Annotated in this window: 96 protein-coding genes and 16 pseudogenes (2 of these 112 cut by a window edge); 58 read left to right on the top strand and 54 right to left on the bottom strand. The window is 42.3% G+C overall.

Going from position 1 to position 115343, the window contains the following annotated elements:
- The 6 genes from AC6IZ0_RS17125 to AC6IZ0_RS17100 all read right to left on the bottom strand — a co-directional run.
- On the bottom strand, positions 1-1006 hold the 5' portion of the coding sequence (locus AC6IZ0_RS17125) for a P-loop NTPase fold protein (protein WP_497724026.1). It extends 272 nt beyond the left edge of the window; only the first 1006 of its 1278 coding nucleotides appear in the window; its start codon is at positions 1004-1006; its stop codon lies beyond the left edge, outside the window.
- A gap of 48 nt (positions 1007-1054) precedes the next feature.
- Positions 1055-1726 (bottom strand): hypothetical protein, encoded by a 672-nt coding sequence (locus AC6IZ0_RS17120; RefSeq protein ID WP_497724024.1) that lies wholly within the window; start codon positions 1724-1726, stop codon positions 1055-1057.
- Positions 1727-2046: 320 nt separating this feature from the next.
- Complete coding sequence (locus tag AC6IZ0_RS17115) at positions 2047-2262, bottom strand: NAD(P)H-quinone oxidoreductase subunit O (RefSeq protein ID WP_497724022.1); 216 nt, start codon at positions 2260-2262, stop codon at positions 2047-2049.
- A 107-nt stretch (positions 2263-2369) separates the two neighbouring features.
- A complete protein-coding gene (locus AC6IZ0_RS17110; RefSeq protein WP_280802065.1) occupies positions 2370-3212 on the bottom strand; it encodes a DNA-formamidopyrimidine glycosylase in 843 nt (280 codons plus the stop codon).
- 104 nt (positions 3213-3316) lie between these two features.
- Positions 3317-3529 carry a photosystem I reaction center subunit IV gene (locus AC6IZ0_RS17105; RefSeq protein ID WP_271731926.1) on the bottom strand — a complete coding sequence of 71 codons (213 nt, stop codon included), beginning with the start codon at positions 3527-3529 and terminating at the stop codon, positions 3317-3319.
- 216 nt (positions 3530-3745) lie between these two features.
- On the bottom strand, positions 3746-4330 hold the full coding sequence (locus AC6IZ0_RS17100) for a PAP/fibrillin family protein (protein WP_497724019.1): 585 nt from the start codon (positions 4328-4330) through the stop codon (positions 3746-3748).
- A gap of 227 nt (positions 4331-4557) precedes the next feature.
- Between AC6IZ0_RS17100 and AC6IZ0_RS17095 the strand changes: the two genes are divergently transcribed.
- Positions 4558-4797: a DUF3134 domain-containing protein gene (locus AC6IZ0_RS17095; protein ID WP_271731929.1), complete on the top strand. Its 240-nt coding sequence runs from the start codon at positions 4558-4560 to the stop codon at positions 4795-4797.
- A 151-nt stretch (positions 4798-4948) separates the two neighbouring features.
- Positions 4949-6054: pseudogene (mraY, locus tag AC6IZ0_RS17090) on the top strand (phospho-N-acetylmuramoyl-pentapeptide-transferase).
- A 210-nt stretch (positions 6055-6264) separates the two neighbouring features.
- On the opposite strand, the gene psb28 reads toward mraY, so the two are convergent.
- A complete protein-coding gene (psb28, locus tag AC6IZ0_RS17085; protein ID WP_271731933.1) occupies positions 6265-6603 on the bottom strand; it encodes a photosystem II reaction center protein Psb28 in 339 nt (112 codons plus the stop codon).
- A 97-nt stretch (positions 6604-6700) separates the two neighbouring features.
- Here psb28 and AC6IZ0_RS17080 point away from each other — a divergent pair, with 97 nt between their 5' ends.
- From AC6IZ0_RS17080 to AC6IZ0_RS17070, 3 genes are all read left to right on the top strand, one after another.
- Positions 6701-6844: a hypothetical protein gene (locus tag AC6IZ0_RS17080; protein ID WP_271763009.1), complete on the top strand. Its 144-nt coding sequence runs from the start codon at positions 6701-6703 to the stop codon at positions 6842-6844.
- A 324-nt stretch (positions 6845-7168) separates the two neighbouring features.
- Positions 7169-8536 (top strand): thioredoxin-disulfide reductase, encoded by a 1368-nt coding sequence (gene trxB, locus AC6IZ0_RS17075; RefSeq protein ID WP_497724018.1) that lies wholly within the window; start codon positions 7169-7171, stop codon positions 8534-8536.
- 159 nt (positions 8537-8695) lie between these two features.
- Positions 8696-9592, top strand: a complete 897-nt coding sequence (locus tag AC6IZ0_RS17070; RefSeq protein ID WP_497724017.1) for an ABC transporter permease — start codon at positions 8696-8698, stop codon at positions 9590-9592.
- A gap of 95 nt (positions 9593-9687) precedes the next feature.
- On the opposite strand, the pseudogene tnpA reads toward AC6IZ0_RS17070, so the two are convergent.
- Positions 9688-9918: pseudogene (gene tnpA / locus AC6IZ0_RS17065) on the bottom strand (IS200/IS605 family transposase); the annotation flags it as partial.
- 29 nt (positions 9919-9947) lie between these two features.
- Between tnpA and AC6IZ0_RS17060 the strand changes: the two are divergent.
- The 3 genes from AC6IZ0_RS17060 to AC6IZ0_RS17050 all read left to right on the top strand — a co-directional run bounded on the left by AC6IZ0_RS17060 (position 9948) and on the right by AC6IZ0_RS17050 (position 12530).
- A complete protein-coding gene (locus AC6IZ0_RS17060; protein ID WP_497724016.1) occupies positions 9948-11321 on the top strand; it encodes an RNA-guided endonuclease InsQ/TnpB family protein in 1374 nt (457 codons plus the stop codon).
- 83 nt (positions 11322-11404) lie between these two features.
- Complete coding sequence (locus AC6IZ0_RS17055) at positions 11405-11599, top strand: hypothetical protein (RefSeq protein ID WP_497724013.1); 195 nt, start codon at positions 11405-11407, stop codon at positions 11597-11599.
- Between the two features lie 31 nt (positions 11600-11630).
- The gene (locus AC6IZ0_RS17050; protein WP_497724012.1) at positions 11631-12530 is read left to right on the top strand and encodes an ROK family protein; all 900 of its coding nucleotides are present in this window, start codon (positions 11631-11633) and stop codon (positions 12528-12530) included.
- A 122-nt stretch (positions 12531-12652) separates the two neighbouring features.
- Here AC6IZ0_RS17050 and pyrG read toward each other — a convergent pair whose 3' ends face one another.
- Positions 12653-14290: a CTP synthase gene (pyrG, locus tag AC6IZ0_RS17045; RefSeq protein WP_497724010.1), complete on the bottom strand. Its 1638-nt coding sequence runs from the start codon at positions 14288-14290 to the stop codon at positions 12653-12655.
- A 90-nt stretch (positions 14291-14380) separates the two neighbouring features.
- Between pyrG and AC6IZ0_RS17040 the strand changes: the two genes are divergently transcribed.
- From AC6IZ0_RS17040 to AC6IZ0_RS17030, 3 genes are all read left to right on the top strand, one after another.
- Complete coding sequence (locus AC6IZ0_RS17040; protein ID WP_497724006.1) at positions 14381-16192, top strand: N-acetylmuramoyl-L-alanine amidase; 1812 nt, start codon at positions 14381-14383, stop codon at positions 16190-16192.
- A gap of 135 nt (positions 16193-16327) precedes the next feature.
- Positions 16328-16606: a winged helix-turn-helix domain-containing protein gene (locus AC6IZ0_RS17035; RefSeq protein WP_497724004.1), complete on the top strand. Its 279-nt coding sequence runs from the start codon at positions 16328-16330 to the stop codon at positions 16604-16606.
- An 80-nt stretch (positions 16607-16686) separates the two neighbouring features.
- Positions 16687-18483, top strand: a complete 1797-nt coding sequence (locus AC6IZ0_RS17030; protein WP_497724001.1) for an N-acetylmuramoyl-L-alanine amidase — start codon at positions 16687-16689, stop codon at positions 18481-18483.
- A gap of 326 nt (positions 18484-18809) precedes the next feature.
- On the opposite strand, the pseudogene AC6IZ0_RS17025 reads toward AC6IZ0_RS17030, so the two are convergent.
- Together AC6IZ0_RS17025 and argZ are read right to left on the bottom strand one after the other, a co-directional pair.
- Positions 18810-19366: pseudogene (locus tag AC6IZ0_RS17025) on the bottom strand (DUF2085 domain-containing protein).
- Between the two features lie 40 nt (positions 19367-19406).
- The gene (argZ, locus tag AC6IZ0_RS17020; protein ID WP_497723999.1) at positions 19407-21518 is read right to left on the bottom strand and encodes a bifunctional arginine dihydrolase/ornithine cyclodeaminase; all 2112 of its coding nucleotides are present in this window, start codon (positions 21516-21518) and stop codon (positions 19407-19409) included.
- 471 nt (positions 21519-21989) lie between these two features.
- Here argZ and AC6IZ0_RS17015 point away from each other — a divergent pair, with 471 nt between their 5' ends.
- Together AC6IZ0_RS17015 and miaB are read left to right on the top strand one after the other, a co-directional pair.
- Positions 21990-23615: an energy transducer TonB gene (locus AC6IZ0_RS17015; RefSeq protein WP_497723997.1), complete on the top strand. Its 1626-nt coding sequence runs from the start codon at positions 21990-21992 to the stop codon at positions 23613-23615.
- 86 nt (positions 23616-23701) lie between these two features.
- Positions 23702-25087: a tRNA (N6-isopentenyl adenosine(37)-C2)-methylthiotransferase MiaB gene (gene miaB, locus AC6IZ0_RS17010; RefSeq protein ID WP_497723994.1), complete on the top strand. Its 1386-nt coding sequence runs from the start codon at positions 23702-23704 to the stop codon at positions 25085-25087.
- Between the two features lie 35 nt (positions 25088-25122).
- Here miaB and AC6IZ0_RS17005 read toward each other — a convergent pair whose 3' ends face one another.
- Positions 25123-25968 carry a lysophospholipid acyltransferase family protein gene (locus AC6IZ0_RS17005; protein ID WP_271731224.1) on the bottom strand — a complete coding sequence of 282 codons (846 nt, stop codon included), beginning with the start codon at positions 25966-25968 and terminating at the stop codon, positions 25123-25125.
- Between the two features lie 828 nt (positions 25969-26796).
- Between AC6IZ0_RS17005 and AC6IZ0_RS17000 the strand changes: the two are divergent.
- A pseudogene (locus AC6IZ0_RS17000) lies at positions 26797-27232 on the top strand (ferritin-like domain-containing protein).
- Between the two features lie 88 nt (positions 27233-27320).
- Positions 27321-28264 (top strand): annotated as a pseudogene (locus AC6IZ0_RS16995) (FTR1 family iron permease).
- Positions 28265-28531: 267 nt separating this feature from the next.
- Here AC6IZ0_RS16995 and AC6IZ0_RS16990 read toward each other — a convergent pair.
- The 3 genes and pseudogenes from AC6IZ0_RS16990 to AC6IZ0_RS16980 all read right to left on the bottom strand — a co-directional run.
- A pseudogene (locus tag AC6IZ0_RS16990) lies at positions 28532-28891 on the bottom strand (thioredoxin domain-containing protein); the annotation flags it as partial.
- Between the two features lie 162 nt (positions 28892-29053).
- Entirely contained in the window at positions 29054-29209 is a 156-nt protein-coding gene (locus AC6IZ0_RS16985) for a QAALIT motif small membrane protein (RefSeq protein ID WP_271731220.1), read from the bottom strand.
- A 384-nt stretch (positions 29210-29593) separates the two neighbouring features.
- On the bottom strand, positions 29594-29806 hold the full coding sequence (locus AC6IZ0_RS16980; protein ID WP_497723992.1) for a hypothetical protein: 213 nt from the start codon (positions 29804-29806) through the stop codon (positions 29594-29596).
- On the opposite strand from AC6IZ0_RS16980, the gene clpP reads away from it, so the two are divergent.
- The gene (gene clpP, locus AC6IZ0_RS16975; protein ID WP_271731218.1) at positions 29805-30416 is read left to right on the top strand and encodes an ATP-dependent Clp endopeptidase proteolytic subunit ClpP; all 612 of its coding nucleotides are present in this window, start codon (positions 29805-29807) and stop codon (positions 30414-30416) included. The genes AC6IZ0_RS16980 and clpP overlap by 2 nt on opposite strands.
- Positions 30417-30464: 48 nt before the next feature.
- On the opposite strand, the gene AC6IZ0_RS16970 is transcribed toward clpP, so the two are convergent.
- A complete protein-coding gene (locus AC6IZ0_RS16970) occupies positions 30465-31328 on the bottom strand; it encodes a slr1353 family protein (protein ID WP_497723990.1) in 864 nt (287 codons plus the stop codon).
- A gap of 1230 nt (positions 31329-32558) precedes the next feature.
- Between AC6IZ0_RS16970 and AC6IZ0_RS16965 the strand changes: the two genes are divergently transcribed.
- Together AC6IZ0_RS16965 and AC6IZ0_RS16960 are read left to right on the top strand one after the other, a co-directional pair.
- Complete coding sequence (locus AC6IZ0_RS16965) at positions 32559-34895, top strand: ribonuclease R family protein (protein ID WP_271731216.1); 2337 nt, start codon at positions 32559-32561, stop codon at positions 34893-34895.
- A 20-nt stretch (positions 34896-34915) separates the two neighbouring features.
- Positions 34916-35537, top strand: a pseudogene (locus tag AC6IZ0_RS16960) (flavin prenyltransferase UbiX).
- Positions 35538-35778: 241 nt separating this feature from the next.
- On the opposite strand, the gene AC6IZ0_RS16955 reads toward AC6IZ0_RS16960, so the two are convergent.
- Positions 35779-35943, bottom strand: coding sequence for a hypothetical protein (locus tag AC6IZ0_RS16955; RefSeq protein WP_497723989.1), 165 nt, complete (start codon positions 35941-35943; stop codon positions 35779-35781).
- A gap of 187 nt (positions 35944-36130) precedes the next feature.
- On the opposite strand from AC6IZ0_RS16955, the gene AC6IZ0_RS16950 reads away from it, so the two are divergent.
- On the top strand, positions 36131-36292 hold the full coding sequence (locus AC6IZ0_RS16950; RefSeq protein ID WP_497723987.1) for a hypothetical protein: 162 nt from the start codon (positions 36131-36133) through the stop codon (positions 36290-36292).
- Positions 36293-36539: 247 nt separating this feature from the next.
- Positions 36540-37085, top strand: coding sequence for a shikimate kinase (locus AC6IZ0_RS16945; protein WP_280791623.1), 546 nt, complete (start codon positions 36540-36542; stop codon positions 37083-37085).
- Positions 37086-37104: 19 nt separating this feature from the next.
- Here the strand turns inward: AC6IZ0_RS16945 and AC6IZ0_RS16940 are convergent, their stop codons facing one another.
- From AC6IZ0_RS16940 to psbD, 3 genes are all read right to left on the bottom strand, one after another.
- Entirely contained in the window at positions 37105-37290 is a 186-nt protein-coding gene (locus AC6IZ0_RS16940; protein WP_271731211.1) for a PCP reductase family protein, read from the bottom strand.
- 122 nt (positions 37291-37412) lie between these two features.
- Positions 37413-38801 carry a photosystem II reaction center protein CP43 gene (psbC, locus tag AC6IZ0_RS16935; protein ID WP_200988592.1) on the bottom strand — a complete coding sequence of 463 codons (1389 nt, stop codon included), beginning with the start codon at positions 38799-38801 and terminating at the stop codon, positions 37413-37415.
- The gene (gene psbD / locus AC6IZ0_RS16930; protein ID WP_497723984.1) at positions 38785-39843 is read right to left on the bottom strand and encodes a photosystem II D2 protein (photosystem q(a) protein); all 1059 of its coding nucleotides are present in this window, start codon (positions 39841-39843) and stop codon (positions 38785-38787) included. The genes psbC and psbD overlap by 17 nt, the downstream gene beginning before the upstream one ends.
- A 688-nt stretch (positions 39844-40531) precedes the next feature.
- Here psbD and AC6IZ0_RS16925 point away from each other — a divergent pair.
- The 6 genes and pseudogenes from AC6IZ0_RS16925 to AC6IZ0_RS16900 all read left to right on the top strand — a co-directional run bounded on the left by AC6IZ0_RS16925 (position 40532) and on the right by AC6IZ0_RS16900 (position 47742).
- Complete coding sequence (locus AC6IZ0_RS16925) at positions 40532-41128, top strand: photosystem I assembly protein Ycf4 (RefSeq protein WP_497723983.1); 597 nt, start codon at positions 40532-40534, stop codon at positions 41126-41128.
- A gap of 83 nt (positions 41129-41211) precedes the next feature.
- The gene (locus AC6IZ0_RS16920; RefSeq protein ID WP_497723982.1) at positions 41212-41970 is read left to right on the top strand and encodes a peptidylprolyl isomerase; all 759 of its coding nucleotides are present in this window, start codon (positions 41212-41214) and stop codon (positions 41968-41970) included.
- 63 nt (positions 41971-42033) lie between these two features.
- Positions 42034-43182, top strand: coding sequence for a beta-ketoacyl-ACP synthase (locus tag AC6IZ0_RS16915; RefSeq protein WP_497723979.1), 1149 nt, complete (start codon positions 42034-42036; stop codon positions 43180-43182).
- A 66-nt stretch (positions 43183-43248) separates the two neighbouring features.
- The gene (locus tag AC6IZ0_RS16910) at positions 43249-44661 is read left to right on the top strand and encodes a folate/biopterin family MFS transporter (RefSeq protein ID WP_271734698.1); all 1413 of its coding nucleotides are present in this window, start codon (positions 43249-43251) and stop codon (positions 44659-44661) included.
- Positions 44662-44670: 9 nt separating this feature from the next.
- On the top strand, positions 44671-46158 hold the full coding sequence (locus AC6IZ0_RS16905; RefSeq protein WP_271734699.1) for a carotenoid oxygenase family protein: 1488 nt from the start codon (positions 44671-44673) through the stop codon (positions 46156-46158).
- A gap of 294 nt (positions 46159-46452) precedes the next feature.
- Positions 46453-47742, top strand: a pseudogene (locus AC6IZ0_RS16900) (Glu/Leu/Phe/Val family dehydrogenase).
- A gap of 96 nt (positions 47743-47838) precedes the next feature.
- Here the strand turns inward: AC6IZ0_RS16900 and AC6IZ0_RS16895 are convergent.
- On the bottom strand, positions 47839-48261 hold the full coding sequence (locus AC6IZ0_RS16895; protein WP_417006617.1) for a helix-turn-helix domain-containing protein: 423 nt from the start codon (positions 48259-48261) through the stop codon (positions 47839-47841).
- Positions 48262-48423: 162 nt separating this feature from the next.
- Positions 48424-49929 (bottom strand): response regulator, encoded by a 1506-nt coding sequence (locus AC6IZ0_RS16890; protein WP_497723976.1) that lies wholly within the window; start codon positions 49927-49929, stop codon positions 48424-48426.
- Positions 49930-49969: 40 nt separating this feature from the next.
- Between AC6IZ0_RS16890 and AC6IZ0_RS16885 the strand changes: the two genes are divergently transcribed.
- A complete protein-coding gene (locus AC6IZ0_RS16885) occupies positions 49970-52735 on the top strand; it encodes a PAS domain S-box protein (RefSeq protein WP_497723974.1) in 2766 nt (921 codons plus the stop codon).
- 225 nt (positions 52736-52960) lie between these two features.
- Positions 52961-53998, top strand: coding sequence for a cache domain-containing protein (locus AC6IZ0_RS16880; protein WP_497723972.1), 1038 nt, complete (start codon positions 52961-52963; stop codon positions 53996-53998).
- 15 nt (positions 53999-54013) lie between these two features.
- On the opposite strand, the gene AC6IZ0_RS16875 is transcribed toward AC6IZ0_RS16880, so the two are convergent.
- A protein-coding gene (locus AC6IZ0_RS16875; protein WP_497722827.1) for an IS630 family transposase occupies positions 54014-54888 on the bottom strand; the annotation gives its coding sequence in 2 pieces (ribosomal slippage) (positions 54014-54556 and positions 54559-54888; 873 coding nt in all).
- Positions 54889-54952: 64 nt separating this feature from the next.
- Between AC6IZ0_RS16875 and AC6IZ0_RS16870 the strand changes: the two genes are divergently transcribed.
- Positions 54953-56698 (top strand): PAS domain S-box protein, encoded by a 1746-nt coding sequence (locus tag AC6IZ0_RS16870; protein ID WP_497723971.1) that lies wholly within the window; start codon positions 54953-54955, stop codon positions 56696-56698.
- Positions 56695-57093: a response regulator gene (locus tag AC6IZ0_RS16865; protein ID WP_497723970.1), complete on the top strand. Its 399-nt coding sequence runs from the start codon at positions 56695-56697 to the stop codon at positions 57091-57093. The genes AC6IZ0_RS16870 and AC6IZ0_RS16865 overlap by 4 nt, the downstream gene beginning before the upstream one ends.
- Before the next feature lie 105 nt (positions 57094-57198).
- Here AC6IZ0_RS16865 and folB read toward each other — a convergent pair whose 3' ends face one another.
- Positions 57199-57558, bottom strand: coding sequence for a dihydroneopterin aldolase (gene folB, locus AC6IZ0_RS16860; RefSeq protein ID WP_271733583.1), 360 nt, complete (start codon positions 57556-57558; stop codon positions 57199-57201).
- A gap of 95 nt (positions 57559-57653) precedes the next feature.
- Between folB and menD the strand changes: the two are divergent.
- Positions 57654-59413 (top strand): annotated as a pseudogene (gene menD / locus AC6IZ0_RS16855) (2-succinyl-5-enolpyruvyl-6-hydroxy-3-cyclohexene-1-carboxylic-acid synthase).
- 94 nt (positions 59414-59507) lie between these two features.
- Complete coding sequence (menB, locus tag AC6IZ0_RS16850) at positions 59508-60341, top strand: 1,4-dihydroxy-2-naphthoyl-CoA synthase (protein ID WP_271733586.1); 834 nt, start codon at positions 59508-59510, stop codon at positions 60339-60341.
- 66 nt (positions 60342-60407) lie between these two features.
- Here the strand turns inward: menB and AC6IZ0_RS16845 are convergent.
- A pseudogene (locus AC6IZ0_RS16845) lies at positions 60408-60723 on the bottom strand (hypothetical protein).
- Between the two features lie 364 nt (positions 60724-61087).
- Entirely contained in the window at positions 61088-61630 is a 543-nt protein-coding gene (locus tag AC6IZ0_RS16840) for a DciA family protein (protein WP_497723969.1), read from the bottom strand.
- Between the two features lie 234 nt (positions 61631-61864).
- On the opposite strand from AC6IZ0_RS16840, the gene AC6IZ0_RS16835 reads away from it, so the two are divergent.
- The 6 genes from AC6IZ0_RS16835 (at position 61865) to AC6IZ0_RS16810 (ending at position 67793) form a co-directional block, all read left to right on the top strand.
- A complete protein-coding gene (locus AC6IZ0_RS16835; RefSeq protein WP_271733589.1) occupies positions 61865-62554 on the top strand; it encodes a PspA/IM30 family protein in 690 nt (229 codons plus the stop codon).
- A 161-nt stretch (positions 62555-62715) separates the two neighbouring features.
- Entirely contained in the window at positions 62716-63489 is a 774-nt protein-coding gene (locus AC6IZ0_RS16830; protein ID WP_497723968.1) for a PspA/IM30 family protein, read from the top strand.
- A 169-nt stretch (positions 63490-63658) separates the two neighbouring features.
- Entirely contained in the window at positions 63659-63994 is a 336-nt protein-coding gene (locus AC6IZ0_RS16825; protein WP_271733591.1) for a thioredoxin family protein, read from the top strand.
- A 44-nt stretch (positions 63995-64038) separates the two neighbouring features.
- Complete coding sequence (locus AC6IZ0_RS16820; protein ID WP_497726087.1) at positions 64039-65223, top strand: LL-diaminopimelate aminotransferase; 1185 nt, start codon at positions 64039-64041, stop codon at positions 65221-65223.
- A 46-nt stretch (positions 65224-65269) separates the two neighbouring features.
- Entirely contained in the window at positions 65270-67156 is a 1887-nt protein-coding gene (gene uvrC, locus AC6IZ0_RS16815) for an excinuclease ABC subunit UvrC (RefSeq protein WP_497723967.1), read from the top strand.
- Positions 67157-67592: 436 nt separating this feature from the next.
- Positions 67593-67793, top strand: coding sequence for a replication restart DNA helicase PriA (locus tag AC6IZ0_RS16810; RefSeq protein WP_271733594.1), 201 nt, complete (start codon positions 67593-67595; stop codon positions 67791-67793).
- 4 nt (positions 67794-67797) lie between these two features.
- Here AC6IZ0_RS16810 and rlmN read toward each other — a convergent pair whose 3' ends face one another.
- Both rlmN and AC6IZ0_RS16800 read right to left on the bottom strand, forming a co-directional pair.
- Positions 67798-68856 carry a dual-specificity RNA methyltransferase RlmN gene (rlmN, locus tag AC6IZ0_RS16805; protein WP_271733595.1) on the bottom strand — a complete coding sequence of 353 codons (1059 nt, stop codon included), beginning with the start codon at positions 68854-68856 and terminating at the stop codon, positions 67798-67800.
- Positions 68857-69097: 241 nt separating this feature from the next.
- On the bottom strand, positions 69098-69406 hold the full coding sequence (locus AC6IZ0_RS16800; RefSeq protein WP_271733596.1) for a TIGR03792 family protein: 309 nt from the start codon (positions 69404-69406) through the stop codon (positions 69098-69100).
- Positions 69407-69546: 140 nt separating this feature from the next.
- Here AC6IZ0_RS16800 and AC6IZ0_RS16795 point away from each other — a divergent pair, with 140 nt between their 5' ends.
- Positions 69547-69870: a phasin family protein gene (locus AC6IZ0_RS16795; protein ID WP_271733597.1), complete on the top strand. Its 324-nt coding sequence runs from the start codon at positions 69547-69549 to the stop codon at positions 69868-69870.
- A gap of 63 nt (positions 69871-69933) precedes the next feature.
- Positions 69934-70443 (top strand): FKBP-type peptidyl-prolyl cis-trans isomerase, encoded by a 510-nt coding sequence (locus AC6IZ0_RS16790; protein WP_497723966.1) that lies wholly within the window; start codon positions 69934-69936, stop codon positions 70441-70443.
- A gap of 10 nt (positions 70444-70453) precedes the next feature.
- On the opposite strand, the gene ltrA (AC6IZ0_RS16785) is transcribed toward AC6IZ0_RS16790, so the two are convergent.
- The 6 genes and pseudogenes from ltrA (AC6IZ0_RS16785) to ade form a co-directional block, all read right to left on the bottom strand.
- A complete protein-coding gene (gene ltrA / locus AC6IZ0_RS16785; protein WP_497723964.1) occupies positions 70454-72253 on the bottom strand; it encodes a group II intron reverse transcriptase/maturase in 1800 nt (599 codons plus the stop codon).
- A gap of 663 nt (positions 72254-72916) precedes the next feature.
- A complete protein-coding gene (gene dnaB / locus AC6IZ0_RS16780) occupies positions 72917-74272 on the bottom strand; it encodes a replicative DNA helicase (RefSeq protein ID WP_497723963.1) in 1356 nt (451 codons plus the stop codon).
- Positions 74273-74371: 99 nt separating this feature from the next.
- Positions 74372-74830, bottom strand: a complete 459-nt coding sequence (gene rplI, locus AC6IZ0_RS16775; protein WP_271733602.1) for a 50S ribosomal protein L9 — start codon at positions 74828-74830, stop codon at positions 74372-74374.
- Positions 74831-75049: 219 nt separating this feature from the next.
- Positions 75050-75337 (bottom strand): HNH endonuclease, encoded by a 288-nt coding sequence (locus tag AC6IZ0_RS16770; RefSeq protein ID WP_497726086.1) that lies wholly within the window; start codon positions 75335-75337, stop codon positions 75050-75052.
- Positions 75338-75505: 168 nt separating this feature from the next.
- Positions 75506-76708, bottom strand: a pseudogene (gene ltrA, locus AC6IZ0_RS16765) (group II intron reverse transcriptase/maturase); the annotation flags it as partial.
- 709 nt (positions 76709-77417) lie between these two features.
- On the bottom strand, positions 77418-79049 hold the full coding sequence (gene ade / locus AC6IZ0_RS16760; protein ID WP_271733603.1) for an adenine deaminase: 1632 nt from the start codon (positions 79047-79049) through the stop codon (positions 77418-77420).
- 84 nt (positions 79050-79133) lie between these two features.
- On the opposite strand from ade, the gene gloB reads away from it, so the two are divergent.
- From gloB to AC6IZ0_RS16730, 6 genes and pseudogenes are all read left to right on the top strand, one after another.
- The gene (gloB, locus tag AC6IZ0_RS16755; protein ID WP_497723961.1) at positions 79134-79907 is read left to right on the top strand and encodes a hydroxyacylglutathione hydrolase; all 774 of its coding nucleotides are present in this window, start codon (positions 79134-79136) and stop codon (positions 79905-79907) included.
- A 201-nt stretch (positions 79908-80108) separates the two neighbouring features.
- On the top strand, positions 80109-80723 hold the full coding sequence (locus tag AC6IZ0_RS16750) for a hypothetical protein (protein WP_497723959.1): 615 nt from the start codon (positions 80109-80111) through the stop codon (positions 80721-80723).
- A complete protein-coding gene (locus tag AC6IZ0_RS16745) occupies positions 80710-81048 on the top strand; it encodes a hypothetical protein (RefSeq protein WP_497723957.1) in 339 nt (112 codons plus the stop codon). Before AC6IZ0_RS16750 ends, AC6IZ0_RS16745 begins: the two co-directional genes overlap by 14 nt.
- Positions 80937-81674, top strand: a complete 738-nt coding sequence (locus tag AC6IZ0_RS16740; RefSeq protein WP_497726085.1) for an efflux RND transporter periplasmic adaptor subunit — start codon at positions 80937-80939, stop codon at positions 81672-81674. The genes AC6IZ0_RS16745 and AC6IZ0_RS16740 overlap by 112 nt, the downstream gene beginning before the upstream one ends.
- 41 nt (positions 81675-81715) lie before the next feature.
- Positions 81716-84875, top strand: a pseudogene (locus tag AC6IZ0_RS16735) (efflux RND transporter permease subunit).
- A gap of 101 nt (positions 84876-84976) precedes the next feature.
- Positions 84977-85252 carry a hypothetical protein gene (locus AC6IZ0_RS16730; protein ID WP_271733607.1) on the top strand — a complete coding sequence of 92 codons (276 nt, stop codon included), beginning with the start codon at positions 84977-84979 and terminating at the stop codon, positions 85250-85252.
- 49 nt (positions 85253-85301) lie between these two features.
- Here AC6IZ0_RS16730 and AC6IZ0_RS16725 read toward each other — a convergent pair.
- Positions 85302-85412 (bottom strand): annotated as a pseudogene (locus AC6IZ0_RS16725) (SAM-dependent methyltransferase); the annotation flags it as partial.
- A 154-nt stretch (positions 85413-85566) separates the two neighbouring features.
- On the opposite strand from AC6IZ0_RS16725, the gene AC6IZ0_RS16720 reads away from it, so the two are divergent.
- From AC6IZ0_RS16720 to tatC, 3 genes and pseudogenes are all read left to right on the top strand, one after another.
- Positions 85567-86835 carry an FAD-dependent hydroxylase gene (locus tag AC6IZ0_RS16720; RefSeq protein ID WP_280792279.1) on the top strand — a complete coding sequence of 423 codons (1269 nt, stop codon included), beginning with the start codon at positions 85567-85569 and terminating at the stop codon, positions 86833-86835.
- 199 nt (positions 86836-87034) lie between these two features.
- Positions 87035-89258, top strand: a pseudogene (locus AC6IZ0_RS16715) (transglycosylase SLT domain-containing protein).
- A gap of 124 nt (positions 89259-89382) precedes the next feature.
- Entirely contained in the window at positions 89383-90168 is a 786-nt protein-coding gene (tatC, locus tag AC6IZ0_RS16710; RefSeq protein WP_497723955.1) for a twin-arginine translocase subunit TatC, read from the top strand.
- A 12-nt stretch (positions 90169-90180) separates the two neighbouring features.
- Here tatC and plsY read toward each other — a convergent pair whose 3' ends face one another.
- The 4 genes from plsY to AC6IZ0_RS16690 form a co-directional block, all read right to left on the bottom strand.
- Positions 90181-90861: a glycerol-3-phosphate 1-O-acyltransferase PlsY gene (gene plsY, locus AC6IZ0_RS16705; RefSeq protein ID WP_497723954.1), complete on the bottom strand. Its 681-nt coding sequence runs from the start codon at positions 90859-90861 to the stop codon at positions 90181-90183.
- A 69-nt stretch (positions 90862-90930) separates the two neighbouring features.
- Complete coding sequence (locus tag AC6IZ0_RS16700; protein WP_497723952.1) at positions 90931-92190, bottom strand: DUF3086 domain-containing protein; 1260 nt, start codon at positions 92188-92190, stop codon at positions 90931-90933.
- 88 nt (positions 92191-92278) lie between these two features.
- On the bottom strand, positions 92279-92695 hold the full coding sequence (locus AC6IZ0_RS16695) for a DUF3119 family protein (protein WP_271733203.1): 417 nt from the start codon (positions 92693-92695) through the stop codon (positions 92279-92281).
- A 70-nt stretch (positions 92696-92765) separates the two neighbouring features.
- Positions 92766-93563, bottom strand: coding sequence for an MlaE family lipid ABC transporter permease subunit (locus AC6IZ0_RS16690; protein WP_497723951.1), 798 nt, complete (start codon positions 93561-93563; stop codon positions 92766-92768).
- 363 nt (positions 93564-93926) lie between these two features.
- Between AC6IZ0_RS16690 and AC6IZ0_RS16685 the strand changes: the two genes are divergently transcribed.
- The 5 genes from AC6IZ0_RS16685 to AC6IZ0_RS16665 all read left to right on the top strand — a co-directional run bounded on the left by AC6IZ0_RS16685 (position 93927) and on the right by AC6IZ0_RS16665 (position 96683).
- Positions 93927-94223 (top strand): hypothetical protein, encoded by a 297-nt coding sequence (locus AC6IZ0_RS16685; RefSeq protein ID WP_271733200.1) that lies wholly within the window; start codon positions 93927-93929, stop codon positions 94221-94223.
- A gap of 357 nt (positions 94224-94580) precedes the next feature.
- On the top strand, positions 94581-95027 hold the full coding sequence (locus tag AC6IZ0_RS16680) for an IS607 family transposase (RefSeq protein WP_497723950.1): 447 nt from the start codon (positions 94581-94583) through the stop codon (positions 95025-95027).
- 28 nt (positions 95028-95055) lie between these two features.
- Complete coding sequence (gene sppA, locus AC6IZ0_RS16675) at positions 95056-95877, top strand: signal peptide peptidase SppA (RefSeq protein ID WP_271731004.1); 822 nt, start codon at positions 95056-95058, stop codon at positions 95875-95877.
- A 70-nt stretch (positions 95878-95947) separates the two neighbouring features.
- On the top strand, positions 95948-96361 hold the full coding sequence (gene aroH / locus AC6IZ0_RS16670; RefSeq protein ID WP_497723948.1) for a chorismate mutase: 414 nt from the start codon (positions 95948-95950) through the stop codon (positions 96359-96361).
- Positions 96362-96398: 37 nt separating this feature from the next.
- Complete coding sequence (locus AC6IZ0_RS16665; RefSeq protein ID WP_497723947.1) at positions 96399-96683, top strand: hypothetical protein; 285 nt, start codon at positions 96399-96401, stop codon at positions 96681-96683.
- A 48-nt stretch (positions 96684-96731) separates the two neighbouring features.
- On the opposite strand, the gene crtR is transcribed toward AC6IZ0_RS16665, so the two are convergent.
- Positions 96732-97622, bottom strand: a complete 891-nt coding sequence (crtR, locus tag AC6IZ0_RS16660) for a beta-carotene hydroxylase (protein WP_271730999.1) — start codon at positions 97620-97622, stop codon at positions 96732-96734.
- A 428-nt stretch (positions 97623-98050) separates the two neighbouring features.
- Here crtR and pyk point away from each other — a divergent pair, with 428 nt between their 5' ends.
- Positions 98051-99823, top strand: coding sequence for a pyruvate kinase (pyk, locus tag AC6IZ0_RS16655; RefSeq protein ID WP_497723946.1), 1773 nt, complete (start codon positions 98051-98053; stop codon positions 99821-99823).
- On the opposite strand, the gene AC6IZ0_RS16650 is transcribed toward pyk, so the two are convergent.
- The 6 genes and pseudogenes from AC6IZ0_RS16650 to rfbC all read right to left on the bottom strand — a co-directional run bounded on the left by AC6IZ0_RS16650 (position 99815) and on the right by rfbC (position 105619).
- Positions 99815-100402: a Uma2 family endonuclease gene (locus AC6IZ0_RS16650; RefSeq protein ID WP_497723944.1), complete on the bottom strand. Its 588-nt coding sequence runs from the start codon at positions 100400-100402 to the stop codon at positions 99815-99817. The two genes, pyk and AC6IZ0_RS16650, sit on opposite strands and share 9 nt — an antisense overlap.
- A 46-nt stretch (positions 100403-100448) precedes the next feature.
- Positions 100449-101549, bottom strand: a complete 1101-nt coding sequence (locus AC6IZ0_RS16645; RefSeq protein WP_497723942.1) for a glycosyltransferase family 4 protein — start codon at positions 101547-101549, stop codon at positions 100449-100451.
- A gap of 462 nt (positions 101550-102011) precedes the next feature.
- Entirely contained in the window at positions 102012-102986 is a 975-nt protein-coding gene (locus tag AC6IZ0_RS16640; protein ID WP_497723940.1) for a GDP-mannose 4,6-dehydratase, read from the bottom strand.
- Positions 102987-103114: 128 nt separating this feature from the next.
- Positions 103115-104192 (bottom strand): annotated as a pseudogene (locus AC6IZ0_RS16635) (glucose-1-phosphate thymidylyltransferase).
- Positions 104189-105082 (bottom strand): dTDP-4-dehydrorhamnose reductase, encoded by an 894-nt coding sequence (gene rfbD, locus AC6IZ0_RS16630; RefSeq protein ID WP_497723939.1) that lies wholly within the window; start codon positions 105080-105082, stop codon positions 104189-104191. The pseudogene AC6IZ0_RS16635 and the gene rfbD overlap by 4 nt, the downstream one beginning before the upstream one ends.
- Positions 105075-105619, bottom strand: a pseudogene (gene rfbC / locus AC6IZ0_RS16625) (dTDP-4-dehydrorhamnose 3,5-epimerase). The gene rfbD and the pseudogene rfbC overlap by 8 nt, the downstream one beginning before the upstream one ends.
- Between rfbC and AC6IZ0_RS16620 the strand changes: the two are divergent.
- From AC6IZ0_RS16620 to AC6IZ0_RS16610, 3 genes are read left to right on the top strand one after another with little or no spacing between them, the layout of a single operon-like run.
- Positions 105603-105761 (top strand): hypothetical protein, encoded by a 159-nt coding sequence (locus AC6IZ0_RS16620; protein ID WP_271731849.1) that lies wholly within the window; start codon positions 105603-105605, stop codon positions 105759-105761. The pseudogene rfbC and the gene AC6IZ0_RS16620 sit on opposite strands and share 17 nt — an antisense overlap.
- Complete coding sequence (locus AC6IZ0_RS16615; RefSeq protein WP_497723938.1) at positions 105758-106189, top strand: PIN domain-containing protein; 432 nt, start codon at positions 105758-105760, stop codon at positions 106187-106189. The genes AC6IZ0_RS16620 and AC6IZ0_RS16615 overlap by 4 nt, the downstream gene beginning before the upstream one ends.
- A 1-nt stretch (position 106190) precedes the next feature.
- A complete protein-coding gene (locus AC6IZ0_RS16610; protein ID WP_271731853.1) occupies positions 106191-106514 on the top strand; it encodes a YlcI/YnfO family protein in 324 nt (107 codons plus the stop codon).
- 80 nt (positions 106515-106594) lie between these two features.
- Here the strand turns inward: AC6IZ0_RS16610 and AC6IZ0_RS16605 are convergent, their stop codons facing one another.
- From AC6IZ0_RS16605 to AC6IZ0_RS16570, 8 genes are all read right to left on the bottom strand, one after another.
- On the bottom strand, positions 106595-107755 hold the full coding sequence (locus AC6IZ0_RS16605; RefSeq protein WP_497723936.1) for a glycosyltransferase family 4 protein: 1161 nt from the start codon (positions 107753-107755) through the stop codon (positions 106595-106597).
- Positions 107756-107783: 28 nt separating this feature from the next.
- On the bottom strand, positions 107784-108152 hold the full coding sequence (locus AC6IZ0_RS16600; protein WP_271731856.1) for an EamA family transporter: 369 nt from the start codon (positions 108150-108152) through the stop codon (positions 107784-107786).
- A 13-nt stretch (positions 108153-108165) separates the two neighbouring features.
- Positions 108166-109986, bottom strand: coding sequence for a glycosyltransferase family 39 protein (locus AC6IZ0_RS16595; protein WP_497723934.1), 1821 nt, complete (start codon positions 109984-109986; stop codon positions 108166-108168).
- A 97-nt stretch (positions 109987-110083) separates the two neighbouring features.
- The gene (locus tag AC6IZ0_RS16590; protein ID WP_497723932.1) at positions 110084-110770 is read right to left on the bottom strand and encodes a glycosyltransferase family 2 protein; all 687 of its coding nucleotides are present in this window, start codon (positions 110768-110770) and stop codon (positions 110084-110086) included.
- 267 nt (positions 110771-111037) lie between these two features.
- Positions 111038-111349, bottom strand: a complete 312-nt coding sequence (locus tag AC6IZ0_RS16585) for a class I SAM-dependent methyltransferase (protein WP_497723930.1) — start codon at positions 111347-111349, stop codon at positions 111038-111040.
- A 101-nt stretch (positions 111350-111450) separates the two neighbouring features.
- Positions 111451-112608, bottom strand: coding sequence for a glycosyltransferase family 4 protein (locus AC6IZ0_RS16580; RefSeq protein WP_497723929.1), 1158 nt, complete (start codon positions 112606-112608; stop codon positions 111451-111453).
- Between the two features lie 35 nt (positions 112609-112643).
- The gene (locus AC6IZ0_RS16575; protein ID WP_497723928.1) at positions 112644-114968 is read right to left on the bottom strand and encodes a glycosyltransferase family 4 protein; all 2325 of its coding nucleotides are present in this window, start codon (positions 114966-114968) and stop codon (positions 112644-112646) included.
- Positions 114965-115343: the 3' end of a methyltransferase domain-containing protein gene (locus tag AC6IZ0_RS16570; protein WP_497723927.1), read on the bottom strand. The gene runs 1031 nt beyond the window's last position; 379 of the gene's 1410 nt are visible here — the last part of the coding sequence; its start codon lies off the right edge, out of view; its stop codon occupies positions 114965-114967. The genes AC6IZ0_RS16575 and AC6IZ0_RS16570 overlap by 4 nt, the downstream gene beginning before the upstream one ends.

Here is a 115343-nt window from a genome sequence, read left to right as displayed (position 1 = left end):
ATTTAGAAATTCTATCCGGTGTACCCCCCGGTATTGAATCGACCTTGTATCTCCATGTTTCGGGTAGCATTACTGTCAGAAAAACAACACCTTGACTAAGTTCTGAGTTTTCGAGAGTATCATGGAGAATTTTCACCAAATTAGCAATTACGCTTTCAGTGGGTAAGCCATCTTCAGTGGAGTTGTTTTTAACATCTATCTCATCAAAACAAATAATAACCGGATTATAGAAACTAACTAAATTCAATATCTGCTGAATATTTTTCAGGGCTTCAGCTTCTTTGTCTTGATTGCTTTTAGGAGAATTAGGTAAACCCAACTCATCAGCATTGACCTGAGCTAATTCTTCACCAGATAACCATCTGATAGCAAAAGGTGCTTGAGTTTCTGAGAGTGTCCACAAAATAGCCCGGAGAATATAGGGATCTGCATTGGGTTTATTTTTCAGCACTTGTGTTTGCAAGGCATTCATGAGATTTTTGTTTTTGTCCAACTTCTTTTTATATGCTTGGTCAAATCTTTTAACTAACTCTGCTGGTTGGGGACAATTGTCGGTTCTCCCTTCGTTGGCCATAGCTGCGGCTACTTCCTGCCACTGCATTACCCCTTGACTACCAGTTTCACTCAGACTATCTGCTAAGGTTTGCTGAAATTGGTACTTCACCAGATTTAAGTCTGTATAATTATTACCACCTGCATAGACAAATAAAGCACCGCCTTTTGTTTCTAATTGATGACGAATGCGGCTGAGAAGATGAGTTTTACCAACTCCCTGTTGTGCAGTGATCACAATGGAAGTCACTTTATCTTGGCTCAATTGACTTGTTCGCACAAATTCAATGGCTTCAAAGACTTTATTAGAAGCATGAGCATTTAAGGTTGGTACATCGGGGACTCCCTTTCCCCATACGTCCTGTTCTTTAACGATACCGGCGTTAGTAAAGGGATTATGATTTTTAATAGCGGCGTTAACGGCTTCTATGGAAGAAATAGGGGTATTTGTCATGATGAATAAATGTCGTGGGAGGAACTACACAGTGTGGAAGCAATTTGATTAACTCAGGCGTTGAGCATAGGAACGTAGTTGTGTACCTTCCATAGATATCGAGTCTTCTCGTTTATCAGGGGTAAAGTCTGCTATTTCTCCAGTAATCAGCTGCAAAATGTCCTCAGCTTGCATTTCGATCAACCAGGTGTTGAAGTTTTCACGGCTCACCCGCTCCCCTATGGTTCTCCTGATGCGATAAATAGGGACTAAATCATCTAAGTTGTAGTTCTGATTGAGTTGGTCGTAAACTTCTAATGCCACAGATTTAAATTCTTCGTAGGAAGAAATAACCGCCAACTTCACCCCATCACTCGCAACAACAGATAGAGTTGATCCCCCATTCATCTGACTAATCCACCGCAGCAACGCATTGGCTACCCAGGTGCCGACAATAGTCCCCTCAAACTGAAAATCACCACTGCTCAAACCCTCCCCCAACATCTCTAAACCTATGGGAGAGGTGAGAGAAATTTTCTTTTTAGAAATAGAAATTGCTCCAGCCGTTTCCAAATCTTTAAATATGTGCCGATAGTCTCCTACCTTCTTACCCTTAGTGACAATTCGTTTAGTGAGTTGACCCTGGTTAACCTCTCCCTCCACTGCTCCCATATCCCACAACGCCAGCAGCACGCGTGTTTTAGCTTGAGTATCCTTTAAACCTTTTTCTTCTGCAGCCATGCCCTGTGTCCTATATGACTATTCATTTTATGGTAATATTATTTTGTCGTCTTAGCCATAAAAAACTTTTACTTATGAAGACTTAGATCCCCGACCTCTTTAAGAAGTCGGGGATCTGAAACTCCTAGTTTTTATAAATCAAATAGGATATCTGAATTTATGGTTTTTCAAGGTGAATTCCATCAACCCCTCCCCAACTCTTCTGCGCTTTACAAAGTCGCATAATCATTACTTATTTCCATGCAAAAATCAACCTTTAAAGCCTCTGTGCTTGCGGAGGAGAGGTTGGGAGAGCGGTTAGCGGGGGAGTGTCAACAGACTTAGTTAAACTCTTCGAGCTGGTCTAAGCGTAACCAAATATTTGGCGTTGGTACTTTCCCAAATTTTACCAAGGCGTAATCACCCTTAACATCGACAATTTCGCCCTTGCTGTCAAACAAATATGAAGGAAAGCGAGGATCGCTGGTTTGTGCTTCCAAACTATTTTCCAGCTTCTCGCGGACAGCGCGAACCATATCCCCTTTTTTAACTGCCATAAATTTCCTCTTGAATTGGTTTTAACAGGATTTTAACTTGTGGTCAGATGCAAATTCACTTAAGAATTTATTGCTGGTTTGTTTACACCCCATTCCCAGCCTCTCTACTAACTCTGACATTGGGGGCAAAAATGACTGGAACGCCCGGCTAATTTAATTCGCTCTATGGGAGTACCACACACTCGACAGGGTGCGCCAGTGCGGTTATATACCCAAGCCACACCGCCATAATTACCGTTAACCCCTTGAACGTTGAGGAAATTACTAAAGGTTGTACCCCCAGCGGCAATACTGGTTTCTAATACTTGAATAATAGCTGTGTGTAAACGTTGAATTTGCTGTAACTGCAAATCCATACACAGGGTTACAGGTAAAATTCCACTTTTAAATAGTGCTTCGTCAGCGTAAATATTACCTAAACCCGCCACCACTGATTGATCTAATAGGGCGGTTTTAATAGGACGGCGGCGATTTTGTAATTTATCGGCGAAATACTCAAGGGTGAATTGAGGCGAAAAAGGGTCTACGGCTAGTTTCCCTAAACCGGTAATTATACTTTCTACTGCTACTCCTGGGGGAACCCACCACATTTGACCGAAGGTGCGCTGGTCAACAAAGCGTAATTCTTGCTGGTTTTCAAAGAATAGCCTCACTCTGGTGTGCTTGTGTAATGGTTCGTCTTGATGTAGCCATAATAGCTGTCCGGTCATGCGGAGATGAACCCCTAACCACGGAGTCTGGGGTGAGGGGGTGAGTTCCGCTAAAAGATATTTACCACGACGATGCCAAGCGGCGATCGCACTTCCTGTAATTTCACAAATGAACTCATTTACAGAAAACGGGTAGGCAATGGTGCGGTTTAGCAACACATCCCCACCCGTAATTTTGCGGTGCAGGGTAAATTGGTTTAGACCCCTGCGGATTGTTTCAACTTCAGGCAGTTCAGGCATTTAAGCTATATCGTTTACCTTTGAGGGTAGGCTGGTGAATGATATAGGATTTAAGCTATATCATTCAGCATCCCATCAAATTATTACCTTTATTGCTCTGCCGCTTAGTTTTTAGCTTTAGCTTTTGGTGGTTCTACCTCAAGTAATTCATCTAGGGCAAAGTTATTAGTGTTGAGACCAGAGTAATTCACCTTATCAAACCGGACAATTGCTGCGTATTTAATGCCGCTTTGGTCAATAGAAGCCACTGTGCCTACATCCTGAAACCAGTAGGATTCGGGGCGGAGAATACGCACTTTAGAACCACGTTGAACCATAAGTATCTTCCCTTTTAATGATGGATATATTAGGGCTAATTGATTTCACTTTACATTGTCCAGCTGTTTCCTAGAGGCTTTGTTAAGTTATTTATCTGAAACGGGGTTAAGTATTCCTCCATTGACAGCCGAAACCTGACAAGGTATCAGACCCATCTTGACAAAAAAACGAAGGCAGGGTATTTTCGTTGGCAAATGCAACGGATGTAATAAGATTTATGTTTTACTCAAAACAAACACACTACCCTCGTTACCCCTGCCAATGCGTAAATCACTATCTATATAAGTAATATCTAACCAGCCTTGCTGTTGCTCGCTGTTTAAGGAGGTATCAATAGCCGTAAACTTTTTACCGGATTCAATTTGTTGAATAAAACTGGCGGGAGAACTGTAACCGATTAAAGGTTTTAAACCCAAAATGGATCGCTCAAACTTGACTTGTACACGTCGCTCCGAAACTGGTTCAAATTTGGCAACTACACTTACTAATCCTTCCAGATAAGGTAAGCCATAAATCTCGGCTATATTGTAAATACTGCCAGTGTTGACCCGGATACACTGATAAATTTGTCCCAGCTTACATAACGGTATGCGATCCAGGTTTAGGAGAGCTTTACTGGTTGTATAGATTAACCGCCAATCACCATTGAGTAAATCCGTCGCTTCTAAGGGGCGAGGGGTAGGATTGAAGTCTTCTAAATTGGCGATGGTCGCTAAGATAGCTTGTTTTTGTGGTTCAGTGGCTAGTAAACCGCGATTAGTACCGGCGATCGCATCAATGAGATTAGCTTTACCGAGCATGGTCTATCACCTCAAAAATCATCAGGATTGATCTACTTTCAGCCAACAGTATAGATTATGACATGATACTCGTGCAATTTGGGTGGTTCTTATAAGACTATTCAATAAATTATTTCTGCCAGTTTACGGATTTATTAACTACGACTTGAATGGATAATTAAAATATCCCTTGTCAGTGATAGACTTCTTAATGTCTAGTTACATGATCTTTTTGTGTTTTGGTAGATATGCTGAACTCTCCATTAAGTGAAGAACCCCGGAACCAACGTGCGCCAGTAATTCCATTAAAGCAAGAATCTTCTATGTTGGACTGGTTACAAAATCAAGGAAGGCTTGTAGCGCGTACTGTTCAAGAAACAGATTATTCACAACAAGAAGAAGAAATATCAGATTTCTTGAGTTCAGAAGACGGAATAGATGATTACGACATTGATGATGGTAGTGATCTTGGCGTAGACGAAGACTAGCCTGGTCAACCTGGGTAGTATTACCATAGCACATCGGCGAAAAAGTCAAATCAAAACTCATTGATGTTTTTGTCAGAAATTTATCTCTGTTTTTCCGTGCAGTGCTGGGTAATATCTATGTTCTGTTAAGTGTGGAGTGAAGGAAATTTCTGTGGACGCTAAATTATCTCCTAACCAAGGGTCAAATATTTCGGGTATTAGCTTAGCTTTTGGTTTAGTTATAGCCCTCAGTGTAGCAGCATTGAGCTTGGATTGGCTAGGACAGAGAACGCCCTGGCAAGGTATGTCACTTACGTTACCATTGTTGCTAGGAGCGCTGAGTACATCTGCTATGGGATTTTTAGTAATCCCAATGTTACAAGCCTGGAAAACTGGCCAAATTATCCGCGAAGATCGAAGCACAAGCCCATTTAAAGAAAGCTGGTACGCCAACTATGGGGGGTATATTTTTTGTACCGGTATCTGTGGCGATCGCCTGTATATTATCTAATTTTGCCACAGAAGTCCTTGGGGTCTGTGCTTTAACTCTCAGTTATGGATTTGTAGGTTGGCTTGACGACTGGCAAATTCTGCGTCGCAAATCAAATAAAGGGATATCACCCAAAATGAAACTGGCTTTGCAAATTGTATTTGCAGCCCTGTTTTGTCTGTGGCTGATGTTTAATCATAATTCTCAAATTACAAATATTGCTTTACCCTGGGTGAGCTTTACACTACCTTTAGGATATTTATTCTGGCCCTTTGGTTGGCTTTGTCCTGGTCGCAGAAAGTAATGCAACTAATTTAACTGACGGTATTGATGGTTTAGCAGGGGGAACCGTGGCCATCGCTTTATTAGGCTTAGGTTCTGTTATCGCCCCCGCTTACCCGGGATTAATGGTTTTTTGTGCCGCATTAAGTGGCGGTTGTTTAGGTTTCTTAGCCCATAATCGTAACCCAGCACGGGTGTTTATGGGTGATACTGGTTCCTTAGCACTGGGCGGAGCTTTAGCTGCTGTAGCTTTACTAACTAATAGTTTGGTAGCACTGTTTATTCTCAGTGGTATTTTCTTTGTGGAAACTATTTCAGTTATTGCCCAGGTGGGTTATTACAAAGCTACCAAGGGTCCTGATGGGAAAGGAAAGCGTTTATTGAAAATGGCTCCCCTACACCATCACCTAGAATTAAGCGGGTGGTCGGAATTACAAGTGGTAAGGGTATTTTATGCGATCGCTGGCATTTTGGCTGTTATTTGTGTAGCGATCGCCACTTTTTAAAATTTCACAACTTTTGAGAAAATCATTTAACAAAATACAAACTCCCTAATATAGGGAGTTTTTTTGATTATAGGACTTACGCAAGTGTCAGATTAAATGTATCTTGTCGGTTGCGTTATACCAATTCCATCAAATGATAAAACTTCTATGGGGTGGGCATCTTGCCCGCCCTTGTACCTACTCAGATGAAATCTGCTGTATATCGGATATCTATTGAGCCTTGTTAAATCCCAAATCATTTTCTGCCGCATAGCGTTCCATGAAGCGCATAAAGCGCTCCCATTCTGCAGCAGATTTCATCAGATGAACAGCTTCTAAGGCTTCTGGCTTCCCGTTGATGAACTTACCCTTAACTTCTCGGGTAATAATTTCTCCTTCCTCGTCAATCAAGTACATCCCGGTGATTTCCTCCGTGTTACCTTGATCTAAAATGCGCGGATTGGTGAAAATAAACGTTGCTGTCCCACTGTCGCCACTGCGCGAGCGGGTTAAGCGTACTTCTGGAATTACTTCCTCGTCGATTCCTCTGCAAAACTGGATTTTTGCCATGATGTCTGTATTTAAAGTTTTGTAATGGTTAATTTCCCATTTTCTGCTATATAAAACCTAGACAAAGCTAGACTTTACTTTCTACTTCAACGGGAGCATGGGAGCGGTTATCCCTGGTGTAGACTTGCACGCCTTAGCCAGACGCGATATTTCTCAAGTTAAGATTTACAAGAAAGACTACCGCTATCATTGCTTGGTTTTCGCGTTGGCAATAGTCTTAATTCAATACTTGATATCGTAGGATTATATATCAAGTGGGCGATTTTCTTAACTCACTTATGTCAATGCTTGTCAACATAAGTATAATTTTGTTTATAAAATAGTCAGCTTAGGACTAGCTCATTTTTTGGGAAATGCTGAAAACCACAATATTTTTAGCTCCCATGGGTACTGTGTTTTTATTATACTATACAATTGTTCGATATTCCTGGACTTTCATATCACCCCCATGCAAAAATTTCCTCTGGTCTTCTTTCTCAGGTGACGTTATATGTTTTCTTTTATCCCCATTCCTTGACTAATTATGGTATATTAAACGGAGTCGTTATGAGTTTATTTAACCCCTATGACTAACCCGACTGTAGAAAATTTGGTAATTATTGGTTCTGGCCCAGCAGGATACACAGCGGCCATATATGCAGGAAGAGCAAATTTAAAACCGGTAGTATTTGAAGGTTTTGAAATGGGGGGTTTACCCGGGGGTCAATTGATGACAACAACGGAAGTAGAAAATTTTCCGGGGTTTCCCCAAGGTATTACCGGACCAGAACTAATGGATCAAATGAAGGCGCAAGCTGAACGGTGGGGGGCACAGTTATATACTGAGGATGTAATATCTGTGGATTTGAGCCAACGTCCTTTTATAGTGCGATCGCAGGAAAGGGAACTAAAAACCCATAGTATAGTTATAGCCACTGGTGCTACAGCCAAGCGTCTAGGTTTACCTAGTGAACATAAGTTCTGGAGTCGGGGGATATCTGCTTGTGCAATTTGCGATGGTGCAACGCCAATTTTCCGCGGTGCAGAATTAGCTGTCATTGGTGCTGGTGACTCAGCGGCGGAGGAGTCTATTTACCTGACTAAATACGGTTCTAAGGTAAATCTACTGGTGCGTTCTGATAAAATGCGAGCATCTAAAGCCATGCAAGACAGGGTTTTAAGTAGCCCAAAAATCGAAGTACATTGGCACACTGAAGCTGTGGACATCTTCGGCGATGGTCAGATGTCCGGGGTAAAAGTACGTAATAATCAAACTGGGGAAGAAAGGGAAATCCACGCCAAAGGTTTATTTTACGCCATTGGTCATAGTCCCAATACAGCCTTATTTAAAGGACAGCTAGAATTAGACGATGTGGGTTATATTGTCACTAAAAATGGTTCTGTAGAAACCAGTGTAGAAGGTGTATTTGCAGCTGGGGATGTGCAAGACCACGAGTTTCGTCAAGCAATTACCGCGGCGGGTACTGGTTGTATGGCGGCCATGTTGGCAGAACGCTGGTTATCATCACGGAATTTAATTACAGAATTTCATCAATCAGCTACAGTAGAGAATGAATTGGAACCCCAAACCACCAATAAAACTGAAGCCCAAGAGGAGGCTGGATTTAATTTACAGGCCACACGCCATGAAGGGGGTTATGCTTTAAGGAAATTATTCCATGAAAGCGATCGCTTGCTGGTGGTGAAATATGTATCCCCTGGTTGTGGTCCTTGTCATACTCTCAAGCCGATATTAAATAAAGTCGTGGATGAATTCACAGGCAAAATTCACTTTGTGGAAATTGACATTGACAAAGACCCTCAGATTGCGGAGAATGCTGGGATAACTGGTACACCCACGATTCAGTTGTTTAAACATCAAGAATTATTGAAAGAAGTCAAAGGTGTGAAGCAAAAAAGCGATTATCGTCAAATGATTTCGAGTTATCTTTAGAGAAAAACTTCACCCGGACTCGCTTCTAAAAGTATAGGGAAGCGGAAAAACTTTGATCGCACAGGGGTTTCAAAGCCTCTACTCTCAAAGAACCTGCTCCTCTTAGCTCTCAGCTAAGAGGAGCGTTTGTTATATCTTACTGGATGCATGCGCTCCCTCATGGCCATAAATAAACCTCAGTTACCGAAATTTATCCGTTTCGCCCAAAATTCCCACCTGTCCCAGAAATTAATGGTCATTGGCATCGCCATTACCCTATTGTTCCTGTTTTTAGCATTTTTTGCCCCCCTGTTACAGGCTTGGGGATGGTTACAAAACCCCAGAGAGTTCCTTTCTAACCCCATCCAAGAACCACCATCAGCTAAATATTGGTTTGGTACGAGTCGCTTGGGACATGATGTATTTTCTCGTACATTATTTGGTGCCCAAGCTGCGCTGCAAGTAGTGATATTAGCTACAGCAATTAGTATGATTATTGGTGTGCCATTGGGGATGGTGAGTGGCTATCTGGGGGGTAAGTTAGATCGGGTGTTGCTGTTCCTCATGGATAGTATTTACACATTGCCGGGGCTACTACTGTCTGTGACACTGGCTTTTGTCGTAGGGCGGGGAATTTTCAATGCGGCGATCGCCATTAGTATTGCCTACATTCCCCAATATTATCGCGTAGTACGTAACCACACTGTGAGCGTTAAGAAAGAGGTATTTATTGAAGCGGCTCAAGCCATGGGTGCTTCCACTTGGGTTGTACTATGGCGCTATCTATTTTTTAACGTCATTCAAAGTGTACCCGTACTATTTACTCTCAACGCCGCCGATGCAATTTTAGTATTAGGCGGTTTAGGCTTTTTGGGACTAGGACTTCCCGAAGAAGTTCCAGAATGGGGACATGACTTAAGACAAGCCTTAGAAGCCCTACCCACGGGAATTTGGTGGACTACTCTCTTCCCCGGTTTAGCCATGACATTAATGGTAGTAGGGTTATCACTACTAGGTGAGGGTTTAAACGAATTTGTCAATCCTCGATTACGGCGAGAAAATAGAATGCGGAAATAGTTACTATCAGAATATAGTGGGAGCGTGAGAACCCCTACGCTTTAGCGAGGGGATGAAACGCGCGCGACTCAAGGGGATTTATCCTGTGTGTTTCCTCATTTACCACGCTGGTTTTCAATGTAATTTTTAAGTACCTCAGTGCTAACTTGTCCAGTTGTCGCAACAAAGTAAGTTGGTGTCCACAAAGAAGGTAGTTTTTTTAATTGTGGAAATTCTTTCCTTAAGTAATTTGATGCCCTACCCTTAACCCACCTAGCTATATCTGCCGGTGATTCATGGGTCGGTGCATTAATAAAAAAATGAACCTGGTCTGGTTGAACTTCAATTATACTCATAAACAGGAGGTGAGTAAAACTTGTACAGAACAATTCCAATTAGAGCTAGATTCACAGATGAAGAAAAAGCTTTTTGGGTTGACCAATGTCAGCACTCAAATAGCTTAATAAATTGTGCGATTTACCATACTCGCCAAAGTCATTACGCAAGATTAGAAAGCATGGATAATGCTTTGACAACTTACTGGTGTGGTGATGAATTACGTAGTGGGTGGAAAACTTATCATTGTCAAACCACTTATCCTGAATTAGATAAAGTCCTCAAAGAAAATCCACATTACAAAGGGTTGGCCGCCCAAGCAGCACAACAAACCTTAAAGCTAGTTGGTGAATCAATAGCCAGTTACAACGGATTAGTTAAGGCTTACTACAACGGGGATGTAATTAGACCTTCATTACCTAAGTATCGCAAGAAAGGAGGTTTCGCAGCAGTAACATTTCCTCGTCAAGCACTCACTTTTAAAAATGGTTATTTCAAACCCTCAATTAGTAAAGAAACTAAACCAGAGTTAATTACAGACATCAAACTACCTTTACCTGATTTTATTGATTCTGACTGGGTAAAGGAAGTCACAGTCCGTCCTTATTGTGGTGAGTTCTGGATTAACTGGGTGATTGATGATGGAAAAGAATCAATAAAAAACAACCCACATCTTGATTATTCTCAAGCATGGGGACTTGACCATGGGGGTACGAATTGGTTAACTGGAGTTTCTACACTGAGTAAAAGCCTGATTATTGATGGCAGAAAACTCAAATCAATGAATCAAGGTTATTGTCGTTTAGTCGCCAAATACAAGCAGGGTAAGCCTAATTTTTATTGGGATACCAACCTTGACCGTATTCAACGCCAACGTAATAACCAAATGCGAGATGCTATCAACAAAGCAGCTAGGTTTATTGTCAACCGATGCCTGAATGACCAGATAGGAAATATAGTTATTGGTTGGAATGAAGGGCAAAAAATTAATGCTAGCTTAGGTAAAACAAACAATCAAAACTTTGTCCCAATTCCCACAGGTAGACTCATTCAAAGATTAAAAGAGTTGGCTAGCGAATATGGAATTATTGTTACCATAACGGAGGAAGCGTACACATCAAAAGCGTCTTACTTAGATGACGATAACCTCTACAAGCATGGTGAAAAACCCGCAGGATGGAACCCGTCAGGTAAAAGAGTAAAACGTGGATTATATCAATCTGCCAAAGGATTTTTCACCTCGGCAGATGCCCAAGCAGCAGCAAATATTTTAAGAAAAGTAGCCACACAGCTAGGTTTATCCTTAGTCGAGGTGGGTAGCGCATCTTTGACTGTGCCACAACGATATGACTTGTTTAAAAGGTTAAATAAATCATATCGTAAACGTTGCGTAGCATGGCTTGGTCCTGCGTAGCAACATCAGTTTAGAATCCCCTGTGATTCCATCCAGGGGAGAAGTCAACTAAATATTGTTGAAGTTATTACCAAGAGGTTAGAGTGAAAGATAATATTTCTTTAATTGCGGCTGCTACTGGTGGGTTTATGCTATCCGTCGCCCTGTCCGGCTTATTACGGGGTACACCGATGACAGCTTGGCACGACGACGAACCAAGGAGTTTTCATTCAGTCATGGTTAGTAGTTTACCTATGGACGCACAGAAAACAGCAACCCCAGGATTTTTTGTTCAATAAAACCCAAAAAAGCTAAATAATATTTTTTCAGGTGGTTAATTCACAATTAATTGGTATTGATGTGGGGGGGACAGCCATTAAGCTGGGACGGTTCAACCCGGATGGTACTTGCTTAAAATCTTTGACTGTAGCCACTCCCGAACCATCGACACCAAAAGCTGTTGTAGCTGTAATTATAGATGCGATCGCTCAAGTTGACCCATATAATCAAGCTATTGCCATTGGTGTGGGTACTCCCGGTCCAGCTGATAAAAGTGGACGGATTGCCCAAATTGCCATCAACCTACCGGGATGGCTAAATGTACCTTTAGCAGACTGGTTAGAAGCCAAAACAGGTAAACCTACGGTTATTGCTAATGATGCCAACTGTGCCGGTTTGGCAGAAGCTTGGTTGGGCGCTGGTCGCCACTTTCAGAATCTAATTTTATTGACCTTGGGCACTGGGGTTGGTGGTGCCATTATTTTCAATGGCAAACTGTTCGTAGGACATGAAGGCGCTGCTGGGGAACTGGGTTTGATTACCTTAAACCCCGATGGGCCTGTGTGTAAGAGTGGTAATTCCGGTTCCTTAGAACAGTATGCTTCAGCTACGGCAATTCGTCGCCGCACTGGACAGGAAGCATGGGAATTAGGCGCACTGGCGGCGGCGGGAGATAAATTTGCCTTGACTTTCTGGCAAGAATATGGTAAGTGTTTGGGTATTGGTCTAGCTAGTTTAATTTACGTTTTAACTCCCCAAGCAGTTATTATTGGTGGTGGAGTTAGTGCTAGCTTTGAGTTTTTTTACCCCGCACTGAAGGCAGAAATTGAGCAGCGAGTCATGGCTACGAGTCGCGCAGAGTTAGAAATTTTACCAGCAGAATTAGGGAATTATGCGGGAATGGTGGGCGCTGCAAAGTTGGCATCATTACTTGTTGGGAAGGGGAATTAGAATTACTGCTGTGAATGAGCAGATACCCGACTTCTCGAAGAAGTCGGGTATCTATTTCCTCATCGTTGTATTTATTGAGGTTGAAACTTGTCTGGTTTCTCAACAAGACTTTGAGAATATGCTCAAGAAACCTGTACAGGTGTTGGTAAGTTGGATACAGGATGAGTTCTGTTAATAGCGGCTTCCATAAATCCTTGGAATAAAGGGTGAGGAGTGCTAGGACGCGAATGAAACTCGGGATGAAATTGACAGGCTAAAAAGAAGGGATGTTGGGGAAATTCCACAATTTCTACCAAGCGTCCATCGGGGGAAGTTCCACTGATCACATACCCAGATTCTAACAACATCTGACGATAACTATTATTAAACTCATACCGATGCCGATGGCGCTCGTCAACTACTTCTTGTTGATAAAGACTAGCAGCTAGAGTATTAGGGAGCAAATGACAAGGATAGAGTCCCAGTCGCATGGTACCGCCCAAGTCAACTACATCCTGCTGTTCTGGTAACAAGTTGATGACTGGATACTTGGTTTTGGGGTCAAATTCGGCACTGTTTGCACCCGTTAATCCTTGTACGTTTCTCGCCCACTCAATTACGGAACACTGCATTCCTAAGCATAAACCTAAAAAGGGTATTTGGCGATCGCGAGCGTATTGAATAGCTGCAATTTTACCATCCACCCCGCGGATACCAAAACCACCCGGGACTAGAATACCATCCACACCTGCTAAATGAGTTTCCGGCGATTGGGTTTCTAAATCTTCCGAGTTCACCCATCGCAAGCGCAAATCCCCATATGTAGCAATAGCCGCATGACGCAGTGCTTCTACTACGGACAGATACGCATCACTTAACTGTATATATTTTCCTACAATGGCAATTTCCACAGTGTACTGAGGACTGTATAAGCGTTCTACCATTGTTTGCCAATGGACTAAATTTGGTGGGCGTTGTTCCATTTGCAACAACGCTAATACTTGTTCTGCTAATCCCTCCTGTTCTACAATTAGCGGTACTTCATAAATACTCCCAGCGTCTTGGGCAGTAATGACGCATTCCTCTGGAACATCGCAAAATTCCGACAATTTGCGTTTTAATCCCACAGGTAAGGGGCGATCGCAGCGACAGACTAAAATATCTGGTTGAATGCCAATTGATCTTAATTCCTTGACAGAATGCTGTGTGGGCTTGGTTTTCATTTCCCCGGCCGAAGGTATCCACGGTACCAGGGTAACGTGCATATACAATACATTCTGCCGTCCCACTTCCTTGCGTAACTGGCGAATAGCTTCCAAAAATGGCAGTGATTCAATATCACCGACAGTCCCACCTATTTCCGTAATTAATACAGATGGATTCGTAGCTTCAGCCACAGTCAGAATCCGCTCTTTAATTTCATTGGTGATATGGGGTATAACCTGTACAGTCCCGCCATTATAGTCTCCCCGCCGCTCCTTATTAATTACCGCTTGGTAAATTAAACCAGTGGTAACACTGTTTAAGCGCGACATAGAAGTATCAGTAAAGCGCTCATAATGTCCCAAGTCTAAATCTGTTTCCGCACCATCTTCGGTAACAAAAACTTCCCCATGCTGAAAAGGACTCATAGTACCCGGGTCAATATTAATATAAGGGTCGAGTTTCAAAATCGACACCGAATAATCTCGCGATTTGAGTAAACGGCCCAGACTTGCTGCTACAATGCCCTTACCAATACTGGAAACTACACCTCCAGTTACAAAGATAAACTTAGTCATAAGTTAGTAGTTAGAATTTTTAGCAACTTCTCAAAAAACATCCCGTCATTGTGCCACATTTGCTGTGGTGAAATATTTTGTGCTGTTGTCGTGAAAAAACTTCTAGGTTTAGTAATATTAGGGTTTATCGTTACCTCCTCTGTAGTCGCATTGGCCGAACCATCACTATTAGTTGTTTATCCCCCAAACAACCACCAAACAAGGGCGGAAAAAATCTTTTTCATTGGTACAGCGCCACCAGATGGAAAGGTTCTCATCAATGGTAAGGCAATTAACCGCAGTCAAGCTGGGCATTTTGCTCCCAGTTTCCCTTTGCAGTTGGGAGAAAATCTCTTTACTGTCAGTCACCAAAATCAACAACTAGAAATTAAAGTTACAAGGGTGGCGACGGGAGCCGTGTTACCTCAAGGATTAGCCTTTGCCAAAGATTCTCTGATTCCTGTAGCTGACATTGCCAAACTACCGGGAGAATTAATTTGTTTTAGCGCCATTGCACCCCCTAACGCCAGTGTATCTGTCAATCTGGCAAATCAAACTATTGCTCTTGTACCCCAACCTCAGCAGATAAGACTACCAAGTAATTTAGCAGCACTTACAGGAAACAACCAGCCTTATGCTGAGTCGATCCCGGTAAGGTATGAGGGTTGCACTACGTTTCAACAAGCTGTTTCCCTAACCCCAATTGATGGTAATAACATGATTGCTGATGGGAAAAGCCTAGATTTGGGGAAACCAGAATTCCAACTAACACTCAACGGTGAGACGATAACTCAACCAGGAACTGGCAGAATTCAAATTCTCTCACCTGCAAACTTACAAGTTGGCGAGGTAGTAGCAGATGCAGGGGTAGCGCGGACAGGACCAGGTACAGATTATTCCCGACTCACCCCCCTCCCCAAAGGTACACAAGCATCAATTACAGGCCGTGAAGGTGAATGGTTACGCCTAGACTATGGTGGTTGGATTCATAGCAGGGAGACTCGTGTTTTACCAGGTGCCATTCCGCCACGCACAACGATTCGCAGTGTCGGATATCGCCGGATTCCTGGTACGACAGAGATAGTTTTCCCTCTACAAGTTCCTGTACCCGTGAGCGTGGAACACAGCGATGATCATTTCACTATCACACTTTACAATACTACCGCCCAAACAGACATAATCCGTTTGGATGATGACCCTTTAATTTCTCGTCTAGATTGGCAGCAGGTAGCTCCAGAACAGGTGAAATACGCCTTTAACCTGAAAAAAAGTCAACTGTGGGGGTATAAGCTCAGATACGACAATACAACCCTGATTTTAGCTTTGCGTCATCCGCCAACAAGGGGACGGAAAAGACGAAAACCCCTATCTGATATCAAGATTCTACTCGATCCCGGACATGGTGGCAAAGAATCGGGTGCTGTGGGTCCAACTGGATATACAGAAAAAGAAGTTAATTTAGTCGTCTCCCAATTATTACGGGATGAGTTGGTAAAATTAGGGGCTACTGTTGTAATGACTAGGGATAGTGATATTGAAGTTTCTCTGGGCGATCGCATGGCTATGATACATCGAGAAGAACCAGCCATCGCCCTTTCCATACATTACAATGCCTTACCCGATAGTGGTGACGCTGAAAACACCAAGGGTATAGGTACTTTTTGGTATCATCCCCAAGGCCACAGCCTAGCCGTCTTCCTGCACAATTATTTGGTCAAAAAGCTGAACAGACCCTCCTATGGTGTTTTCTGGAATAATCTGGCCCTGACACGTCCCCATGCTGCGCCATCGGTGTTATTGGAATTAGGTTTTATGATTAACCCCCAAGAGTTTGAATGGTTAACCAATCCCCAAGAACAGAAAAAATTATCAAAAGCCTTAGCTCAGGGAATTGTAGAGTGGTTTAAAAGTAGGGTGGGTTAGACGGCGATCAATTATATTTTCTTGAAAAGGTTTGTACCGTTGTAATATCAATTTACAAAGACTAGCACGTGACCCATCAACGATAACAAGGTGGTTACAGAAATACCGACTCTTGGATTAGCTGGGTTACTGAAAATGAAAAAACCACCCGGACAAGAGCCAAAAATCAAAGGTGAGGTACTCGAATCGCTCAAAACTCAATTAAATTCGTCCGCTGGTTTTGCGAGTTACGGAGAAATTGTGAGTTGGCTCAATGACAATTATGGATTAGATGTCAGTTACCGAATGGTACATTACCTAGTGCGATACAAGCTCGGTTGCAAGCTGAAAGTACCAAGACCATGCAGTGTCAAGCAAGACCCACAAGCAATAGAGACATTTAAAAAACATTGCACAAGCAGTGATAATCCTTGACTTCTTATGATTTTATTCTCGAAGCTCTTTTTTATGCAGCTTCAATGTAAATTGATATAACCCACCAAAACATTTTAATCATGCGATCGCTTTTAGGATTAATCATTCTTGGTTCCTTCACAACTCCCAGCCTAGCTTGGGCGCAAGAAAACACGCTGAAAATAGTTTATCCGCCAGCAAATCACCAAACTAATACAGATAAAATATTTCTTCTGGGAACCGCACCACCAACAGGACAAGTTTTAATTAATAATCAACCCATTAAGCGCAGTAAATCTGGACATTTCGCCCCTAGCTTTCCCTTGGAGGTGGGAGAAAATCGGTTTACTGTGACTTACGACAATCAACAACTGCAAATACAGGTAACTAGAGTTGATAATCAGCCCAAAATCCCCCAAGGATTAGCCTTTGGAGAAAATACCCTTACGCCCCAAGTTGATATTTATCGACTACCAGGAGAAGAAATTTGTTTTAGTGCGATGGCTTCGCCCGCCGTAGGCATCGCCTCTCCTAATGCTAATGTAAGCGTAAGATTGGGAGAGCAAACTGTTAAGCTATCACCGCAACTAAAACAAATATCTCTACCCAGTAATTCAGCCATATATATAGATGGTAAAAATCAACCCATCACTCAAATTATCCCAGGGAAATATCAGGGATGTACAAAATTAGGAATATTACCAGATGGAAAAAAACCAGAATATCAATTAACTCTCAATAGCGAGACAACAACTCAAGTCAGTTCTGGTAAGATTCAAACCCTTTTACCAGCCAAACTTCCAATAGTAGAAATCATAGCTGGGGCTGGTGTGGCGCGGACAGGCCCCAGTACCACTGATTCACGGTTAACGCCTTTACCCCAAGGTGTGAGAGCATCTGTTACAGGTAAAGAAGGTGATTGGTTGCGTTTAGACTATGGAGGTTGGATTCATAGTCAAGAAACTCGGATGATTCCAGGTGCAATTCCACCACACTCGATGATTCGCAGTATAATTTCGCGGGAATTACCGAAAACAACAGAAATAGTCTTTCCTTTGCAAGTTCCTGTCCCTGTCACTGTAAAACAGGGGGATAAAACTCTTACCCTGACTTTACATAACACCACTGCCCAAACAGACACAATTCGCCTAGATGATAACCCTTTAATTTCTCGTCTAGATTGGCAGCAAATAGCTCCTGGCAAGGTGCAATATACTTTTAACCTCAAAACAAATCAACAGTGGGGATATAACCTGCAATACCGAGATACAAGCTTAGTTTTAAGTTTGCGTCATCCTCCGGTTCTTCCCCGCAGACAAACACAACCTTTATCTGGGGTAAAAATTCTGCTGAACGCCGGACATGGTGGGGAAGAATTAGGCGCAGCAGGACCAACAGGTTATTTAGCGAAAGATTTAAATTTGGTAGTGACAAAACTGTTGCGGGATGAATTGCGGCGACGGGGTGCAACAGTGGTAATGGCTAGAGAAGATGACCGGGATTTGTCTTTGGTGGAACGTCAGAAAATGATAGAGGAAAATGAACCTGCGATGGCTTCGCCCGCCGTAGACATCGCACTGACTTTTCATTATCGATTTTTGGCTGATGATGGTGATGCGGAAAATACTAAGGGAGTTAGTAGTTATTGGTATCATCCCCAAGCGCACAGTTTAGCTGTGTTACTGCAAAATCGGTTAGTGCAAAATTTGGGTAGGTCTTCTTTTGGGGTGTATTGGAATAATTTAGCGCTAACACGTCCCCATTCTGCGCCATCGGTTTTATTGGAGTTGGGTTTTATGAGTAACCCTGATGATTTTGAGTTGGCGATGGATGTTCAGGAACAAAGGAGGTTAGCGAGGGTTTTGGCTGAGGGTGTTGTGGAGTGGTTTAAGAAATGATTTTTATCACGCAAAGGCGCAAATTCGCAGAGAGAAAGAGGAGTTGGGATTTTAGGTTGGTTCATCATTCCAAAAATCTGGATTATTCATAATTACGTAATTTTACGTATGTAATTTAGCTTGTTGGTTTAAAATCAAGCGAGTGTAAATGTAATTTCAAGTCAAGCAGACTCTCCAAGTCTCTGCTACTCTGCGTGAAATAAACCCCCAAAACAGTATAAAATTAGAAAATGTATAGCGATCGCAACTAACCCGAAACTGATATGCTTTACAGACATGGTGACTGACTTGACGCATTGAACAATAATGTCTTGTTCATGTGGTAACTATCGGTGAGCTTCTTTTTTAATTCTATGCCATTGGCTGCTGAAATTTGTCCGTTTACCTTGTTGCCAACCGTGCAGAAGCGGCATAGTAAATAAACCCCAAGCCAAACCCGTAATTAACCCAAACGGTGTAACTAAATAATTATTAAAATCCCACAACCCAAAAACCTGGGCCGCTAATTCCAAGGGGTAAGCCATCATCAACACGCTAGCTAAGGCTGCACCATTCCAGCCGTATTGACTTAACCAGTAAAAACCTTTATCACCAGTTAACCCATATAACAAGCGAGTAACTAGCAACCCCGTCACAGTACCATAGCAGCGCATACACACAGCCATAATAAACGGGGGTGCTAAATCTAGTCCCATATCAGGTTGCGGACAGACATGATTACCCATGAAATAGATAATATCCGCAATCCTGCCGAGCAAAGACACATCAGACGCAGCCAAGAAAGGAGCAAGAGGGGGCCAAAAACCATCCCCACCAAAAGGAAATCAGCAATAAAACTCACCCAATTAATCTGTACATCTTGCTGAAACACTACTCTGGACATCTTCTTCTTTGCGCCTTTGCGACTTTGCGTGCAACATTTCTTAACCTACACTAGCTACATAGGGACTTGTCAACTTATCCAACTGCTGAATTAACAGACTCAGGAATAAACCCACATCTGTCACTACACCTACTGATTCTACAGAACCGCGATCGCTTAATTTAGTCACTACAGCCGGATTAATATCTACACAGACCATTTTCACCCCAGCCGGAGTCATATTTCCCACCCCAATAGAGTGCAGCATACTAGATAGCATTAAAACCATCTCCGCACCTTGAATGAGTTGGGCGTATTCCTCCTGGGCTTTAATCAAATTCATTTGGGTATCAGGCAAAGGTCCATCATCCCGAATCGAACCAGCTAGGCTGAAAGGTACATTATTAGTGACACATTCATACATTACACCACTGGGAATCACTCCAGCAGCCACAGCCTTGGCAATGCTGCCATAACGGCGGATAGTGTTAATTACCTTCAGGTGATGGCGATGTCCCCCCAGGACGGCGACACCTCGTTTCATGTCCACACCCAGGGAAGTTCCCATCATGTTTTGCTCGATGTCGTGGACGGCGATCGCATTCCCCCCTAAGAGCGCCTGTACATATCCTTCCCGAATTAACCGCGCTAAGTGTTCACCGCCCCCTGTGTGAATCACTACTGGGCCTGCCGTCACAACTACTTTACCACCAGCATCCCTAATTTTACGTAACTCCCAGGCTACTTGCTCCACCACTAATTCCACACGTCTTTCGCTGGAAACCCCCGAAGACATAAAGGTAAATTCTTGACCGTGACGCTGTTCCCGTGATTCAGCTTTGCGAATGCTACGGATACCTTGCACATCTACAACTACCCTGTCCCCAATCTCCAACTCACGTAAAAGTTTACACCGAGCCACTAAGCCATTAGGAGTTTGAGTGATGGCGATCGCGCCATCCATGCGCTGATTGTGCACCTTCACCCACTCACCATTAATCCGTACTTCCGTGGGATAAATAGTACTGACGTAGAAATCATCAGGAGCCACCCCGGCTTGAATCACAGGGCCCAGTTTAGCATCCCGTTCATCTTGGGGTAAATCCACAGCCCCCAAATCAATTAACTCAGAGATGATTTCTTCCATCACCTCATGGGAGGGGGCTGAAACTTTCACCTCAGCAGCTGATGTACTCTGGCGTTGTTCTCCCAAGGTGAAATTCATCACTTGGAAACTACCACCACCATCTACAATTAAATCTAGAGCCTGGTTAATCACACCAGAGTCCAGTAAATGCCCTTCTAACCGAATAATCCGGCTTTCTACGGAAACATTAGCATGAATATTAATATCTATTGGCTCAGTAACACGTAGGGTCAGACATTTAGCAGCACCACCAACCTTAAGAAATTCTGTCAGTGGCGTTTCAATGACTCGGAAGCCCGCCTCTGCTAAACTTGTTTTTAAAGCATTGCTGGCTTTATTCATAATCACAATGCTTTCTACATTCACCGCATTACAGGCAAAGTTGACAGCATCAGCTTCGGTAATTGCTATGCGCTTTTCTGGTGCAACCCGCATTTCAATTAAACGGTTAGAATAAGCATCAAAAGCACCAGGATAATATAATAAATAGCCGTTAGCTAAAGGACAAAAGCAAGTATCTAAGTGATAGAAACGCTCATCAGTTAAACGCAGGGATAACACCTCAATATCTAACCATTTAGCTAAATAAGGGTGAGAATCTAATTCCGAACGAAAACCATATCCCGCCCATAACCAACGTCCTTCCCGGTCTAACAGTGCATCCCCAGCACCTTCAAAGGGTAAGTCTTTAGGAAGTAAATGAACTGTGTAACCATTTTGTTCAAACCAAGTTTGAAAGAAAGGCTCCTCACCCTGACGTTCTTTGTGCAGAAATCGGCTGAGGACGACATTTTCCCCCAAGACTAACCCAGCATTGGCGGTAAACACCATGTCAGGCCAACCTATTTGGGGCGTTACTAAATCTACGATAGCGTGTTGTTTAAGGATGTTATACAGTTTGTGCCACTGTTCCACAGCGCGATCGCGCGAAGACTTATGAATATTCCCTTCCATCCAGGGATTAATCACATAGTCTACATCGTAGTGGTCAGGAGCGCACATCAAAAAACGAATCAGGGAAGTCATAAAAATATTACCAGTGTTGAGATCCTACAAGCCTACTTCAAAGATAGTTTTTTGTCCTTTTAATTTCTCTAACGACCAGAAATTAATGAAAGTGGTCAGCATTCTATCGGGAAATACCGATACAGCAACTTGCACCGAATGTCAAGTACAGATTGAATCATAAAACTTTTGTGGGGTAGGCATCTTGCCCGCCCTTGTACCTACTCCGATGAAGTATGCTGTAAGTTAGCACACAGACTTTAAACCTATTCTATTCACCAGATCAAGATTAGGGGGATACCAAGAAGATGAAATTGCCAAAATGGCATAAAGTTCACCCATGGAAATAGACTAAGATAAATAGGCTAGTTTTTTTGAGGAATGCCCTATTTGGTGATTACGTTTTTTTAAGCTTACGTATAGTCTAGCTTCCTCCTCCCTGGCAAGAAGTGGTAAGATTACCAGGTAACTGAGAATAAGTGGCAATAGGCTATGAGTTTTTCTGGCATTACCTTAGAATATCGTTCACAAGAAGTTAAGACTCTCAAGTATTTTCTGATTTATAGTCTCATTGGTTCTCTAGTACTTCATATTGGGGTACTGTCATCACTGTTAGCTTATCTCCTGCGGAGTACCCCGCACCAAATAGAAGATCAACCAATAGAAGTGGTGATGATTGATTTTCCCATTCCAGAAGTAGAAAAACCACCTGCACCAATTCCCCAAGCAGAGACATTACCAGAACCTCGCCAGATTATTAGCAGTAACGATACCTCACCCAGTGCAGCTAGAAATCAGACTGTAAACCAGTCTCAACCAGAAATTATCCAACAGCAACCTGTAGTTACACTCAGACCAACCCCAATCACCCCACCACCTGTAAAACTTGAAACTGTCAAAACTCCCCCAGTTTCACCGCCAACACCACAAACCACAGCCACCACAGACACCCCAAAAGTCCCACGCCAAGCAGCTGTATCTAGGCTAGAATCTGTACTGAGTTCACAAACATCAGAAGCAATAACTGCTACTACCCCCACTCAAAGTGTTGAAACTGTCAAAACTCCCCCAGTTCCACCGCCAACACCAACAACCACAGCTACCACAAACACCCCACAAGTGTCACGCCAAGCAGCTGTATCTAGGCTAGAATCTGTACTGAGTTCACAAACATCAGAAGCAATAACTGCTACTCCCCCCACTCAAAGTAGTGAAAAAAATCCAGGGGTATTGACTGGTACAAGAGATTCTAGAGCTACACAGGGAAATAGTGATAGTGTTAATAGGGGAGAGTCAAATCAACCAAGTGGCACAAGTTCAGTCTCCACAGCAAATACTGGCACGACCAGCAATAATAAAGTATCAGTACAGCCTTCCACACCCCCAGCTAATAGCAGATCAGAACGTACTAATCGTCGTGGTAATTCCCGCAGATCATCTACTGGACGTGCCGCTTGTGTTAGATGTAATACTAACTATCCAGAATTTGCCAGACGCCAAGGTATCGAAGGCAGAGTAGAAGTTGCTGTTGATATTGATGCCAAAGGTGATGTTACCAATGTCCGTATTATCAGGTCAAGCGGTAACAGAAGATTGGATGAAGAAATCAGGAAACAAGCGAATAATTGGAAATTGCAACCCTCCGAAGGCGGGAGACAAGGGATATCAATAGCTACTGATTTTACCCTGGAAGGTTCACAGCGACACCGCCAAGTCCAAGAACGGAAAAAAAAGCAAGAAACCAGCCGTTCCAGGGAAACAAGTCGCCAAACAGAATCATCTAGTTCCAGTCCTACACCGACTACCAGCACTCCCACCAGGTCAAACCCAGTTAGACGCGTCAGACGAAAACCTCAGACTGAGCAAAACACAGCCGCGGGTTCATCCTCTGGACAAGGAAAGACCCCTACACCGGGAAATGTGAGAGATTCTTTGCGCAATACCCGCAGTCAGGAAACCTCTACTAATTCTGTCACACCAGCAGGGGAAACAAGTACAAATCCCCCGCTGACCACAAACAATACTTCTTCTAGTCAAAATCGGTTACGAGACGCTTTACGCCGTAGTCGCCAACCTGCTGAATTACCCCAGTCCACCTCATCACCAGAGTCGCAATGATGAGTAGCAAATGAACAGTTTTTGTTTTATTGCCATAGAATAGAAATAAAGTTTATATGCTTAACCTTGACTCAGCATCATTGCCCATGATTACTTCTAATCGCCGTTACCATATCATTACTTTCGGTTGTCAAATGAATAAAGCTGACTCAGAGCGCATGGCTGGTATTTTAGAAGACATGGGCTTTGCATGGTCGGAAGACCCTAATGATGCAGATCTGATTCTTTACAATACTTGTACAATACGAGATAACGCTGAACATAAGGTATATTCTTACCTCGGTAGACAAGCGAAACGTAAACACGAGCAGCCGGATTTAACCTTGATTGTTGCTGGTTGTGTTGCCCAGCAGGAGGGAGAAGCCCTGTTACGACGAGTGCCAGAATTAGATCTGGTCATGGGACCACAACACGCTAACCGTCTCAAAGATTTGCTCACCTCGGTATTTGATGGTAATCAAGTGGTGGCTACTGAGTCGGTTCACATTATGGAGGATATCACCCAACCTCGAAGAGATAGCAGTGTCACGGCTTGGGTGAATGTCATTTATGGCTGTAATGAACGCTGCACCTATTGTGTGGTTCCTAATGTCCGTGGTGTGGAACAATCTCGCACTCCGGAGGCTATCCGCGCGGAAATGGAGGAGTTGGGGCGAGAAGGTTACAAGGAAATTACCCTCCTGGGGCAAAATATTGATGCTTACGGTCGAGATTTGCGGGGTAAAACTCCCGATAGTTTGCGGAGGGTACCTATAGGTCGTCATCTGTATAATTTCACGGATTTACTTTATTATGTCCATGATGTCCCAGGTATTGAAAGGTTGCGATTTGCTACTAGTCATCCACGTTATTTTACGGAGCGATTAATTAGGGCTTGTGCTGAATTACCCAAGGTGTGTGAACACTTTCACATTCCCTTTCAGTCAGGGGACAATGAGGTGTTAAAGGCAATGTCACGAGGTTATACTCAGGAGAAATATCGCCGGATTATTGATACTATTCGGCAGTATATGCCGGATGCTTCTATTAGTGGTGATGCTATTGTGGGCTTCCCCGGGGAGACGGAGGCACAGTTTGAAAATACCCTGAAGTTGGTAGAAGATATTGGTTTTGACTTGTTGAATACAGCTGCTTATTCCCCCCGTCCCGGTACACCAGCTGCTTTATGGTCTAATCAACTCAGTGAAGAGGTGAAAAGCGATCGCCTACAAAGATTAAACCATTTAGTTAATATTAAAGCATCCGAGCGATCGCAGCGTTACATGGGACGCATTGAAGAGGTTTTAGTAGAAGCCCAAAATTCCAAAGATACCACTCAAGTCATGGGACGTACTCGCGGAAATCGTTTAACTTTCTTTAATGGGGACATAAATGTATTAAAAGGGCAAGTTGTCAAGGTAAAAATTACTGAAGTTCGGGCTTTTAGTTTGACAGGTGAACCCTTAGAAGTGCGGCAAGCAGTGCCAGTGTAATTTAAGACTTACTCCTGGTCTTCTAATGTTGTCAATTAGGTGGCACTGTCCTGGACTAATTGGTCTAACTCTTCCTGCATCCGATTGACAACTAATTCATAGCAATGATTGACATACTTATGATCGCTAGCGGCTTCTCGACCGTAGCGTTCAAATACAATGGGTTTACATACCCTCGTATGAATAGACATCGGCAATGGGATATTAGGAAGAGGCCCAATTGCTAATCCCCAGGGTAATCCCAAATAAATAGGAAATACTACCGGGTCAACTCCAAACAACCAAGGCATTCCCCATTTATGGAGTTGCTCTAGAATTTTATACAAGTCAGCTAACACGATTAAGGTATCATGAGCGCCCGTAGAAATCACAGGTACAATCGGTACATTTTCCCGCAGAGCTAACTTGATAAATCCTTTCCGTCCGGCAAAATAAATTTTATGCCGCAAATAATGTGGTCGAAACACGTCTTGTGCTCCACCAGGGTAAACCAGTAGGCTCGCACCGGAACGCAAAGCGGAGTAAGCCATTTTTGGGTGAGCTATCACGGCTCCAGTCTTGGCAGCAATTTTTGCTATTTCTGGGCTGAGTTCCCATACTTTGGGGTGCATGAGTCCGTAAACCGGTTTCTCACAGCCAAATTTTCGGAACCAGTCGTACATGATCATTGACATATCAGGGGTCGCCAGTCCTCCATTGTGAGAACCAACAAACAGTACTTTCTCTTCCGGTGGAATATGCTCCCAACCACTGGTTTGAACTCGAAAGTAGTAATGATATAAAAAACTCAGCAACGGCATGAGGTTGGCGATGAAATTTGGGTCTCGTTCATCTAATGACCAGCCTATTTTTTTTTCGCTTTTATGTTTTGTTTGTAACATCTATGAATATTAACAGATTTAGTAAAAAGGTAACTAGAGGAACTATCCTAGTCAAATGAGACTAGTATTGACACCTATATTTTAATCTATATCCATAATATATCTTAAGGAAAACAGTTTCCCTTGAATTAGGGCTGCTACTCTTGTCTTACCACTTCTGATCAGCATTATATAGGTTTTTTTCATACAGATACATCTCTATCGTTTTCCCATGTATGGCCAAAAATTCCACTCCAGCCATATCAGCTTTTATTAAATTTGGACACATCCCATAGGAAGATGACTAACTGCAAAAATAACAGGTACATTAATCCGGGATGTTGTTATGCACTGGATTTATAGTGAGGTTTGGCTGATGGCCAAACCTCTTTTATTATTCCTAGCTAGAAAAATACTTGGACTGATGAAATTATTCAAAGTGTTTTTGTAAGTTGTTTACTTCGGCTAATGCTTATACTTAATAATAATTCATCTTAACTCTGCAATAGCAGAATATACTTTAATACTAATTAAGTATTTTTCCTAAATTTACTATTGGTGACGGCTCAAAACCAGCTGGAGTATGTAATTAATTATTAAATCTTAGCAGTAAAAATACTGGCAAATTTTACCAAAAAATTAATAGCTGTTGAGAAATTATCTTAAGAATTATGAAAAAATTGAGTATTCCCGCCATGCGATCGCATTTACTTAATTGGTATCACACACACGGGAGTTTAAAATAAATGGGAAGTGAGGCCATAGTTAATGTCTAAGACTCTAAACCAATAAACTATACCTCCTAACTCCATACTGATAACTCCCATTCCTAAATCTAACTAACAACCGATGCAAGAGCTTGACAAACAAAAGACCATCGACATACTGAACGCTATCATGGAATTTGAACTAGCCGGAGTAGTCCGCTACACCCATTATTCCCTGATGGTCACCGGACCTAATCGCATACCCATTGTCAATTTTTTCAAAGCCCAGGCCAGTGAATCTCTACTTCACGCCCAACAGGTAGGAGAAATTCTCACGGGTTTAGATGGGACATCCCTCTCTAAAAATCGCCCCGATGGAAGAGACTTACGAGCATACAGTCAAGAATATTTTGGCGGAAAGTTTATTCCATGAAAACAAAGCACTGGATTTGTATAAAACTCTCCTAGGCACTGTCAGTAATGCTAGCATTTATCTAGAAGAATTTGCTCGTGGCATGATTGGGCAAGAAGAGATGCATAGTCTCGAATTGAAAAAAATGCTCCGGGATTTCAGCTAAAAGTTAAGGACCGGGTATTGGGGGTATTGGAATTTTTCCTTACTCTCTATTCCCTATTCCCTATTCCCTATTCCCTATTCCCCAAATTATGAATATCACTACCGCTCTACCTAGTTTTGTGATTACACTCCGAGAAGGAGTAGAAGCTGCCCTCGTTGTTGGCATTGTCCTAGCTTTACTTCAAAAAGCCAACCAATCGCGACTCAATCCTTGGGTATATGCTGGTGTGGCTGTTGGCATTGTCATTAGTGCTTTGATGGGTGTGTTATTTACTTGGTTAATTCAAACACTGGGAACAGTAAACCCTCAGTATACCTCGGTGATTGAGCCAATGCTGAAGGCTTTGTTTACTGTCCTTGCCATCGTTATGCTCAGCTGGATGCTCATCTGGATGACTAAACAAGCCAGGTTTATGAAAGCCCAAGTTGAAGGAGCAGTCACAGAAGCGCTCACACACAACTCAATGCCGGGTGGGGCGTTTTTAGTTTAATTTTAGTTGCTGTTGTCCGTGAAGGTTTTGAAACTGTTCTATTTATTGCTGCTAATTTTCAACAGGGATTTGTACCGGTCTTCGGTGCAATTGCTGGTTTACTAGGGGCAGCTGCTATTGGAGTGTTACTATTTAAGTGGGGTGTCAAAATCAATCTGCGCCAGTTCTTCCAAGTGATGGGTGTTTTATTGGTATTGATTGTTGCCGGTTTAGTGGTTTCTGCCTTGAAGCATTTTGATCAAGGTTTTGCTAACCTCGCTTTGAGTGGTAGCACCTCCGATAATATCTGTTTCTATTACGATCACTTCAGGAACATCCACTCTTGCGTTTTGGGTCCCATGGTGTGGAATACTGAACGAATATTGCCAGATAAACAATTTCCCGGCATTATTCTCAAATCTTTACTTGGTTACAGAGACCATCTCTACTTAGTACAGGGGATTGGTTACGTTTTATTTTTGACAACTGTGGGGTTACTTTATTTCCGCAGTCTAACTGGTAATGTTTCAAATTACCGGAATAATTCACTCAAAAACTCATGATTATTATGATGTCTACCCACCTATGATCAAAAGTTTTCAGTGGTGACTAAACTCCTAAATACGAGTAAAAATTTTTTACCACACTAAAACCTATGAAAAATGCGAGTAAACACACAAGGCAAAATTCCACAAGGGAACCATGACGGCGCTACTCGCTATTATCTATACAAGGTTTTAAGACTGAAAAAAGCTACATATCATTATACAGTAATCATGCCAAAATTACTATTAAAAAGATAACAAATATTATTGCTGATGTTCTTATCTACCCCCCAAGGCTAAATCTAGTTCCCTTTGAGTACAAACTTGTTTGCCATCATACCGCGATTTTTCTTCCCTATCGGAGAAGCGAGTCCCTCGTAATGCTAATTCTGCATAGGGGATCATCGGGAACCTATTACATGATTGATTCCGAGTAATTACGGCTGTGCTAATTTCCCAACTTTAGCGAAGTAATTCATTTTCCTGAACTTGATTTCTGGCTCCATCTTGCAACACCGCAGAGGTAAGCAGAGACTCAATAATTAGTGCTTTACGTTGGCTTAAATCTTCTTTTTCTGTATCGCAGTAGTGGCGCAAGGCTTGCAATACTTGCAGAAATCCGGCACGACCATAGGGCGTTTCCACAGCAAGGCGATTAGTCATAACTCATAAGCCAATATTTGCCCTACTCAGTTTACCCTGTTCCTGTGGAGTTTTAGCCTACAAACTCTATCGATGAACAAAAAACTCAACCAGGGACTTATGCCTCAAGTGCAGGACTATATGCTCATGGGAGCGGCTGGTTATTTATTTGAAAGAGCGCAGTAGAAAGCTGACAATTGTAACTCGCGTTTCGGCTATTGATGAAGTTACCCTAGTTTGAATTCGATGATTAGTGCTTAGTCCTGCTATTAGGTGGAGTAAAAAGGTAATTATGGCGGCTTGCACAAGTTTTTCAGGCATGGCAGTTATCCTTATTCTTATTGTTGATAGGAGTTCAAGTAGCAGCGACTTCTGTAAATACGCTTTACTATTGGTTTAGCGGACTTGACCGGATTAATTGCATAATTGATCAACCAAAACCTAAGAAATGTTGGAAATATTACCAATAGTTCAAATAAATTTACTTTTACACTCGCCATATCCAGGTTTAATTCTAGATCCACAGCTGATGTGGAAAAGCAAAGTCTTGTCTGAGACATCACCTGTTGGTTTTTAAATTTTTTCCTCCATGACCACATGGAGATACAGACGTAGACGTTTATCCTCTATAAAAAGTGCCCAGGAGGATTTTTTTCATCTCTCAATTAGAGGAACAATCAGCAAAATTTGGGACAAAACTAGCCATCAGCCATTCACTGCACTCGCCACATATTGATCCCACAACTTCCAGTCAAACAAGAAAACCAGGGCGATAGATTCCGGTAGAACTCCAATAAAAAAATGTCTTCGCGCCCTACCTGTTTGGCTGCGCTCACTGTCAGCCCACCCTCGGTAGGCAGGAAGAGTGTCAACCCGATAAGATAGATGTAAAATTAAGATACTACAAGCACGCTGCATGATTCCTATCGTTGTTGAACAATCGGGTCGGGGCGAACGCGCCTTTGATATCTACTCACGACTCTTGCGTGAGCGGATCATATTTTTGGGACAACAGGTTGATAACGAGATTGCAAATTTGATTGTTGCCCAATTGCTATTCTTGGACGCTGAAGACTCGGAGAAGGATATTTATTTGTATATTAATTCTCCTGGTGGTTCGGTAATGGCTGGTATGGGAATTTTTGACACTATGAAGCACATTCGTCCCGATGTTTGTACCATTTGTACTGGACTGGCGGCAAGTATGGGCGCTTTTCTACTCAGTGCAGGTGCTAAGGGTAAGCGAATGAGTCTACCCCATTCTCGGATTATGATTCATCAACCCTTGGGTGGCGCTCAGGGGCAGGCGACTGATATTGAAATTCAGGCACGTGAGATATTATACCACAAGCAACGACTTAATGAATATTTAGCTGAACATACTGGTCAACCAATTGAGCGTATTGCTGAAGATACCGAACGGGACTTCTTTATGTCCCCAGAGGAAGCTAAGGAATATGGATTGATTGATGAGGTTATTGACCGTCACGCTGCTGGTAGCCGTCCAGTTGCTGTTCTCAATCAGTAGCTGTAGACTTGGGGATCAGGACGCAAGCCCCAAATCCCCCATCCCGGATTAAAATCCCGCTACCGGGTCTGGTTGAGACTCCAGATGTTTGAGAAATCCGTGTAATTCTTCTGCTGTGAGTAAAGTGCGAGACCGCTTACCGTAGGCTTGAATTAAATGGTCTCTTCCCTGTTCTGGTGTCCAACCTAGACGCTGAAGTTCCACATCTGTTTTTGCAATCACATCAGACAAATCAACTGGTTCACTGGTGTTCTTTTGTTTACCTGATCCTGTGTGATCAGTCCCATGGTCTTGGAGGTTAGAACTGCGGGGTGTAAATGGTGTAACATTACCCGCAAATCTCTGATGTTTTGGCTGATGATCAGTGATTGTCTGATCATCTTCCACTGAGTTATATAATTCTAGTGGTGGGTTGTCATTTACTGAAGCATTTGGATAAAAATCGGGGCTGTATGTATGGACATTATCAGCACTATCCGTGCTCACTGTTACTGAATCGGATGGGATAATCTGTTTATTGACCTGCGGTAGAGTTCTTTGAATATCATTGGGTGCTGACCACTGGCTACTGCTATAGTCTTCATCTATCACCGGGGAATAGTTACTCTCATTGGGGTGGTTCAATTTCACCCTAGTGTTGTTCCAAGTAGGATTTGACTCCATTGGTGATGCTACTGGCTGAGTGCATTCTACCGTTACCTGTGCATAATTATTTATACCCAAAACCATTAATGCTCTAGTTCGGGCTTGGTCTTCTGCTGCTTCTACGGTTTCTGCCCCCGCCATAGCAGTAGCACGGGTGAGATTTTCAATTTGCACGCTAGTCCGGACAATATATTTCCCTTGGAAAATTTGCACTAATTCAGTAATAATACTGCCGTTGGGATATAACCTATGGAATTGAGCCAACATCAACATAATACTGCCACCAATCTCAATGTGCTACTTTTTCCTCTGTTCTGATTCATTGAGGCTGAATATTTCTGAGTATTAACTAAAAATTCTAGAATTTTAACGATTGATTATTCATCCGACATATTCAACTTTGCCCAATCAAATGCTTTTCAGGATAATACTCCCAAAAAAAGCACAAAATAAAAGTTTTTACTTGACTCAGAATTCAGGAATCACAAATCAGTTCTGTCCCAATTTTAGCCGATTGCGATGGGCGCACTGCCAGAGGCAATGGCATCTCTTGAGCATGGGGGTGATTGACATGCTATACTGTTTACCCAATTCTATACTTGGAATTATTTCCTATAAGTACGCATTAAATCTACAATAATGGAGATAAGGTTCCCCGCAGTTGCTTCAAGCTGCTTAAGTGATTGTTACCGATTCTATATGTAGGAAAATCAGGTTTACGGCCAGTTTATTCTACTTACACATCAGGAGAACATGGTTTGAAAGCACCTGAAATCTAGACAATCAAACACTTGTGGTTTTACCCGGTAGCACTTGTGGTCACCGTGAGTGAGTTGTCTTAAACCAGCCTATGAGTAAAACTCATTCCGTAATTACCTAGAGTTGCTCAATTCCAATCAAGTGTACTGTATTCAAGTCTAGTTGTAGGGGCTGCTCTATCCAGACGAACTCACCAGATGATTTTATAGTGCGAGGTATGGCTACGCCACGCAAGCTATTGTAGATATAAAGTGGCTGACCGTAAGGGTGAAACTCCTAACCCTGCCTTACGGAACCCTTCGTTTCCTCTAAGCGTGCGGTTAGGCAGAAATGACCGACGATCTGATAAGAAGTCGTTGTCTATGATGCCCCCGGGCTTGACGCGCAGCGTCCCCCCATGGGAGAAAGCTACAAATAAAACTGACTTTTTTTTGGAAACTGAAAAACCCCTCTCCAAACCTCTCTGCTCCCAGGAGAGATAGTTTAAAATTTCCCCCTTCTCCTTGTAGAAAAGGGTTAGGTAGAAGAGGGAGGGAAAGGGGATTGGGGGTGAGGTTATACCATAATCTTTCCTCATGACCTGAAAAGTCAGCAGATCAAAGGTTCTTTTGAGTTTTGCGTAGCAGCAAAGCGCCCCTGTAATCCGTATTCGCGCAGCGTCTCCCCTTGGGAGAAGGTATACAGGAAAGGGCCAGATTAAATGAAAAATGATGTTTTGACCAAAGGTCGGTTCACTGCATGGAATTTTCTATCGCTACACTCCTTGCCAATTTCACTGATGATAAATTGGTAGCTCGTAAAGTTTTGGAAAAGAAACTGGGTTGTGAGGATGAAATTAGTTTACAAAAACTTCACATTGCCTTGGAAGTTCTCGAAAAAATCGGAATTCTGGTGAAAGAACGCGGCAAATATCGCCGGGTGGCAGAAGAAGGCGTAATTGAGGCCAAGCTCCGTTGTTCTAGTAAGGGCTTTTGCTTTGCTATTCAAGATGTGGAAGGCTCTGAGGATATTTATATTCGTGAAAGTCATCTGAGTAATGCTTGGAATGGCGATCGCGTTTTGGTAAGAGTCCTCAAAGAAGGTAGTCGTCGTCGTTCTCCAGAAGGAGAAGTGAAGCTGATCCTAGAACGGTCTAACCATACTTTACTAGCGCGAATTAAGGCAGTAGACAACGGTTTCCGTGCTGTACCCTTAGATGATCGGTTGTTGTTTGAACTCAAAATCCAAACAAACAGCATGAAGTTAGAAGAAGCTATTGACCACCTGGCTCATGTGGAGGTTTTGCGTTATCCCTTGGCACAATATCCCCCTTTGGGTCGAGTGGTACAAATCCTGGGTAGCGATGCCGAGGCTGCTGCTGATATAGATTTGGTCACTTGTAAGCATGATCTATCACGTAATTTCCCGGAGATTGTGATAGACGCAGCTGCTAAGTTGCCCAGAAGGCTCCTGAAGGCAGACCTGAAAGACAAACTAGATTTACGCAATTTATTTACTCTGACTATTGCGGGTGTAAATTGTGATGCAAAATTTAGGGAAAATGCTTTCAGTTTGGAGAAAACAGCGGAGGGACATTGGCTGCTAGGTTTTCATATTGCTGATGTTTCCCATTATGTCCACCCTGATGAACCCTTAGATAGAGAATGCGCGAAGCGGGGGAGGTCAGTTTACCTGGGCGACTTATTGCTGCCTATGTTACCGGAATCAGTGGCAGATCTCTGTTCGTTAGTACCACTAAGCGACCGGCTGGCGCTGTCTTTCTTAATTGCTATTGACCCCAGGTCTGGAGAGGTTTTGGAGTGGGAAATTCAACCTAGCGTTATCAATGTAGATACGGCAGTGAGTGGGGAACAAGCAGAAGCTATTCTGACCGGTGAATTTCAAGGTCAACCACTAAAGGTGATTGAGATTCTGCAAGGGTTGGAAACTCTACGCAAGGCTGTGAAACTAAGACGGTTAAGTCGTGGTAGTTTACAGTTGAATCTACCACCTAACCAAAACCCCTATGCAGATGAGGGGATCTTAGGAGCGGTATTGGTGAATGATTTACCAGTGCGCTCGCTCTTGACCGAGTTTGTGCTATTGGTTAATGAACTCATGGCTCAACATCTGAGTGCTTTAGGCATCCCCGCCATTTGGCGAGTCCAAGGCGTACCTGATACAGAAGATGTTCAGGAAATGCTGAAATTAGCCATCAATTTAGGCGTAGAACTAGCATTAGAAGCAGACGTAGATATCCAACCTTTAGATTATCAGCACTTAACTAGGGCTTTTGCCGAATCCCCATCGGAGCAAGTTCTGACCTATCTCTTACAAGACACACTCAAGCCATCTGCCTATAGCACCACTAAAGGATTCCACTTTGGTTTATCACTACCACAATATACTCACTGTACTTCTCCCCTGCGACGATACCCAGATTTGCTCATGCAAAGAGTGTATCATATGCTGCTAGAGTATGGACGTGATCGCCGCAACACCCGGGTGAAAGAGCGAGTTAACCTGCGCCACTCCTCTTCTCACAATGAAATTAACTGGAACGTGTTACCGCCAGAATTGCAACAGGAACTGCAAAGCGACCTGAATCGGGTAATTATCCAGATTAACGACCGAGAAAAACAAGTCCAAGAAGCCGAAGCCGATTTAGCCGGACTGCAAAAAGCCCAACTGATGAAACAGCGCATCGGTCAGGTATTCCAAGGTGTAATTACTGGGGTGCAGTCTTATGGGTTCTTTGTGGAAATTGAAGTCCCAGGCGCTGAATCTATATCAGAAGAAGATATCAGCGTACCTTTACGAGTGGAAGGACTGGTACATGTCAGTTCCCTCAAAGATGATTGGTATGAATACCGCGCCAGACAACAGGCACTATTTGGGCGCAAAAATCGAGCTTCTTACAGACTAGGCGATCGCGTAGCTGTGCAAGTTAAAAGTGTCGATTACTATCGTCAGCAAATTGATTTAGTAACTGTCAGCAATGATCTTGTATCTCAAGGTTTTGATGTTAATGCTAGTCAAAACGACACATCAGATATCTACTTACCCAGTAACTTAGATACTTATGCAGACGATTAATAAACTTTATTCAAGCCGCCGTGTCCACAAACTCTAAACCACTTATATTAGGCATATCTGGTGCTTCTGGTCTCATCTACGCCGTTCGTGCCATCAAATATCTGCTGGCTCGCAGATTATGAGATTGAACTAGTTGCTTCTAAATCAACTTACATGGTTTGGAGCAGCGAACAGGAAACTCGAATGCCGGCTGAACCATCAGCACAAGAACAATTCTGGCGAGAACAAGCTGGAGTAGCCGTTGGGGGCAAACTACGCTGTCATCCTTGGGGTGATGTGGGCGCCGGAATCGCCAGTGGTTCTTTTCGCACCTTGGGGATGATCATCATGCCATGCAGCATGAGTACAGTGGCAAAGCTAGCAGTTGGCTTAAGTTCTGACCTACTAGAACGGGCTGCCGATGTCCAGATTAAAGAAGGCCGAAAGCTAGTCATAGTCCCCCGAGAAACACCATTCAGCCTCATTCACCTACGAAACTTAACAAGTTTGGCAGAAACTGGAGTCAGGGTCGTACCAGCCATTCCGGCTTGGTATCACAATCCTCAAACCATTGATGACTTAGTGGATTTTGTAGTTGCTCGTGGTTTAGATCAACTAGATATTGATTGCATTCCCATTCAGAGGTGGCAAGGAAGTAAGTAAAGGTAAAATTTAATCAATTTTGTCTTTAGTTGATTTCGTAACTTTGACTTTTGCCTTTTATATGGCTGTAATTCGCTTAATTCTTTTAGTAGCAGTACTAGGAATACTCACACTATTGTTAGTTCAAAATTGGTCCCTGTTCTCCCACTAGTATTTTTGGGTACGCGAACTCTACCGTTACCACTGGCAATGTGGATTGTTTTTAGTACTGCTGCTGGTGTTTTTACATCGCTCCTGATTACTATCCTCCTGAACATACCAATTGATTTTGGGGGGAAGAAGAAGAACGCCAAAGACCATTTAAATCAACGGCCACTTCACCCCGCGGGAAAGCGGCATTTAGGGAGGAACCTTTCAGCAAGCCTTCTAGAGCGACCGGCGCAACCGGTAAAACAGAGTCAGCCACCAGTAACACGTTTGACGATTGGGATACAAATGACAGCAGAACTGATGATTGGGACTTTGACAGCGCACCACCAGAACCCCGGACTTCTGGCCCTCAAACCACCTACGAACGCCAACAAGAACCTCAAAGCAGTTCTAAATCTGGTTCTGTTTACTCTTATAACTATCGTGAGCCAAAAAATACCGCCGTGGGAAAAACTGAATCCATTTACGATGCTGATTACCGGGTAATCAGACCACCATTACAACAACCGACTACTAATCAAGATGAGGATCAAGCTGATGATGACGACTGGAAGTTTTTTGAAGATGATGATTTAGAGGATGAAGATGACTCCTCGCGTAAATAAGCTTTTAACTAGTGGGTACAATTGGGCGCTAGCTCTGACCAGGCAGATACTAAACCATGATCAGAGCGAGTATGGTACAGAACTTGTATACCGCAGTGGTAAATGGTTTGGTTGCTTTCCTCAATATAGAGAAACTGTACCTACTGGCACTTCTCCAGAGTCAAGCAAGAAGTCAACGCTAAATCTACTTAGGTAAATTTAGAGAAGTTGTATAGACAAATATATCTTTAATGGAGTGAAATAACTGGTGAGCAGCTTATTGCAAGGAGTCAACCTGTATTTAATTGGCATGATGGGCGCAGGTAAAACCACGGTGGGAAAATTACTAGCACAGCATCTGGGTTATAGGTTTTTAGATACTGATGATGTCATTACTAAATCAGTAGGAAGATCCATTAATCAGGTGTTTGCCCAAGAAGGTGAAGCAGCATTTCGCCAGTTAGAAAGCGATGTACTGGCACAAGTTTGTGCTTATACCCATTTGACTATAGCAACAGGTGGAGGCATCGTATTACGACAAAAAAACTGGAGTTACCTCCGCCATGGTTTAGTTGTATGGCTAGACGTACCAGTAGAATTACTGTACACACGCATAGCAGAGGATACTACAAGACCATTGTTAGAAGATGCCGATCCCAAGGGCAAATTGCGATCGCTTCTCGAAGAACGAAAACCACTTTACTCCCAAGCTGACCTCAAAATCACCCTAAGAGAAGAAGCCACACCTGAAGAAATTGCTAACAGAGTCATAGAAGCAATTCCTGGTGTTCTCAAACCAAAAGTTTCTCCCTGAACTAGTTATGGGAGCATGACTACTGTCCAAATTCCAGCCTAGCCTGTTCCACCAAATCGGCTGTGACCACCTTTTTATCTGCTTGACGTGCCAAGTGCTCAATACTAGCTCTAGCTTGGGAACGGGCAAAAAAGGGAATATTCTGCAATTTTTGCTGCGCTTCTAATGTCCAGCGCAAAGCATCGCTAAAATTTTTATTGCTCATAATGATTTCTTGATGATGCAATTAGTTCAATTCTCTCATATCCTGGGGACGAAAAAAAGCCCTTGTTATTAAACAAGGGCAAGTAAAAAAGTGATTGTCAGTGATGAAACAAAACCTATAACCTAGTCAATGTCATTCATGAACATAACTGGCTCAGTTTCGCGGTTAATTCCCTTTTCAAAGCCACCAGCACCAGCGCGGGCGCGACCAGCGTGCCATAGGTGACCAATGAGGAAGAAGAAACCTAATACATAGTGAGATGTTGCTAACCAAGCACGTGGAGATACGTAATTGAAGGAGTTAATTTCCGTAGCAACACCACCCACGGAGTTCAGAGAACCCAAAGGCGCGTGGGTCATGTATTCAGCAGCACGACGTGCTTGCCAAGGCTGAATATCATTCTTGATTTTATCCAGGTCAAGACCGTTAGGACCACGTAGAGGCTCTAACCAAGGGCCTTGGAAATCCCAGAAGCGCATGGTTTCACCACCGAAGATAATTTCACCAGTGGGAGAGCGCATCAAATATTTACCCAGACCTGTGGGGCCTTGTGCAGAACCGACGTTAGCACCTAAGCGTTGGTCACGAATTAAGAAGGTCAAAGCTTGAGCTTGAGAAGCTTCAGAAGCAGTCGGACCAAAGAATTCGCTGGGGTAAACAGTGTTGTTATACCAAACCATTGTGGAGGCGATGAATCCCATTAAGGAAAGAGCGCCCAAGCTGTAGGAAAGGTAAGCTTCGCCAGACCAAATGAACGCACGACGCGCCCAAGCAAAAGGCTTGGTGAGGATATGCCAAATACCACCAGAAATACAGATAAAGGCAATCCAGATGTGACCACCAATGACATCTTCCATGTTATTGACGCTGACAATCCAGCCGTCGCCACCAAAAGGAGACTTGATCAAATAACCGAAGATCACAGCGGGGTTGAGTGTTGGGTTAGTAATAACACGAACATCACCACCACCAGGTGCCCAGGTATCATACACACCGCCAAAGAACATGGCTTTGAGCACCAACAGCAGCGCCCCACATCCGAGAATTATCAGGTGGAAGCCGATGATGTTGGTCATCTTGTTTTTGTCTTTCCAGTCATAACCAAAGAAGGAGGAATACTCTTCTAAGGTTTCTGGTCCACGAACAGCATGATAAATACCGCCAAAACCCAAGACAGCTGAAGAAATGAGGTGAAGTACACCAACAACAAAGTAGGGGAAGGTGTCGATAACTTCACCACCAGGACCAACGCCCCATCCCAGGGTGGCGATGTGAGGAAGCAGGATTAAACCCTGTTCGTACATCGGCTTTTCAGGAATGAAGTGAGCGACTTCAAATAAAGTCATCGCTCCGGCCCAGAATACAATCAAACCAGCATGGGCAACGTGAGCGCCCAGTAGTTTACCAGATAGGTTGATTAAACGAGCGTTACCAGACCACCAAGCAAAACCTGTGGATTCTTGATCACGTCCACCGCCTAATACAGTCGGTCTATTAGAGAGCGTTACCACGAGGTAGAACCTCCTCAGGGAATACAAATTGTTTGTGAGGCTGATCTTGAGGAGCCATCCAAGCGCGGATACCCTCGTTCAGCAAAATGTTTTTGGTATAGAAAGTTTCAAACTCTGGGTCTTCTGCTGCCCGCAATTCTTGGGAAACGAAGTCATAAGCCCGCAGGTTCAATGCTAAACCTACAATGCCGATGGATGACATCCATAACCCGGTGACTGGCACAAACAGCATGAAGAAATGTAACCAACGTTTGTTAGCAAAAGCAATCCCGAAAATCTGTGACCAGAACCGGTTTGCTGTCACCATTGAGTAGGTTTCTTCCGCTTGGGTGGGGTTGAAGGCGCGGAAGGTGTTGGAACCTTCGCCGTCTTCAAACAGGGTGTTTTCTACTGTGGCTCCGTGAATAGCACACAATAGCGCACCGCCTAATATTCCCGCTACACCCATCATGTGGAAGGGGTTGAGTGTCCAGTTGTGGAAACCTTGGAGGAATAGAAGGAAACGGAAGATAGCGGCTACACCAAAGCTGGGTGCAAAGAACCAGCTAGACTGTCCCAATGGGTACATCAAGAATACACTGACGAATACCGCGATGGGGCCTGAGAATGCCAGGGCGTTGTAGGGACGGATGCCTACTAGACGGGCAATCTCAAACTGCCGTAACATGAAGCCGATTAAGCCAAAGGCTCCGTGTAGGGCAACGAATGGCCACAGCCCACCTAGTTGGAACCAACGGGTGAGGTCTCCTTGGGCTTCAGGTCCCCACAGGAACAACAGGGAGTGTCCCATGCTGTCTGCTGGTGAGGAAACTGCAACTGTGAGGAAGTTACAGCCTTCTAGGTAAGATGAGGCTAATCCGTGGGTGTACCAGGAGGTGACGAAGGTTGTACCGGTGAGCCAACCGCCTAGTGCTAGGTAAGCGCAGGGGAATAATAATATCCCTGACCAGCCTACGAATACGAAGCGATCGCGCTTTAACCAGTCGTCTAAGGCGTCAAACCACCCTCTTGTACTGGGGGCACGTCCAACTGCGATGGTCATTGAACTAAAATCCTCTTTTACTAAAATTGCACCGTTTTTGAAGCAACGCTGTCGGCTATTGTGCCGACTTTGTGCGACTTCAACGAGGAATTAACGTTTTTTTGACAATCTCAGCAGCCCGAAAGCATCTGAGAATCTGAGATCTTGCCCTCTTAATCAGGGAGCTTCTCAGAATTATGTCATTACACGCACCATTGGCTAATGATTTATTAGCTTCTGGTCACTTAATGATTCTTAACTTATCACATTAGTTTGGGTTTTTGCCCAATTGACTTTATTGACATTCTTGCCACCCTATAGAGGCCTGGGTATGCCAAGAATCACCTCTTGGCTTTCCTGCTTAGTCCCTGAAGGGATTTCGGCTTTCCCCTACATGAATGTAGAGGCTACCTCGGCACAGAAAAATTGGTGTAGTTAATTCTCAACATGACTAGATTTTACTACACGAATACACAGACAGTAACCTCATGAATGACCACAGATGAGGCCAATGGCCCCGTCTCTATCCCTGCCCAGCGGTGGGGGTTTGTTCAGTACAAACCTATTACTTCTGATCAATATCAGAATTTTAATAATTTGACACAAGTTTTCTCATAAATCTTAAAAGTCTCACTCCTGCAACTTGCAAGAAAAGCTCCTGAAATGGCAGACTTGGATCGGGAAGAACTCACAGGCCAAAGTTAGTTCAATGACGGCATCAACAACAATTAACAAAGGTGATTCGCCTAACGGCGATCGCAAACCTTCCAGTATCCTGCATCAAAGTGTTCTGGGTTCTCGTCGGTTTAGCAATTACTGGTGGACAACCATCGTGACCATGGGCGCCACAGGCTTCTTGTTGGCGGGCATATCTAGTTACTTGAAAGTAAATTTACTCCTAGTTACCGACCCAACTCAACTGATATTTGTACCCCAAGGACTAGTCATGGGCTTATATGGTACTGCCGGCTTACTGTTAGCCTTATACCTCTGGCTCATGATTTTATGGGATGTCGGAGGCGGTTACAACGATTTTAATCAGGACACTGGCAAGATAAAAATCTTTCGTTGGGGATTTCCCGGTAAAAATCGTCGCATTGAAATTGACACCTATACTCAAGACGTGCAGTCTGTGCGCATCGATATCAAAGAAGGTCTGAATCCCCGTCGCGCCCTCTACCTACGTGTTAAGGGTCGGCGAGACATTCCTTTAACACGGGTAGGCCAACCATTATCTTTAGCGGAGTTAGAAACTACAGGCGCGGAATTAGCCCGATTTTTGAGAGTACCGCTGGAAGGACTCTAAGGAAGGGGAAGGATTGCAACTTGTACCAAATCTCAAAAATTACTCAAGCAGATAACATACTCAGGTTAAATCAGTAACTGACTATGCAGTTAAAAGTCTCAAATTTTCTAGTTGCGTTTTTGATAGTCGGTGCTTTGACTTTGGGAGGATGTTCCACACAGGATGTTACTTCTAACTCAGCAGGAACTGAGACAAACACGGGCAACACAACAAGCACTGTATCTGAAATCATAAGTGAGAATATTCCGGGAATGAAAAATTTACCACGCCTCGAAGGTAAAGCTACTGTGGTGATGACCGTTAACGGTTCACCCATTACTATCGAGATAGACGGCACCAATGCCCCAATTACAGCTGGCAACTTCGTTGATTTAGTCCAAAAAGGTGTATACGATGGGTTAGTTTTTCATCGAGTGGTGCGCGATCCCCAACCTTTTGTAGTTCAAGGGGGTGATCCCCAAGGTAAAGACCCCAAATTTCCCGCAAATAGATTGGGGACGGGTGGTTACATTGACCCGGAAACGGGGAGTGAACGTCGCATACCTTTAGAAATTAAGCCCATGGGTGCAGAACAACCAATAATTTACGGTCAAACTACCCGTCGCCCACCTGTGTTACAGCATAAAATGGGTGCGGTAGCAATGGCGCGATCGCAAATGCCAGATTCAGCTTCCTCACAGTTTTACTTTGCTCTAGCAGATTTAGGTTTCCTCGATGGTAACTACGCTGTGTTTGGTAATGTCACCGACGGCTTTGATGTGGTGAACAAAATTCAGCAAGGCGATCGCATTGAATCGGCTAAAGTGACTCAAGGTGCAGAAAATCTGAAAACACCCGATTAACTCCAGAGTAGGGGAGTAAGGAAAAAAATTCCCAATTCCCCACCTCCCATTCCTAATTCCCAAATGGTTGTCATCACTGGTATTGGTTTAGTTTCCTCGTTGGGAACCAGCTTAGAGCATAGCTGGCAGAAGTTAATCGCGGGTAAATGTGGTCTGCAATGGTATCAACCATTTTCAGAACTAGCAGCCTGTCCTCTAGGTTTGATTGCTAACCAACCTACGGAATTAACAACTTTAACCCGGCTGGTAGTGGCCTCGGCATTAAAAGATGCTCGGTTGGTTTCACCCTTACCCGATTGTGCTGTGGTTATTGGATCAAGTCGCAGTCATCAAGCTAGTTGGGAGTTGCTGGGGCGGCAAATATATGGACATAATCCCCCTGAGAATAAAGGGAAAGCACTTATAGAAAATTGGTTAGATTTTTTGCCTCATACCAACGCCATGGCATCAGCCCGCCAAATCGGTGCATCTGGTATAGTTTTAGCACCCATGGCAGCTTGTGGTACTGGTATTTGGGCGATCGCTCAAGCCGCTTTACTGATTCAAACCGGCCAATGTCAACGCGCTCTGGCTGGTGCTGTAGAAGCCCCAATTACGCCCCTAACATTGTCAGGGTTTCAGCAAATGGGGGCTTTGGCCAAAACTGGGGCTTATCCCTTTGATTTGCACCGGGAAGGGTTGGTATTAGCTGAAGGGGCGGCGGTGTTGGTCTTGGAATCCCCAGAATTAGCACAGCAGCGTCAAGCTAAAATTTATGGTAAGATTCTTGGCTTTGGCTTGACAACAGATGCTTATCATGCTAACAAACCGGAACCTACAGGCAAAAGTGCGATCGCCGCGATTCAGCAATGTTTAAAACGGAGTTCCCTAAAACCAGAAAATATAGATTACATTCATGCTCACGGCACTGCCACAGTCCTGAATGACAAAGTAGAGAGTCAAATCATCCAAAATTTGTTTCCCCAGAAAGTAGCGGTAAGTTCCACCAAAGGTGCCACAGGTCATACATTAGGAGCATCTGGGGCCTTAGGTGTGGCATTTTCCCTCTTAGCTATGCACAGGGGAATCATACCACCCTGTGTAGGATTACAAACACCAGCATTTGATTTAAATTTGGTCATGGCGGCCCGTGAAACCCAAGTGCGCAACGTATTATGTTTGAGCTTTGGCTTTGGTGGTCAAAATGCGGTCATGGCCTTGAGTAATATTTAGCTAAAACTAGATTCTGAGAAATCGATATGATAGAAAAGTAGATAAAACTTAAAAAATATTTATCAAATGCTGATTGACTCCCCTGGCTTGTCTCAGGTTAAAGACTCAGTGAAAAGTAAAATTTTCTTCGGTCATGAACCCAGCGCCGAGTTAATTGCCATTCTTAGCGTCTACTTCGTCCAAGGAATTTTAGGCTTGGCCCGTCTAGCAGTAAGTTTTTTCCTCAAGGATGAATTGCTGCTGAGTCCGGCTCAAGTGTCGGCTCTATTGGGAATAGTCGCCTTACCGTGGATAATTAAACCGGTATTCGGCTTTATTTCTGATGGCTTACCCATATTCGGCTACCGCCGCCGGCCTTATTTAGTGCTATCTGGGATATTAGGAGCAATATCTTGGATAAGTTTGGCGACCATAGTTCATACTAGTTGGGCTGCTACCCTAGCGATCGCCCTGGGTTCTCTATCTGTTGCGGTCAGCGATGTCATAGTTGACTCATTAGTAGTAGAAAGAGCCAGGGGAGAATCCCAAGCAGCAGCAGGTTCACTACAATCACTCTCCTGGGGTGCTTCCGCATTGGGAGGTTTACTCACCGCTTACTTGAGCGGAATACTGCTCGAACACTTCACCACGCGCACTGTATTTTGGGTTACCGCCTCATTTCCTCTGATAGTTTCCGCAGTAGCTTGGTTAATTGCTGAAACCCCCATTAGTAAAAATGCCCCACATAGCAATAATAGCCAGAACCCTTTAAGCATCAAGTATCAACTCAAGCAACTACGCCAAGCAATTACCCAAAAATCCATTTGGCTACCCACAGCCTTTGTATTTGTCTGGCTAGCCACCCCAACAGCCGATTCTGCCTTCTTCTTCTTCAGCACCAATGAACTACACTTTCAACCAGAATTTCTAGGACGGGTAAGACTGGTAACCAGTGGGGCTTCTTTGATAGGAGTGTGGATGTTTCAACGCTTCCTCAAAAATATTTCATTTCGCGCCATTTTCACTTGGAGTACAGTCCTATCATCAGCCTTGGGAATGACAATGCTGCTGCTGGTCACCCATACTAACAGAGCTTTAGGTATAGATGACCACTGGTTTAGTTTGGGTGATAGCCTCATTCTGACCGTCATTGGACAAATTGCCTATATGCCCGTTTTGGTACTTGCAGCCAGATTATGTCCCCCAGGAGTAGAAGCGACATTATTTGCCTTACTGATGTCCGTTTCCAACTTAGCCGCAATGGTTTCCTATGAACTTGGAGCCATCATCATGCATTGGCTGGGCATCAGCGAAACCAACTTTGAACTAATGTGGCTATTAGTAATTATTACTAACCTCAGTACACTATTACCACTGCCATTCATTCATTGGTTACCGGCAGAGGATCCACAAATGCAGACAGCAGAAATATCTCACTTGATGCCCGAATTAATCCTGAGGGAATCAGACTCACAAACCATGGAATCCAAAAGACCATAATATCAGCAGATGCAGACCTTAAAAATTGAAGACACCCCAAATCCAGAAGAATCTTATACCCTTGCAGATTGGCAGGGAGGATATAAATCACTTACCCAAGAATTTGACTACTGGATTGATGATATTGAAGGGCAAATTCCCCCAGAATTACAAGGTACATTGTTTAGAAATGGCCCCGGCTTGCTAGATATCAATGGACAACCAATACATCACCCCTTTGATGGCGATGGGATGATTAGCCGGATCAGCTTTGTCAATGGTCGCGCCCATTTCCGTAACCGCTTTGTTCGTACTGAAGGCTATTTAGCAGAACAGCAAGCGGGTAGAATCCTTTATCGGGGTGTCTTTGGTACTCAAAAACCCGGCGGTTGGTTAGCTAATATTTTCGACTTCAAAATGAAAAATATTGCCAATACCAATGTAATTTATTGGGGTGATAAACTCTTGGCACTGTGGGAAGCAGCAGAACCCCATTGTCTTGATCCCTATACATTGGAAACCTTGGGGAAAGAATATTTCCATGGTGTTTTATCATCCGGTGAAGCCTTTGGCGCACATCCCCGCTTTGACCCCAGTTGTAACCAAGATGGTGGCGCACCTTGTCTGGTAAATTTCTCGATTAAACCGGGACTATCCACCACCATTACTATATTTGAACTCAACCCAGACGGTGAAGTTGTGAGAAAACAAACTCATAGTATTCCCGGGTTCTGTTTCATTCATGATTTTGTCATTACTCCTAACTACTGTATCTTCTGGCAAAATCCCGTTACCTTTAACCCCATACCCTTCGCTTTAGGAATACGTGCTGCTGGAGAGTGTATCAAATTTCAGCAAAATCAACCCACTAGGATTATAGTCATTCCCCGTCACCCCGGAGAAACAAAGGTAAGAACTTTAGAAACTCAATCTGGCTTTGTTTTCCACCACGCTAATGCTTTTGATGCGGGTGATGAAATTGTCATTGATTCTATTTGTTACGCATCATTCCCAGAAGTCGAGCCGGAAAGCGATTTTAGAGAGGTTAATTTTGCCGCAATTTCCCCTGGTCAACTGTGGCGATTCCATCTTAATCTTGAGACTGGGAAAGTCCGCCAACAGATGATGGAAAGCCGTTGTTGTGAGTTCCCTAGTATAAATCCCCAACTTGTCGGCAAAAAATATCAATATTTATACTTAGGTGCATCTCACGGGGAGACTGGTAATGCGCCCTTGCAAGCATTGCTGAAAATTGACTTGCACTCAGGAGACAGACAATTGTGGAGTGCTGCACCACATGGTTTTACTGGGGAGCCGATTTTTGTCCCCCGGACAGATGCTAAACAAGAAGATGATGGCTGGGTGCTAGTATTGGTTTATGATGCCACACATCACCGCTCAGATTTAGTCATATTAGATGCCAGTGACTTTAATCAAGGTGCCATTGCCAGACTACATCTTAAACATCACGTTCCCTATGGTCTACATGGCAACTTCACAGATGAAGTTTTCATTTAAACACTTATAATACCAGTAGGTTGGGGTGAGGAAGGACAACAGATTCCAACCCACCTAGGTTGATGACTTGATTTTGACACTCCCTAAAGTACCATCATGGTAAATCCCTTACCGCTTCCGTTGAGCCTTTGGGGATATCGCAGCCCCAAAAAAGGGAGAAAATCGAGGTAACATTCCCGCAAAATGTCACAAAAACCAGAAAATTCCACCATTCTCAGACAAAAAGGATAAGCTAGGGATATCACTCATATATATATCCAGTCCGCAAAGATAATGCGACTAGGAGAAGATGTTATGGTTTCAAAATCTCCCTTGTCCATAGAACCTGAGACTCCAGGGCACATTTGCCCATTAGACCAGGCCTGTAGTTACTTAGAAGCTGCAGGTAAAGAATTAAACCTAGATCAAGGAGTATTGGCAATCCTCAGCCATCCCCGTAAAGTGGTGACAGTTTCTATCCCCGTGAAGCTAGATAATGGTCAAATTCAAGTGCTAACTGGACATCGGGTGCAGCACTCTGATATTCTCGGCCCTATAAGGGAGGAATTCGTTACCATCCGGCTGTAACATTAGGGGAAGTATCAGCCTTAGCTATGCTCATGACTTGGAAGTGTGCGTTATTGGGCATACCTTATGGCGGTGCCAAGGGAGGTATAGCCATAAATCCTCAAAGTTATAGTGTGGGAGAATTAGAAAGAATCAGTCGCCGCTATATCAGTGAGTTAATTAAAGACATTGGTCCTTCAGTAGATATACCCGCCCCAGACATGGGTACTTCTGCCCGTGAGATGGCTTGGATGATGGATACTTATTCTGTAAATGTCGGTCATGCCGTCCCTGGAGTTGTCACTGGTAAGCCCCTTTCTATTGGTGGTTCTTTAGGGCGAGAAAAGGCAACGGGCAGAGGTGTAATGATTATTGTCCGTGAGGCATTAGCAGAACGAGGTAAACCCCTGACAGGAGCACGAGTAGTAATTCAGGGTTTTGGTAATGTGGGGGGTGCAGCAGCGGAATTATTACATGAGTTGGGGGCTAAAATCATCGCTGTCTCCACAGGGGCTGGGGGTATTTTGGCGACCGACGGGCTTGATATTCCGGTATTGAAAGCTTATACGGCGAAAAATCACAAGAGTGTTGTGGGTTTTCCCCAAGCAGTACCAATTAGCAATGCAGATTTACTCACTTTGCCTTGCGATGTCTTGATTCCAGCGGCTTTGGAAAATCAAATTACTAGGGAAAATGTCAACGAGGTGCAAGCGGAAATTGTCGCCGAAGCGGCTAATCGAACGAGTGACTTTAGTAGCGAATCAGTCCCTAGAGGAGCGTGGTGTGACCGTGCTACCGGACATCCTGACCAATGCTGGCGGTGTTGTTGTCAGTTATTTAGAGTGGGTGCAGGGTCTTTCTTATGTGTTTTGGGATGAGGAGCGTGTAAACCATGAAATGGAACAGTTAATGCTGGCAGCTTATCACCAAGTAATACAGCAGTCAAAGAGCAGACAAATTCCTCTACGATTAGCAGCTTACACTTTGGGTGTTGGTAGAGTTGCACAGGCGCTGGCTGATAGGGGTCTTTATCCTTAGTTTTTAATTTCACCCAAAGGTACTTTGGCGGGACTCCCAGTACTCCCTTGAAGGTGGGCTTCAGAAGCCTATGGTCGTACTATACACAGTATAAGACTAGTCTCCCTCGGGGGCTGGGATAGTGTTTGTCATACGTACCCGAAATGCGCTGGGTGAGACTCCTAATAATCGCTTGAAGGCTCGAGTCAGATGACTATGGTTGTAAAATCCGCAGCACAGAGCAATCTCGCTCAGGGACATACTAGAGGACTCTAACAAGCCTTTAGCTCGGTATACCCTCTGCCGAATAATGTATTGATGAAGTGAAATTCCCGTGGTTTGCTTGAAGCGATAACATAGATAGGACCTGCTGAAATTGATTTGCTGCGCTAGTTCAGCTAATTTAAGGTCTTGCTCAAGGTAGAGATCAATATATTTCAGTACTAGTTTTAAGCTATGTAGTCCGAAACGTCCCTCATAATTTTTTTGTTCAATGCCACAGTCAGAATAGTGCTGATTGCGATTGGTTTTGATAATCATAGTTGCTTGGCAAAAAGGTTACAGAATTAGTTAGACATATCCTTAGCCTTACAAGTCAATTGACTTGTCAAGTAACTTGAGGAAGATATGTCTAGATAAGATATCATTTAGTTATAAGGAACTTATAAGAGAAAAATAATCACTATATAAGGATAGAGGATTTCAACCGGAGAGATAAAAGCACAATGTATTACCGCCTCTGGTTTGAGCAGATGTCAGGGCTTGGTCAACTGTTATTAATAATTCTTCAGGAGTGGCGGTAGAACTGGGGATAGTGCCAGTAATACCTAAACTGATCGTAAATTTTTGTAAGCTGAGGATAGCTTGGTATAAGTGTTGGGCAAGACGCAAGCTACTATCTGAGGGCATACTGGGTAGAAGAATACCAAATTTTCCTCCAGTGTAGTAAGTGATAAAACTAGGAGGAGTAAGGTACTTTTGTAAAGTTTGCCCAAGCTGTAAAAGGTAAATTTTCTGCTGTTGTTTCTCAAAATCATCAATGGCGCAAAAAATTAAGCCAAGAGGGATATATTGTGTACGCAGGCGTTGCCATTCTTGCTTTAAAGTATGACTAAAATCATCGGGAGGTATGAGAGTAGGTATATGCTCTCGGATGTTGGAATCATTCAGCGGTAGTGTTGTTCCTGGTGGGCTAAATCCTTGTGATAATGCTTCCAATAAAAAACTGAGTTCGGTAATATGTGCATTGCTCAGATGTTCTTGTGTGAGAAGGGCTTCTATTTCCCGTGCTATTTCTGAGCCTTCGGGATACCCAAAAGTACCCAAATTACCAGCTAAACGATGAACTATGGTCAGGATATGTTGTTGCTGTTGCGAGTTGTTGGTTTTTAATTGGAGTTGATTGATTGCTGTGTTGAGTTCTGCTATTTTTTCAGGTAAGGAAGCTTGAAATTCTGCTTTTATTTCTTCAATAACCGCGATTCCCTCGGCTATATCGTCAACTGTTGCCACTGGAGACTCAGATTTCCCTTCTTTTCTAGCTTTAAGCCGATATCCCAAGCCGTAAATAGTTTCAATGACTTCTTCTTTGATTCCTGCGGCTTTGAGTTTACGTCGTAAGTCTTTGATTAAATTGGTGACAGCATTATCTGTGGGGAACTCATCTGCTAACCATAATTTGTCAATTATATCTCTACGGGTCAAAATCCTGTGGGGGGAGCGTAAAAATAATTCTAATAACCCAAATTCCTTGGGAGTGAGTTGAATTAATTCCTCTCCATACTGCACTTTTAGCAACTGGGGATTAAGGGATAAGTTACCCCATTCCAAAGTCACTAAACTTGATTCGTGTACTCGACGGGATAAAGCTCGTATTCGCGCCAATAATTGAGGAGTCTCACAGGATTTGACTACATAATCATCCGCTCCTGCATCTAAACCTCTAATCACATCTTCCTCTGCGCCCTTGGCGGTGAGCATTAAGATGGGGACTTGACAACCGTGCTGACGTAGTTGACGACACACACTCAAACCATCTAATTTTGGCATGAGTACATCTAGCAAAATTAAGTCATAATTGAACTGATTTACCATTTCTAGACCAATGTGACCATTTGTAGCCACATCGACTACATAGCGGTAGGAAATAAGAATATTTGTGAGTAATTTACTGAAATAAGTATCATCATCTATTAATAAAATTTTCATTCTTACCCATTTTCACTCATTATCCCAGTTACCAAAAATAATGAAACTATTGCCTATATACTCCCAGTTGATGCTCAAATTTATCGGCAGAATTCCTCTAAAGACGTTATTTATTGTACCTTATATTGGTATCATTCTGCTGAGTGTTGGCACTGTCACTTATCTTTCTTATGAAACTGGGGAAAGAGCGGTGAATAAGTTGCTAATCCCAGTGATATCATCCAGAATACGCCAAATTAGCGATCGCTTGACTACATATCTGGGAACACCACAAAGATTAGTGGTTATGAATCGCTATGGGATAGAGCAAGGACAAATAAACCCAGAAAATTGGGAAGAGTTAAGATTGCATTTCTTCCAACAACTCAAACTCTACAAACTGCCAACTAATATTTATTTTGGTGGGAGTAATGGTATACATATTTTTTCCGCTCAAGATAGAGTGGGACTGGTAGCACCAAAAAATTCTTGGTTAGGCGGGGGTGTACATCCATCTCATATCGGAAAACGACATTATTACATCCTGAATGAACAGGGAAAATTTACCACAATTATCCCGGAGCAAACCAAACCATATACACCAGTCACACGTCCTTGGTACAAAACTGCTCAAGCTAAAGGTCAACAAACCTGGTCAGCAGTGTACCCATTTTCTTACATTGATACAGCTAGCATTTCTGCCGTGGCTCCAGTATACCGCAATGGTGAACTTATCGGCGTTGTAGGTTGTGATTTAGTCCTTGATGATATTAGCCTGTTTTTACAAAAGCTGCATTTCTCAGCATCGGGACAGTCATTTATTATTGAACGTTCTGGGGATGTGGTAGCTACATCCACAGCAGAACGCCCTTTTGTGAAAAACCTTAATGGTGTAGAACTAGTGCGGTTAAAAGCTGAGAATAGTAGTAATAAAATCATTGCAGTCACAGCTAAAGAATTACGGAAACGCTGGAATAATTTAGAAGTGCGTGAACCGACTACTTTTAAGTTTGTGGATGAAAATAATCAACTACATTTTGCAGAAATTTTTCCTTATGACGATGAATATGGGTTAGATTGGTTAATTGTAGTGGTATTACCAGTATCAGACTTTCTCGCCGATATTCAAGCTAATACATACCGCAGTTTAGGGTTAGGAACCATCACATTATTATTAGCCATTACTTTCGGTATTAGTTTGTCATATTGGGTGACCCAACCGATTTTAGATTTAAATCAAGCTGCTAAACATTTAGTCCAGAGGGAAAATTATCAAGCAGATTTGAAGTTAAACAGCATATTATCTCGCCGAGATGAGTTAGGAAAATTAGCGCAATCTTTTTTGCAAATGGCTGGAGAGATACAAGGAGCTTTTAGTACATTAGAAAACGCACAAAGAAATTCAGAAGAGAAATTCCGCAAGATATTTCTCACTTGTCCTGATGCTATTTGTATTTACGATAGTGTTGAGCAAAAAATTGTCGATGTCAATCCCAGCTTTGTGGAATTATCAGGTTACGAAAAGTCAGAACTTATTGGTCACCACTATCAAGATTTACCAATGGTAAGTAATCAAGATGATCTAATGTTATTGATTGAAAAAGTAGAATCTGTAGGATATGTACGCAATTTAGAGTTGCATAGTTTCACAAAATCAGGAGAAGTGAGAACGGTTTTAGTATCTTGTCAACTGATGGTTTTAGATGGAAAACCTCACGTAATAAGTTTTAGTAAGGATATTACTATGCTCGAACAAACAGAAGCCGCATTGCGAGAAAGTGAAGCCAATTTCCGCAGCGCTTTTAAAGATGCGGGAATCGGTATGGCTTTAGTGGCTATTGATGGTCAATTCATTCGCGTGAATCAATCCTTATATGAGATGTTGGGTTACACTGAAAGCGAGTTATTAAATAAGAGTTTTTTCGGCATTACCCACTATGATGATTTAGAAATATTTATGAATTTACTCACAAAAATGCTGGCTGGAGAAATTAGCAACCTTCAACTAGAAAAACGTTATATACACAAGCAAGGAAATGTAATTTGGGGATTATTAAGTGTTTCTTTATTAAGAAACATTAAACAGCAACCTATTTACTTTGTAGTGCAAATTCAAGATATCAGTAAACGTCACGAAGTAGAGCGGGTAAAAAATGAATTTATTTCAGTTGTTAGCCATGAAGTGCGGACACCCTTGACATCTATTAAAGGGGCTTTAGGCATTCTGGAAACCGGGGTTTTAGATGACCAACCCTTTGAAAAACAGCAGATGCTGCAAATTGCCATTAATAATAGCGATCGCCTCTTAGATTTGGTCAATGATATCCTAGAACTAGAAAGTTTAACATCTCGTCAAACAAAACTTAATCCGCAGTGCTTTGATGTCATAACTGTGGTCAAACAAGCCATTGAAGACTTACAACCAATAGCTATAAATGCAGGGATTTCCCTCAAGTTCAATGTTCCCAATATCCAGATATTTGCTGATTTTAGAGCCATTCTGCAAACCTTAACGAATTTATTAGGGAATGCCATTAAGTTTTCCCGACCTGGTGGTACTGTGGAATTGTCAGTAAGTATGAGTGAGGAAGATATTCTGTTTACCATCACAGATCAAGGTAAAGGTATTCCCCCGGAAAAATTAGAAGCGATTTTCGGGAGGTTTCAACAAGTTGATGTATCCGACGCTCGCCAACAAGGTGGCACAGGTTTGGGTCTAGCAATTTGTAGAGGCCTTGTTGAAGAACATCAGGGTAAAATTTGGGCAGAAAGTGTATTAGGTAGTGGCAGCACATTTTACTTTACTATACCGAGAAAATATCTATGACAAAAAAAATTTTGATTGTCGACAATCAAAAAGATATTTGTGCTGTGGTAGGAGTATCTTTTCATTCTTTATTGTAGCATTTCCCATGGTTGTGAGGTACAAAGTTTTTTAGTTTTAGGGAACAGGGAACAGGGAACAGGGAACTTGGTGTGTACTGCATTAGCCTGAAAAAAGCCTTAATACAATTCTCAATATATTTATTTATATTACAAGTCAATAATAGTCATGAAAGTATTACGTATATACTCGCACCTCCTACTGCAATCCGTCGCCCAAATTCCGCTACGAATCTTATTTATCGTACCTTATATGGGTATCATCCTGCTAACTGTTGGCACTGTCACTTATCTTTCCTATGAGACTGGGGAAAAAGCGGTAAATAAATTGCTCAGGAAATTGATATCATCAACAACAGAACAAATCAGCGATCGCTTGACTACATATCTGGGAACACCACAAAGATTAGTGGCTATGAATCGCTATGGGATAGAGCAAGGACAAATAAACCCAGAAAATTCCGAAGAGTTAAGACAGCATTTCTTCCAACAACTCAAACTCTACAAACTGCCAACTAATATTTATTTTGGTGGGAGTAATGGTATACATATTTTTTCCGCTCAAGATAGAGTGGGACTGGTAGCACCAAAAAATTCTTGGTTAGGCGGGGGTGTACATCCATCTCATATCGGAAAACGACATTATTACATCCTGAATGAACAGGGAAAATTTACCACAATTATCCCGGAGCAAACCAAACCATATACACCAGTCACACGTCCTTGGTACAAAACTGCTCAAGCTAAAGGTCAACAAACCTGGTCAGCAGTGTACCCATTTTCTTACATTGATACAGCTAGCATTTCTGCCGTGGCTCCAGTATACCGCAATGGTGAACTTATCGGCGTTGTAGGTTGTGATTTAGTCCTTGATGATATTAGCCTGTTTTTACAAAAGCTGCATTTCTCAGCATCGGGACAGTCATTTATTATTGAACGTTCTGGGGATGTGGTAGCTACATCCACAGCAGAACGCCCTTTTGTGAAAAACCTTAATGGTGTAGAACTAGTGCGGTTAAAAGCTGAGAATAGTAGTAATAAAATCATTGCAGTCACAGCTAAAGAATTACGGAAACGCTGGAATAATTTAGAAGTGCGTGAACCGACTACTTTTAAGTTTGTGGATGAAAATAATCAACTACATTTTGCAGAAATTTTTCCTTATGACGATGAATATGGGTTAGATTGGTTAATTGTAGTGGTATAGCAACCGCCAAGGAGGTTAGGACGCAAAAAGTAAGACATCCTCAATGGCATCTCGTAAAGAATCAAACTGCTCAAGTTTTTTGCGGATTCGACTTTTTAACCAAGACCAACATTTTTCAATCTGATTCAGGTCTGGAGAATAAGGTGGTAGGTACAACACTTCACACCCTGCGTACTCAATCAGTTGTTGAATGCGCCCACCTTTATGAAATGTAGCATTATCCATCACCACAACCTGTCCCGGTTTGAGTGTGGGAAGCAAACAAGCTTCAAGCCAAGTCTCAAATACTATTCGATTACACGCACCCTCAACAGTGAAAGGAGCTATCAGCTGATGGTTACACAGCGCGGCAATTATGTTCACCCGACCTTGACGACGACCTGATTTAAGTGCATGGAAGCGCTGTCCTTTTGAGTTCCAACCGTAATCATACTGGTCTCGGTTGTCCATTCCTGACTCATCGAGGTATACAATCTTCTCCACAGGTAACTTAGACAACTGCGTTACGAAAGCCTGTCGTTTAACCTCATCGCGCTCACGGTAGCCATAAGTCTTTTTTTTCGCGTAAAACCAATTTTTTTCAAAGCTCTTGAGATTGTGCGCTCGCTAATTTCTTCAGGCCAAAGTGAGGCCATCTCTACTTGGGTTTTATCGCCATGCACGGAAGCGAACTCACGAAATTTTTCCCAATCGGTAATTTTGTGACCATTCCCAGGACGCTTACTAGGCAAGGCTTGGAAGTCCCCCGTTTCGGTTTTTCGCTTCAACCATAGGGTGATGGTGTTGCGACTAATATTAAACATTTGACTGGCTTCAGTTTTCTTCAAGCCATCGAGTTCAATCGCTTGGATTACTTTTTGACGAAGGTCGTAACTGTACGGCTTGGGCATATACCTGTAGCAAGCGATCGCTTCACATGAAAAGGGACTACTTATAGTTTATGCTTAAATTACCTTGGCGGTTGCTATATTACCAGTATCAGACTTTCTCGCCGATATTCAAGCTAATACATACCGCAGTTTAGGGTTAGGAACCATCACATTATTATTAGCCATTACTTTCGGTATTAGTTTGTCATATTGGGTGACCCAACCGATTTTAGATTTAAATCAAGCTGCTAAACATTTAGTCCAGAGGGAAAATTATCAAGCAGATTTGAAGTTAAACAGCATATTATCTCGCCGAGATGAGTTAGGAAAATTAGCGCAATCTTTTTTGCAAATGGCTGGAGAGATACAAGGAGCTTTTAGTACATTAGAAAACGCACAAAGAAATTCAGAAGAGAAATTCCGCAAGATATTTCTCACTTGTCCTGATGCTATTTGTATTTACGATAGTGTTGAGCAAAAAATTGTCGATGTCAATCCCAGCTTTGTGGAATTATCAGGTTACGAAAAGTCAGAACTTATTGGTCACCACTATCAAGATTTACCAATGGTAAGTAATCAAGATGATCTAATGTTATTGATTGAAAAAGTAGAATCTGTAGGATATGTACGCAATTTAGAGTTGCATAGTTTCACAAAATCAGGAGAAGTGAGAACGGTTTTAGTATCTTGTCAACTGATGGTTTTAGATGGAAAACCTCACGTAATAAGTTTTATTAAAGATATTAGCGCCCGTCAAGCAGCACAAGCAGCTTTTAGAGAAAGTGAAGCCAGGTTTCGCAGCGCTTTTGAAGATGCTGGTATCGGTATGGCTTTAGTGGCGATTGATGGTCAATTCATCCGCGTGAATAAATCCTTATGTGAGATGTTGGGCTACAATGAAAATGACTTATTAAATAAAACTTTTTTAGCAATTATTCACCCAGAAGATTTAGAATTATCCAACAGTTTATTAATCAAAACTCTGGCTGGAGAAATTAGTAAATTTCAAACAGAAAAACGTTATATACACAAGCAAGGAAATGTAATTTGGGGATTATTAAGTGTTTCTTTATTAAGAAACATTAACGAGCAACCTATTTACTTTGTAGTGCAAATTCAAGATATCAGTGAACGTCACGAAGTAGAGAGGGTAAAAAATGAATTTATTTCAGTTGTTAGCCATGAAGTGCGGACACCCTTGACATCTATTAAAGGGGCTTTAGGCATTCTGGAAACCGGGGTTTTAGATGACCAACCCTTTGAAAAACAGCAGATGCTGCAAATTGCCATTAATAATAGCGATCGCCTCTTAGATTTGGTCAATGATATCCTAGAACTAGAAAGTTTAACATCTCGTCAAACAAAACTTAATCCGCAGTGCTTTGATGTCACAACTGTGGTCAAACAAGCCATTGAAGACTTACAACCAATAGCTACAAATGCAGGGATTTCCCTCAAGTTCAATGTTCCCAATATCCAGATATTTGCTGATTTTAGAGCCATTCTGCAAACCTTAACGAATTTATTAGGGAATGCCATTAAGTTTTCCCGACCTGGTGGTACTGTGGAATTGTCAGTAAGTATGAGTGAGGAAGATATTCTGTTTACCATCACAGATCAAGGTAAAGGTATTCCCCCGGAAAAATTAGAAGCGATTTTCGGGAGGTTTCAACAAGTTGATGTATCCGACGCTCGCCAAAAAGGCGGTACAGGTCTGGGTCTGGCAATTTGTAGAAGCATTGTTGAAGAACATCAGGGTAAAATTTGGGCAGAAAGTGTATTAAATAGTGGTAGCATATTTTACTTTAATATACCTAGAAAATATCTATGACAAAAAAAATTTTGATTGTCGATGATGAAAAAGATATTTGTGCTGTTTTACGAGTATCTTTAGAAAAGTTTGCCCTTTGGCAAGCAATTGTAGCCACATCCGGAAAAGAAGCTATACTCAAAGCTAAATTAGAATCCCCCGATGCAATTTTATTAGATGTATCTATGCCAGATATGGATGGTTTTCAAGTCTGGGAAAAGTTACAAGCTGATGCTGCTACCCAATTGATACCAGTTATTTTAGTAACTGCAAAGGTATTATCAAAAGATCGGAAACATTTTAGCACAATGGGTGTTGCTGGAGTGATTACCAAACCTTTTAACCCCGTGACGATTTGGGAGGAAATAGTCAGAATAATATCTGAACATGATCTCAAAAAGCAAGAAAATCTGTGAATTCATACAAGCTGCTATATTGATGCTGCCAAGAAAATCCTAAACATCAATACCTATAATAACAGTATGGTATTTTTTGACCCCAAGAGATGCAGTGGTGAGCATCTACCTGGTTTTAGTCATTTCAACACTAATTCTGCCACCAAAATCAGGAATAGGCGCGGCGGGTTTACTGAGAATGACTTGCACTTTTGTGACGCGATCGCACTTTTCCAGCATAGAATCAGCGATCACACTTACTAATTTTTCTACTAAAGCAAACTTAGCTGTTTTTACCAGATGTTGTATGGAACTAATGACAGTGCGATAATCTATAGTATCTTCAATGGCATCAGTCTTAGCAACGGTGGACATATCTAACCATAACTTCACATCCACCTCAAACCACTGCCCTAATACCTGTTCTTCTGGTAGATATCCAGTGTAACCATAGCAGCGAATATTAGTTAAATGAATGCAATCCATAAGACCTTGAGAGTAAATTTGACATTTAGCGGAGACTGGAAAACTTCAACTTTCCCAGAGAAATTTGCAAGAGAATTTCAAATGATAGGATGGCTATGCTTGATTTAACACCAGCCTATCAGAATGTTAATCAACTTTGGGCTTACATATTGACCGAGACACTCAAACGCTTGGGATTGAACTGTGTAGTCATTTGTCCTGGTTCCCGTTCTACACCTTTAGTAGTCGCCTTTGTCCAGCAAATACCTGATATTGAAGCCATTTCTATTCTTGATGAGCGTTCAGCCGCTTTTTTCGCCTTGGGAAGAGCCAGAACCACCGGGGTTCCTGTAGCATTGGTTTGCACATCTGGAACCGCAGGAGCGAATTTTTACCCCGCAATCATTGAGGCCCAAGAAAGTCGTGTACCATTGTTAGTGTTAACCAGCGATCGACCACAAGAATTAAGAAATTGTCATTCGGGGCAAACCATAGACCAAGTAAAATTATATAGTAATTACCCAAACTGGCAAGCAGAGTTAGCTATACCCTCCCCAGACTTGAAAATGCTCGGTTATCTCCGACAAACCGTCATTCATGCTTGGGAGCGCTGTCAAATTCCCACACAGGGCCAGTTCATTTAAATATTCCCTTCCGTGACCCCCTCGCACCCATTCCCGATGGAACTGACTTGAGGAATTTACAGTCAAACTTACACCCAGAAGCCTTTTTTGCAGGTGTAGGAAAGACTAACCTCATTCCCCACTCCCCATTCCCCATTCCCCAACAGTGGTTACAATCTGAACGCGGGATCATCATCGCCGGTGTCGCTCAACCCCAAAAAGCTGAGAAATATTGTCAAGCGATCGCCCATCTTTCCCAAACACTCAACTGGCCTGTTTTAGCTGAGGGACTTTCCCCACTCAGAAATTATGCTAGCCTCAACCCCTACTTAATTTCCACCTACGATATCATTTTACGTAATCAGAAACTTGCCCAAGAATTAACACCAGAAATAGTAATTCAAATAGGCGAAATGCCTACCAGTAAAGAACTACGTCACTGGCTATCTAACACCCAACCCCAATACTGGATAATTGATAGTAGTTATCAAGACCTAGACCCTTTACATGGAAAAACCACCCATTTAAGGATATCTGTAGAAAATATATATGACCGGGGCGCAGTGAATAGTCACCCAGGGATTTATTTACAAAAATGGTGTTATCTAGAAATACAAGTCCGAAAAAAAATTGATGAAATATTTGGGAATATAGACGAAATAATTGAAAGTAAAATCTCGTGGGTAATTTCTCAAAATCTCCCCCCACTAACACCCCTATTTATTTCTAATAGTATGCCGGTCAGGGATGTAGAATATTTCTGGAAACCGAATAACTTAGGTGTGCAACCTTATTTTAACCGAGGTGCAAATGGCATTGATGGCATACTATCCACAGCATTAGGAATTGCACACCATCAGCAAAGTAGTGTGCTGTTAACAGGGGACTTGGCCTTATTACATGATACCAACGGATTTTTAATTAAAAACAAATTCCTAGGACATTTGACCATTGTGTTAATTAATAACAATGGTGGGGGTATTTTTGAAATGTTACCCATAGCCAAATTTGAGCCACCATTTGAAGAATTTTTTGCCACTCCCCAGAATATCGATTTTGCTCGGTTATGTGCTACATACAATATACCCCATGAGTTGATTAGTTCTTGGGAACAGTTACAGAAGAAATTGTCTGTTTTACCAAATAAGGGAATTAGAGTTTTAGAAGTCAGGACAAATAGAAAATTAGATGCTCAGTGGAGAAAAGAAAGTTTAGAGAAATTAGCGCTAGATATTGCAGTGCATCTCTTGTAAGGTAAACTAGCAGCGGGCAAGATGCCCAAACCACAAGATACAAAAGTTACTCACATAAAATTCTCAATTCTCATCTCATCTTACTATATACATCATGCACATTAACTGGCAAATAGCCAAAAACTACGAAGATATACTGTATCACAAAACCGATGGCATTGCTAAAATTACCATTAACCGTCCCCATAAACGCAATGCCTTCCGTCCCAAAACCGTCTTTGAACTGTATGACGCTTTCTGTGATGCCCGAGAAGATACTAGTATAGGCGTAGTTCTATTTACTGGTGCTGGACCACACACTGATGGTAAATACGCTTTCTGTTCTGGGGGAGATCAAAGTGTCCGAGGACAGGCCGGTTATGTTGACGATGCTGGGATTCCCCGCTTAAACGTCTTAGACTTGCAGCGCCTGATTCGTTCTATGCCAAAAGTGGTAATTGCTTTAGTAGCTGGTTATGCTGTGGGTGGTGGACACGTGCTGCACTTGATTTGTGACCTCACCATTGCCGCGGATAATGCTATTTTTGGACAGACTGGCCCTAAAGTAGGCAGTTTTGACGGTGGTTTTGGTGCTAGTTATCTCGCCCGTATTGTGGGACAAAAAAAAGCACGGGAAATTTGGTTTTTATGCCGCCAATATAATGCACAACAAGCTCTAGATATGGGTTTAATTAATTGTATTGTCCCAGTAGAACAACTAGAAGCTGAAGGTATTCAATGGGCGCAAGAAATTTTAGAAAAAAGTCCGATTGCAATTCGGTGTCTAAAAGCAGCATTCAACGCTGATTGTGACGGACAAGCTGGTTTACAAGAACTGGCCGGAAACGCCACCTTACTGTATTACATGACAGAAGAGGGTTCTGAGGGAAAACAAGCCTTTTTAGAAAAACGTCCCCCGAATTTTCGCACCTTTCCTTGGCTACCTTAAAATGTCGATACTTAATCGCTTTGTTTGATTAAGCACACCAAGTAAATAGAAAACCACAGATAAATACTATATTTGCGCCATCTGAGTCTTAGCCTCCTGGGAAGTGTAGGTAGTTATTTCCTCTACAGGGGCAATCATAGTATTCTCTGGATGTGTAGCCAGAGTTGGTGAAGAACCTAAAACTCTTGTTGCATCTGGTAAACCCCAAGCGTCTTCCAACGTTTCCCAAGAAGGTGCAAAAGGTGGAAGCGCCAAAGAGCAAGCTTTCCAACTTGCTTGTACGGGGCTTCCTAACTTCTGACACATTCCGCCTCGGCGACCTTCTGGGTTGGTAATGACGACAATATCTACAGGCAGATGTCAAGGATTTAATGGGTTTCATTGGGGTTCATCTTTAAATGCAATTTATGATTAATTTCTATTGTTCTTATATTGTGCCTTTATATATAAATAGGTAAGATCACCAAAAAGTCATTATTTTACCTAGGTTTCAGCGATCCCCGCACCGGGATAAACTTTACGATCTCTTTATATTCTTGTTATATATGTAAATGATCACAGGAGTGGGTACACGCTTATTTAAGACTAAAAACCCCTAGGGATCAAAGATAAAGTTAGGATCATGGATTTAAATTAAATCCTAAATTGATGAATCGGGTATGGTCGGTGTCATGAAATCTCCCAGTTTACTCAGGATAAACGGCAGACTTTAAAATAAACTCATATAGTTATTAACTCATAAAGATTTAAAACTGCTTGGAAACACAAACACAACACACACCCCAACGCTGGAGTTCACCGGGTGGGGTGGGAGCTTGACACTGCGGACAAAGGGGTAAGCCATGCGATCGCCCTTGCATTCTTTTAGCCCAGGATGCAAAAGCCATCTTGGGATTCTCAATATTGGGTGTAGTCTCACTCGGTGAACTACTGACATCACCCAGATAACTGGGATGCTCCTGTGGGATAATGCTTATGGGCTGTAAGTAATCGGGAAGAGGCTGCCAATCTTTAGTGGAAAAGCGAAGATCTACCAAAGGCTCAGACAAATTTTGATTTAACTTTAAAAGCACAGTGGTGCGTCCAAATGTCATGTTCTGCGCCCAAGCAGCGCTAGAAGTTGCTACGAATAAAACATGACGCTGAATTGATAACGGACGCGTATGGGTAGCAGCCACTTTTCCTACAATATCCGGCCATAACTCTAGCAAGCGCTGTAAGGGTTGTTCTTGCCATTTGGCTTGTTGTTTTAGACCATCTAAAATATGATTAACTGACTTAAACGACATCTTGAGAGATTGAAATTTTTTCAGACCTATTTAAAATTGTGGCAGATAAATATTTCAGCTAAAACACACCTGGTTTAAATATTCCCCCAGGAAGGTAAAAGTCTAGGATAGGATGAAGACAATATTTATCATTTATCCGGCTGAGTCCATGGGTATTGGATATTGCATTCTTTTTGCCTAGTACTTAGTTTCCATTCCACGGCACTGTGGACAAAACATCAATGGAGAGTCAACATGGAAATTATCAAGCGTATCCTGCGGATAATTCGCGCTAATATCAATAGCTTGCTAGGTAGTGCCGAAGATCCAGAGAAAATTCTCGAACAAGCCGTCATGGAGATGCAGGACAACTTGGTGCGATTACGACAAGGAGTCGCACAGGCCATCGCCACTCAAAAACGCACCGAAAGACAGGCCGCTGGCGCACAATCAACATCAGAAGAATGGTATCGCCGCGCTCAATTAGCACTACAACAGGGAAATGAACTTTTAGCACGGGAAGCTTTAACTAAACGCAAAGCTTATCAAGAAACGGCTACGGCTCTATCTACTCAAATAGAGCAGCAAAATGAGATAGTAGCTAGACTAAAAAAGGATATGCGATCGCTAGAGTTAAAAATCAGCGAGGCGAAAACCAAAAAAGATATGTATATAGCTCGCGCCCGTTCCGCTGAGGCTGCTGTCCGACTCCAGGATATGCTCGATACTACCTCCCCTACCAGTAGTCTCAATGCCTTTGAGCGCATGGAAGATAAAGTTTTGCAAATTGAAGCCCAATCAGAAGCCATGGCGCAACTGGGTACTGACGACTTACAAAAACAATTCGACTCCCTAGAAGCTGCTAGTGACATCGACAGGGAATTAGCAGCCCTCAAAGGTCAGGTGTTAAGTCAACAGCAATTACCTGAGAGTCAAGACCGCTAAACATTGGGCAATGAGCACATTTAGGATATATCTTAAAAAATAACGGGCTTCGGGAGGTAGGGAACCAAGCGGGAAAAATTACATTGAAATAGACAGCTACTAAAATAGTAAAAAAGAAAACTTAATCACAAAACGCGTCCACTGCCAAAGGAAAAAAAATTATGGGATTATTTGATCGAATTAGACGAGTAGTCAGTTCTAACCTCAACGACTTGGTGAATAAAGCTGAAGACCCAGAAAAAATGCTAGAACAAGCTATCCTGGAAATGCAGCAAGACTTGGTACAGTTGCGTCAAGGTGTAGCTCAGGCGATCGCGGCTCAAAAACGCACTCAGACACAGTACAATGAGTCCCAAAATGAAATCAACAAGTGGCAACGCAATGCTCAATTAGCCCTGCAAAAGGGCGATGAAAACCTAGCACGACAAGCTCTAGAACGTAAAAAGAGTTTTAGTGATACCAGTCTGGCTCTCAAAACTAGCTTAGATCAGCAAACCACTCAAACTGAAACCCTCAAGCGCAACTTAATGCAGCTAGAAAGCAAGATTTCTGAAGCCAAAACCAAAAAAGAAATGCTCAAAGCTCGCATTACCTCCGCCAAAGCCCAAGAGCAACTCGAAGGTATGGTGCGGGGGATGAGTACCAGCAGCGCCATGGCTGCATTTGAGCGCATGGAAGAAAAGGTCTTGATGCAAGAAGCTCGCGCCCAAGCCGGAGCGGAGTTGGCTGGTGCGGATTTAGAAACCCAATTTGCCCAGTTGGAAAGTAGCGATGTTGATGATGAGTTAGCAGCATTGAAGGCACAAATGCTACCACCTGCGGCAGCACCCAACCAACTACAAACACCACCAGAAAAAGAGAGCAGCGCTGCCAAATCTTATGATGTTGTTGATGCCGACTTAGAAGCCCTGAAAAGGCAATTAAATGATATGTAAGGCATATTTCCTTACTTGTACGTAATTCCCACAACCTAAGTTGTGGGATGTTACATGAGCATTCAACTATTTTTGGCTTCTAATCACCATCATTAATAACAGTATCCAGCACTTTTAAGATAAAGTATTGTGTGTGAACTTTGATTAATGTCACTTAATGGAGACTGTCATGAGTGAAGGCGTAATCACCATAACTGATAATGAATTTGAATCAGAAGTATTGCAGTCCGAGCAACCTGTGTTAGTTTACTTTTGGGCTTCCTGGTGTGGCCCATGTAAATTGATGTCGCCCTTAATTAACCTTGCGGCTACCAAATACAGCGATCGCCTGAAAATAGTTAAAATGGAGGTCGATCCTAACCCCACCACCGTGAAAAACTACCAAGTAGAAGGTGTACCAGCCTTTAGACTCGTTCAGGGAGAAAAGCTATTAGCATCCACAGAAGGAGCGATTGGCAAAGACAGATTACTTCAGTTTTTAGATAAACACTTAAGTAATAATTAGTCTAGGGGCAGTAGCTAACTAATGACTAAGGACTAATGACTAATATGCAGTTTGCTCACCGTTTACAACCCCTGCAATCCAATGTATTTGCTGATATGGACAAAGCGAAAGCTGTGGCTTTATCAGCAGGAAGGCAGTTAATTGACCTGTCCTTAGGATCTTCGGACTTACCAGCTCAACCCCACGTAATTGAAGCCATAGCCAAATCTCTCCCTGACCCGAGTACCCACGGTTACTTATTGTTTCATGGTACTCAAGGATTTCGCCAAGCTGCTGCTCACTGGTATCAAGAAAAATTTCGTATCAAAGTTGACCCAGAAACAGAGGTGCTGCCCCTCATTGGTTCCCAGGAAGGTACAGCCCATCTACCCTTAGCAGTCCTGAATCCAGGGGATTTCGCCTTATTATTAGATCCGGGCTACCCATCCCACGCGGGGGGAGTACATTTAGCTAGTGGTCAAATATACCCAATGCCACTAAGGGCAGAAAACAATTTCTTGCCGGTATTTGCGGAGATTCCGGCAAATGTTTTCGCCCAATCCCGGATGATGGTATTGAGCTATCCTCATAATCCTACGACCGCCATCGCTCCTTTATCTTTCTTCCAAGAGGCTGTGGTTTTCTGTCAGGAACATAATTTGGTTCTAGTTCACGATTTCCCCTATGTGGATTTGGTATTTGGGGAAACTGACAATGTACCCTCTGTGCTGCAAGCTGACCTAGATAAAAGTGTCTCTATTGAATTTTTTACCCTTTCTAAGTCCTATAATATGGGGGGCTTCCGTATAGGCTACGCCATCGGTAATCCCCAGTTAATTCAGGCTTTACGCCAAGTCAAAGCAGCCATTGATTTTAATCAGTATCGCGGTATTTTGAATGGTGCGATCGCCGCCCTTACAGGACCTCAAGGGGGAGTAACAGATGCTGTTAATACCTTCGCTAAACGTCGGGATGCGTTTATCACCGCTTTACACCGTATCGGTTGGCCAGTTCCCACCCCCGCAGCGACAATGTACATCTGGGCTAAGTTACCCTCCCCTTGGGATCAAAATTCTGTGGAATTCTGCACTGAGTTAGTCAAACAAACTGGTGTAGCAGCTTCTCCGGGTGCTGGTTTTGGCAAATCTGGAGAAGGATATGTCCGCTTTGCTTTGGTACATGAACCACCGTTACTGGAAACCGCTGTGGAGAGAATTGCTAAATTTCTTCAAACTTCACACCCAGCATAAACTTAAAATAAAGTTAGGTATATTCTCAAATTACCTAACTTGAACCGTGAATGTATCTGATAAAACACTACCACTGATTAAAGAGCCTGAACGTTTATCAGCCCGTCTTGGGGAAATCCCCTCGGAGCCGGGTGTTTATTTGATGCGCGACCGGAGCGATCGCATTATCTATATAGGGAAATCACGGAAATTGCGATCGCGTGTTCGTTCCTACTTTCGCGAGGGAAATCACAAAAGTCATCGTACAGCTACCATGGTTCAGCAGGTGACGGAGATTGAATTTATTGTCACCGATACGGAAGCAGAAGCATTAGCCCTAGAAGCCAACTTAATTAAGCAGCATCAGCCATATTTTAACGTTTTACTCAAAGATGACAAAAAATATCCCTATATCTGTATTACTTGGTCAGAAGACTATCCCCGGATTTTCATCACTCGCAAACGTCAACTAGGTAACGCTCAAGATAAGTTTTACGGTCCTTATACAGATACAGGTTTATTACGAGAAATATTAAGCATATCTAAACGCATTTTTGCACTGAGACAACGACGCCAACCACTGTTTAAAGACCGTCCTTGCTTGAATTATGACCTAGGGCGATGTCCCGGTGTATGTCAACAGTTAATTTCCCCCCCAGAATACCGCAAAACTGTAGAAAAGGTGGCGATGATCTTCCAAGGAAGAACCCAGGAATTGATTGATATTCTCACAGCACAAATGCAAACCGCAGCTGAAGCCTTAAACTTTGAATTAGCGGCGCGGATTCGTGATCAAATATCTGGGTTAAAATCCTTAACCGCTGATCAAAAGGTTTCCTTACCAGATGATACAGTTTCACGGGATGCTTTAGCACTGGCAACCGACAAAGAACACGCTTGTATTCAATTATTTCAGATTCGCGCCGGGAAACTTGTAGGACGGTTGGCATTTGTCGCCAATAGTCATGCTGAACCGGGGGCGATTTTACAGCGAGTTTTAGAAGAGCATTATCAACCTGCTGATGCGGTGGAAATTCCCACAGAGATTTTAGTACAGTACGATTTACCAGATGGGGAAATATTGGCGGATATCTTGACTCAACGCAAGGGGAGAAAAGTCACAATTTCAGTACCCCAGCGCCAAACTAAGGCAGAATTAATTGAGATGGTCCAGCGCAATGCTGAGTATGAATTACAGAGAATGCAGAAGTTAGGCGATCGCCACCATGAAGCCATGGCAGATTTAGCCGCTATTCTTAATTTACCAGATTTACCCCACCGCATGGAAGGTTATGATATTTCTCACATTCAGGGGTCTAATGCTGTGGGTTCCCAAGTTGTGTTTATTGATGGGTTACCTGGTAAACAGCACTATCGCCACTACAAAATCAAAAACCCCACGGTGACAATTGGACATTCAGATGATTTTGCCAGTTTAGCTGAAGTTATCCATAGGCGATTTCGTCAGTATAGCGCCGACCCACAATTACCCAGGGTAGGGAATCCCGATTGGCCTGATTTAATTATGATTGATGGCGGTAAAGGTCAGTTATCGGCAGTGGTGGCTGTCCTGCGGGAAATGAATTTATTAGCAGACCTGCGGGTTGTCAGTTTGGCCAAGCAACGAGAAGAGATTTTTTTACCCGGACAGTCTCAACCTTTAGAAACTGACGCGGAACAACCAGGAATACAGTTATTGCGCCGGTTAAGAGATGAAGCCCATCGTTTTGCTGTGAGTTTTCATCGTCAACAACGCAGTGAGCAATTTAAGCGATCGCGTTTAGATGAAATTCCCGGCTTAGGACATCATCGACAAAAGCAGCTTTTAGGACATTTCCGCTCTGTTGATTATATCAGACAAGCCACACTCACACAACTAGCTGAGGTTCCAGGGATCGAACCGAGGTTAGCCCAAGAAATTTACAATTATTTCCATCCGCATCACAATAATTAACAATTATTTACCTGCTGGAATTCCTAGCAGGATTTAAATGATCTCTTCAATATCTCTTCAATTTTTACATTAAATGTTAACAAAATCTTAAAAGAGAAATTTTGTTACAGAGGATACAGTAATTTATCACTGTTACTTTTTCAATACAATAAAGGCTGTTAAAACATATCAGTCGCACTATAAAACCAAGCTCTCTCAAACGATTAATCATAGGGATCACTCATTTTCTAACAAATCTATAAGTGAAAATTTGATTTCTATATCTAAAGTAAGATGGTAATTTTGTAAAAATAGGATAGCATACAAAGACAATAAAAACCTCAATTTCAAACTTTCAGGAAAAGCATCAACCAATATCAAAGTTTCTTATTGCTGCATCTAAATTTAAAATTCTTGCCTTCTCGATTAATAAATAGTTACAACCAGGGGTTTAAAAATGAATACAGTCCAAAAAGTTCACTGCCCAAATTGCGGCAGTGATGCGGAAAGACACTATATTACTGATAGTCACTTAACCAGGACACAATGCCCAAGTTGCGATTACTTGATGATCAGTTGCACCTTGACCGGGAAAGTAATTGAGGCTTATGCACCTGGTATTTCTGTCACAAAACAATTGAGTGCTAAAGTTAGGTAAACACTTACTTACTGGCCCGGAGTTGTCCACAAGCAGCATCAGCTTCTAAACCACGAGAATAGCGGACACTCACAGCAATTTTTTGTTGTTTGAGAACGTTCACAAAGGCTTGAATGCGATCGCCTTTGGGGCGCTTGTAGTCAACTTCCTGGATGGGATTGTAGGGAATCAAGTTCACATGACTTTGGAATCCCCGCAGACATTTTGCTAGTTGTAAAGCGTGCTCTGGTAGGTCATTAAACCCAGCCAGGAGAATATATTCAAAAGATATACGTCTTCTCGTGATTTCCACATATTCCCGACATTCATCTAACAAGTCTTCTAGAGGATATGGTCGGGCGCTGGGAATGAGTTGTTCTCTAAGTGCTTGGTTGGGTGCGTGCAAACTCACAGCTAGAGTGACTTGTAAATTCTGTCGGGCAAATTGACGGATGCGATCGCGAATACCAACGGTAGAAACAGTCAGCGATCGCTGTCCAATACCCACGTCTTGATTTAAGCATCTTAAAGATGCTAATACATTATCAGTATTTAATAACGGTTCACCCATCCCCATAAATACCACATGGCTAACCCGTTCCTGAAAATCTTCTTGCACCGTCAATACTTGATCGACGATTTCATGTATTTCTAAGTTGCGAGTGTAGCCACCCTTACCAGTAGCGCAAAAATCACAGGCCATGGGACAACCTACCTGAGTAGAAACACAAACTGTCAGCCGTTTTGCCGTGGGAATACCAACAGTTTCAATGATTTGATCATCTGCAAGTCGTAACAGATATTTTATCGTGCCATCCGGTGCCACAGCACGATGATGTATCGTTGAACGTCCAATGGGGATTTCTGCAAGTTCTGCACGCCACTGTTTAGGAAAGACAGAAATATCAGCTAGCGATCGCACACCCTGATGATAAATCGAATCGTGCAGCTGTTTACCTCGATAAGCTGGCTGTCCCTGCTGTTGTACCCACCCGCTTAACTCGGAAACAGAAGCACCTAGTAGGGGCGGAATTATTGCTGATTTGACTGAATTTACCTGAGAAACAAGAGGCGTAGCAGACATAAATAATCAAAAATTGATACTTGATTTCTATGCTACAACTTTCAAATCATTTTGGGCGTGCTTCTCTTGAAGGGGGGACAAATGAACCACAGCAGGCCAGAAAACACAGCCAACTAGGAAAAATCATCTAGCGTTTCCACCTTTAGTGAGCAAACCAAATTATCTGTGTCCATCTGTGGTTAATTAACCCTTAAAAGTACCTACCAAACAGAGAACTGCTATATTTATCTAGTATTTATACTTAGGTAACCAGAAATTTTTCCACTTGAAACTCTGCTGATTCGACAATTGGGTAGGTTTCGCCCATGGCTTGGGCGAATTTGGCTGCAATTATTTGTAAATCTTCTCCGGGTATGGCTTGCCACTGTTCTCTTGTTGCCCAACGAATAATTAAAATAAGTTCTGTGGGGTCATTGGGGTTAGTCCATACTTCTTTACCCAAAAATCCTGGATACTTAGCCAGGGTTGTTGTCCAAATTTCGCTATCCTTCTGGATGTAATTTGCTCGCGCTTCTCGGGGAACTTGAAATTTCAGGAGTTCTATCACCACACTATTTAATTTCCTTTCTGTTTTTCAGAATTTGCCAAAATAGAAATGTAGGCTAAAATCACAACTTTTCCAGCATAGCTTGATGACTACACTCAACAGTCAAACTCAGCTAGCGGAGAATAAGGAACACCGAAGAAAGTATGGATAGTAATAATTGGTTACAACAGTTAATGATGCTCGGTATTGGTACAACGTCTTTGGTAGCTGAAAAAATGCGCCAAGTCAGTGACGATTTGGTCAAGGACGGTAAACTCGATCCTGAACAAGCTAAGGCGGTCATGGATGATATTGTACAGCAGTTAAGGTCAGACCAAGGAAACTGGGAAGAGCAAATGCAGCGACAAATGCGGAATGTTATGCAGGATTTCGGCGTTGCTCGTCAATCTGAAGTGGATGAATTACGGGGTAGAATTGACCGTTTAGAGCGTCAAGTGCGTGATTTAGAAAATAAGCTTTGGCGTTAAACTAAATTGTGTCCTCTTGATCATCTGAAAAATGTCAGGTTGCCTCATTAGGGAGAGCTAATTTTGAAATCAATTTTTCTCAGCGTGGGTTTCATGCTGGTTTGTGTTTTAGTTCTGGTATTAGCACAAGTTGGTAATAAAGTCAACTCTGCTGTTGCCGCTAATTTAACAGAAACTACACCAGCACCCACGAATGTCACCAAAAACCAACCCTTGATTGCGAGTAATAGTATGTCTGATACCAGTGTTGTAACTAATCCATCTGGATTGAAATATGTGGAATTGGAAGAGGGAACTGGGGCGAGTCCTGAACGGGGACAAACAGTTGTAGTTCACTACACCGGTACTTTAGAAAATGGGAAGAAGTTTGATAGCTCACGCGATCGCAATAGTCCCTTTGAGTTTAAAATTGGTATCGGACGGGTGATTAAAGGTTGGGATGAAGGACTAAGCACTATGAAAGTAGGCGGTCGTCGTCAATTAATCATCCCCCCGGAGTTAGGTTATGGTTCTAGTGGTGCGGGTGGTGTGATTCCACCCAACGCTACTTTGCTGTTTGATGTGGAATATTAAACTAAGCCGGTCAGTCACCTGACCGACTCGTCTTCAGAACCGTACGTGAGATTTTCACCTCATACGGCTCCTCAGCAATATGGTTCTTGTCATGAATACCTACAAGACTTCCATCACTGGCTGTCTTCTTGTCATGGCAATGTCTGTGTAATAATTGTAGGTTCTTATGTTCATCTTTTCCACCTTTGGAGATGGGTAAGATGTGGTCTACTTCCATTACATCACCGTCCCTAAAGTAATGCCCACATTCTGGACATTTACCCTTTTGCTTTTTAAGTAGGGTCGCTACCCTTTTATTGGCTTCGGGATGGTTTGTCATTCTTGAACTCCAATATACCCAATCACCGTCAAATGGCGAGGCGTTACCTTTAACCTTAATATGACGTACTATGGGAGTCTCTGGGTGTCTAAACAGTTTGATGAACTTATCATCCATCTTTACTGCAAATTCCCAGTTATTACCTCCGATTGTATGCCAATACTTATTGGTTATCCATTTCCCAGATTTATTGGGGTGTCGGCGCTTTGCCCACCTATAAAGACGTTGGTAAACCTGTTTAGAGATATTGTTGAAAATTTCTTTACTTACTACCGATGAGTAGTAATTACACCATCCCTTGATTATAGGGTTAAGTTTACTTATCAATCCCAATTGTGGTGTTGGTAAGTTTCTTTTAATGGTGTCCGAAACCTTTTTGTAATGATTCTTAACAGATTTCTTTGATGGGGTGATGATGGTTTTAAACCCTAGTATTTCCTTGTGGGTGTTCAATCCTGAGTTGTATTTACCAACCGGGGATTGTCTTACGTTGAATCCCAGAAAATCAAATCCTGGTTTCTCTGATTGGTGTTCATACAAGGTATGAGCCAATCTGGTCTTACTAGGTTTTAATTCCAATCCCATTTCATTTAGCCATTTAACTAAGATTTCCCTGCATTGTTCAATAACTGTCAGATTCTCATGCAAGATGACAAAATCATCTGCATATCGAATGATTGATATTGCATTAGCCTTATCCCTTTTAGAGCCTTTACCTGGTAATTTCGAGGCATACTCTTTAATAATTTCCTCCATACCGTGTAAGGCTACATTTGCCAGTAGAGGGGATATTACACCGCCTTGGGGTGTGCCTTCTTCTGTAGGAAATAGGACTTTGCTATCGACCACACCTGCTTTTAACCACTCTTTGATTTGACGGCGTAGTTTAGGGTAGGTGTTCAGTTTCTTTAACAATGCTTGATGATTAATCTTGTCAAAACATTTAGCAATATCGGCATCCAAAACAAACTTAGATTTGACATTTATAGAATTGAATATTGCTTGTATGGCATCATGACATGAGCGCCCTGGTCTAAATCCGTATGAATTGGGTTCAAACTTTGCTTCCCATTCTGGCTCTAATGCCAGTTTGACAAGCGCCTGTAGTACCCTATCATACATTGTGGGTATTCCTAGTGGTCTTTTCTCATCCCTTCCAGGTTTGTCTATCCAAACTCTTCTGGTTGGTCTGGGTTTAGACCCTAGTTTTAACTCTTCTACCAATTCCAGTCTTTCATTAGGTGATAAAGCTTTCACCCCATCAACCCCGGCGGTTTTCTTTCCTTGGTTATCTTGAGTTACCCTACGTGTTGCCAAAGCTTTGGCTGACCAGGATTTCATCAGCACCTTTTGGAGTCCACGAACAACCTTGACATCACCACGGGCTGAGGCTTGATAAATTCGTTTTTGGATTTTGTAAACACGACGTTCTAACTGTTTCCAGTTAATCGTGTTCCATTCTACCGTAGTCTTTACACTCGTTTTAGACATAATTCCTACTTGAGACTTTATCATCCATATCACCGTGAATCTGTCAGCATATCTTAGGCATTACCCTAAGCGTTCGCTTCTGACTCAATCTTCCCCGCTTGCAGCATCCGGTTAGCACCTACTTTTAGATTCGACCTTCTAAAAGGGCTAACAAGGGGTTACTTCGTTCCATGTGTCCATTCTGTGTACCTTTAGAGTGATGCTATATGCCGGGTTTATCGGGAGTGCATAACGGTCTGATAGCAAGCAGCCGTTTCCTTATCCTTTACCTTTTGGTTCCAGCCTGTCAGCCTGATTTGGCTGGTTAAAATTCACGACACTTCAAACGCATCTTAGGAAATCTTACTCATGGGTACTTTGCTCAACGTATACCAGGTTAGGCTCCCAGTAAGAACGCCTTTTCCTCCTGCTTTACGGATTGATGGCTAGTCGCTACCGTAAGGAGGATGCTGTCACCCTTGCACCTAGGGGGTGGGATTCTCACCCACATGAACACACAGTTACAAGAGTCTGGCTTTACCCAGTCTTGCCTCTCATCCCTGAGCATATATGCTCCCGATCGAGAGAACGAGTCGCACTGCTAGCTATTAAGTAGACAAACTATAGGGGTTGGGGATTGAAGTTTAGGAAAATTCAGCCTATTTCTTCCCCAATTCCCAATTATTAATAATTACCCTGTTTAGCTAAATTTTTAAACTTTGTAAACTGGGGATCAAATAAAAGTTTTATGGTTCCTGTCGGACCGTTACGGTGTTTAGCGATGATTATTTCTGCAATCCCTCGGTCTGGACTGTCGGGATTATAATAATCATCGCGGTATAACATGACAACTAAATCCGCGTCTTGCTCAATACTGCCGCTTTCTCTCAAATCTGACAACATGGGGCGCTTATTGGTACGCGCTTCTACACCACGACTCAACTGAGATAAGGCAATTACTGGTACAGATAATTCCCTGGCTAAACCTTTGAGAGAACGAGTAATTCGGGATAGTTCTTGCACGCGGTTATCACCTGCACCCTCCATTAATTGCAAATAATCTATGATAATTAATCCTAATTCTGTTCCTTGTTCTGCTTGCAGTCGTCTGGACTGACTACGCATTTGGGTGATGGTAATATTAGCTGTATCATCAATAAAAAGGGGTAGGTCTGAAAGTTTATCAATGGCACGGCTTAAAGGTTCCCATTGTGTTTGACTAATGCGTCCACTGCGCAGATAACCAGTTTCAATCCCCGCTTCACTAGCTAATAGTCTCTGTACTAGCTGTTCTTTGGACATTTCTAAGCTGAAAAAGGCAATTGGCAATTTATAACCAGCTGCAATGTTGTGAGCCAGATTCAAGCAAAATGCCGTTTTCCCCATTGATGGCCTACCGGCGATGATAATTAAATCAGAACGCTGAAAGCCAGTGGTCATGGAGTCTAAATCATAGAAACCACAAGGAATTCCCGGTAAGGCAATACCTTGGTGGCGAGTTTCAATATCTTGAAAGGTATTAATCAGAGTATCAGAAATGTGAGTTAGACCTAATTGGGGACGTTCTTGAGTAACACCAAAAACTTTTTGTTCTGCTTGGTCTAAAATTATCGGTAGTTCGCTTTCTGTCTCGTAACCAAGATGAACAATTTCGTTACCAGCTTTAATTAATTGCCGTCGCAGGTACTTTTCCATCACCAAACCGGCTAAGGCATCAATGTTAACAGCTGAGACTGTGCGGTCTACGAGAGTAGCTAATTTATTTCTCCCACCAATGCGGGCGAGGAGATCGTGATCGGCTAACCAACTGGTAACTGAGAGTAAATCTGTGGGTTTACCTTGAGCATGAAGGCGCAGCGCCGCTTGATAGATATCTTTGTGGGCGCTGATATAAAAGGCTATAGGTAAGAGGCGATCGCTTACTCGCCCAATGGCTTCTGGATCTAGTAAAATTCCCCCCAAAATTGCTTCTTCTGCTTCAATATTTTGGGGTGGTAGGCGATCGCTACCATTACCTTGAAAACTCAGTTCTTCAGACATAAGCCATTTAAGAAAAGTTGGGACTTCTTGTACAGACGCGATTATATGGCTGACGCACAGCGGTAGCTATCGCGTCTGTACTCCACACAACACCAAAATTTAACTGGCTACAACTTCAATATTGACCTGAGCGCTGACATCAGAATATAGCTTGACTTCGGCCTGGTAAGTCCCAAGATGGTTAATATCGGGAATAGAAATACCACGGCGATCAACTTCTTCACCGGTAGCTGTTTTGATCGCTTCTGCTACGTCTTGGGTAGTTACTGTCCCGAAAATCGCTTCGTTTTCACCCAGGGGTTTAGCAATTTGCAAGCTAGCAATTTTTTCTAAAGCTGCTTTTCGCTCTAAAGCTTGTTGACGCAGTTCTAATTGGCGTTGACGCTCTTTCTCCCGACGGCGTTCTACTTGTTTGAGAATACCAGGAGTGGCATGGGTTGCCAACTTTTGGGGAATGAGATAGTTACGAGCATAGCCGGGAGCTACATCTACTAAGTCGCCGGATTTTCCCAACTTGCTAATATCTTGATTTAAAACTAACTGTACACGTTTGGCCATCTTTTTTGTTTTTCTGTGTAAAATTTGATTAACTTGGGTTTTAGCGGCATCATCTGTTGATTAACCCCAGTAGCTTCGCTTATACCCTAAAGCTTACAGATCCTAGCGAATCATAGGGGTCGATCGCAACTATTTATTGATCAATTATCTCAATCAGGATTCACCCCCAGGCGCAAAGGCGCAATTAAACTAAGCCGGTCAGTCACCCAACCGACTCGTCTACAAAACCGTACGTGAAACTTTCGCTTCATACGGCTCCTCAATGATATGGTTCTTGTCATGAGTACCTACAAGACTTCCATCACTGGCTGTCTTCTTGTCGTGGCAATGTCTGTGTAATAGTTGTAGATTTTTATATTCATCTTTTCCACCTTTGGAAAGGGGTAGGATGTGGTCTACTTCCATTACATCACCGTCCCTAAAGTAATGCCCACATTCTGGACATTTACCCTTTTGCTTTTTGAGTAGTGTCGATACTCTTTTGTTGGCTTCGGGATGGTTTGTCATTCTTGAACTCCAATATACCCAATCACCGTCAAATGGCGAGGCGTTACCTTTAACCTTAACATGACGTACAATAGGAGTCTCTGGGTGTCTATACAGTTTGATGAATTTATCATCCATCTTAACTGCAAATTCCCAGTTATTACCCCCAATTGTGTGCCAGTATTTATTGGCTATCCATTTATCAGATTTATTGGGGTGTCGGCGCTTTGCCCATCTGTGAAGTCGTTGATAAACCTGATTAGAGATATTATTGAAGATTTCTTTACTTACTGATGATGAGTAGTAATTGCACCATCCCTTAATTATCGGGTTAAGTTTACTTATCAACCCCAATTGTGGCGTTGGTAAGTTTCTTTTAATGGTGTTGGAAATCTTTTCATAATGATTCTTAACCGATTTCTTAGATGGGGTGATGATGGTTTTAAAACCTAGTATTTCCTTATGCGGATTTAATCCTGAGTTGTATTTACCGACTGGATATTGCCTCACATTGAAGCCAAGGAAATCAAATCCTGGTTTTTCTGATTGGTGTTCATACAGAGTGTGAGCCAATCTGGTCTTACTAGGTTTTAATTCCAATCCCATTTCATTTAGCCATTTAACTAAGATTTCCCTGCATTGTTCAATAACTGCCAGGTTTTCGTGCAAGATGACAAAATCATCTGCATATCTGATGATTGATATCGCCCACGCCTTATCCCTTTTAGATCCTTTACCTGGTAATTTCGAGGTATATTCTTTAAGAATTTCCTCCATACCGTGTAAGGCTACATTTGCCAGTAGAGGGGATATTACACCACCTTGGGGTGTGCCTTCTTCTGTAGGAAATAGGACTTGGCTATGGACAACACCTGCTTTTAACCACGCTTTGATTTGACGGCGTAGTTTAGGGTAGGTGTTCAGTTTCTTTAACAATGCTTGATGATTAATCTTGTCAAAACATTTAGCTATATCAGCATCCAGAACAAACTTAGGTTTGACATTTACGGACTTGAATATTGCTTGTATGGCATCATGACATGAGCGTCCTGGTCTAAATCCATATGAGTTGGGTTCAAACTTTGCTTCCCATTCTGGTTCTAAAGCCAGTTTGACAAGCGCCTGTAATGCCCTATCATACATCGTGGGTATTCCTAGTGGTCTTTTCTCATCCTTACCGGGTTTGTCTATCCAGACTCTCCGGGTTGGTTTGGGTTTCGACCCTAGCTTTAACTCATCTACCAATTCCAATCTTTCCTTGGGTGATAAAGCTTTTACTCCATCAACTCCGGCGGTTTTCTTTCCTTGGTTATCTTGAGTTACCCTACGTGTCGCCAAAGCTTTGGCTGACCAGGATTTCATCAGCACCTTTTGGAGTCCGCGAACAACCTTGACATCACCACGGGTTCAGGCTTGATAAATTCGTTTTTGGATTTTGTAAACGCGACGTTCTAACTGTTTCCAGTTAATCGTGTTCCATTCTACCGTAGTCTTTACACTCGTTTTAGACATAATTCCTACTAGAGACTTTATCATCCATATCACCGTGAATCTGTCAGCGTATCTTAGGCATTACCCTAAGCGTTCGCTTCTGACTCAATCTTTCCCACTTGCAGCATCCGGTTAGCACCTACTTCTAGACTCGACCTTCTAAAAGAGCTAACAAGGGGTTACTTCGTTCCGTATGTTCATACTGTGTACCTTTAGAGTGATGCTTTACGCCGGGTTTATTGGAAGTGCTTAACGGTCTGGACAATAATAGCCGTCTCCTTATCCTTTACCTTTTGGTTCCAGCCTATCAGCCTGATTTGGCTGGTTCAAACTGACGACGTTTCAGACACATCTTCGTTGACTACTCATGGGTACTTTGCTCGACGTGTACCAGGTTAGGCTCCCAGTAAGAACGCCTTTTCTTCCTGCTTTACGGATTGATGGCTAGTCGCTACCGTAAGGAAGATGCTGTCACCCTTGCACCTAGGGGGTGGGATTCTCACCCACATGAACACAGAGTTACAAGAGTCTGGTTTTTACCCAGTCTTGCCTTCCGTCCCTGAGCATTTCTACTCATTTAGGAAGAACGAATCACACAATGTCATATTTGCTATACCCACAGTGAGACAAATTCAAAGTTATTGCTGCTAAATAAGCCTTGGTCACTGAGTTTTAACTCAGGAATTACCAGCAGCGCCATAAAGCCCAGGGTCATGAAAGGTGCAGAAAGTTTGGAACCTAGATCTTTTGCCAAAGCATCCAGTTGTCCATACTCCTCGGCTACGGTGTAACCATCATCACCACTCATCAATCCAGCCACCGGTAGGGGAAGCGCTTTGACGGTTTTACCTTCAACAACAGCAATACCTCCTTGGGCTTGAATGACTGCATTCACTGCCCTAGAGATTTCCTCATCCGTTGTACCCACCGCTACTATATTATGAGAATCATGGGCAACACTGGAGGCGATCGCCCCTCGTTGTAGTCCAAAATTGTGGATCAGACCCATAGCAGGTGGTCTGTTTTGATAACGATTGACTACGGCGATCTTGAGGATGTCATTCTCTAAGTCTGCCACCACTTCACCATTCTCAATATTAGCCAATATATGCTTTTCCGTGGTTAGTAATTGTCCGTCCCACACCTCAATTACCCTCACCGTTGAACCTGCGGCAACAATTCGGAAATCACTTGCTTGTTTTGGCTTTGCAGTAAAATTATTTACAAATAATGCCGGGACATAGGGTAACAGTGCTTGACCTTCTTTCGCCACCAATACACCTTGGCAATAGGTACACTGCACTGTAAACTCCTCTAAATTATTCACTACTATGAAATCCGCAGGATCTGCAACTTGTAATAAACCCACATTGAGGTTGTAGTGTCTTACTGGGTTGACACAAGCAATTTGCAACACATTCATGACATCATGACCCAATATTAGGGAATGGCGCACCAGTTCATTAATGTGTCCCCTCACCAAATCATCAGGATGCAAATCATCACTACAAAACATACATTGGTCGGGGTGAGAATCAATTAAGCTGTGGAGGGCTAAATAGTTTTTAGCTGCTGAACCTTCACGAATCAGAATCTTCATCCCCACAGCGATTTTGTCTAAAGCTTCCTCTAGAGTTGAACACTCATGATCAGTTGTAATATTGGCATCAGCATACTTTTGTAAGTCTTGACCAGATAGTCCTGGCGCGTGTCCATCAATGGGATATCCTAATTTTTTAGCCAAATCAATCTTTGAGATTACCTCAGTGTTATTCCCTAGGACACCAGGGACATTCATCACTTCACTCAGATAAGAAATCCCAGGATGTTGGAATAATTGCTTGATTTCCATGGCGGTAAGGTTTGCACCTGCTGTTTCAAATGTCGTTGCGGGAACACAACTAGGTGCGCCGAATGCTATTTTAAATAGTGTTTGGGTGGCATTGGTGAGCATAAACTCCACACCGGCCATTCCTAAGACATTGGCTATTTCGTGAGGATCACAAACCGCTCCTACCGTACCATGCACCGTAGCTATACGGGCAAATTCTGTCGGCACTAGCATTGAGCTTTCGATATGGACATGGGCATCAATAAAACCTGGAAGTATGTATTGTTGGTAACTCTGTTTTGGTTCCTGTTCAATTGATTGAATACGCCCTTGAGCAATGGTAATTGTACCAGGAAATATGGTTTTGTGGATAACGTCTACAATTTGCCCAGAAATTTTAAAGGTTGACATCACCCACCTCCACCAGTTGCAGCTCGTGCCCGATATAGTTTTATCATAATCATACACCAGTATGATCGGTGGGAATAAGAGAAAATGCAGGTAATCCGTCTTAATGCACTGTCAGACAACTACATATTTTTGCTCCACGATGCTCAACAAAATCTTGCTGCTGTGGTTGACCCCGCAGTAGCTGAACCAGTATTAAAACAACTTGCAGAACTAAAGACCGAGTTAGTGGCAATTTTTCACACTCATCATCATCACGACCATGTGGGTGGAAATCAGGAGTTAATTAGACATTTCCCTAAGTTGACGGTGTATGGTGGTGCTGAGGATCAGGGGAGAATTCCCGGACAACAGGTATTTTTGCAACCGGGAGATAGTGTGGAGTTTGGCGATCGCACCGCCACGGTTCTTTTTGTTCCTGGTCACACCCGCGCTCATATCGCTTACTATTTCCCCCCCACAAAACTGAGTGAACCTGGAGAGTTATTCTGTGGTGATACTTTGTTTGCAGGGGGTTGCGGTCGCTTATTTGAAGGTACACCGACCCAAATGGTCAACTCTTTGGCTCAACTACGCAATCTCCCAGACAATACTCGTGTGTGGTGTGCCCATGAGTACACTTTAAAAAATCTGGAGTTTGCTCTGACTGTAGATCCTGATAATAGCGTTTTACAAAAGCGCTACAAGGAAGTATACAACTTTCGTAGTCGCCAGGAGGCTACTGTTCCCTCATGGTTGGGGGTGGAAAAGCTGACCAATCCCTTTTTAGGTTGGGACAAACCCTCATTACAGTTAGCTGTCAAGAGTAGCGACCCAGTACAAACTTTCGCTCGTTTACGAGGAATGAAAGATAGATTCTAAGCCAAAAAAATGCTATTTTCCCTCTTAATATGTTTAATTAACATATATCTACACAGTTGTTAGCTATAGCTATTAAATCGTTCTATTTCCTAGAAAATATCTTCTCATTTGTGTATAATGCAAGCATTCGCTTACATAAAGCTACATTCTTATTTGTTGACTTGAGTCTTAACAGCAATTAATAGATATGAGAATATAACAATGGCGAACTCTGAATTTCCTGAGTCTCCAGTTTCCAGAGAAACTGAAAAGTCTGCGGTTAACAATTACAGTCACATTGAACAGCAACAACAAACATTGAAACCAAGGAAAAAGCGGCCCTGGTACTTAATCTGGCTGCTGATTCTCCTAATTGCAGGGGGTGGCTTGGGTTGGCGGTGGTGGCAAAATAGCTTTGCAGGTAGGGTAGATAGAGGCGGAGTACGGGCTGGCCAACCCATGGGAATTCCTGTAAAGTTAGCTACAGTAGAAACTACAACCATACAAGAAAGTTCAGTAATTGGCGGCTTTTTGGCATCTCCAGGCTCAGTAGCAATTAAGCCAGAGATTGACGGGCGCATTAGTGAAATTCTATTTAAAGAAGGCGATCGCGTGCAACAAGGGAAAGTGATTATTCGCCTGCAAAATAACGATACCCAAGCCCGCTTACGACAAGCAAAAGCAACATTAGACCGCACCCAAGCTCGACTAGCAGAACTCACAGCAGGTACACGTCCCGAAGAAATTGCCCAAGCCAAGGCTAGATTAGCTCAAGCCGAAGCTCGCCTACAAAATGCTAAAGGTGGAGCGCGTCCACAAGAAATTGCCCAGACTTGAAGCTCAAATTGAGGTAGCTAAAGCTGATTTGGAATTAGCACAATCAAGAGCTAGGCGATACCAAAAATTAAAGGAAGACGGAGCTGTTTCCCAAGACCAATTAGAAGGATTTCTCAGAGAACAAAGAAGCGCCGAGGCTAGACTCGAAGAAGCTCAAAGACGACTCGAACAACTTCGCAAAAGCAGAAGCGCTGATATTAATGAACTAGCTGCATCTGTAGAACTAGAAAAGCAAAATCTCAAACAACTACAGAACGGCCCCGTGCTGAAGAAATTGCTCAAGCCCGTTCTCAAGTTATGGAAGCCGCAGCCCAAGTTCAGGTAGCCGAAGTGCAAAAGCAGTACACAAATATTGTCGCTCCTCTGACTGGTATTCTCGGTGATATCCCCGTGAAGGTGGGAGATTTTGTCAAGGAGGGAGACGAACTCACCACACTGAATAAAAATGACACTTTGGAATTAAACTTATCTGTCCCTTTCCATCAAGGTGAAAGGTTGCGGGTGGGATTACCCGTAAAAATACTAGATGCTGAAGGCAAACCCGCTAGATCAGGCAAAATAAGTTTTATTTCACCGAATATCCAGGCAAATACTCAGAATATCTTAGCTAAAGCCACCTTTGTCAATAACACCAAGCTAATACTCAACCGCCTGAACGTCCAAGCCCAAGTGATCTGGGATGAACGTCCCGGAATCTTAATTCCCGCTGAAGCAATATCTCGGATGGGTGGACAGACTTTTGTATTTGTAGCTCAAGAGCCGAGAGAATCCCAACCGGGAATGCCGAACCTAGTAGCCCAGCAAAAACCCGTGAAGTTGGGAGCTATTCAAGGAAACGATTATCACGTTATTGAGGGACTCGAACCCGGGGATAAAATTGTTGTTTCTGGTATTCTCAATCTCACTAATGGTGTGCCTATCATGCCTTTACCTGAAAAGATGCCTCAGTAAAAGCGCCGAGACACCACAATTCCTCATTCCCTCATTTTCTTATGTTTATTGATTTCTTTATCAAAAGACCCGTATTTAGCACAGTTTGTGCATTAATTGTGCTGTTGTTGGGGTTGATTAGTATTCCCACACTTCCCATTGCTCGTTTCCCGGATATTGCTCCCACTCAAATCAACGTCACCGCCAACTATAGCGGAGCTAGTGCTGAGGACGTAGAAAGCGGTGTGACGAATATCTTAGAAAGGCAAATCAACGGTATTCAAGGTATCCGCTACATTACTTCTAGTAGTAGTAACGATGGATCGAGTACAATTACAGCCACCTTCGACTCATCCCGCAATCCAGATATTGCAGCTGTGGATGTGCAAAATCGGGTATCTATAGCCGGGCCCCAACTCCCAGAAGCTGTACAGCGAACAGGCGTAAGGGTGACAAAGCAATCTAACAATATTATCTTAGCTATTGGTCTATTTGCTGAGAATAACCAGTATGACAATATATTTTTAAGTAACTATGCCGACCTTTATTTAGCAGATGTCTTAAAAAGGGTTAAAGGTGTTGGTAATGTCGTTATCTTTGGTGAACGTCGTTATGCAATGCGTCTATGGTTGGATCCCAATCGCCTGGCTAGTCGGCGGCTGACAACTGAGGATGTAGTTAATACCCTGAAGGAACAAAATTTGCAGGTGAGCGCCGGGAGAATTGGTCAAGAACCGGCTCCAGAAGGGCAAAGATATCAAATTGATGTCCGTGCTGCCAGTAGACTCACAGAACCGGAAGAATTTGCCGAAATTATCCTGAAAAGTAACGATGATGGCACGTTAATTAAGCTGAAAGATGTCGGTAGGGTAGAACTGGGTGCGGAAAATTACAATACCTTTTTGCGATATCGCGCTAAAGATGCTGTAGGCTTGGGGATTTATCAGCTTCCTGGGAGTAATGCTTTAGATGTCGCCCGGGGGGTTAGGGAAGAAATGGCGCGACTGGCTCCCAATTTTCCGCCGGGAATACAGTATCAGGTGGCCTTTGACACTACACGCTTTGTGGAAGAGTCCATGTCAGAGGTGATCAAGACTCTAATTACAGCAGTAGTACTAGTTGTGATTGTAATTTTTGTCTTTTTGCAGGACTGGCGCACGACTTTAATTCCCGCTCTCACAGTTCCCCTATCTTTAATTGGGACGTTTATTTTTGCTCGGATTTTTGACTTTTCTATTAATAGTTTAACTTTGTTTGGTCTGACTTTAGCATCGGGGATGGTGGTAGATGATGCCATTGTGGTGGTTGAGCAAATCAGCCGTTTTATCCAGGATAAGGGAATGAGTCCTCGCCAGGCGGCCAGTGAATCTATGGCTGAATTGTTTGGTGCAGTGATTGCTACATCCTTGGTGCTGATGGCTGTGTTTGTTCCCGTGGCATTTTTTCCGGGAACCACGGGCGCACTGTATCGCCAATTTGCCCTGACCATCGCCTTTTCCATTGTGATTTCTACTTTTCTGGCTTTGACTCTCACACCCTCTTTGTGTGCCTTACTCCTACGCCAACGACAACAACCTATGGAACCAACTGCCACGCTATCGCTATCAGGTCTGGCTGGGTTGGGTATTTTACCAGATTAATCAGTTTATTGACTTGGTAAGAACACTATATCAGCGATCGCTTCACCTGATAGTCCGCTGGAAAAATATGATCATCGGACTATTCATCGTTTCTTTGGGAATGACTGCTTGGCTTTATACTACAGTACCTACAGCTTTTCTCCCAGAAGAAGACGAAGGTTTTTTTATTACACTAGTCCAAGGACCACAAGGAGTTTCACTGCAATATACTAGTGATGTGATTGCCCAGGTAGAAAAAGAAATCCTGCAAATTCCCGAAGTCGTGGGAACCTTCGCAGTGGGTGGCTTTGGTTTCAGTGGTAGTACTGTTAATAATGGTATTATATTTACTACCCTTCAACCTTGGGCAGAACGCAGCAGACCTGACCAATCAGTACAGGCCATACTCGGTAAATTACGAGGGAAACTATTCGCCATCCCAGAAGCCAGAGTCTTTCCCGTAAATCCCCCACCGATTCAGGGGTTAGGTAACTTTGGCGGATTCCAACTTCAACTGCAAGACCGTAGAGGTGGTAGTGACCTACAAGGTTTAGTCCAATCCATGGGTCAACTGCTAGGCCGCGCCAACCAAACACCAGGATTACAAGCCGTATTCACTACTTTTGCGGCGCAAACACCCCAATTACTGGTAGAAGTAGATCGGAATCGAGCCAAAGCCCTGCAAGTTTCCATAGATGACATCTTTGGGACTCTGCAAACTGCTTTGGGTTCTCAATATGTTAATGATTTCAACCTCCAACAGCGTAATTATCGCGTATATGTCCAGGCAGATAAACAGTTTCGCTCTAACCCCCAGGATATTGAGCAACTAGTTGTGCGTTCTCAAACTAATCAAATGATTCCCTTGAGAAACTTAATTAAAACTACTTCGGTTGTGGGAGCGCAAGTAATTAATCACTATAATCTATTTCGCTCCATTGAAATCAATGGTTCTGCGTCCCCTGGATTTAGTTCTGGAAGCGCCATTCAGACCATGGAACAGTTAGCAGCAGAAGTATTACCACCCGGTTTTGGTTATGAGTGGTCAGGAACTGCATTGGAAGAAATAGAATCTGGCGGTTTAGCACCCATTATTTTTGGGTTAGGAATTGTCTTTGTCTTTTTAGTTTTGGCTGCTCAGTATGAGAACTACATAGACCCCCTAATTATCCTCTTAGCGGTTCCTTTAGCAATTTTTGGCGCACTTGTGGCTCAATCAATGCGGGGTTTTCCTAATGATATTTATTGTCAAATCGGTCTAGTCATGCTGATTGGTTTGGCGAGTAAAAACGCGATTTTAATCGTAGAATTTGCCAACCAATTACGGAATGAAGGGCTTTCTATTACTAAGGCCGCAGTAGAAGCTGCACAGGAACGTTTACGCCCGATTTTAATGACAGCATTTTCCACACTTCTGGGTATTTTCCCCTTAACCATTGCTACCGGTGCGGGTGCAGGAAGTCGTCAGTCCTTGGGAACTGCAGTATTTGGCGGGATGTTAATCGCTACTTTTTTAAGTTTGTTTGTGGTGCCAGTTTTGTATATTGTGATTAAAACCGCATCAGAAAGTTTATTCAAACCGAATCGGTCTGGTGTAAATTAACATCATCAAGACCTAAACAGCACATTGCATTCTGTGATGAGGTAAACTAGTATCGGGACAAATGCCTCCACTACAACGATTTTATTTTCCCTGAGAAACTAATGGAGATATTTCAAGTTATCCAAGAAACCATTACAAAACCACCTATTCCCCATGAACCACAGAAGCAATCATTGAAGGCTTGGGCTATGTATTGCTTGAGGGACAAAGGATTTACAGTAGTTTACGCCCAAAATGCCGACTTTGCCATTGAACGCAAGGGACAGGGAAAGCTGTATTTTAAAGTTACCAATAATCCAGAAGATGTGGATAATTCTTGTAGTTGGATAGTTTGGGATAGTGTGGCCAAAAGCGTTAGCCTGATGCCACTCCGGTAATTAAAGGTTTTGATTGAGGACTTAAGTCCTCAATAAGTCTGTATAGATATTATACCCGCTTTTCAAATATCATTAAGTGTTGCTGAGGTAACAAGTTTTTGGTTTCTCGCCAAACTAAACCCACAGCTTCCATTTCTTGGCGGACTTGCTTTGGAGTTACAGTCAAGATTATCTGTGTACCCTAGACGAATATCCTGGGTGGGGTAGCGCACCATCTATCATCTATATCTATGGTTAATTAATCCGGCCATATTTGCACGGATTTGTCTGTTTGCGTAAAAATAATAATTAGGATGCCTTAATTAATCTTAACAATGGTGATCACACAGCTACATCAAAAAATTTCTCCTCAACAAACACCGCCAGATCATCAGGGATATGACTATGATCTGGTCATTGTCGGCGGTGGAATTATTGGTTTAACCTTAGCCGCAGCTTTAAAGGACTCTGGCTTAAGTATTCTGCTAATTGAGGCCAAAGTTGCATCAGCAGCAGTGGCGAAGGGACAAGCTTATGCAGTTCATATGCTTTCGGCGCTCATTTACCAAGGAATTGGTGTTTGGGAAAAAATATCGCCTCAAATCGCAAAATATTGCCAAGTTCGCCTTTCTGATGCCGATTATCCCGATGTTGTGGAATTTATCACCGATGATTTAGGTACATCAGAATTGGGTTATGTGGCGGAACACCAAGCTTTGTTAGAGCCTTTACAGGAATTTGTCCACAATTGTCAGAATGTGACTTATCTATGTCCCGCTGAGGTGGTCAAGACAGAATATCAGCAGGAGATTGTGGCTATAGATGTCAAAATTGCTGACCAAATTCAGACAGTCCGCGGTAAATTAATTGTCGCTGCTGATGGTTCGCGATCGCGTATCCGGGAAGCTGCGGGAATTAAAACTTCTGGCTGGAAATATTGGCAGTCCTGTATTGTAGCATTTGTTAAACCAGAGAAACCCCACAATAACACTGCCTACGAACGATTTTGGCCTAGTGGACCGTTTGCTATTTTACCACTACCTGGTAACCGTTGCCGTATTGTCTGGACAGCCCCCCACGCAGAAGCAGAGGCTTTGTGTGCTTTAGATGACCAGGAGTTTTTGGCAGAACTCACCCGCCGCTATGGTAATCAAATGGGTAAGCTAGAATTACTGGGCGATCGCTTTATTTTTCGAGTACAACTGATGCAAAGCGATCGCTATGTTCTCCCCAGATTAGCCTTAATTGGTGATGCCGCACACAATTGTCATCCCGTCGGCGGACAAGGTTTAAACTTGGGGATTCGAGATGCGGCGGCTTTAGCCCAAGTGTTACAAACAGCACATAAAGCAGGTAAAGATATTGGTAACCTCCAAGTCCTCAAAGGCTATGAACGCTGGCGCAAACCAGAAAACCTGACAATTCTAGCTTTCACGGATCTATTAGATAGGATGTTTTCTCATAACTTTTTACCACTAGTAGTAATTCGTCGCCTAGGTTTGTGGATGATGCAGCGCATACCCATCTTAAAAGTATTTGCCCTCAAATTGATGATTGGTTTGAAAGGGCAAACCCCAGCACTAGCTAACGCACCAGACAGATAACTCGTGTTTTGGCTCTTGGGAAAAACATACCAGACGCGATAGCTATCGCGTCTCCCTCCCCGGCAAAACACCACCATAATATGAAGATATTTTAGGATTATTTAGGATGATTTGTAATATTTATGATTGACAAATAACACCCCAGTGCCAGCAATGCTAAAGTTGCAAAAACTTAAACCATAGTCTTGGGGGAGTATCCATGGGAAATCAACTACAAAAAAAACAGATTTCTTTGATTGCTGGTGCAGTCTTATTTGCCTTCTCAGCAGGTGCAATCCTATCTACCCCTAACATCAGAACATTCTGGGGGGAATGGTTCAACTCAGCCATAAATCAGTCTGAACAAATTTCTACAGCTAGCCAAGTCAAATCAGATGTATTTCCATTAGTATCACAGTCTCCACAAGAACGAGCAGAAAAACTAGAAGCGATCGCCAATAGTTCCATTTCACCAGACCGAGAACGGGCCCGTTATCTGTTAGCCAGTGATTTAATTAATATTAGGGAAGCAGAAAAGGCCTTAAGTCTTCTAGAAGGACTAGAAAAAACTTACCCCAGTCTGGGCGCGTATATTTTACTCAAACAAGCCCAAGCACAGGACATACTCGGTGAGAGTCGTCAAACCTCCAATCTACGACAAAGAGTGCTGCGAGATTATCCCCAAGCAGCCGCAACAGCCAGAGCGCTGTATATGATCGCCCTACCAGAACATCATGATCGGGCGATCGCAGAGTTTCCCTCACATCCCCTCACCTGGGAAATTATTTATAAACGCTTAAGAGAAAATCCCCAACAGCCAAATTTACGGTTAATTTTGGCACAACACGCCTTTCACCAACCGGGAATAGTAGGTGTGTTAGATGAGCTAGTAAAACAATCAGATATCAAACCCGATAGCGATAACGTAGCAGTTGCTTCCATAGATTGGGAGATTGTCGGTACAGCTTACTGGGAAAATAATCAATTTGAACGAGCTGGTGATGCCTATGTTAAAGCACCCCAGACAGCCCGCAACCTTTACCGCGCTGCGCGAGGTTTACAGATAGGAGGTAAACAACCCGAAAAGGCATTGGCGATTTATAATCAACTAGTAGAAAAATTTCCCGATGCTAGGGAAACCGGACTAGCCCTATTGCGTTTAGCTGAATTGGCTAAAAACCGTAAAGATGCTTTGCCCTATCTTGACCGAATAATTGCTAATTTTCCTCAACAAGCTAGTATAGCAGTAGTAGAAAAAGCCAAAATTTACCAGGGGCTAAATGATCAAAAGTCGGCTCAACAGGCGTGGGAATTGCTATTAAGTGAATACGGTAGTTCTAATCAAGCCGCAGAGTATCGCTGGAACAAAGCCAAAGAGAAAGCCAAAGCCAAAGATTACTTAGGGGCTTGGCAATGGGCAGAACCAATTGTGACTAAGAACCCTAATAGTATTTTAGCTCCCAGAGCAGGCTTTTGGGTGGGCAAATGGGCTACCAGACTAGGGCAACAAAAGGAAGCTAAAGCGGCTTATGAGTATGTGTTGAGTCAATTTCCTCACTCTTACTATGCTTGGCGTTCAGCTGTAACTCTGGGGCTGAATGTGGGTGATTTTGATAACCTCAGGGAATTGCAGCCGGAAGTAGTTCTAGAGCAACGACCTGTACCCCCCGCCGGTTCAGAAACTTTCAAAGAACTGTATTTACTCGGTGAAGATCGTGATGCTTGGTTCCAATGGGAAACAGAATTTACCAATAAACTCCAGCCCACGGTAGCAGAACAGTTTACTGAGGGATTAATGCGCCTGGTGAGAGGGCAAAATCTGGCAGGAATTAACTTGATTTCTCGACTCGAAGACAGGGAAACACCAGAGGAACAAGCGGAGTATCAGGCTTTGAGCCAGCAGGTAAGTTATTGGGCAAGCCCGTTATCCTTTTCTCTATCGCCAGGAAATTAAAAAATGGTCGGCTCAACGAGAGTTAAATCCCCTCCTGGTAATTGGTTTGATGCGTCAGGAATCAATGTTTGAGCCAAAAATTAGATCTGTGGTCGGTGCTACTGGTTTAATGCAGATCATGCCGACTACAGGTGAATGGATTGCTCCCCAAATTCAGTTGGATAGTAAAACAATTGACTTAGAAGACCCCAACGAAAATATTAATCTGGGAACATGGTATTTAGACTATACCCATCGGCGGTATAATAATAACTCCATGTTAGCGATCGCAAGTTATAATGCTGGCCCTGGCAACGTCGCTAGATGGCTACAGACCATCGGCAAAGATGATCCAGATGATTTTGTGGAAGATATTCCTTTTAATGAGACTAAAAATTACGTGCGCCAAGTATTTGGTAACTATTGGAATTATCTGAGACTTTATAACCCCGAAATTTCCGCCAAGGTAGCAAGATATTCACAGATACACCCCAAATTGCCCCAGAGGTAATTCAAAAAGAAAAGATAAAATCCTGATAGCCTAGTCTGGCGTAAGTCATTGTTGGGAAAAACATAGTTTTGTCACTGCTTCGCCGGATACAATAGTTAAGAAATGTTGCCTATTGAGATGACTAATGACACCCTCACAAGATGTAACTACTCCTGATATCCAACAAGAGGAATACGGCAACTCAGAACCGGATGCTCTCAATGAGTTGCCTGATGAAGTGGAAATGTCCCTTTTCGACCACCTAGAAGAGCTACGACAACGGATTTTTTATTCTTTAATTGGTGTTGCAGTTGGTGTTGTTGGCTGCTTCATCGCCGTGAAACCCATTGTTAAGTTACTGGAAGTCCCCGCCCAAGGGGTCAAGTTTCTCCAACTGGCTCCAGGGGAATATTTCTTTGTTTCCATCAAAGTAGCGGGTTACAGTGGGTTAGTACTTTCTAGCCCCTTCATTCTTTACCAAATTATCCAGTTTGTTCTTCCGGGACTAACTCGGCGGGAACGCAGCTTACTCGGACCGGTGGTTTTAGGTTCTAGTGTGCTGTTTGTCACGGGTTTAGTATTCGCTTATTTACTATTAATTCCCGCAGCTTTGAATTTTTTCATTAGCTACGGCGAAGATGTGGTAGATCAACTATGGTCTATTGACAAATACTTTGAATTTGTGCTGTTACTATTATTTAGTACTGGTTTAGCATTTCAAATTCCCATTATTCAATTATTACTAGGTAATTTGGGAATTGTCTCCTCTCAAAAGATGATTTCTGGCTGGCGATTTGTAATTATGGGAGCAGTTGTTCTCGGTGCTGTTCTCACCCCTTCCACTGACCCCCTGACCCAAAGTCTCTTAGCAGGAGCAGTTTTAGGACTCTACTTTGGTGGTATTGGTCTAGTGAAGCTGACAGGTAAGTGATTAATTAGATAGCTAGCTATCAGTAGTTGTTTCTGTTGCTAGCTTTTGCCCGATTTTTGGCTCTATACCTGCAAGTAGTCGCTGAATGTTAGCACGATGGCGGAAAATTACGTAAATTCCCCCAGTAATACCAAACAGGATATAGGGTAGGGGTTGATGTAGAGTTAACATCAAAATCGGCACAGCGATCGCACCGGCAATGGAACTTAATGATACAATTCTGGATATAGCTATAAACACAGCAAACACTGCGGCTGTAGCTAATCCTACTTGCCAATTCATCGCTAATAAAATTCCTAAGCTGGTAGCTACAGACTTACCGCCGGAGAAGCCGAGAAAAATTGATTTACTGTGTCCCAGGATAGCTAATAACCCCACTAAAGTAATCATCCAAGATTGCCAAAGTTGGGTATTTAGCGTTGAGGGGAGAAGATTTTGAGTGGGAGTAAAGGAAAATAACCAGTAAACAACTGCGATCGCTAAAACTCCCTTGAAGCAATCAATTACTAAAACCAGAGCGCCCGGGCCTTTCCCTAAAGTGCGCAATACATTAGTTGCGCCGGTTGAACCCGAACCAACTTCGCGAATATCAATACCCTGTAAGAGCTTTCCCGCAATGTAGCCAGTGGGAAAAGAACCCAACAGATAAGCTATCACCAAAGCCACGCCACACAAACTTAACCAAATAGCCATAATTAAATCACAAAACACCATAAAAATTCAAGGCTTGCAGTGAGGACAAAAGTCCTCCGTTTCCATCTGCTATAGTCGGAATGCTCCCCCTTCACCAGAGTAACTTCTCACGGCTTTAGGGTCTGGTGCAAAAGCCAACCATAGAGGAAATTGCAGTATTGCTAAACTGATTTGCTCTTCGGAATCGTCAATTATAATTAAAGGTAATTGATTAGTCTTTACCAGTCGGTCAGCCTTCAAAGCCAAAGCATCGGGTGTTTCAAACAAAGCTACACCCTGGTCAGGACCAAAATCTGTGCGACCAATTCCTAAGCAGTCTTGCAAACCGCGCCGCCATTCACCTAAACGTTCTGGGGAATTTGCTAAAACCAGAGTACGGAGGCGATCGCCATATAAACTGTGTAATATAGAAGCGACAGATGAACCAATGAGAATATTCTGCAAGCGGCTTCCCATGGTTCGCAAAGCGCCGCGTCCTCCTTGTTTAAAGAACCAGTTAGCAACTCGTTCTGCGTGAACCGGTTCAAAAGTCCGGCGTAATTGCCAGGGCGGACCATAGTAATCTGGGTTACTACGATACTGGTCAATCAAGCGGCGAATTTTATTTGTAGTCTCTTGAAACTGTTGTTGGGCAAATTGGGGTGTTTGTGGCTGTTCTTGGGTGATTTTCACCTCTGTGACCACAGGTTTGGCGGGTTCGATTGGTGTCAGTTGCAATTGTTCTGCTGACATTGCCAAATCCTGTAAACTACCGGTGAGATAATCCTTAAAGCCTTGCACCCGAATTGCTAAATCTTGAGATGCTCCCGCAAAAGTGGTTCGCATTTCATTACGAATGCGTTCTTGGCGGCGTTCTAGTTGTTCTACAGAAATTTGCAGAGCTTGTTTGCGTTGTTCTAACTGCGCCAGTGACTCTTGTACAAGTCGCCCCAGAGAGATTTGAGTTTGACTAAGTTGTTCTTGAAGGGTTTTGTAAGATGCTTGTAGATTGGCTATTTCTGCCTTTAGGGATGCTTCTTGGCGTTGCAAATCTGCCACTGTATCCTCAGCTTGAGCAGATAGTGAATTATCTTGTTGCTCTACCACGACGGGAGTTTGTGGTTGTTGTACTGCATCTTCAAGGGTTGAGTCTTCTGTGGAGTCAATGGCGGCAAATGCCACTTCTGTATGAGGTATGATTGGCACAAGATTTGCATTATTTGGTTGTGTATCAGTAGATGAAGTTGGCGCTCCTGTTTCCAGCAGTGAGTCTGGGGATGAGTTTTCTGCTTCTATTTGTTCCAACCACTCATCCATCTGTTCTGGAGTTTGAGATTCCTCTGGGTTCATAAACAATAATGCAAATAAATAAGTTTCAAGAATATAGTCTAGATGCAAAACCACTGAGCATTGAGGCTCACAGGATTCAGAAAATAGGTCATATCCGTGGACAACGTGATTCTAGACAAGATTTCAGGGTTTTGGGGTCAAATAAAATCGGTAAAAAGTGAATGCTATTGACTTCCTTAAAATAAAACAGGATAGGGATTCCATTCCAAAATATCCGCCAGTTTTGCCATTCCTGATAGGGAAAGCGCCGCAGTAATTTTTCCCCTCGATAGATATCTAAATCTGTGGCGGTGAACTGTAAACGTATTGTTGCGGTTTGTAACAACAGAAATAAGCCCAATAATGCAATTACCACCCCTACCCAAACTTGCACTACCAATAGAGGTATGGCAGCAATCAGCAATACAATGGGGATATTATAACTAGGCTGGAGTTCCACAGTTGAGGTGGAATCAGTTGTAAATGAACTGGTCACAGTTTCCCATCCTGTTTTGTTGGTAAACATCTATCCTATTTTAGGGGTTCTGGGTTTGATTAACTTGCCGAGTTATTGGTGAACAGTTCCCATTCCTGTGTCAAAAACCTTCTAGCAATGCACTCCCCGCTCCCTGAAACATTAACCATGAGAGAAAAAAGTTACTAATAAATATAATTAGCAAGGAAGTCACAACAGCCGTTGTGGTGGATTGTCCCACGCCTTTTGCTCCTCCCTTGGTCGTTAAACCCCAGCTGCAACCAATGACGGCGATTAACAAGCCAAAGCAACAGGCTTTAATTAAGGCGCTGATGATATCGCCAATGCTGATCAGGTTGCGAGCTGAGTCTAGAAATACCGTATCGGGTATACCATATATATTTGTGGCAATTATTAATCCCCCTAAAATCCCCGTGATTAAAGACAGGAGGGTTAAAATCGGCAGCATTAAGCAGCAAGCTAGTAGGTCAGGGATAACAAGGTAATCAATGGGGTCTGTTTTTAAGATGAATAAAGCATCGATTTGCTCGGTTACCCGCATCGTCCCAATTTCGGCTGCAAAGGCGGATCCGACTCTTCCCGCCAAAACCACGGCGGTAAGTACTGGTGATAATTCTCTTGTTAATGCTACCGCTAGGACTCCGCCAACTAGATTACTAGCGCCAAAATTAATAAACTCCCTCGCTACCTGAATCGTAAATACTGCGCCCACAAATACAGCCGTTAACAGGGCAATAAATAGGGAGTCTGGCCCCACAGTGGCCATTTGCTCTACAGTATTGCGCCAATTAATTTTTCCCCTCAATAGGTGAACTATTACTTGTCCACCCAGGAAAATCGCCGCCAGCAGTCGCTGACTCCATGCTCCTAAACTGGATTTGGATTTAGTCTCACTCAATGTTTTTTAGCTAACTCGGTAACTGCATTCAGGATAGCGGATCTCTGTTGGTTGGGGGAACCCTACTCCCTGGGTGAAACATTAACTTAATTTAAAGGTCATCTCATAAAGTAAAGTTGTTTAAATCGATTTTTGATGCCATTATTACGAAATGATATAGACTGAAAGCTATGTTTGGCAAGTTTTTTAGATAATTTTAGAGTTTTTCCCGATCAGATTATCTGATTTAAAAGGTGAAGATTTTTTTTAATCAAAACTTAAGATTTTTGACATATTGCTTTTTAAGGAGCGATCGCACGTATTCTGGAAGATGACATCTTAGTTCTCGGCGATTGTTCACTCTCTCAACGGAGCCTGCTGTATATGTCTATTTTCACCAACTTTCTCCGCTCCCTACTGCTGACTATGTTTTTTAGTTTTATCGCTCCTATGTCCTTGGTGGGGGGCGTATTATTCCTTTTGCCTGTCATCGGTTACTTTCCAGCTTTACAAGGGGCTACTGATGCCAGCACGATGAGGATCATCCATTTTCTTTCTATCTTTGGTAGCGGTCATCCCCTTCATGGACTTGTGATCATTAGTTTGACTTGTAGTTTCGTTGGGGCGCTATTCGATACCTATGCTTACTACCGCTATCAAATCTTACGCATTGACTCTTAAGTAATTAGAGCACTTTACTGTGTTCACATACTCAGAAATGGCTTCATGTCCTGAGCCTAGACCTACATGAGTCTTATCAGGTTTATATAATTAACTTGTTTTAATAAAAATTAATTAAATTAAATAATCAATAGCTGACCAACTATTGTGTTACGCAAATTATGTATTAATTATCATTGTAGCGTCACCTTTAAATAAAGATATACAAAGAATCTAAAAATTTCATTAAGATTGCTGATAACACCATGCCTACTGATTTTTGGACTAGAGTAAATTAGGTCTACAATAATTTAATGAATTTATAGTCATTTATGTACATTTGTAGTATAATATTATGAATGTACGATCATTAAATGAATGAAACTATCTGATTATGCAAAAAAGGTAGGGATAAGTTATAGAACTGCGTGGCGTTGGTACAAATCCGGCGTAATCACAGGTTATCAACAACCTACAGGAACCATAATTATTAATCTACCTGAAACTAACCAAAACCCTAACAAAGTTGTAGCTATCTACTGCCGTGTTTCTGATAATGGTTCAAAAGACAACTTAGAAAGACAAGCTGAAAGGTTAACCCAATATGCTACAGCTAGGGGGTACACAATATATAAAGTTGTTAAAGAAATCGGCAGTGGGTTAAATGACAACCGCAAACAGTTGTCAAAGCTTCTAAAAGACGATAAGTATAATATTCTTCTGGCCGAACACCCTGATAGAGTAGCAAGGTTTGGTTTGAACTATTTAAAGATTCTTCTTAATAAACTAGGTAAAGACTTTTCATCGCTAGGCATTTTATATTGAGTGTATTACAGAGGTTTTTTAACTGCTCATGGTCTGGCCTTTCAAGTCTAAGTTTCGTAAACAAATTGCCCGGATTGAAATTACTGGTGCTATCGGTGCTTCTACTCGCAAGCGCGTGTTAGAAGCCCTAAAAACCATAGAAGAGAAAAAGTTTCCCGCTTTACTCCTGCGTATTGATAGTCCTGGGGGTACAGTGGGCGATTCTCAAGAAATCTACAGCGCCCTGAAGAGGTTACGCAATCAAATCAAAATCGTCGCCAGCTTTGGCAATATTTCGGCTTCTGGCGGTGTCTACATTGGCATGGGAGCAGAACATATCATGGCTAACCCTGGTACAATCACTGGTAGTATTGGTGTGATTTTGCGGGGTAACAACTTAGAACGGTTGCTGGAAAAAATCGGTGTGTCCTTCCAAGTCATCAAGTCTGGCCCCTACAAAGATATTTTGGCATTTGACCGCCAACTGACTGGACCAGAACAAAGCATCCTGCAAGAGTTAATTGACGTGAGTTATCAGCAGTTTGTCAAGACCATCGCTCAAGCGCGTTCTCTAGAACTAGAAACTGTTAAGACTTTTGCTGATGGTCGGATTTTCACCGGGGAACAGGCTTTAGAATTAGGTGTTGTAGACCGTCTGGGAACTGAAGAGGATGCACTGCGCTGGACGGCGGAAATGGTGGGTCTTGATCCGGATAAGACACCCTGCTATACCCTAGAAGAACGAAAACCTTTATTGAGTCGCGTTCTACCCGGAAGCCGTCTGGTTTCATCAGGGCTGGGGGCGGGAATTGATTGGTTGGAATTTGAAATGTCTACCAGTGGTCTGCCACTGTGGTTATATCGACCTTAAATAATTAGCAGTCATTGTAAAAAATTTACAATGACTGATGACCAATGAGTAATGTAAGGAGGATTTTGGCGTGGAGTGGCAAATGCGGGCTATTCGCGGAGCAACAACCGTTGCTGAAAACACTATTGAAGGGATTAGAGAAGCGGTAACCGAACTAATAGATCAACTAGAACAAAGGAATCAACTCCAGCCAGAAAAGATGATTAGTGTGACTTTTTCGGTGACACGTGATTTAGATGCGATTTTTCCGGCGGCCATTGCGCGATCGCGTTCTGGGTGGGATAATGTGGCAATGTTGGATGTACAACAAATGCACGTCGAAGGTAGCTTAGAGCGTTGCATTCGGTTTCTTATCCACGCTTACCTTCCAGCTTCTACACCAATTAATCATATTTATTTACGCCAAGCTGCTAAATTACGTCCAGATTGGAGTTTATCCCAGCCGTTACAATCATCACAGCAGGCAGTTAAGTCAAAAGTTTAAAATTTGACTGTCAATTATATGTAAAAATTAACACGAAATGAGCTATTACGGTAGTGATGCGGCTCAACCTGCTGCCATGGGCGGGAGAATGTTTAATGAGCGGGTAACTGGTGTGTGCGTAAAACTAGAAGATTTTCTGACCATTCTCTCCAAAATGGAGCAGCCACTAGTAATTGTCACAAGTGAAGGGTATTTCACCAAAATTTATAAGTATCTCACAGCATATAAAGGTTTTGTGTTTTTCACGGAATCTTTAGAAAAATTGCAACTTGGTAGCAAGATTGAGGTGATTTACGCTCAAAGCCTATCTACTGAGATTTGACGTTTTGTGTCCACAAAACCAGCCCACCCAAGGTGGGCTGGGGTATTTCTATTGGTGATGACGATGAAATCTAATCCCGATAAAAATATCGTAAACAAACTCTAAAAAGTCCTTTTTTTGTAATAAACCTGATGTTTGAGGACTACCCTTTTCATCTAACAACGGCTTCATTGCATAATAAGCAGGTTGGTAATTATACCAAGGAATAGAAGGCCACAGATGATGAATCAGGTGGTAATTCTGTCCTAAAATCAGGATATTGAGGAGTTTACCAGGATAGACCCGGGCATTTTTCCAGCGATCGCGTTCCACAAAGGGACGATGTGGTAAATAATCAAAAAATAATCCTAGTGCTATCCCCACTAAAAAAGCTGGGATAAACCAAAAATTGAGAATGTAACCTAAAAAATGATACTGAATGGAAATATAAAAAATTGTGCCGACAATTAAGCGGCTAATGAACCATTCTAATAGTTCATAGTTACGCCACAGTCGCCGCTGAAAGAAAAACACCTCATGGTACAAAAAACGTACCGCTATCAACCACAACGGTCCCCCTGTAGAGACGTAATGATCCGGGTCGTTCTTAGGATCATTGACATGGGCGTGATGCTGTAAATGCACCCGTGTAAATACGGGGAAGGCAAAAGCTAATATCAAGGCGCTACCATGGCCTAACATGGCATTAATGATTCGGTTACGATGGGCAGATTGGTGACAAGCATCGTGAATCACAGTGCCTGCACAATGTAAAGCAATGGTATTAATGGTAAAGCACAACCAATCTGGCCACTGCCAGAGCCAGTAACCAAAGTTAGATAATACCAGCATTGTTACTGTGGACAGAAACAGTAGCAGTGTGGGATTAAAATCACCAGGAGGCGCTAAAAATTCCTTGGGGGGGATTTTTAGTGACTTCTGTGCCTCCAATGTGAGCATTCTTAACTCCTTGTTTAATGAAACATTACGAATATACGATAAACATGAGTAAATAATAAACTTTTGTAAGCTTTTATTTAGCAAGATTTAACTTGATATTTGCCGAAGCCCAGATGAATAGCGCTATGATTCCAGACGAGAGATAAGTTTTTCTGCTCGCGTAGGGTGTCTAGGCAACCAATAAAGAGTTGACTGAAAAATCTATATTCAGGAGGATGGAACCCAGTTTGGTGTACGATATCTACTCTATCTCACAAATCTTGGGAAATCTTAACCAGGGTAAAATTATCATTTCTGTTGCGAGTGACTCTCACACCCCATTCATCCTCCGCCTCTGTTGGTTATGGATATAACAGAGACTGAAAACTAAACGCCCCTTAAATTAATATGAATCTCTAGATAGAGATAGCCCCCTAGAATCAGCCCCTATGCAATTAAGAGACTCTCTACGCCGGACAAAAATTGTTGCTACAATTGGGCCTGCCACTAGCAGCCCAGAAAACCTGAAGGCGATTATCGAAGCTGGTGCGACGACACTGCGGCTCAACTTCTCCCACGGTACTCATGCTGACCATCAGCGTAGTATTCGCTTAATTCGGCAAACTGCCTTTGAATTAAATCAGCCTGTGGCAATTCTCCAAGACTTGCAAGGGCCAAAAATTCGCTTAGGTAAGTTTGAACATGGGTCGATAATTTTAGAAAAAGGCGATCGCTTCACCTTGACAAATCGCCCAGTTGTCGGCTCCCAAGAAATTAGCTGTGTTACCTACGACTATTTAGCCCAAGAAGTGCCTGTAGGTGCGAAAATCCTGCTAGACGATGGGCGAGTAGAAATGGTGGTAGAGGATATTAACCCTGACAAAGGCGATTTACATTGTCGTGTGACGGTAGCTGGTAAGTTATCTAACAATAAAGGTGTTAACTTTCCGGGTGTTTACCTATCCATTAAGGCCATGACCGACAAAGACCGCGAGGATCTCATGTTTGGTCTAGATCAAGGTGTAGATTGGGTAGCGCTTTCCTTTGTACGTAACCCCCAGGACATCATCGAAATTAAAGAGTTAATTTCTAGCACTGGTAAGCAGGTTCCAGTCATTGCCAAAATTGAAAAACATGAAGCCATTGAACAAATGGAACAAGTTCTGGCTTTATGTGATGGCGTGATGGTGGCTAGAGGTGACTTGGGTGTAGAACTACCTGCTGAAGATGTCCCTGTGCTGCAAAAGCGGTTGATTGCTACAGCTAATCGCTTAGGGATTCCCATCATCACGGCTACCCAAATGTTAGACAGTATGGTGAGTAATCCCCGTCCTACTCGTGCTGAAGTCTCAGACGTGGCTAATGCCATTTTAGATGGTACGGATGCTGTGATGCTATCGAATGAAACTGCTGTGGGTAATTATCCTGTGGAAGCAGTGGCTACCATGGCGAGAATTGCTGAACGCATGGAACAGGAAGCGGCACAAAATTCCGCCCTACTTTCCCACCGAGATGAGCGACGTTCTATTCCTAATGCTATTAGTCAAGCTGTGGGGCAAATTGCTCAACAATTGGGCGCAGCGGCAATTATGACCCTGACACAAACAGGGGCTACAGCTCGGAATGTTTCTAAGTTCCGTCCCCATACCCCGATTTTGGCTGTGACTCCCCATGTGAATGTGGCACGACAATTACAGATGGTTTGGGGTGTGAAACCATTGTTGGTACTAGGTTTACCTTCTACTGGGCAGACTTTTCAAGCTGCTATCAATGTGGCTCAAGAGCATAACTACCTGTCTGAAGGTGATTTAGTGGTGATGACTGCGGGTACTCTTCAAGGTGTTTCCGGTTCCACTGATTTAGTTAAGGTTGAGGTGGTGACCGCTGTGCTAGGTCAGGGTATTGGCTTGGGACAAGGTTCGGTAAGTGGTCGTGCTAGGGTGGCTCACACTGGTATGGATGTGAGTAATTTTAATCCCGGTGATATTTTGGTGGCACCCCGGACTGATGCGGATTTTGTTGATGCCATCCGTAAGGCTGCCGGTATTATTACTGAGGAGGAAAGTCTAACAAGTCACGCTGCTGTCATCGGGTTGCGTCTGGGTGTCCCTGTGATTGTGGGTGTGAAAACAGCAACCCAGGTAATTCGTGATGGTGCAATTCTTACTCTGGATATGCAGCGGGGTTTGGTCTATTCTGGGCCTGGGAGCTTCTTAATCTGAATTACTGCAAAAATCTATTCTCTGGTAAATCTGGCTATGGGGAATTTGGCAATCTGCGGAGGCTAAAGTTAAGATTCCGTTTTGAGCGTCAGATTCTCTTAACAGCCAGTTACCTTCTGGAGTTTTGCTAAACTGTTCAATATGAATTGTATATTGGTCAATTAGTATATATTCTTGCAATTCCGGGAGGGAACGGTAATAAGTAAATTTATCTCCCCTATCTCTACTGCTGGTAGAGTTAGAAAGTACCTCAAAGATGATACTGGGATTTATTACTGTATCGGTTCTTCCCTCTTGAAAGCGGGGTTGATTTTTAATGATGAGAATATCAGGATAGGTGTATTGTTGGTAATGGGGAATCCACAAGCGTAGGTCACTAGTGTAAACGCGGTAATCTTGTTCTCTCAGAGCCAGGCTAAGAGCAACTACTAAATTGATAATGATTTGGTTGTGATTAATAGAGCCGCCAGTCATGGGTATAATTTCCCCGTTACGGTATTCACTGCGATACTCAGCAGTTTCTTCAAGTGCGAGGTATTCTTCTATAGAATATTGCTGGGTGGGAGTTTGCACAACCATAGGGTTTTTGTGTGAAGGCTGGAGTAAGATAACTTTAGCCTAACATTCATAAATAGCGGGATAAAACTTCTGCAGTGGCAAGTCCGGTTTTTTGCCAACTGAATTGACTGGCTCTATTTATACCTAGGGTAGAGAGGTGCGATCGCATTTGCATATCTTCAGCTATTATCTGCATAGCTGCGGTAATTTCTGTTAGGTTGTAGGGATTAATTAAAATCGCTGCTTCCCCCGCTACCTCTGGAAGGGAAGAAAGATGAGAAGTAATCACTGGGGTCCCACAAGCCATTGCTTCGAGGACTGGTAAACCGAACCCTTCCCAGAGGGTCGGAAATACTAGGGCGATCGCATTATAAATAATTTTTGGTAGTTCGTCATAGGATACGTAATTGAGAAATTTTGTCTGTTGAGTAATTCCCAACTCTGCGACATGGGTTTGTAAAAGTGGAGTGTAACGCCTATCAACCGGACCTGCTAACCATAGTTGATATTCACCCCTATTTGGTAGCTCCGCAAAAGCCGCTATAATCCGGTGTAAATTTTTATAAGGGTCATGTCTTCCTAGATAGAGAAAATATGGCGGATTGTCAGGTGATTTTTCTTGAAAAGGGTGAAAATGTTCACGATCATAACCTAGGAGAATGGGGGTGATTTGACTGGCGGGAATTTGATAAAAATTAATGATATCCTCTGCTGTCGCTTGGGAATTGCAGATTATGTGTTGTGCTTGTTTGAGGACTTGGGGAACGTAGTAACGATGGTAAGCTGTCAAGGGTGATAAGGGTTTGGGAAAGCGCAATGGTATTAAGTCGTGGGAAACGACCACAAAACGACAGTTACTATAAAGCGGTGCTTCTGGTAAGGGGGAAAATAACAAGGGAGATTTGAGGTGATGATAGATTTGGGGAAGTTGGAACTGTGTCCACAATAAGCGGCGCAAATGTCCTTTTGTCCCTTGAGCGGGGGTAAGATTATTGGGAACTGGATAGCAGTTAAATTCTGGGTCTTTTTGTGCTGTTAATAAGGTGGGATATAGAGATTTTAAATAAGGGAAGATATTTTGAGCATAGTTACTAATCCCTGTTGGCTGTGAGGAAATAATAGATAAGTTTATAATTAGTTGGTTATCTAATGTTTTGATTAAATCCATTAATTGTACTTGTCAATTTTTAACTAAAAAATTAAATAACTCAGGGGATTAGGGGAACAGGGAACAGGGAACAGGGATTAGGGATTAGGGGAACAGGGAACAGGGATTAGGGATTAGGGGAACAGGGAACAGGGAACAGGGATTAGGGATTAGGGGAACAGGGAACAGGGAACAGGGAACAGGGATTAGGGGAACAGGGAACAGGGAACAGGGATTAGGGATTAGGGGAACAGGGAACAGGGATTAGGGATTAGGGATTAGGGATTAGGGGATTAGGGATTAGGGATTAGGGGAAGAAACAAAATCAAGTCCCATTCCCTTGTGAAGGGAATGGGGAGGGTGGGGGGAAAACAATATTTGATACACTAATCATACCTTTTAAAACAACCTCTTAGGATAGGTGAGGATAAACACCTACAGATTATGTTCATCTGTGGTTCATCAACCCAATACATGATGCTGTTAATCGAGGCTATCCCGCAATTTTTTCAGGTCATAATCAACCATTAATTCTACCAGTTGTGTGAAATTATATTCAGGTTGCCAACCTAACTCAGTTTTAATTTTATCCACAGCACCAACTAACTGCACTGGTTCATCAGGACGGTAAAAAGCGGGGTCAACTGTCACATAATCTTGCCAATTGAGACCAACGCTGTTAAAAGCAGATTCGACTAATTCTCTCACAGAATGAGTTTCACCACTGGCAATAATATAATCTTCCGGCTGTTGTTGCTGCAACATCAACCACATGGCATAAACAGCATCTTTAGCGTAGCACCAATCACGACGGGCATCTAAATTACCTAATTTTAGTTCATTTGCCAAACCCAGTTTAATTTGGGCGACGGCGTGGGTAATTTTACGAAATACAAATTCTGTACCCCGTCGTGGTGATTCGTGAGTATAAGTAATACCACAACAGGCGTAAAGGTCGTATTTTTGCCGATAGTTAACAGTCATCCAGTGGGCGTAAGCTTTGGCCACACCGTAGGGGTTCCGGGGACGAAAAGCGGTGCGTTCGGTTTGGGGTGACTCATCAGGTTGACCAAAAACTTCACTGCTAGAGGCTTGGTAAAATCTTACATCTGGTTTGCAGCGGCGAATAGATTCTAAGATACGGGAAACACCTAAAGCTGTATATTCAGCTGTCAAAGCTGGTTGAGTCCAAGAAAGGGGGACGTAGCTTTGAGATGCAAGGTTGTAAATCTCATCCGGTTGTGAATCGGTAATTACATCCATTAAGGAAGATTGATCGAGGAGGTCACCTGATACGATTTCAATGTCGCTGGAAAGGTGGCTAATACGTTCTAGGTTGCTGGTGCTGGAACGACGGACTAGTCCGAATACTTGATAACCTTTGGTTAAGAGAATTTCCGCCAGATAGGAGCCATCTTGTCCAGTCAGTCCAGTGATGAGGGCTTTTTTGGTAGTCATTGTTAATATAGCATTTCCCATGCTCGTGAGGTACAATTTTTTTTAGTTTGAGGGAACACCGGAACACCGGAACAGGGAATAGGAAATTGGTGTGTACTTCATGAGCCTGAAAAAGGCTTTAAAGTAAATTATATGAGTTCAATTTGAGAATCATCACCAATCAAAAACCGTAAGGCTTTAGGACGACGAGGCGCAACTGTTAATTGGGCGCGTTGTCCAATGACGCTATCAATGATACGCTGATTAATGCCGATAATTTTAGCACCTTCTAAAATTACACTATGCTCTAAATCAGTATCAATCAGGGTAGTGTGATCAGCAATGCTGCTATAGGGGCCAATAAAGCAGTTTTCTAAGTAACAATTGTTGCCAATCACTACTGGTCTCGCGAATTGTACAGTTAATAATTTGGGAATTAGTCCCAATTTCTACTCGCCCAATAATCTGACTTTTGCTGTCAACTTGACCTAAATTAGATGCTTTTAAATAAGTATCGAGAATTAAACGGTTAGCTTCTAGTAAATCATCTTTTTTCCCAGTATCTAGCCACCAACCATCTAGGTTACAGGCTATGACTTGTTTTTTGTGGTCAATTAAACATTGAATCGCATCGGTGATTTCTAATTCGCCTCTGTTTGATGGTTGGATGCGATTAATGGCTTCATGAATAATGGGGGAAAAGAAATAAACCCCGACTAATGCTAAATTTGATGGGGGAACTTTGGGTTTTTCAATTAGTTCTAATACTTGCCCTGTGTGGTCTACTTTAGCAACACCAAAAGCACTAGGGTTGACAACTTCCCGCAGTAGGATTAATGCTTCTGGTTGTTGTTGCGTAAATTTTTGTAGAAAGTAACTTAAGTCTCCTGGTTGAATGAGGTTGTCACCCAAGTACATGATAAAGGGTGAATCTGCTAAAAAGGTACGGGCGACTTTGACCGCATGAGCTAATCCGGCGGGTTGGTCTTGTAAAATATAGGTGATGTTAGCGCCAAAACGTTGACCATCCCCGGTTTTATTTTTTACTTCTGTTCCGGTTTCAGGGCTGATAATGATACCAATATCAGTGATACCCGCGGCAACCATTTCTTGAATGCCATACCATAAAATGGGTCTGTTGGCAACGGGTACGAGTTGTTTTGCACCTGTATAAGTGAGTGGGCGTAGGCGTGTACCTTTACCGCCAGAGAGAATCAGTGCTTTCATAGTGATTTGGATTGAGAGCGCCAGTCTGTGAGCATGAGTCTGAGTCTTTGTCGCCAATGGGGCGGGTAAGTCCCTAAAACTTCTGATATTTTCCCACAAGCTAGGACAGGATAAGCTGGGCGACGGGCTAAGGTGGGATATTCGGCGGTGGTGATGGGGATGACTTTGGGTGGTGTGAGGGGAAAACCTAGTTGTTGGGCTTCTGCAAAAATTGCGACGGCGAAATCATACCAGCTAATCACGCCACTATTGGTATAGTGGTAAGTGCCGGCAATTTCTGGTGTGCACTGGGGTATGATCTGGTCGATCGCCTGCGCAATATCTCGCGCCCATGTGGGACTACCAATTTGGTCTGTAACTACACCAATTTCTGGGCGTTCTTTACCCAGTCGCAGCATGGTTTTGACAAAGTTACTTTTACCAAAACTGCCATAAACCCAAGCTGTCCGCAGGATAATATGATGGGGGTGGGTTTGTTGAATTGCTCTTTCCCCCGCTAGTTTGGTTTGACCGTAAATATTTAGGGGGTTAGTTAGATCATTTTCTTGATATGGGCGAGTTTGTTGACCATCAAAGACATAATCTGTAGACAGGTGAATCAGGAAACAACCCAGTTTTTTGCTTTCTGTGGCGATAATTTCCGGCGCTGTTGCATTGATGGCTGTGGCTAATTCCGGTTCGGTTTCGGCTTTGTCTACAGCAGTGTAAGCGGCGGCGTTAATAATGATTTGGGGTTGGATATCTCTAATAATTTGCGCCAAGCGATCGGTTTGAGTTAAATCTATATTGGGACGTGCTAGGGGAATAATTTTGTGATGGGGTGCAAGAATGTTTTCGATTTCTTGACCAACTTGACCTTTACTACCCAGTAGTAAGATTGATTTATTCATAGATTTGTGCTGTTCTAAATGCTTGACCTTGAGTATCTTTATCTGATAGAATAGGTTTAGTTTTAATAGGCCAGTCAATCCCTAAATCTGGATCATCCCAGCTAATGGTGCGATCGCCTTCACGACAGTAATAATCTGTAGTTTTGTAAATAACTTCTGCCGTTGGTGACAGCACGAGAAAACCGTGAGCAAAGCCCGGTGGTATCCACATTTGGTGTTTATTCTCCGCGCTGAGTTCATAACCTACCCATTTTCCGCAGGTGGGGAACTTTTTCTAATATCTACAGCGACATCAAAGATGGTACCCACCACAGCGCGGACTAATTTACCTTGGGGTTGAATAATTTGATAGTGGAGTCCCCGCAGGACGTTCTGCTGGGAACCAGAATGGTTATCTTGGACGAAGTTGACAGTAATACCTAATTGCTCAGTAAATTTTTGCTGATTGTATGATTCCCAGAAAAAACCCCGCGAGTCAGCAAATACTTGCGGTTCGATGAGATGAACCTCAGGAATTTCAGTGGGTGTAACTTTCACAGGTGTTGCTTATACCGATGTTAGCACTAGTAATTTAGCACATAATATTTCTCTAACTCTTAACCCCATTATGCAAAAGATTTTTGGCGATCGCCAGATATCAGTTAATGACACCGAATGCAGTGCTATAGTAGTGTCATGACAGAGCAAGCCCCATTACATCTGGTTATCGACACCAACATCGTTTTAGAAGGCTTAACCAAACAGGGGGGCGCATCAGGGCTGATCATCGAAGCTTGGTTAGGAGAATTATTTATCGTTCATATTTCCACAGCGATCGCCTATGAGTACCAAGATGTTTTGACCCGCAAACTATCCCCCATCCGTTGGCAAAACCTACAACCCGTCCTTGGTAGGTTACTCACCCTCACCGAATTTACCGAAATCTACTTTACGTGGCGACCTACCTCCCCTGATCCTGGTGATGATCTGATTATCGACTGTGCCATGAACGCTAATGCGGCGATCGTCACCTCAAACCTCAAAGATTTTCAACGGGCAAAACAGTTCCTAGGTTTAACTGTTCTGTCCCCCGTCGAACTCATTCTGAAACTGACAGGAGATCAATAAAATGAGCCGTCTCACCCTACGCTTACCCGAAAGCCTCCATCAACAACTCAGTTATCAAGCCTCCCAAGAGGGCGTATCCCTAAATCAATACATCGTCTATGCCCTAACACGACAAGTTTCCCAAAATTATGTCGTTGAACCCGTTTCCGCTCAGACCGTTGAACAGCAGAGTATTTCATTCCAAAAACTGCTCAATGATTTGGGTCAGGCGACCCCCGAAGAGGTAAAACTCTCACTAGACACAAGGGAAGTGGTAGAACCAGAAAATGAACTAAGCGCCGATATTATCTCTAAACTCCGACAGAAGATAGCGAGCAAAGCCTAGATTTTGAGCACAGAATTTTTGGCTGACAACTATCCCACAGGCGATCGCTACTCTTATGACTTTAATTCTTGGGAGATTGATCAAATAATACTCCTATAAGCCTTTAATGTTTCTTTTGCTGTTATTTCCCAGGAAAATAGTCTGGCTCTTTCTCGACCTTTATTAATTAATTGTTGGCGTAAATCAGAATTACTAATTACTTCTAAAATCCCCGTAGCTAATTGCATCGGGTCATTGGGATCAATGAATATAGCTGCATCTCCTGCAACTTCTGGGAGGGAGGAAGTGTTAGCAGTGACCACAGGTGCGCCTAAAGTCATTGCTTCTAAGACAGGTAAACCGAATCCTTCATAATGGGATGGATAAACAAATACATCAGCTTGGGAGTAAAATAATCCTACTAATTGGTTATTGAGGTATTCTAAATGGTGAATTTTGTTTTGCCAAGGTGAATTTTCAATCGCTGCAAATATTGGCTTGTAGTTCCATCCTTTTTTACCTATTAAGACTAATTGATGAGGAATTTTATATTTTTGGTTTAATAAATTAAATGCAGTAATGATGTTTTCAATGTTTTTTCTGGGTTCTATGGTGCTGACAAACAAAATATAAGGTTGAGAAAAATCATATTTAATTTTTGTTTCTAATTCTTGAATATTTGCTGGTTCTAAGAAGGATGGATGATAGCGACTAGCTAAGGGAGTTACATAAATTTTTTCTGGTGCTACGTGCAAATATTCGATAATATCTTGTTTAGAGCTTTCGGAAATTGTTAATACTAAATCTGTCCACTGTAAACAGCGCCGCACTCTTTCTGTATATGTTTTGACAACTCCATCTACATACTGAGGATATTTGATAAATGTCAAATCATATATATTCATTACCTTGAGGCTATTTTGACAAGGATAGACTGAGTAATTAGTACCATGTAAGATATCTGGAGAGTCAAAATATTTTTCCCAGTAAGATAAACCTGGTTTAAACCCTGAAGCTAAGAGTAAATTTGATAGTCTTACCGGTAAAGGAAATACATGACCATGGGGGTAATGTTTCAGAGTATCAGGGAAGCGCAAATCACCCCGTAACCACTTTTTTAAACCTGGTTGATAAACTAATCCTAACTCAAAATTATCTGCTGTTTGTATTGCACTCAGAGCAGATATTAAATTAGCTACATAAAACCCAATCCCGCTCGGTTGGGGTTCTACTGGGGTAGCATCAATGAGGATTTTCACCATGAAAATTATTAAATTTTATCTTAATCGGTCATTTTTGCCAAACTACTAAAATCACTCCAGCGATAATAGAACTCAAACCTATCAGACGAGTGAGAGGAATTGTTTCTTTAAAAATCAAGTAACCCAACAACACTGAAAACACATACACTAATGCTATGGAAGGGCCAGCAACACTTAAATTCACCCTGGTTAATAAGAGTATGTAAGCTACAGCACCTAAACCATAACAGGTCAACCCGATTAACAGTTCCGGGATGGTAATGATACTGAAAATATGGCTAATGGTATTGTTTAGATTGACTTTGCCTAATTTAAGTGCGCCAGCTTTTAAGAAAAACTGACCAGCTACACTTGTTAAAACTGATATTAATAATAAACTAAATTCTTGTGGGGTCAAGGCAATCTCCTAATTATTTGGGCTTGATCACATCTACATTTATCACATAAAGTGACTTGTCATTAATTTTAGGGAACTCGCTCACACCTTCTGCTATTAAGTCAAAATTTAGTTTATACTTTCCTGGTTCTGGAGGAAAATTAATTGACCCAATGGCGTTGACCAACTCATTGGTTCTGGGATTTCCAGAAACAAACATTCTCACCTCACTAATTAGATTATTTTTTTCATTTAGGAAACGTCCCCTTATCCGTGTTTCTCCTATTACTACAGCAGACTTATAACCAACCCATCTGGATACACCTGTATTTTTAAGATTAGCTTTAAATACTTGCACATAACCAGGTGGGACTGATATTAGTGACTGTATGGGCTGATCCTGGTCATCTGTAATTTTTTGAATCACCCCATCAAGACCCTGTATATAAGTTGCATTGTCAAAGTTTGGCTTAATAATTTGATTTAAGGATGCTCTCATATTTCTTTCTATTTGACTATCTTTTATATCCCAAAGTCTATGATGGTACAAATCTACATTCAAAGGAATAGCATTCCATAAAACACCTGGATTATAAGCAAAAGCTCCTGCAAGTTGAACCAAGGTGGAAAATAAACCCAAAGTTATAAATATAAATAACTTCAAGCTGATAATTTTATAATTGGGTAATACTTTCGGAAATATATTAACAAGATAATAGCTAATTAAATAACAGAAAATAGGTAAAATATCAGTCATAAATCTAGGTCCGTAGCTATGACCAGCCCACCAAAAACGATACAAAAAATAACTGAAAAGTAATATAAATCCAGCGACTGACATACATCCTATCAAGTCATCCTGATCATACTTGCGTTGACAAATTTGATAGGCTCCCAATAATGAATAGACAAGGATAGGAGAGAAGATTAACAGTCCCCTCCCAGGACTAATTAGGGTTCCTAGTGATGACTCGATGAAATTATTCAAGCTATAAGGTGATTCTGAAAAAAGATGTGAACTTGAGTAACCACCAACGAGATTATTAAAGTAGTATAGGTTCCATACAATAGAGGGAACTGCTGTAATTAAGCCGGAAAATAGGAAAATAGCTTGCCGCCGATAGGTAAACACTGAGTATATAATCGCTGCTATGGTATATACTGCACTTGTAGGACGAATACCAGGAAGAAGTCCACAAGCTATACCTGCTAATATTAACCACTTACTCCGATGGTGTTTTGTAGCTCTATTAGCTTTTAGTAAACAAAATATAATACTTACCAGCGCTAAATTAGAGATTCCGTGCTGCCATAGCCCTTGAGAACTTGTCATCCATGTATTTGTAGCAAAGGCAAATATAAAGGTAGTTACTAAAGATAACCCTCGCTTAAACTTTAATCTCAGAGATAAATAAAAAATAGAGACTGTGAAAGCTGTAGTAATTGACGCTGCTAGTTTTTCAAAAAATAATCTATGGACTTCAAAACTTACAGATGTTAAATCTATAGGAACTGATAAATATTCTGTCAGTTTTAAATATACATAAAAAATTACATACAGGGGAAAAGTTACAATGGCTGTTCCTATGGGATAGGCAGAAGTTAAATGTCCATTATTTGCTTCTGCAAAAAAGTAACAACTACCATAACTTACAGTACAAAGATAGCTTTCTTTGAAAGCATCTAAATGTAGGGTATGGTTTTCTAACAAATTAAAAGCTAACAAAGTATTAGGAGCTGTATCACCAGAACTTATGGTGGCTCCATTAGCAAGATAAACTAGGAGAGAAAAAACAAATAAGAAAATTGTTTCTAGTACGGTAATCATGTTATATAGCAATTCTAAATGATTCATGAACAATTTCTGTTCCCTGTTCCCTGTTCCCTTTCCTCACTGATAATTTTTCAACTCAAATAGGATGACTATAGTTATATTTTATTGTTAATAGGCTCTAAAATAGATTATATTTGAATATACAATAAATCGCCCTAAATCCATCTTTCCAACCAATCTTCTTTCCTTCTTTGTAAGTCCGACCATAATAGGAAATACCCACTTCATAAATGCGACATCCTATCTTGGCTACCTTGGCTGTAATTTCTGGTTCAAAGCCAAATCTATTTTCTTTTATGCGTATAGATTGAATTATTTCCCGGCGGAAGGCTTTATAACAAGTTTCCATGTCTGTCAGGTTAATGTTAGTAAACATATTGGATAGCATTGTTAAAAAACCATTACCGACCCTGTGCCAATAATAGACTACTCTATGAGGTCTACCACCCTGAAAGCGAGAACCGAAAACTACATCAGCTTTTCCTGATATGATCGGTTGAATCATTAAAGGATATTCTTGGGGGTCGTATTCTAAATCAGCATCTTGAACAATAACAATATCTCCAGTGGCGGCGGTAAATCCTGTTCTTAAAGCTGCGCCTTTTCCCTGATTTTTATGGTGATAAATAACTTGATCTACTTCTGATTCTAATTGAGAATGTAATAATTGTCTGGTGCCATCTGTGGAATAGTCGTCAACGATAATGATTTCTATGCTTTCCACAGGAGAGGCTTTGACTGCTTCTATTACTTGGCCAATTGTGCCGAGTTCGTTATAACAGGGAATTACAACAGATAATTTCATAAATTTACTTGACTTAAAACTTTATTTAACAACTGTACAAAAATTGTTCATTCCTAACTGAAAGTATTGATGATGAAAGTTTTGAAATTTGGTCAGATTAACTAAAACCCTGTGTAGTTTCTGGCGGTTATAGTATCTTTTGTGATCTCGAATTTCGGCAGCACTGACAATTTTTAGCCGATAAGCTAAAAACTCCAAAACAGGTTGTGACCAAACTGATGGTACTGTTAAGATTAATTTGCCTCCTGGAATCAGCACTCGGTAAATTTATTGTAATATCTCCCTCTCTTGCTCAATGTGTTCTAAAACTGCAAGCATGGTGACTACTTCAAAACTTGCATCTGCAAAGGGTAAATGGTTCTCAAACCTTAGTTGTTTGGTTTGAATATTACCCATTTGCAAGTCCTTGACTTTAAAGTCAACACCAAAACCTTGTTTGATATGGGGCGCAATAGCTTTTAAAAAAGTCGCTTTAGTGCCACAGCCTATATCCAAGAGTAGGGAGTTTTTGGGAATATGGGGCTGGACTCTCCACAGTCTTAGTCGTCTTAGTATTGGTTCTAAAAGTGCCTCGCTCATATTTGATTTGTTAAAAAGTGAAATAACCTCTCAACTACCGTCTTAAAATTGGAAAATGCTAATTTAGGATTATAGCAGAATAAAGAGTATAAAATTTTTGCTTATTCCAGTAGTTTTAAATATTTTTCTTCAATCTTAGTCCATATATAATTTCTTTCTACAAATAATTTTCCTTGCTTACCTAATCGATTGCTTACTGACTCATCCATTGTTTCAATTGCAACTTGAAACTCATCTGGATTTGTATACCAAACCCCACCATTAGACCGGCGACATTGCCCCACTAATACATCACATCTACCATTAACTAAGACAGGTTTACCTACTACCCAAGCCTCTAACAAGACAATAGAAAGGCTCTCATAGGGTGAGGACATGACTAGTAAATCGCAAGCTGCTAAAGCATCCCACTTGGTTTGTTCATCTACAAAACCCAATGAGATAATATCTGGATGTTGGGGAATTGGCATTGCGGCCTTACCTAACAAAACCAACTTTCTTAAACCTGATTCCTGGTTTCGCAATAGGGTGAAATAATCAAAAAGTTGGTCACATCCCTTAGATTGGTCTATTCTGCCAGCATACAGTAAAAAGGGTTCATGTAGATTGTGTTTGTGCCGAAATCCTTCTGCATTCAGGGTAAGCGCTGGGTTTACCGCTACCCCCGCAATTGGTCCGCTGAAACTGACCCGGGGAAAACGAGTTACTAAAAAATCCCTTTCTTCTGGGGTGTTAAAAATAAAGCCCTGTGGTTTTTTAAAGAAATTTTCCCACATACTTAGGTAAATAGGCCATTCATCATGGGCGCAGGGAACTAAGTAGGCTTTCTCTGCCACTAATGGCAAAATTAAATAGGTGGTGGCATATAAATAAGTAAAGAAAATAAAGGCATCATATTCATCTTTGTGTTTTTGAACGTAAGCAATTAAGTCGGGAGACACTGGCCCTTGGGCTTGCATCCAGGTTTCTTGCTCCTCAAGGGTAGCTGTTAACAAATGATGAGAAATCTCTGCAGACAAATAATTAAATTTTTCGATGTCTCTGGTGGGAGCTACCTGGAAGCGTCGCACCGTCACACCGGAAATTTCAGTAACTCCCGGTGGATAGTAATTTTGCCATTGAATATAGTCTAATGCACAGGTTGTCAGTATTTCTGTTTCCCAGTAATGAGACATTTTCTGGGCTACTTGAAGACAGAGAGTTTCTGAACCGCCATTTACCTCTAATCCACACCTTTGCACCACAAAAGCAACCCTCATTATAACTCCTGATATGGATAAGTTTTATACAAATATTACATATCTGACATTCTCATAGCCATTTCACTTATTTTTTGATGGACATTATCCAATGAAAAATCATTTATACGCCGACGTTGAGCATTGATTACTTTTGCTCTTAAACCCCGATCGCCCACCAGAATTTTAGCAAGAGCGATCACTGCAATTAAGTCCTCCTTAGTGGTGAAAAGTATACCCCCCTCTCCCAAGGTTTCTGGTACAGCAGTGCTGGCGTAAGCCAAAATGGGAATATCAAACCACATAGCCTCAATTAAGGGTACACAAAAACCTTCATGTTCACTCATTGACCAGAACAAGTGGGCTGTGCGATAAAATGCCAATAGTTGAGCATCATTGACTTGACCTGGAAGCATGACAAACTGTGTCAGCCTGAGCTTGTCTATGGTGTTGAGTAAATGTCGATAGTATGGATCCTTCGGGTCTCCTTGTCCTACTAAAATGAGTCTGGCCTGTTGATCCATGGTCAGGTAATGGTCAAAGGCTGTTAGTAAATCATCTTGACATTTATTGGGGGCTAAACGACCCACAAATAATAAATTTGTTTTACCATCTTGCAGGTGTTCCATTAATTCCACATCTGCAGCCATATCCCATTTACTGGGGTCTACTGCTATGGGTAATACACCGGGGTTACTAAAACCAGATGCTAAAAGTTCCCCAGCATTATAAGCAGAATCTCCTAAGGAAAGGGGAAAATACTGGGCTAGTTGTGGGAGTTCCCCACGACCTTTGCTCAGAATCTGGGCAAAGTCTGGTCGATAAGGTAAAAAGAACTCAGCGGGGGTGATATTGTGATAGATTAAACATTTGACATTCCGGTGAGCGATCGCATAATCTGTCAGTTCGGTACCGATAGAATGATGATAGATTAAACCTGCTGTTTGACTAATAGCATGGGGTTGAAATACTTTAGCTTCCTGAGCAACTCGGTCATCTAAATATTTGACAAAAATCTTGGATTCATAGCCGCACTTACGTAAATAATCTCTAATTGCTAAAGCATGATTAGAAATAGCATCACCATAGGCTAAATTAGGTAGTAGTTGGTGGATTTCTTTCAGCTTTCCTGAACTGAGGTTATTGATCAGCGGTGGGGATTGTGGAGATAAACCCAATACCAATTCATAACGTTCTATGACCCGATCCCAAACAGCATTTTCTTGGGCATATTTTTGACCATTGATGCCGTATCTTGTGATTGTGTCCTGATCTAATTGGTCAAATTCAGCAAATAATTCTGACCATTCTATTTCTGTTGCTGCTAGCAAACCACCTTTAGCAGATTTTACTGCCATTGCAGTAGCCAAGCAACTACTATGAGCCGCTACGGGCTTACCATAGAACCAAGCCTCCATAATCACCCGGGAATAACTTTCGTTTTGGCTCGGTTGAAATAAAGCTAAACAATTAGCTAATAATGTCGCTTTTTGATTTTCTGTGACTAGACCTAAATCTATTAATCCTTCTATGGACTTGAGAAAAGATGGATTACCAGGCCCAACAATAACTAATTTCAAATGAGAATCTAAATGCTTTTGCTTAAAATCACTATAAGCCCTCACTAATAAATCAGTATTTTTGGTTACATCTCTGCGACCTAAACACAGAATATATTTTTCTGGTTGTGGGTAAAAATTTTTAATTTCAATAGTTGGTGTATTATCATGAGGTTCTAATTCTATGCCAGCACCTGCAACTATACTTTTGGGGATAATTCCCGGACCATATAACTGTTTGGCTAATTCTGCTTCACCTTCACTAATAAATAACAACCCTTTAGCGGCGTGAAAAATTTCAGCCACCTGTGGTAAATAGGCATAAACTTCATCATGTAAACAAGGCTGAAGAAATGCTCGGCTAGACACCAGGGGTAAACCATTTAAAATTACACCATAAAGATAGGGAATAAATATAAATGCTTGATAGTTATTTTGATTTTCGTTTAAAAAATTTAGTAATGCAGTGGAATTAATATTTTCCTGAGCAAAGACATCTGCATCCTCTAAAACAACTGGACTAACTCCTGTTCTTAAATGGGAAGATGGTAAACTTAACATCGCAGAATTAACTGCATCAAACCTAGTGCTATTTCTAGGATTAACAGGAAAGCGTCTAATTTTTATCCCTAGTTCTTGAGTTAACCCTGGTTTGAGATGATTTACAGACCAATCATCTGCAAAAGATTGACAACAGGTTGTCAAAACCTCGATTTCATGTCCTCGCTGCGCTAAACGGGTTGCAATTTGCCAAGCTTGTTGTTCTGCTCCTCCTTTTAACTCCTTACCAAACCAAGGTGTAACTATTGCTATTGAGTTCATAATTTATACCCTACAATTGCATAATCTTGGCAACCATAAAAGTAATGATTAAAGCGTTGGGCTAAATCTTCACCTTTAACTTGTTGATTCTCTGGGTATGGATGTAATTTCATCACTTGGATATTACATAAACCAGATATTTCAGCGATAAACTGAATTGTGGCGCTAGGTAATGGGTGGTGATGGGTGGGATCTAAATAAAAATTATTGCTACCTACTAAAATGTTCTCAGGATTGGGGGTTTCAAAAATTACTAACCCCTGGGGTTTCAGCACCCTAACTGTTTCTGCAAATAACCGCATCAATAGTTTAAAGGGTAAATGCTCAATAATATGAAATCCTGTGACAGCACCCAAACTGTTTTCTGGTAAAGTT

It is taken from the genome of Anabaenopsis sp. NIES-4685, assembly GCF_059725405.1.
The sequence above is the reverse complement of the archived record's forward strand: the minus strand, read 5'-3'. Positions and strand labels throughout refer to the sequence as shown.

What these genes read in the sequence shown, in the direction of transcription:
- AC6IZ0_RS17120 (WP_497724024.1), bottom strand. Translation starts at nt 1,726, where the DNA reads ATGGCTGCAGAAGAAAAAGGTTTAAAGGATACTCAAGCTAAAACACGC.
- AC6IZ0_RS17115 (WP_497724022.1), bottom strand. Translation starts at nt 2,262, where the DNA reads ATGGCAGTTAAAAAAGGGGATATGGTTCGCGCTGTCCGCGAGAAGCTG.
- AC6IZ0_RS17110 (WP_280802065.1), bottom strand. Translation starts at nt 3,212, where the DNA reads ATGCCTGAACTGCCTGAAGTTGAAACAATCCGCAGGGGTCTAAACCAA.
- AC6IZ0_RS17105 (WP_271731926.1), bottom strand. Translation starts at nt 3,529, where the DNA reads ATGGTTCAACGTGGTTCTAAAGTGCGTATTCTCCGCCCCGAATCCTAC.
- AC6IZ0_RS17100 (WP_497724019.1), bottom strand. Translation starts at nt 4,330, where the DNA reads ATGCTCGGTAAAGCTAATCTCATTGATGCGATCGCCGGTACTAATCGC.
- AC6IZ0_RS17095 (WP_271731929.1), top strand. Translation starts at nt 4,558, where the DNA reads ATGCTGAACTCTCCATTAAGTGAAGAACCCCGGAACCAACGTGCGCCA.
- psb28 (WP_271731933.1), bottom strand. Translation starts at nt 6,603, where the DNA reads ATGGCAAAAATCCAGTTTTGCAGAGGAATCGACGAGGAAGTAATTCCA.
- AC6IZ0_RS17080 (WP_271763009.1), top strand. Translation starts at nt 6,701, where the DNA reads ATGGGAGCGGTTATCCCTGGTGTAGACTTGCACGCCTTAGCCAGACGC.
- trxB (WP_497724018.1), top strand. Translation starts at nt 7,169, where the DNA reads ATGACTAACCCGACTGTAGAAAATTTGGTAATTATTGGTTCTGGCCCA.
- AC6IZ0_RS17070 (WP_497724017.1), top strand. Translation starts at nt 8,696, where the DNA reads ATGGCCATAAATAAACCTCAGTTACCGAAATTTATCCGTTTCGCCCAA.
- pyrG (WP_497724010.1), bottom strand. Translation starts at nt 14,290, where the DNA reads ATGACTAAGTTTATCTTTGTAACTGGAGGTGTAGTTTCCAGTATTGGT.
- AC6IZ0_RS17035 (WP_497724004.1), top strand. Translation starts at nt 16,328, where the DNA reads ATGAAAAAACCACCCGGACAAGAGCCAAAAATCAAAGGTGAGGTACTC.
- AC6IZ0_RS17030 (WP_497724001.1), top strand. Translation starts at nt 16,687, where the DNA reads ATGCGATCGCTTTTAGGATTAATCATTCTTGGTTCCTTCACAACTCCC.
- argZ (WP_497723999.1), bottom strand. Translation starts at nt 21,518, where the DNA reads ATGACTTCCCTGATTCGTTTTTTGATGTGCGCTCCTGACCACTACGAT.
- AC6IZ0_RS17015 (WP_497723997.1), top strand. Translation starts at nt 21,990, where the DNA reads ATGAGTTTTTCTGGCATTACCTTAGAATATCGTTCACAAGAAGTTAAG.
- miaB (WP_497723994.1), top strand. Translation starts at nt 23,702, where the DNA reads ATGATTACTTCTAATCGCCGTTACCATATCATTACTTTCGGTTGTCAA.
- AC6IZ0_RS17005 (WP_271731224.1), bottom strand. Translation starts at nt 25,968, where the DNA reads ATGTTACAAACAAAACATAAAAGCGAAAAAAAAATAGGCTGGTCATTA.
- AC6IZ0_RS16985 (WP_271731220.1), bottom strand. Translation starts at nt 29,209, where the DNA reads ATGCCTGAAAAACTTGTGCAAGCCGCCATAATTACCTTTTTACTCCAC.
- clpP (WP_271731218.1), top strand. Translation starts at nt 29,805, where the DNA reads ATGATTCCTATCGTTGTTGAACAATCGGGTCGGGGCGAACGCGCCTTT.
- AC6IZ0_RS16980 (WP_497723992.1), bottom strand. Translation starts at nt 29,806, where the DNA reads ATGCAGCGTGCTTGTAGTATCTTAATTTTACATCTATCTTATCGGGTT.
- AC6IZ0_RS16970 (WP_497723990.1), bottom strand. Translation starts at nt 31,328, where the DNA reads ATGTTGGCTCAATTCCATAGGTTATATCCCAACGGCAGTATTATTACT.
- AC6IZ0_RS16965 (WP_271731216.1), top strand. Translation starts at nt 32,559, where the DNA reads ATGGAATTTTCTATCGCTACACTCCTTGCCAATTTCACTGATGATAAA.
- AC6IZ0_RS16940 (WP_271731211.1), bottom strand. Translation starts at nt 37,290, where the DNA reads ATGAGCAATAAAAATTTTAGCGATGCTTTGCGCTGGACATTAGAAGCG.
- psbD (WP_497723984.1), bottom strand. Translation starts at nt 39,843, where the DNA reads ATGACCATCGCAGTTGGACGTGCCCCCAGTACAAGAGGGTGGTTTGAC.
- AC6IZ0_RS16925 (WP_497723983.1), top strand. Translation starts at nt 40,532, where the DNA reads ATGACGGCATCAACAACAATTAACAAAGGTGATTCGCCTAACGGCGAT.
- AC6IZ0_RS16920 (WP_497723982.1), top strand. Translation starts at nt 41,212, where the DNA reads ATGCAGTTAAAAGTCTCAAATTTTCTAGTTGCGTTTTTGATAGTCGGT.
- AC6IZ0_RS16915 (WP_497723979.1), top strand. Translation starts at nt 42,034, where the DNA reads ATGGTTGTCATCACTGGTATTGGTTTAGTTTCCTCGTTGGGAACCAGC.
- AC6IZ0_RS16910 (WP_271734698.1), top strand. Translation starts at nt 43,249, where the DNA reads ATGCTGATTGACTCCCCTGGCTTGTCTCAGGTTAAAGACTCAGTGAAA.
- AC6IZ0_RS16905 (WP_271734699.1), top strand. Translation starts at nt 44,671, where the DNA reads ATGCAGACCTTAAAAATTGAAGACACCCCAAATCCAGAAGAATCTTAT.
- AC6IZ0_RS16895 (WP_417006617.1), bottom strand. Translation starts at nt 48,261, where the DNA reads ATGATTATCAAAACCAATCGCAATCAGCACTATTCTGACTGTGGCATT.
- AC6IZ0_RS16890 (WP_497723976.1), bottom strand. Translation starts at nt 49,929, where the DNA reads ATGAAAATTTTATTAATAGATGATGATACTTATTTCAGTAAATTACTC.
- AC6IZ0_RS16885 (WP_497723974.1), top strand. Translation starts at nt 49,970, where the DNA reads ATGAAACTATTGCCTATATACTCCCAGTTGATGCTCAAATTTATCGGC.
- AC6IZ0_RS16880 (WP_497723972.1), top strand. Translation starts at nt 52,961, where the DNA reads ATGAAAGTATTACGTATATACTCGCACCTCCTACTGCAATCCGTCGCC.
- AC6IZ0_RS16865 (WP_497723970.1), top strand. Translation starts at nt 56,695, where the DNA reads ATGACAAAAAAAATTTTGATTGTCGATGATGAAAAAGATATTTGTGCT.
- folB (WP_271733583.1), bottom strand. Translation starts at nt 57,558, where the DNA reads ATGGATTGCATTCATTTAACTAATATTCGCTGCTATGGTTACACTGGA.
- menB (WP_271733586.1), top strand. Translation starts at nt 59,508, where the DNA reads ATGCACATTAACTGGCAAATAGCCAAAAACTACGAAGATATACTGTAT.
- AC6IZ0_RS16840 (WP_497723969.1), bottom strand. Translation starts at nt 61,630, where the DNA reads ATGTCGTTTAAGTCAGTTAATCATATTTTAGATGGTCTAAAACAACAA.
- AC6IZ0_RS16835 (WP_271733589.1), top strand. Translation starts at nt 61,865, where the DNA reads ATGGAAATTATCAAGCGTATCCTGCGGATAATTCGCGCTAATATCAAT.
- AC6IZ0_RS16830 (WP_497723968.1), top strand. Translation starts at nt 62,716, where the DNA reads ATGGGATTATTTGATCGAATTAGACGAGTAGTCAGTTCTAACCTCAAC.
- AC6IZ0_RS16825 (WP_271733591.1), top strand. Translation starts at nt 63,659, where the DNA reads ATGAGTGAAGGCGTAATCACCATAACTGATAATGAATTTGAATCAGAA.
- AC6IZ0_RS16820 (WP_497726087.1), top strand. Translation starts at nt 64,039, where the DNA reads ATGCAGTTTGCTCACCGTTTACAACCCCTGCAATCCAATGTATTTGCT.
- AC6IZ0_RS16810 (WP_271733594.1), top strand. Translation starts at nt 67,593, where the DNA reads ATGAATACAGTCCAAAAAGTTCACTGCCCAAATTGCGGCAGTGATGCG.
- rlmN (WP_271733595.1), bottom strand. Translation starts at nt 68,856, where the DNA reads ATGTCTGCTACGCCTCTTGTTTCTCAGGTAAATTCAGTCAAATCAGCA.
- AC6IZ0_RS16795 (WP_271733597.1), top strand. Translation starts at nt 69,547, where the DNA reads ATGGATAGTAATAATTGGTTACAACAGTTAATGATGCTCGGTATTGGT.
- ltrA (WP_497723964.1), bottom strand. Translation starts at nt 72,253, where the DNA reads ATGTCTAAAACGAGTGTAAAGACTACGGTAGAATGGAACACGATTAAC.
- dnaB (WP_497723963.1), bottom strand. Translation starts at nt 74,272, where the DNA reads ATGTCTGAAGAACTGAGTTTTCAAGGTAATGGTAGCGATCGCCTACCA.
- rplI (WP_271733602.1), bottom strand. Translation starts at nt 74,830, where the DNA reads ATGGCCAAACGTGTACAGTTAGTTTTAAATCAAGATATTAGCAAGTTG.
- AC6IZ0_RS16770 (WP_497726086.1), bottom strand. Translation starts at nt 75,337, where the DNA reads ATGACAAACCATCCCGAAGCCAACAAAAGAGTATCGACACTACTCAAA.
- ade (WP_271733603.1), bottom strand. Translation starts at nt 79,049, where the DNA reads ATGTCAACCTTTAAAATTTCTGGGCAAATTGTAGACGTTATCCACAAA.
- gloB (WP_497723961.1), top strand. Translation starts at nt 79,134, where the DNA reads ATGCAGGTAATCCGTCTTAATGCACTGTCAGACAACTACATATTTTTG.
- AC6IZ0_RS16750 (WP_497723959.1), top strand. Translation starts at nt 80,109, where the DNA reads ATGGCGAACTCTGAATTTCCTGAGTCTCCAGTTTCCAGAGAAACTGAA.
- AC6IZ0_RS16730 (WP_271733607.1), top strand. Translation starts at nt 84,977, where the DNA reads ATGGAGATATTTCAAGTTATCCAAGAAACCATTACAAAACCACCTATT.
- AC6IZ0_RS16720 (WP_280792279.1), top strand. Translation starts at nt 85,567, where the DNA reads ATGGTGATCACACAGCTACATCAAAAAATTTCTCCTCAACAAACACCG.
- tatC (WP_497723955.1), top strand. Translation starts at nt 89,383, where the DNA reads ATGACACCCTCACAAGATGTAACTACTCCTGATATCCAACAAGAGGAA.
- plsY (WP_497723954.1), bottom strand. Translation starts at nt 90,861, where the DNA reads ATGGCTATTTGGTTAAGTTTGTGTGGCGTGGCTTTGGTGATAGCTTAT.
- AC6IZ0_RS16700 (WP_497723952.1), bottom strand. Translation starts at nt 92,190, where the DNA reads ATGAACCCAGAGGAATCTCAAACTCCAGAACAGATGGATGAGTGGTTG.
- AC6IZ0_RS16695 (WP_271733203.1), bottom strand. Translation starts at nt 92,695, where the DNA reads ATGTTTACCAACAAAACAGGATGGGAAACTGTGACCAGTTCATTTACA.
- AC6IZ0_RS16685 (WP_271733200.1), top strand. Translation starts at nt 93,927, where the DNA reads ATGTCTATTTTCACCAACTTTCTCCGCTCCCTACTGCTGACTATGTTT.
- AC6IZ0_RS16680 (WP_497723950.1), top strand. Translation starts at nt 94,581, where the DNA reads ATGAAACTATCTGATTATGCAAAAAAGGTAGGGATAAGTTATAGAACT.
- sppA (WP_271731004.1), top strand. Translation starts at nt 95,056, where the DNA reads ATGGTCTGGCCTTTCAAGTCTAAGTTTCGTAAACAAATTGCCCGGATT.
- AC6IZ0_RS16665 (WP_497723947.1), top strand. Translation starts at nt 96,399, where the DNA reads ATGAGCTATTACGGTAGTGATGCGGCTCAACCTGCTGCCATGGGCGGG.
- crtR (WP_271730999.1), bottom strand. Translation starts at nt 97,622, where the DNA reads ATGCTCACATTGGAGGCACAGAAGTCACTAAAAATCCCCCCCAAGGAA.
- pyk (WP_497723946.1), top strand. Translation starts at nt 98,051, where the DNA reads ATGCAATTAAGAGACTCTCTACGCCGGACAAAAATTGTTGCTACAATT.
- AC6IZ0_RS16650 (WP_497723944.1), bottom strand. Translation starts at nt 100,402, where the DNA reads ATGGTTGTGCAAACTCCCACCCAGCAATATTCTATAGAAGAATACCTC.
- AC6IZ0_RS16645 (WP_497723942.1), bottom strand. Translation starts at nt 101,549, where the DNA reads ATGGATTTAATCAAAACATTAGATAACCAACTAATTATAAACTTATCT.
- AC6IZ0_RS16640 (WP_497723940.1), bottom strand. Translation starts at nt 102,986, where the DNA reads ATGACTACCAAAAAAGCCCTCATCACTGGACTGACTGGACAAGATGGC.
- rfbD (WP_497723939.1), bottom strand. Translation starts at nt 105,082, where the DNA reads ATGAATAAATCAATCTTACTACTGGGTAGTAAAGGTCAAGTTGGTCAA.
- AC6IZ0_RS16615 (WP_497723938.1), top strand. Translation starts at nt 105,758, where the DNA reads ATGACAGAGCAAGCCCCATTACATCTGGTTATCGACACCAACATCGTT.
- AC6IZ0_RS16610 (WP_271731853.1), top strand. Translation starts at nt 106,191, where the DNA reads ATGAGCCGTCTCACCCTACGCTTACCCGAAAGCCTCCATCAACAACTC.
- AC6IZ0_RS16605 (WP_497723936.1), bottom strand. Translation starts at nt 107,755, where the DNA reads ATGGTGAAAATCCTCATTGATGCTACCCCAGTAGAACCCCAACCGAGC.
- AC6IZ0_RS16595 (WP_497723934.1), bottom strand. Translation starts at nt 109,986, where the DNA reads ATGAATCATTTAGAATTGCTATATAACATGATTACCGTACTAGAAACA.
- AC6IZ0_RS16590 (WP_497723932.1), bottom strand. Translation starts at nt 110,770, where the DNA reads ATGAAATTATCTGTTGTAATTCCCTGTTATAACGAACTCGGCACAATT.
- AC6IZ0_RS16585 (WP_497723930.1), bottom strand. Translation starts at nt 111,349, where the DNA reads ATGAGCGAGGCACTTTTAGAACCAATACTAAGACGACTAAGACTGTGG.
- AC6IZ0_RS16580 (WP_497723929.1), bottom strand. Translation starts at nt 112,608, where the DNA reads ATGAGGGTTGCTTTTGTGGTGCAAAGGTGTGGATTAGAGGTAAATGGC.
- AC6IZ0_RS16575 (WP_497723928.1), bottom strand. Translation starts at nt 114,968, where the DNA reads ATGAACTCAATAGCAATAGTTACACCTTGGTTTGGTAAGGAGTTAAAA.